The sequence below is a fragment of the Inediibacterium massiliense genome, assembly GCF_001282725.1.
Taxonomy (GTDB): domain Bacteria; phylum Bacillota; class Clostridia; order Peptostreptococcales; family Thermotaleaceae; genus Anaerophilus; species Anaerophilus massiliensis.
This window is the reverse complement of sequence record NZ_LN876587.1, coordinates 1,384,117-1,499,459: the sequence shown is the minus strand read 5'-3', so window position 1 is coordinate 1,499,459 and position 115,343 is coordinate 1,384,117. Positions and strand designations below refer to the sequence as shown.

At 30.0% G+C, this 115,343-nt stretch carries 129 protein-coding genes, 2 tRNA genes, 1 other RNA gene, 1 pseudogene, 1 riboswitch and 1 other annotated feature (1 of these 135 running past the window's edge); of the genes and pseudogenes, 105 read left to right on the top strand and 28 right to left on the bottom strand.

Features of this window, described 5'->3' with window-relative positions; genetic code table 11:
• From hemW to rpoD, 35 genes are all read left to right on the top strand, one after another.
• Window positions 1-1,086, top strand: partial view of a radical SAM family heme chaperone HemW gene (gene hemW, locus BN2409_RS15885; protein WP_053957579.1) — the 3' portion only. Its footprint begins 51 nt before the window's first position; the window shows 1,086 of its 1,137 coding nt (coding positions 52-1,137); its start codon lies off the left edge, out of view; it ends in the stop codon at window positions 1,084-1,086.
• Window positions 1,087-1,191: 105 nt separating this feature from the next.
• A complete protein-coding gene (gene hrcA, locus BN2409_RS15880; RefSeq protein ID WP_053957578.1) occupies window positions 1,192-2,214 on the top strand; it encodes a heat-inducible transcriptional repressor HrcA in 1,023 nt (340 codons plus the stop codon).
• A gap of 102 nt (window positions 2,215-2,316) precedes the next feature.
• Window positions 2,317-2,871 carry a nucleotide exchange factor GrpE gene (gene grpE, locus BN2409_RS15875; protein ID WP_053957577.1) on the top strand — a complete coding sequence of 185 codons (555 nt, stop codon included), beginning with the start codon at window positions 2,317-2,319 and terminating at the stop codon, window positions 2,869-2,871.
• A 36-nt stretch (window positions 2,872-2,907) separates the two neighbouring features.
• Entirely contained in the window at window positions 2,908-4,734 is a 1,827-nt protein-coding gene (dnaK, locus tag BN2409_RS15870) for a molecular chaperone DnaK (protein ID WP_053957576.1), read from the top strand.
• Between the two features lie 126 nt (window positions 4,735-4,860).
• The gene (dnaJ, locus tag BN2409_RS15865; protein ID WP_278320247.1) at window positions 4,861-5,997 is read left to right on the top strand and encodes a molecular chaperone DnaJ; all 1,137 of its coding nucleotides are present in this window, start codon (window positions 4,861-4,863) and stop codon (window positions 5,995-5,997) included.
• Window positions 5,998-6,111: 114 nt separating this feature from the next.
• Window positions 6,112-7,062 carry a 50S ribosomal protein L11 methyltransferase gene (gene prmA, locus BN2409_RS15860; protein WP_053957574.1) on the top strand — a complete coding sequence of 317 codons (951 nt, stop codon included), beginning with the start codon at window positions 6,112-6,114 and terminating at the stop codon, window positions 7,060-7,062.
• Complete coding sequence (locus BN2409_RS17415; RefSeq protein ID WP_053957573.1) at window positions 7,055-7,810, top strand: 16S rRNA (uracil(1498)-N(3))-methyltransferase; 756 nt, start codon at window positions 7,055-7,057, stop codon at window positions 7,808-7,810. Before prmA ends, BN2409_RS17415 begins: the two co-directional genes overlap by 8 nt.
• Window positions 7,811-9,118, top strand: a complete 1,308-nt coding sequence (mtaB, locus tag BN2409_RS17410) for a tRNA (N(6)-L-threonylcarbamoyladenosine(37)-C(2))-methylthiotransferase MtaB (RefSeq protein WP_053957572.1) — start codon at window positions 7,811-7,813, stop codon at window positions 9,116-9,118.
• Window positions 9,119-9,195: 77 nt separating this feature from the next.
• On the top strand, window positions 9,196-9,537 hold the full coding sequence (locus BN2409_RS15845; protein ID WP_053957571.1) for a histidine triad nucleotide-binding protein: 342 nt from the start codon (window positions 9,196-9,198) through the stop codon (window positions 9,535-9,537).
• 129 nt (window positions 9,538-9,666) lie between these two features.
• On the top strand, window positions 9,667-9,849 hold the full coding sequence (gene rpsU / locus BN2409_RS15840; RefSeq protein WP_053957570.1) for a 30S ribosomal protein S21: 183 nt from the start codon (window positions 9,667-9,669) through the stop codon (window positions 9,847-9,849).
• A gap of 18 nt (window positions 9,850-9,867) precedes the next feature.
• On the top strand, window positions 9,868-10,311 hold the full coding sequence (locus BN2409_RS15835; protein WP_053957569.1) for a GatB/YqeY domain-containing protein: 444 nt from the start codon (window positions 9,868-9,870) through the stop codon (window positions 10,309-10,311).
• A 121-nt stretch (window positions 10,312-10,432) separates the two neighbouring features.
• Window positions 10,433-11,746 (top strand): NfeD family protein, encoded by a 1,314-nt coding sequence (locus BN2409_RS15830; RefSeq protein ID WP_278320236.1) that lies wholly within the window; start codon window positions 10,433-10,435, stop codon window positions 11,744-11,746.
• 12 nt (window positions 11,747-11,758) lie between these two features.
• On the top strand, window positions 11,759-12,760 hold the full coding sequence (gene floA / locus BN2409_RS15825) for a flotillin-like protein FloA (protein ID WP_053957568.1): 1,002 nt from the start codon (window positions 11,759-11,761) through the stop codon (window positions 12,758-12,760).
• A gap of 26 nt (window positions 12,761-12,786) precedes the next feature.
• Entirely contained in the window at window positions 12,787-13,167 is a 381-nt protein-coding gene (locus BN2409_RS15820; protein WP_053957567.1) for a hypothetical protein, read from the top strand.
• Between the two features lie 84 nt (window positions 13,168-13,251).
• Entirely contained in the window at window positions 13,252-13,530 is a 279-nt protein-coding gene (yqfC, locus tag BN2409_RS15815) for a sporulation protein YqfC (protein WP_053957566.1), read from the top strand.
• Between the two features lie 11 nt (window positions 13,531-13,541).
• Window positions 13,542-14,750, top strand: a complete 1,209-nt coding sequence (gene yqfD, locus BN2409_RS15810; RefSeq protein ID WP_053957565.1) for a sporulation protein YqfD — start codon at window positions 13,542-13,544, stop codon at window positions 14,748-14,750.
• Between the two features lie 27 nt (window positions 14,751-14,777).
• Window positions 14,778-15,746 carry a PhoH family protein gene (locus BN2409_RS15805; RefSeq protein ID WP_053957779.1) on the top strand — a complete coding sequence of 323 codons (969 nt, stop codon included), beginning with the start codon at window positions 14,778-14,780 and terminating at the stop codon, window positions 15,744-15,746.
• 20 nt (window positions 15,747-15,766) lie between these two features.
• The gene (locus tag BN2409_RS15800; RefSeq protein WP_053957564.1) at window positions 15,767-17,860 is read left to right on the top strand and encodes an HD family phosphohydrolase; all 2,094 of its coding nucleotides are present in this window, start codon (window positions 15,767-15,769) and stop codon (window positions 17,858-17,860) included.
• Window positions 17,860-18,315 carry an rRNA maturation RNase YbeY gene (gene ybeY, locus BN2409_RS15795; RefSeq protein WP_053957563.1) on the top strand — a complete coding sequence of 152 codons (456 nt, stop codon included), beginning with the start codon at window positions 17,860-17,862 and terminating at the stop codon, window positions 18,313-18,315. The genes BN2409_RS15800 and ybeY overlap by 1 nt, the downstream gene beginning before the upstream one ends.
• A gap of 5 nt (window positions 18,316-18,320) precedes the next feature.
• The gene (locus tag BN2409_RS15790; protein WP_053957562.1) at window positions 18,321-19,019 is read left to right on the top strand and encodes a diacylglycerol kinase; all 699 of its coding nucleotides are present in this window, start codon (window positions 18,321-18,323) and stop codon (window positions 19,017-19,019) included.
• Window positions 19,020-19,070: 51 nt separating this feature from the next.
• Window positions 19,071-20,339: a hemolysin family protein gene (locus tag BN2409_RS15785; RefSeq protein WP_110943178.1), complete on the top strand. Its 1,269-nt coding sequence runs from the start codon at window positions 19,071-19,073 to the stop codon at window positions 20,337-20,339.
• Between the two features lie 34 nt (window positions 20,340-20,373).
• On the top strand, window positions 20,374-21,189 hold the full coding sequence (locus BN2409_RS15780) for an ankyrin repeat domain-containing protein (protein ID WP_053957560.1): 816 nt from the start codon (window positions 20,374-20,376) through the stop codon (window positions 21,187-21,189).
• Window positions 21,190-21,221: 32 nt separating this feature from the next.
• Window positions 21,222-21,815, top strand: coding sequence for a DUF502 domain-containing protein (locus BN2409_RS15775; RefSeq protein ID WP_199873074.1), 594 nt, complete (start codon window positions 21,222-21,224; stop codon window positions 21,813-21,815).
• 15 nt (window positions 21,816-21,830) lie between these two features.
• Window positions 21,831-22,220: a cytidine deaminase gene (locus BN2409_RS15770; RefSeq protein ID WP_053957558.1), complete on the top strand. Its 390-nt coding sequence runs from the start codon at window positions 21,831-21,833 to the stop codon at window positions 22,218-22,220.
• 19 nt (window positions 22,221-22,239) lie between these two features.
• A complete protein-coding gene (era, locus tag BN2409_RS15765) occupies window positions 22,240-23,130 on the top strand; it encodes a GTPase Era (protein ID WP_053957557.1) in 891 nt (296 codons plus the stop codon).
• Window positions 23,131-23,215: 85 nt separating this feature from the next.
• A complete protein-coding gene (locus tag BN2409_RS17040; protein ID WP_199873073.1) occupies window positions 23,216-23,344 on the top strand; it encodes a YqzL family protein in 129 nt (42 codons plus the stop codon).
• A gap of 9 nt (window positions 23,345-23,353) precedes the next feature.
• A complete protein-coding gene (gene recO / locus BN2409_RS15760; RefSeq protein WP_053957556.1) occupies window positions 23,354-24,097 on the top strand; it encodes a DNA repair protein RecO in 744 nt (247 codons plus the stop codon).
• Between the two features lie 21 nt (window positions 24,098-24,118).
• Entirely contained in the window at window positions 24,119-24,655 is a 537-nt protein-coding gene (locus BN2409_RS15755; RefSeq protein ID WP_053957555.1) for a DUF4342 domain-containing protein, read from the top strand.
• A gap of 46 nt (window positions 24,656-24,701) precedes the next feature.
• Window positions 24,702-24,872: a binding site (T-box leader), on the top strand.
• A 48-nt stretch (window positions 24,873-24,920) separates the two neighbouring features.
• Window positions 24,921-26,309 carry a glycine--tRNA ligase gene (locus BN2409_RS15750; RefSeq protein WP_053957554.1) on the top strand — a complete coding sequence of 463 codons (1,389 nt, stop codon included), beginning with the start codon at window positions 24,921-24,923 and terminating at the stop codon, window positions 26,307-26,309.
• A 182-nt stretch (window positions 26,310-26,491) separates the two neighbouring features.
• Window positions 26,492-27,133, top strand: coding sequence for a transcriptional regulator CcpN (gene ccpN / locus BN2409_RS15745; protein WP_053957553.1), 642 nt, complete (start codon window positions 26,492-26,494; stop codon window positions 27,131-27,133).
• Between the two features lie 16 nt (window positions 27,134-27,149).
• The gene (locus BN2409_RS15740) at window positions 27,150-27,962 is read left to right on the top strand and encodes a pyruvate, water dikinase regulatory protein (protein WP_053957552.1); all 813 of its coding nucleotides are present in this window, start codon (window positions 27,150-27,152) and stop codon (window positions 27,960-27,962) included.
• A 17-nt stretch (window positions 27,963-27,979) separates the two neighbouring features.
• Entirely contained in the window at window positions 27,980-30,601 is a 2,622-nt protein-coding gene (ppdK, locus tag BN2409_RS15735; protein WP_053957551.1) for a pyruvate, phosphate dikinase, read from the top strand.
• A gap of 233 nt (window positions 30,602-30,834) precedes the next feature.
• Window positions 30,835-31,290 (top strand): YaiI/YqxD family protein, encoded by a 456-nt coding sequence (locus tag BN2409_RS15730; protein ID WP_053957550.1) that lies wholly within the window; start codon window positions 30,835-30,837, stop codon window positions 31,288-31,290.
• Between the two features lie 66 nt (window positions 31,291-31,356).
• Window positions 31,357-33,198, top strand: coding sequence for a DNA primase (gene dnaG, locus BN2409_RS15725; RefSeq protein WP_053957549.1), 1,842 nt, complete (start codon window positions 31,357-31,359; stop codon window positions 33,196-33,198).
• A 24-nt stretch (window positions 33,199-33,222) separates the two neighbouring features.
• A complete protein-coding gene (gene rpoD / locus BN2409_RS15720) occupies window positions 33,223-34,323 on the top strand; it encodes an RNA polymerase sigma factor RpoD (RefSeq protein ID WP_053957548.1) in 1,101 nt (366 codons plus the stop codon).
• A gap of 30 nt (window positions 34,324-34,353) precedes the next feature.
• Here rpoD and BN2409_RS17405 read toward each other — a convergent pair whose 3' ends face one another.
• A complete protein-coding gene (locus BN2409_RS17405) occupies window positions 34,354-34,530 on the bottom strand; it encodes a hypothetical protein (RefSeq protein ID WP_199873072.1) in 177 nt (58 codons plus the stop codon).
• Window positions 34,531-34,654: 124 nt separating this feature from the next.
• Here BN2409_RS17405 and BN2409_RS15715 point away from each other — a divergent pair, with 124 nt between their 5' ends.
• The 5 genes from BN2409_RS15715 (at window position 34,655) to BN2409_RS15700 (ending at window position 38,297) form a co-directional block, all read left to right on the top strand.
• Window positions 34,655-35,350, top strand: coding sequence for a tRNA (adenine(22)-N(1))-methyltransferase (locus BN2409_RS15715; protein WP_053957547.1), 696 nt, complete (start codon window positions 34,655-34,657; stop codon window positions 35,348-35,350).
• Window positions 35,335-36,453 carry a Nif3-like dinuclear metal center hexameric protein gene (locus BN2409_RS15710; RefSeq protein ID WP_053957546.1) on the top strand — a complete coding sequence of 373 codons (1,119 nt, stop codon included), beginning with the start codon at window positions 35,335-35,337 and terminating at the stop codon, window positions 36,451-36,453. The genes BN2409_RS15715 and BN2409_RS15710 overlap by 16 nt, the downstream gene beginning before the upstream one ends.
• A gap of 67 nt (window positions 36,454-36,520) precedes the next feature.
• Complete coding sequence (locus BN2409_RS17400; RefSeq protein ID WP_053957545.1) at window positions 36,521-37,240, top strand: zinc ribbon domain-containing protein; 720 nt, start codon at window positions 36,521-36,523, stop codon at window positions 37,238-37,240.
• A 63-nt stretch (window positions 37,241-37,303) separates the two neighbouring features.
• Window positions 37,304-37,647, top strand: an RNA gene (rnpB, locus tag BN2409_RS16635) — RNase P RNA component class A.
• 158 nt (window positions 37,648-37,805) lie between these two features.
• Window positions 37,806-38,297, top strand: coding sequence for an FUSC family protein (locus BN2409_RS15700; RefSeq protein WP_053957544.1), 492 nt, complete (start codon window positions 37,806-37,808; stop codon window positions 38,295-38,297).
• A gap of 48 nt (window positions 38,298-38,345) precedes the next feature.
• Here BN2409_RS15700 and BN2409_RS15695 read toward each other — a convergent pair whose 3' ends face one another.
• Window positions 38,346-39,320: a hypothetical protein gene (locus tag BN2409_RS15695; RefSeq protein WP_199873070.1), complete on the bottom strand. Its 975-nt coding sequence runs from the start codon at window positions 39,318-39,320 to the stop codon at window positions 38,346-38,348.
• A gap of 173 nt (window positions 39,321-39,493) precedes the next feature.
• Between BN2409_RS15695 and BN2409_RS15690 the strand changes: the two genes are divergently transcribed.
• Entirely contained in the window at window positions 39,494-40,555 is a 1,062-nt protein-coding gene (locus BN2409_RS15690; RefSeq protein WP_053957543.1) for a hypothetical protein, read from the top strand.
• A complete protein-coding gene (locus tag BN2409_RS15685; RefSeq protein WP_053957542.1) occupies window positions 40,555-40,776 on the top strand; it encodes a hypothetical protein in 222 nt (73 codons plus the stop codon). Before BN2409_RS15690 ends, BN2409_RS15685 begins: the two co-directional genes overlap by 1 nt.
• Window positions 40,777-40,815: 39 nt before the next feature.
• Here the strand turns inward: BN2409_RS15685 and BN2409_RS15680 are convergent.
• Window positions 40,816-40,902, bottom strand: a tRNA-Leu gene (locus BN2409_RS15680).
• A 161-nt stretch (window positions 40,903-41,063) separates the two neighbouring features.
• Here BN2409_RS15680 and BN2409_RS15675 point away from each other — a divergent pair.
• The 11 genes from BN2409_RS15675 (at window position 41,064) to BN2409_RS15625 (ending at window position 52,367) form a co-directional block, all read left to right on the top strand.
• On the top strand, window positions 41,064-42,038 hold the full coding sequence (locus BN2409_RS15675; RefSeq protein WP_110943175.1) for a metal-dependent hydrolase: 975 nt from the start codon (window positions 41,064-41,066) through the stop codon (window positions 42,036-42,038).
• A gap of 117 nt (window positions 42,039-42,155) precedes the next feature.
• Window positions 42,156-42,746, top strand: coding sequence for an RNA polymerase sigma factor (locus BN2409_RS15670; protein WP_242847979.1), 591 nt, complete (start codon window positions 42,156-42,158; stop codon window positions 42,744-42,746).
• Window positions 42,747-42,760: 14 nt separating this feature from the next.
• On the top strand, window positions 42,761-43,843 hold the full coding sequence (locus tag BN2409_RS15665; protein ID WP_053957539.1) for an anti-sigma factor family protein: 1,083 nt from the start codon (window positions 42,761-42,763) through the stop codon (window positions 43,841-43,843).
• A 134-nt stretch (window positions 43,844-43,977) separates the two neighbouring features.
• On the top strand, window positions 43,978-46,638 hold the full coding sequence (gene polA, locus BN2409_RS15660; protein WP_053957538.1) for a DNA polymerase I: 2,661 nt from the start codon (window positions 43,978-43,980) through the stop codon (window positions 46,636-46,638).
• Window positions 46,639-46,654: 16 nt separating this feature from the next.
• Window positions 46,655-47,254: a dephospho-CoA kinase gene (gene coaE, locus BN2409_RS15655; RefSeq protein ID WP_053957537.1), complete on the top strand. Its 600-nt coding sequence runs from the start codon at window positions 46,655-46,657 to the stop codon at window positions 47,252-47,254.
• A gap of 13 nt (window positions 47,255-47,267) precedes the next feature.
• Window positions 47,268-47,840, top strand: coding sequence for a lytic transglycosylase domain-containing protein (locus tag BN2409_RS15650; RefSeq protein WP_330375492.1), 573 nt, complete (start codon window positions 47,268-47,270; stop codon window positions 47,838-47,840).
• A 133-nt stretch (window positions 47,841-47,973) separates the two neighbouring features.
• Window positions 47,974-48,471 carry a DUF441 domain-containing protein gene (locus BN2409_RS15645; protein ID WP_053957536.1) on the top strand — a complete coding sequence of 166 codons (498 nt, stop codon included), beginning with the start codon at window positions 47,974-47,976 and terminating at the stop codon, window positions 48,469-48,471.
• 75 nt (window positions 48,472-48,546) lie between these two features.
• Window positions 48,547-49,521, top strand: coding sequence for a nicotinate phosphoribosyltransferase (locus BN2409_RS15640; RefSeq protein WP_242847978.1), 975 nt, complete (start codon window positions 48,547-48,549; stop codon window positions 49,519-49,521).
• A 22-nt stretch (window positions 49,522-49,543) separates the two neighbouring features.
• Window positions 49,544-51,148, top strand: coding sequence for an ABC transporter substrate-binding protein (locus BN2409_RS15635; RefSeq protein ID WP_053957534.1), 1,605 nt, complete (start codon window positions 49,544-49,546; stop codon window positions 51,146-51,148).
• Window positions 51,149-51,260: 112 nt separating this feature from the next.
• A tRNA-Leu gene (locus tag BN2409_RS15630) sits at window positions 51,261-51,345 on the top strand.
• Window positions 51,346-51,506: 161 nt separating this feature from the next.
• A complete protein-coding gene (locus BN2409_RS15625) occupies window positions 51,507-52,367 on the top strand; it encodes a C40 family peptidase (protein ID WP_053957533.1) in 861 nt (286 codons plus the stop codon).
• Between the two features lie 45 nt (window positions 52,368-52,412).
• Here the strand turns inward: BN2409_RS15625 and BN2409_RS15620 are convergent, their stop codons facing one another.
• Window positions 52,413-52,949 (bottom strand): lytic transglycosylase domain-containing protein, encoded by a 537-nt coding sequence (locus BN2409_RS15620; RefSeq protein WP_053957532.1) that lies wholly within the window; start codon window positions 52,947-52,949, stop codon window positions 52,413-52,415.
• Window positions 52,950-53,075: 126 nt separating this feature from the next.
• Here BN2409_RS15620 and BN2409_RS15615 point away from each other — a divergent pair, with 126 nt between their 5' ends.
• From BN2409_RS15615 to BN2409_RS15460, 32 genes are all read left to right on the top strand, one after another.
• Complete coding sequence (locus BN2409_RS15615) at window positions 53,076-54,131, top strand: DNA polymerase IV (protein ID WP_053957531.1); 1,056 nt, start codon at window positions 53,076-53,078, stop codon at window positions 54,129-54,131.
• A gap of 15 nt (window positions 54,132-54,146) precedes the next feature.
• Entirely contained in the window at window positions 54,147-54,995 is an 849-nt protein-coding gene (locus tag BN2409_RS15610; RefSeq protein WP_053957530.1) for an SPOR domain-containing protein, read from the top strand.
• 245 nt (window positions 54,996-55,240) lie between these two features.
• Entirely contained in the window at window positions 55,241-56,563 is a 1,323-nt protein-coding gene (gene rsxC, locus BN2409_RS15605; RefSeq protein ID WP_053957529.1) for an electron transport complex subunit RsxC, read from the top strand.
• Between the two features lie 17 nt (window positions 56,564-56,580).
• Window positions 56,581-57,516, top strand: coding sequence for an RnfABCDGE type electron transport complex subunit D (locus BN2409_RS15600; RefSeq protein ID WP_053957528.1), 936 nt, complete (start codon window positions 56,581-56,583; stop codon window positions 57,514-57,516).
• The gene (locus BN2409_RS15595) at window positions 57,517-58,077 is read left to right on the top strand and encodes an RnfABCDGE type electron transport complex subunit G (RefSeq protein WP_053957527.1); all 561 of its coding nucleotides are present in this window, start codon (window positions 57,517-57,519) and stop codon (window positions 58,075-58,077) included.
• 16 nt (window positions 58,078-58,093) lie between these two features.
• Window positions 58,094-58,696 carry an electron transport complex subunit RsxE gene (gene rsxE, locus BN2409_RS15590; protein ID WP_053957526.1) on the top strand — a complete coding sequence of 201 codons (603 nt, stop codon included), beginning with the start codon at window positions 58,094-58,096 and terminating at the stop codon, window positions 58,694-58,696.
• Between the two features lie 15 nt (window positions 58,697-58,711).
• Entirely contained in the window at window positions 58,712-59,293 is a 582-nt protein-coding gene (rsxA, locus tag BN2409_RS15585; RefSeq protein ID WP_053957525.1) for an electron transport complex subunit RsxA, read from the top strand.
• A gap of 13 nt (window positions 59,294-59,306) precedes the next feature.
• On the top strand, window positions 59,307-60,290 hold the full coding sequence (gene rnfB, locus BN2409_RS15580) for an RnfABCDGE type electron transport complex subunit B (RefSeq protein ID WP_053957524.1): 984 nt from the start codon (window positions 59,307-59,309) through the stop codon (window positions 60,288-60,290).
• 197 nt (window positions 60,291-60,487) lie between these two features.
• Entirely contained in the window at window positions 60,488-60,865 is a 378-nt protein-coding gene (locus BN2409_RS15575; protein ID WP_053957523.1) for a NusG domain II-containing protein, read from the top strand.
• A gap of 15 nt (window positions 60,866-60,880) precedes the next feature.
• The gene (locus BN2409_RS15570) at window positions 60,881-61,411 is read left to right on the top strand and encodes a Gx transporter family protein (protein ID WP_053957522.1); all 531 of its coding nucleotides are present in this window, start codon (window positions 60,881-60,883) and stop codon (window positions 61,409-61,411) included.
• 48 nt (window positions 61,412-61,459) lie between these two features.
• On the top strand, window positions 61,460-62,038 hold the full coding sequence (locus BN2409_RS15565; protein ID WP_053957521.1) for a nucleoside triphosphate pyrophosphatase: 579 nt from the start codon (window positions 61,460-61,462) through the stop codon (window positions 62,036-62,038).
• 13 nt (window positions 62,039-62,051) lie between these two features.
• Entirely contained in the window at window positions 62,052-62,741 is a 690-nt protein-coding gene (gene radC, locus BN2409_RS15560) for a RadC family protein (protein ID WP_053957520.1), read from the top strand.
• Between the two features lie 25 nt (window positions 62,742-62,766).
• Entirely contained in the window at window positions 62,767-63,801 is a 1,035-nt protein-coding gene (locus BN2409_RS15555; protein ID WP_053957519.1) for a rod shape-determining protein, read from the top strand.
• Between the two features lie 44 nt (window positions 63,802-63,845).
• Window positions 63,846-64,664, top strand: coding sequence for a rod shape-determining protein MreC (mreC, locus tag BN2409_RS15550; protein WP_242847977.1), 819 nt, complete (start codon window positions 63,846-63,848; stop codon window positions 64,662-64,664).
• Between the two features lie 22 nt (window positions 64,665-64,686).
• Complete coding sequence (mreD, locus tag BN2409_RS15545; RefSeq protein WP_053957517.1) at window positions 64,687-65,187, top strand: rod shape-determining protein MreD; 501 nt, start codon at window positions 64,687-64,689, stop codon at window positions 65,185-65,187.
• Window positions 65,188-65,191: 4 nt separating this feature from the next.
• Window positions 65,192-67,936 carry a penicillin-binding transpeptidase domain-containing protein gene (locus tag BN2409_RS15540; protein WP_053957516.1) on the top strand — a complete coding sequence of 915 codons (2,745 nt, stop codon included), beginning with the start codon at window positions 65,192-65,194 and terminating at the stop codon, window positions 67,934-67,936.
• A 101-nt stretch (window positions 67,937-68,037) separates the two neighbouring features.
• Window positions 68,038-68,673, top strand: coding sequence for a septum site-determining protein MinC (minC, locus tag BN2409_RS15535; protein ID WP_053957515.1), 636 nt, complete (start codon window positions 68,038-68,040; stop codon window positions 68,671-68,673).
• 34 nt (window positions 68,674-68,707) lie between these two features.
• Window positions 68,708-69,502 (top strand): septum site-determining protein MinD, encoded by a 795-nt coding sequence (minD, locus tag BN2409_RS15530; protein WP_053957514.1) that lies wholly within the window; start codon window positions 68,708-68,710, stop codon window positions 69,500-69,502.
• An 18-nt stretch (window positions 69,503-69,520) separates the two neighbouring features.
• Window positions 69,521-69,796 carry a cell division topological specificity factor MinE gene (gene minE / locus BN2409_RS15525; protein ID WP_053957513.1) on the top strand — a complete coding sequence of 92 codons (276 nt, stop codon included), beginning with the start codon at window positions 69,521-69,523 and terminating at the stop codon, window positions 69,794-69,796.
• A gap of 192 nt (window positions 69,797-69,988) precedes the next feature.
• Entirely contained in the window at window positions 69,989-71,095 is a 1,107-nt protein-coding gene (rodA, locus tag BN2409_RS15520; protein ID WP_199873069.1) for a rod shape-determining protein RodA, read from the top strand.
• 22 nt (window positions 71,096-71,117) lie between these two features.
• The gene (mgsA, locus tag BN2409_RS15515) at window positions 71,118-71,525 is read left to right on the top strand and encodes a methylglyoxal synthase (protein ID WP_053957512.1); all 408 of its coding nucleotides are present in this window, start codon (window positions 71,118-71,120) and stop codon (window positions 71,523-71,525) included.
• Between the two features lie 70 nt (window positions 71,526-71,595).
• Window positions 71,596-72,630 (top strand): FAD:protein FMN transferase, encoded by a 1,035-nt coding sequence (locus BN2409_RS15510; protein ID WP_110943219.1) that lies wholly within the window; start codon window positions 71,596-71,598, stop codon window positions 72,628-72,630.
• An 88-nt stretch (window positions 72,631-72,718) separates the two neighbouring features.
• Window positions 72,719-73,444 carry a M23 family metallopeptidase gene (locus BN2409_RS15505; RefSeq protein ID WP_053957510.1) on the top strand — a complete coding sequence of 242 codons (726 nt, stop codon included), beginning with the start codon at window positions 72,719-72,721 and terminating at the stop codon, window positions 73,442-73,444.
• 15 nt (window positions 73,445-73,459) lie between these two features.
• On the top strand, window positions 73,460-74,338 hold the full coding sequence (locus BN2409_RS15500; protein ID WP_053957509.1) for a M50 family metallopeptidase: 879 nt from the start codon (window positions 73,460-73,462) through the stop codon (window positions 74,336-74,338).
• Window positions 74,339-74,429: 91 nt separating this feature from the next.
• On the top strand, window positions 74,430-76,274 hold the full coding sequence (locus tag BN2409_RS15495; RefSeq protein WP_053957508.1) for a TIGR03960 family B12-binding radical SAM protein: 1,845 nt from the start codon (window positions 74,430-74,432) through the stop codon (window positions 76,272-76,274).
• Window positions 76,267-76,983, top strand: coding sequence for a TIGR03936 family radical SAM-associated protein (locus tag BN2409_RS15490; protein WP_053957507.1), 717 nt, complete (start codon window positions 76,267-76,269; stop codon window positions 76,981-76,983). The genes BN2409_RS15495 and BN2409_RS15490 overlap by 8 nt, the downstream gene beginning before the upstream one ends.
• 21 nt (window positions 76,984-77,004) lie before the next feature.
• Window positions 77,005-78,483 (top strand): Rne/Rng family ribonuclease, encoded by a 1,479-nt coding sequence (locus BN2409_RS15485; RefSeq protein WP_053957506.1) that lies wholly within the window; start codon window positions 77,005-77,007, stop codon window positions 78,481-78,483.
• 121 nt (window positions 78,484-78,604) lie between these two features.
• Window positions 78,605-78,949 carry a 50S ribosomal protein L19 gene (gene rplS / locus BN2409_RS15480; RefSeq protein WP_053957505.1) on the top strand — a complete coding sequence of 115 codons (345 nt, stop codon included), beginning with the start codon at window positions 78,605-78,607 and terminating at the stop codon, window positions 78,947-78,949.
• A gap of 125 nt (window positions 78,950-79,074) precedes the next feature.
• Window positions 79,075-79,944 carry a ribosome biogenesis GTPase YlqF gene (gene ylqF, locus BN2409_RS15475; RefSeq protein ID WP_053957504.1) on the top strand — a complete coding sequence of 290 codons (870 nt, stop codon included), beginning with the start codon at window positions 79,075-79,077 and terminating at the stop codon, window positions 79,942-79,944.
• Window positions 79,945-80,004: 60 nt separating this feature from the next.
• Window positions 80,005-80,775, top strand: a complete 771-nt coding sequence (locus tag BN2409_RS15470; RefSeq protein WP_053957503.1) for a ribonuclease HII — start codon at window positions 80,005-80,007, stop codon at window positions 80,773-80,775.
• Window positions 80,776-80,778: 3 nt separating this feature from the next.
• Window positions 80,779-82,254 carry a hypothetical protein gene (locus tag BN2409_RS15465; RefSeq protein WP_053957502.1) on the top strand — a complete coding sequence of 492 codons (1,476 nt, stop codon included), beginning with the start codon at window positions 80,779-80,781 and terminating at the stop codon, window positions 82,252-82,254.
• 2 nt (window positions 82,255-82,256) lie between these two features.
• Window positions 82,257-82,511: an EscU/YscU/HrcU family type III secretion system export apparatus switch protein gene (locus tag BN2409_RS15460; protein WP_053957501.1), complete on the top strand. Its 255-nt coding sequence runs from the start codon at window positions 82,257-82,259 to the stop codon at window positions 82,509-82,511.
• Between the two features lie 431 nt (window positions 82,512-82,942).
• Here BN2409_RS15460 and BN2409_RS15455 read toward each other — a convergent pair whose 3' ends face one another.
• The 3 genes from BN2409_RS15455 to BN2409_RS15445 form a co-directional block, all read right to left on the bottom strand.
• A complete protein-coding gene (locus BN2409_RS15455) occupies window positions 82,943-83,560 on the bottom strand; it encodes a hypothetical protein (RefSeq protein WP_053957500.1) in 618 nt (205 codons plus the stop codon).
• A 304-nt stretch (window positions 83,561-83,864) separates the two neighbouring features.
• Window positions 83,865-84,503, bottom strand: coding sequence for a 3,4-dihydroxy-2-butanone-4-phosphate synthase (gene ribB / locus BN2409_RS15450; protein WP_053957499.1), 639 nt, complete (start codon window positions 84,501-84,503; stop codon window positions 83,865-83,867).
• Window positions 84,504-84,645: 142 nt separating this feature from the next.
• A riboswitch (FMN riboswitch) is annotated at window positions 84,646-84,759 on the bottom strand.
• Between the two features lie 119 nt (window positions 84,760-84,878).
• Window positions 84,879-85,685, bottom strand: coding sequence for an MBL fold metallo-hydrolase (locus tag BN2409_RS15445; RefSeq protein ID WP_053957498.1), 807 nt, complete (start codon window positions 85,683-85,685; stop codon window positions 84,879-84,881).
• A 250-nt stretch (window positions 85,686-85,935) separates the two neighbouring features.
• Between BN2409_RS15445 and BN2409_RS17745 the strand changes: the two genes are divergently transcribed.
• Together BN2409_RS17745 and BN2409_RS15440 are read left to right on the top strand one after the other, a co-directional pair.
• Window positions 85,936-86,145: a hypothetical protein gene (locus tag BN2409_RS17745; protein ID WP_330375488.1), complete on the top strand. Its 210-nt coding sequence runs from the start codon at window positions 85,936-85,938 to the stop codon at window positions 86,143-86,145.
• Window positions 86,146-86,182: 37 nt separating this feature from the next.
• A complete protein-coding gene (locus BN2409_RS15440; protein ID WP_330375487.1) occupies window positions 86,183-86,686 on the top strand; it encodes an AAA family ATPase in 504 nt (167 codons plus the stop codon).
• 49 nt (window positions 86,687-86,735) lie between these two features.
• Here the strand turns inward: BN2409_RS15440 and BN2409_RS15435 are convergent, their stop codons facing one another.
• Complete coding sequence (locus tag BN2409_RS15435; protein WP_053957497.1) at window positions 86,736-86,921, bottom strand: alpha/beta-type small acid-soluble spore protein; 186 nt, start codon at window positions 86,919-86,921, stop codon at window positions 86,736-86,738.
• Window positions 86,922-87,047: 126 nt separating this feature from the next.
• On the opposite strand from BN2409_RS15435, the gene BN2409_RS17395 reads away from it, so the two are divergent.
• Window positions 87,048-87,206, top strand: coding sequence for a hypothetical protein (locus BN2409_RS17395; RefSeq protein WP_199873068.1), 159 nt, complete (start codon window positions 87,048-87,050; stop codon window positions 87,204-87,206).
• 168 nt (window positions 87,207-87,374) lie between these two features.
• Here the strand turns inward: BN2409_RS17395 and BN2409_RS15430 are convergent, their stop codons facing one another.
• Both BN2409_RS15430 and BN2409_RS15425 read right to left on the bottom strand, forming a co-directional pair.
• Window positions 87,375-87,839 (bottom strand): GNAT family N-acetyltransferase, encoded by a 465-nt coding sequence (locus BN2409_RS15430; protein ID WP_053957496.1) that lies wholly within the window; start codon window positions 87,837-87,839, stop codon window positions 87,375-87,377.
• Between the two features lie 44 nt (window positions 87,840-87,883).
• Window positions 87,884-88,435 carry a helix-turn-helix domain-containing protein gene (locus tag BN2409_RS15425; RefSeq protein ID WP_053957495.1) on the bottom strand — a complete coding sequence of 184 codons (552 nt, stop codon included), beginning with the start codon at window positions 88,433-88,435 and terminating at the stop codon, window positions 87,884-87,886.
• Between the two features lie 212 nt (window positions 88,436-88,647).
• Here BN2409_RS15425 and BN2409_RS15420 point away from each other — a divergent pair, with 212 nt between their 5' ends.
• A complete protein-coding gene (locus BN2409_RS15420) occupies window positions 88,648-89,238 on the top strand; it encodes a hydrolase (RefSeq protein WP_053957494.1) in 591 nt (196 codons plus the stop codon).
• Window positions 89,239-89,300: 62 nt separating this feature from the next.
• Here BN2409_RS15420 and BN2409_RS15415 read toward each other — a convergent pair whose 3' ends face one another.
• The 5 genes from BN2409_RS15415 to BN2409_RS15395 form a co-directional block, all read right to left on the bottom strand.
• Window positions 89,301-90,506, bottom strand: coding sequence for a cation:proton antiporter (locus BN2409_RS15415; RefSeq protein ID WP_053957493.1), 1,206 nt, complete (start codon window positions 90,504-90,506; stop codon window positions 89,301-89,303).
• Window positions 90,507-90,851: 345 nt separating this feature from the next.
• Complete coding sequence (locus BN2409_RS15410; protein ID WP_053957492.1) at window positions 90,852-91,352, bottom strand: GNAT family N-acetyltransferase; 501 nt, start codon at window positions 91,350-91,352, stop codon at window positions 90,852-90,854.
• A 20-nt stretch (window positions 91,353-91,372) separates the two neighbouring features.
• Window positions 91,373-92,038, bottom strand: coding sequence for a CPBP family intramembrane glutamic endopeptidase (locus BN2409_RS15405; protein ID WP_053957491.1), 666 nt, complete (start codon window positions 92,036-92,038; stop codon window positions 91,373-91,375).
• Between the two features lie 98 nt (window positions 92,039-92,136).
• Window positions 92,137-92,580: a GNAT family N-acetyltransferase gene (locus tag BN2409_RS15400; protein WP_053957490.1), complete on the bottom strand. Its 444-nt coding sequence runs from the start codon at window positions 92,578-92,580 to the stop codon at window positions 92,137-92,139.
• 607 nt (window positions 92,581-93,187) lie between these two features.
• Entirely contained in the window at window positions 93,188-93,649 is a 462-nt protein-coding gene (locus BN2409_RS15395) for a hypothetical protein (RefSeq protein ID WP_053957489.1), read from the bottom strand.
• 207 nt (window positions 93,650-93,856) lie between these two features.
• Here BN2409_RS15395 and BN2409_RS15390 point away from each other — a divergent pair, with 207 nt between their 5' ends.
• The 7 genes from BN2409_RS15390 to BN2409_RS15365 all read left to right on the top strand — a co-directional run bounded on the left by BN2409_RS15390 (window position 93,857) and on the right by BN2409_RS15365 (window position 98,411).
• Window positions 93,857-94,768 (top strand): PhzF family isomerase, encoded by a 912-nt coding sequence (locus BN2409_RS15390; RefSeq protein ID WP_053957488.1) that lies wholly within the window; start codon window positions 93,857-93,859, stop codon window positions 94,766-94,768.
• A gap of 279 nt (window positions 94,769-95,047) precedes the next feature.
• Window positions 95,048-96,010 carry a DMT family transporter gene (locus tag BN2409_RS15385; RefSeq protein ID WP_053957487.1) on the top strand — a complete coding sequence of 321 codons (963 nt, stop codon included), beginning with the start codon at window positions 95,048-95,050 and terminating at the stop codon, window positions 96,008-96,010.
• 145 nt (window positions 96,011-96,155) lie between these two features.
• On the top strand, window positions 96,156-96,386 hold the full coding sequence (locus tag BN2409_RS15380) for a DUF3892 domain-containing protein (RefSeq protein WP_053957486.1): 231 nt from the start codon (window positions 96,156-96,158) through the stop codon (window positions 96,384-96,386).
• Between the two features lie 24 nt (window positions 96,387-96,410).
• Window positions 96,411-96,569, top strand: coding sequence for a hypothetical protein (locus BN2409_RS17390; protein ID WP_199873067.1), 159 nt, complete (start codon window positions 96,411-96,413; stop codon window positions 96,567-96,569).
• Window positions 96,570-96,763: 194 nt separating this feature from the next.
• Window positions 96,764-97,003: a YkoF family thiamine/hydroxymethylpyrimidine-binding protein gene (locus tag BN2409_RS15375; RefSeq protein ID WP_053957485.1), complete on the top strand. Its 240-nt coding sequence runs from the start codon at window positions 96,764-96,766 to the stop codon at window positions 97,001-97,003.
• 340 nt (window positions 97,004-97,343) lie between these two features.
• The gene (locus BN2409_RS15370; protein ID WP_053957484.1) at window positions 97,344-97,619 is read left to right on the top strand and encodes a CD3324 family protein; all 276 of its coding nucleotides are present in this window, start codon (window positions 97,344-97,346) and stop codon (window positions 97,617-97,619) included.
• Between the two features lie 207 nt (window positions 97,620-97,826).
• Window positions 97,827-98,411: a DUF1062 domain-containing protein gene (locus tag BN2409_RS15365; RefSeq protein WP_053957483.1), complete on the top strand. Its 585-nt coding sequence runs from the start codon at window positions 97,827-97,829 to the stop codon at window positions 98,409-98,411.
• 123 nt (window positions 98,412-98,534) lie between these two features.
• Here the strand turns inward: BN2409_RS15365 and BN2409_RS17870 are convergent.
• The 3 genes and pseudogenes from BN2409_RS17870 to BN2409_RS15355 form a co-directional block, all read right to left on the bottom strand.
• A pseudogene (locus BN2409_RS17870) lies at window positions 98,535-98,678 on the bottom strand (GrpB family protein); the annotation flags it as partial.
• Window positions 98,679-98,759: 81 nt separating this feature from the next.
• Window positions 98,760-99,161, bottom strand: a complete 402-nt coding sequence (locus tag BN2409_RS15360; RefSeq protein ID WP_053957482.1) for a GNAT family N-acetyltransferase — start codon at window positions 99,159-99,161, stop codon at window positions 98,760-98,762.
• Between the two features lie 434 nt (window positions 99,162-99,595).
• On the bottom strand, window positions 99,596-100,549 hold the full coding sequence (locus tag BN2409_RS15355) for a DMT family transporter (protein WP_330375486.1): 954 nt from the start codon (window positions 100,547-100,549) through the stop codon (window positions 99,596-99,598).
• 116 nt (window positions 100,550-100,665) lie between these two features.
• On the opposite strand from BN2409_RS15355, the gene BN2409_RS17020 reads away from it, so the two are divergent.
• Window positions 100,666-100,860 (top strand): helix-turn-helix domain-containing protein, encoded by a 195-nt coding sequence (locus BN2409_RS17020; RefSeq protein WP_278320234.1) that lies wholly within the window; start codon window positions 100,666-100,668, stop codon window positions 100,858-100,860.
• Between the two features lie 100 nt (window positions 100,861-100,960).
• Here BN2409_RS17020 and BN2409_RS15350 read toward each other — a convergent pair whose 3' ends face one another.
• Window positions 100,961-101,167: a PF20097 family protein gene (locus BN2409_RS15350; RefSeq protein WP_053957480.1), complete on the bottom strand. Its 207-nt coding sequence runs from the start codon at window positions 101,165-101,167 to the stop codon at window positions 100,961-100,963.
• 354 nt (window positions 101,168-101,521) lie between these two features.
• On the opposite strand from BN2409_RS15350, the gene BN2409_RS15345 reads away from it, so the two are divergent.
• Together BN2409_RS15345 and BN2409_RS15340 are read left to right on the top strand one after the other, a co-directional pair.
• Window positions 101,522-102,487 carry an MORN repeat-containing protein gene (locus BN2409_RS15345; protein ID WP_053957479.1) on the top strand — a complete coding sequence of 322 codons (966 nt, stop codon included), beginning with the start codon at window positions 101,522-101,524 and terminating at the stop codon, window positions 102,485-102,487.
• Between the two features lie 186 nt (window positions 102,488-102,673).
• A complete protein-coding gene (locus tag BN2409_RS15340; protein WP_053957478.1) occupies window positions 102,674-103,216 on the top strand; it encodes an RNA 2'-phosphotransferase in 543 nt (180 codons plus the stop codon).
• Window positions 103,217-103,465: 249 nt separating this feature from the next.
• Here the strand turns inward: BN2409_RS15340 and BN2409_RS15335 are convergent, their stop codons facing one another.
• On the bottom strand, window positions 103,466-104,320 hold the full coding sequence (locus tag BN2409_RS15335) for a GNAT family N-acetyltransferase (RefSeq protein WP_053957477.1): 855 nt from the start codon (window positions 104,318-104,320) through the stop codon (window positions 103,466-103,468).
• 115 nt (window positions 104,321-104,435) lie between these two features.
• A complete protein-coding gene (locus BN2409_RS15330; RefSeq protein ID WP_053957476.1) occupies window positions 104,436-104,621 on the bottom strand; it encodes a DUF4177 domain-containing protein in 186 nt (61 codons plus the stop codon).
• Window positions 104,622-105,197: 576 nt separating this feature from the next.
• Here BN2409_RS15330 and BN2409_RS15325 point away from each other — a divergent pair.
• Window positions 105,198-105,650 (top strand): hypothetical protein, encoded by a 453-nt coding sequence (locus tag BN2409_RS15325; protein ID WP_053957475.1) that lies wholly within the window; start codon window positions 105,198-105,200, stop codon window positions 105,648-105,650.
• A 296-nt stretch (window positions 105,651-105,946) separates the two neighbouring features.
• Here the strand turns inward: BN2409_RS15325 and BN2409_RS15320 are convergent, their stop codons facing one another.
• From BN2409_RS15320 to BN2409_RS15310, 3 genes are all read right to left on the bottom strand, one after another.
• Window positions 105,947-106,333 (bottom strand): DUF5071 domain-containing protein, encoded by a 387-nt coding sequence (locus BN2409_RS15320; RefSeq protein ID WP_053957474.1) that lies wholly within the window; start codon window positions 106,331-106,333, stop codon window positions 105,947-105,949.
• Window positions 106,334-106,438: 105 nt separating this feature from the next.
• The gene (locus tag BN2409_RS15315) at window positions 106,439-106,915 is read right to left on the bottom strand and encodes a GNAT family N-acetyltransferase (protein WP_053957473.1); all 477 of its coding nucleotides are present in this window, start codon (window positions 106,913-106,915) and stop codon (window positions 106,439-106,441) included.
• A gap of 63 nt (window positions 106,916-106,978) precedes the next feature.
• Window positions 106,979-107,170 carry a hypothetical protein gene (locus BN2409_RS15310; RefSeq protein ID WP_053957472.1) on the bottom strand — a complete coding sequence of 64 codons (192 nt, stop codon included), beginning with the start codon at window positions 107,168-107,170 and terminating at the stop codon, window positions 106,979-106,981.
• 247 nt (window positions 107,171-107,417) lie between these two features.
• Between BN2409_RS15310 and BN2409_RS15305 the strand changes: the two genes are divergently transcribed.
• A complete protein-coding gene (locus BN2409_RS15305) occupies window positions 107,418-107,978 on the top strand; it encodes a hypothetical protein (protein WP_053957471.1) in 561 nt (186 codons plus the stop codon).
• A 1,025-nt stretch (window positions 107,979-109,003) separates the two neighbouring features.
• Here the strand turns inward: BN2409_RS15305 and BN2409_RS15295 are convergent.
• Window positions 109,004-109,318: a hypothetical protein gene (locus BN2409_RS15295; RefSeq protein WP_053957469.1), complete on the bottom strand. Its 315-nt coding sequence runs from the start codon at window positions 109,316-109,318 to the stop codon at window positions 109,004-109,006.
• A gap of 317 nt (window positions 109,319-109,635) precedes the next feature.
• On the opposite strand from BN2409_RS15295, the gene BN2409_RS17865 reads away from it, so the two are divergent.
• Entirely contained in the window at window positions 109,636-109,839 is a 204-nt protein-coding gene (locus tag BN2409_RS17865; protein WP_110943174.1) for an ATP-binding protein, read from the top strand.
• Here BN2409_RS17865 and BN2409_RS15290 read toward each other — a convergent pair.
• Window positions 109,802-110,659: a recombinase family protein gene (locus BN2409_RS15290; RefSeq protein ID WP_242847992.1), complete on the bottom strand. Its 858-nt coding sequence runs from the start codon at window positions 110,657-110,659 to the stop codon at window positions 109,802-109,804. The genes BN2409_RS17865 and BN2409_RS15290 overlap by 38 nt on opposite strands.
• On the bottom strand, window positions 110,659-110,850 hold the full coding sequence (locus tag BN2409_RS15285; protein WP_053957467.1) for a recombinase family protein: 192 nt from the start codon (window positions 110,848-110,850) through the stop codon (window positions 110,659-110,661). Before BN2409_RS15285 ends, BN2409_RS15290 begins: the two co-directional genes overlap by 1 nt.
• 106 nt (window positions 110,851-110,956) lie before the next feature.
• Between BN2409_RS15285 and BN2409_RS17380 the strand changes: the two genes are divergently transcribed.
• On the top strand, window positions 110,957-111,106 hold the full coding sequence (locus BN2409_RS17380) for a hypothetical protein (protein ID WP_199873065.1): 150 nt from the start codon (window positions 110,957-110,959) through the stop codon (window positions 111,104-111,106).
• 797 nt (window positions 111,107-111,903) lie between these two features.
• Here BN2409_RS17380 and BN2409_RS17375 read toward each other — a convergent pair.
• On the bottom strand, window positions 111,904-112,260 hold the full coding sequence (locus tag BN2409_RS17375; protein WP_199873064.1) for a hypothetical protein: 357 nt from the start codon (window positions 112,258-112,260) through the stop codon (window positions 111,904-111,906).
• Window positions 112,261-112,862: 602 nt separating this feature from the next.
• Between BN2409_RS17375 and BN2409_RS15275 the strand changes: the two genes are divergently transcribed.
• On the top strand, window positions 112,863-114,557 hold the full coding sequence (locus tag BN2409_RS15275) for a methyl-accepting chemotaxis protein (RefSeq protein WP_053957465.1): 1,695 nt from the start codon (window positions 112,863-112,865) through the stop codon (window positions 114,555-114,557).
• 312 nt (window positions 114,558-114,869) lie between these two features.
• Complete coding sequence (locus BN2409_RS15270; protein WP_053957464.1) at window positions 114,870-115,217, top strand: four-helix bundle copper-binding protein; 348 nt, start codon at window positions 114,870-114,872, stop codon at window positions 115,215-115,217.
• Window positions 115,218-115,343: the final 126 nt, after the last annotated feature.

Here is a 115,343-nt window from a genome sequence, read left to right as displayed (position 1 = left end):
TTCTATTGTGATTTTTGTTCTTATCCAGACACTCATAATATTTCAAATTATATGAATGCATTAAAGGAAGAAATAAAATCATTTTCAGAAGTGCTAAAAGATTATCAAATAAAATCTATTTTTATAGGAGGAGGAACACCTTCTATTATTCCCATAGATGAAATGGATAAAATCATCAATCTATTACATGAAAGATTTTCTATTGATAAAAATGTAGAATGGAGTATAGAATCAAATCCAGGAACTTTAGATGAAGAAAAAATAAGATTTTATCTAAAAAGTGGAATCAATAGATTGAGTATGGGTCTTCAAGCGTGGCAAAATCATCATTTAAAAAGATTAGGAAGAATTCATACAAAAGAAGAATTTGTAAAAAACTATTTATTAGCAAGAAAATTAGGGTTTGAAAATATAAATATAGATTTGATGTTTTCTCTTCCAGATCAAACATTAGCACAGTGGGAAGAGACCTTAGCCCAAGTAGTAAAGTTAGATCCTGAACATATTTCTTCTTATAGCCTAAAAATAGAAGAAAATACAATTTTTGATGAACTATATAAAAAAGATTTACTGAATATTCCTAATGATGAAGAAGATAGAAAAATGTATCATTTTGCTATAGAATATCTTACCTCTTTTGAATATGAACATTATGAAATATCAAATTTTGCTAAAGCAAATAAAGGCAGTATGCATAATCAAATTTATTGGGAAAATAAAGAGTATATAGGATTTGGAGTAGGAGCTCATTCTTATTTTAAGAAAGAAAGATTTTCGAATGAAACAAATGTAGAAAATTATATTGATATGATTCAAAATAAAAAAAGTCCTCATATTACCAAAGAAAAAATATACAAAGAAGATGAGATGGCAGAAACTATGTTTTTAGGACTTAGATTGATGAGAGGAATTAATATAAAAGAGTTTGAAGAAAGATTTAAAATCAGTCCCTTAAGAGTTTATGGAAAGTCTATTGAAAAATTTACAAAGGAAGAGCTTTTGTGGAATGATGGAAGAAACATTGGACTTACAAAAAGAGGAATAGATGTATCCAATCAAGTGTTTATTGATTTTTTACCAGATTAAAAAAAATAAAAAATGATCTTGACAAATATAGTTTTTAGTGATACCTTAAAATCATAATAGATTAGCACTCATTAAGAGAGAGTGCTAACAAATAGGAGTGGTATTATGGGGCTAGGAGAAAGAAAGTTAAAAATCCTACAGGCCATAATCAAGGATTTTATTTTAACAGCTGAACCTGTGGGTTCAAGAACGTTAATGAAGAAGTATAATTTAGGTATTAGTGCTGCAACCATAAGAAATGAAATGTCAGATTTAGAGGATATGGGTTTTTTAAGTCAACCCCATACTTCTGCTGGAAGAATTCCTTCTGACAAAGGTTATAGACTTTATGTGGATAGTTTAATGATGATGAATAGATTGGCTAAGAATCAGCAGGATGTAATTAAACAGAGCTTTCTACAAAGTTTTGGAGAGATAAATGAGATTATTACAGTAACTTCTAAGATTTTATCTCATATGACAAAGCTTACTTCTGTTGTATTGTCTCCTCAATTTGAACAAAGCAAATTAAAGTCTGTACAACTTGTTCCTATTGATGAAAAAAGCTTACTATTGGTAGTAGTATCTGAATCTGGTATTGTAAAAAATGCCATCATAAGAAATCAAGACGTTTTTAGTAAGGAACATTTAGAGTTAATTACTAAAATACTAAATATTAAGCTTAAGGGTTTAACAATTGGAAAAATCAATAAAGATGTTATTCGTAACTTGAAATTTGATATGAAACAGTATACATCTTTAGTAGATTTAATTTTACCAGTTTTACTTTCAACACTAGAGGATATGATCAGTGTTGAATTGTATCTAGATGGAATGATGAATATTTTCCAATTGCCAGAGTATCATAATATAGAAAAAGCTAGAGATTTTTTACAAATGTTAAATCATAAGGAACACATTATGGATTTATTGCTTAATAGTAAAGATGAATTAGATATTACTATAGGAACAGAAAATAGACACGAAGAAATGAAAAGTTGTAGTCTAGTGACTGCCACCTATAAAGTGGATAATATCATTGTAGGGAAAATAGGAGTCATTGGACCTACAAGAATGAATTATGATCACATTGTCTCTGTTGTAGATTATGTGACCAAAAATTTGACGAAGTTATTAAATGATGAATAAAAAAATTAAAAGTGCAAAATATTTATTTTGCACTATACATATGTTTGATCAAAATGAGAAGTGCAAATTATAAGGAAATACAATATAGGTAGGTGAGTAAAAATGAAACATAATCATTCAGAGGATCTTCAAAATAAAGAGACAGCCAAAGATAATTTAGAGGCTATAAAAGAAGAATTAAAAGAGGAAAATGAAGAAGCTTGTGAAGAGGAAAAAATGAAAAGGCTACAAGAAGAGAAAGAAGAAATCAATAGTCAATTTTTAAGAATGACTGCAGATTTTCAAAATTATAAAAAAAGAGTAGAAAAAGAAAAAAGTGATATATACACTTTTGCAAATGAAAAATTGATTTTAGATATGCTTCCTGTAGTAGATAATCTACAAAGAGCTATCAAAACTTATAAAGATGAAGGAAAAGATGAATCTTTTACCCAAGGAATAGACATGATTTTAAAGCAGCTTTTAGAAGTGTTTGAGAAAAATGGCGTAAAAGAAATAGAGACTATGGGAAAAGAATTTGATCCTAATTTCCATCATGCAGTAATGCAAGAGGAATGTGATGGATATGAAAGCAATATGATTATAGATGTGTTCCAAAAAGGATATACATTAAATGAAAAAGTAATTCGACCAAGTATGGTAAAAGTAGCAAACTAAAAATTTTATATAGGATATGAAGGAGGAAATTGTACAATGGGTAAAATTATTGGTATTGACTTAGGAACAACTAACTCATGTGTTTCAGTATTAGAAGGTGGAGAACCTGTAGTAATTCCAAACGCAGAGGGAAATAGAACAACTCCATCTGTTGTAGCATTTACAAAAACAGGAGAACGTCTTGTAGGAGAGACAGCAAAAAGACAAGCTATTACAAACCCTGATAAAACAATTAGTTCTATAAAAAGACATATGGGAACTGACTATAAAGTAAATATTGATGGAAAAGATTATACACCACAAGATATTTCAGCTATGATTTTAATGAAATTAAAAGCAGATGCTGAAAGTTACTTAGGAGAAACAGTAACAGAAGCAGTTATTACTGTTCCTGCATATTTTACAGATAGCCAAAGACAGGCTACAAAAGATGCTGGAAAAATTGCAGGATTGGAAGTAAAAAGAATTATCAATGAACCTACTGCTGCATCATTATCTTATGGACTTGATAAAGAAAATGAACACCAAAAGATTATGGTATTTGACTTAGGGGGAGGTACTTTTGACGTTTCTATTCTAGAATTAGGAGATGGAGTGTTTGAAGTATTAGCAACTCATGGAGATAACCATCTTGGCGGAGATGATTTTGATGATGCAGTGATGAACTTCCTAGCAGAATCTTTCCAAAAAGAACATGGAGTAGACTTAAGAAAAGATAAAATGTCTTTACAAAGATTAAAAGAAGCAGCAGAAAAAGCAAAAAAAGAATTATCTAGCATGCAAACAGCAAATATCAATCTTCCTTTTATTACTGCAACGGCTGAAGGACCACTTCATTTAAATATGGACTTAACAAGAGCAAAATTTAATCAGCTTACAGAGCATCTAGTGAAAAGAAGTATGGAGCCTGTAGAAAAAGCTTTAAGAGATTCAAATTTAACTGCTTCTCAAGTAGATAAAGTAATTTTGGTAGGAGGTTCTACAAGAATTCCTGCAGTACAAGATGCTGTAAAAAATCTTACAGGAAAAGAGCCTCATAAAGGAGTAAACCCAGATGAATGTGTAGCTATTGGAGCAGCTATTCAAGCTGGTGTATTAACAGGAGAAGTAAAGGATGTATTATTATTAGATGTAACTCCGCTATCATTAGGAATTGAAACTTTAGGTGGAGTATTTACAAGATTAATTGAAAGAAATACTACGATTCCTACAAGAAAAAGCCAAGTTTTCTCTACAGCAGCAGATAATCAAACAGCAGTTGATATTCATGTGCTTCAAGGAGAAAGACAAATGGCAGCAGATAATATTACATTAGGTAGATTCCAACTGGGTGGAATTATGCCAGCTCCAAGGGGTATTCCTCAAATAGAAGTAACATTTGATATTGATGCTAATGGTATCGTAAATGTTAGTGCAAAAGATAAAGGAACTGGAAAAGAACAAAAAATTACTCTTACTGCTTCTACAAATTTAAGTGATGAAGATATTGAAAAGAAAGTGAAAGAAGCAGAAAAGTTTGCAGAAGAAGATAAAAAGAAAAAAGAAGCTATTGAAGCAAGAAATAAAGCAGATACAATGGTTTATGAAACAGAAAAAGCTCTAAAAGAAGTAGGAGATAAAGTAAGTGCGGATGAAAAGAAAAATATTGAAGATAAATTAGAAGCTCTTAAAAAATCATTAGAAGGAGACAATGCAGAGGAAATCACAAAAGCAACAGAAGAATTAACAGGTGCTTTCCATGTATTGTCACAAAAAATGTATGAGCAAGCAGGAGCACAAAATCCACAAGGGCAAACAACTAGTGAACAAAAGGATGACAATGTAGTGGATGCAGACTATGAAGTGGTAGATGATGATAAATAAAAAAAATAATTAGGCACCCATCTGGGTGCCTTGTAAATGGGAAAAAAGGTTGCGAAATTTTTCGATTTTGCATATAATTGTTGTAGTTTGTGTTTCTCACAAAACCTCATAAGAAAGGCGGTGAGAATAATGTCTAAAAGAGATTATTATGAAGTTTTAGGAGTAGACAAAGGTGCAGATCAAGATAGTATAAAAAGAGCATATAGAAAAATGGCAATGAAATATCATCCTGATAGAAATCCTGGGGATAAAGAAGCTGAAGAAAAATTCAAAGAAGCCAATGAAGCTTATGAAGTATTAGGAGATCAAAATAAAAGAGCTAAATATGATCAATTTGGTCATGCAGGAGTGGACCCGAATGCTCAAGGAGGTTTTGGAGGCTTTGGAGGCTTTGGAGCAGGAGGTTTTGGAGATATTTTTGAAGACATATTCGATATGTTTGGTGGCGGGTTTTCAGGAAGAAGATCAGGACCTCAAAAGGGTGCTGATTTAAAATATGAATTGGGAATTACATTTAAAGAAGCAGCTTTTGGAGCAAAGAAGGAAATTACTATTCAAAGGCATGAAAACTGTTCTAATTGTAATGGAACAGGAGCAAAAAAAGGAACAAATAAAAAAACTTGCTCTAAATGTAATGGTAGTGGAGAAATTAGATATGCAACAAGAACTCCTCTTGGTCAATTTGTAAATGTAAAACCTTGTGATGCATGTAATGGGGAAGGAAGCATTATAGAAAATCCTTGTCCAAAATGTCATGGAACAGGAAAAGAATTAAAAAATAAAAAGATACAAATCAATATACCAGCAGGGGTAGATACAGGATCTGTAATTCCTCTAAGAGGAGAGGGAGAACCAGGAGAAAAAGGAGGCCCTCAAGGAGATTTATACATTGTTTTAAGAGTAAAGCCTCATGAGATATTCAAAAGAGATGGAAATGATGTAATTTGTGAGATTCCTATTACATTTGTGCAAGCTGCCCTTGGAGATGAATTGCAAGTACCTACTTTAGATGGTCAAGTAAAATATAAAATACCTGAGGGAACACAAAGTGGAACTATATTTAGAATGAAGGGAAAAGGGATCCCAAATGTAAGGGGATATGGAAGAGGAGACCTTTATATTAAAATTATTGTTGAAGTTCCTAAAAAATTAAATGATAAACAAAAAGAACTTCTAAAGAAATTTGCAGATGTAATGGGAGAAGATGTACATGAACAAAGAAAAACCTTTTTTGACAAGGTAAAAGAGGTTTTTGGCATATAAAACACCCAGTAACTACTGGGTGTTTCATTATAATATTTAAAAATAATATTTGGTAAAGATGTGTAGACAAGGGTATAATAACTTATAAAGACAAAGCTACGGAGGGGTAAAACAATGAAATGGATAGAAGTGAAGATTAAAACTACTACAGAAGCAGTAGAAGCAGTATCCAATATTTTATATGATGCGGGAGTAGGAGGAGTTGTCATAGAAGATCCTAGTGACCCTATTTATCATCAAAAGGAATCAGGGGATTGGGATTATGTAGATGAGTCTATTCTTCCTACAGATTATGAAGGAGCTATTGTAAAAGGATATTTAGCTGAAAGTGAAGATTTGTTAGATAAAATAGAAATGATTAAGCAAAACGTTGAAAAAATCCCTCAATACAATTTAGATAAAGGGTTAGGAGAAGTGACAACAGCTGAAGTTTATGAAGAAGACTGGGCAAATGCATGGAAAAAATACTACAAGCCTAAAAAAATAGGAAAAAATATTGTCATTAAGCCATCTTGGGAAGAATATACAAAAAATCCTGGAGAACTAATTATCGAATTAGATCCTGGAATGGCTTTTGGGACAGGAACCCATGAAACGACTATGATGTGTATAGAAAATATCGAAAAATATGTAAAGGATACATATACTGTTTTTGACATAGGCTGTGGAAGTGGGATTTTATCTATTGCAGCAGCAAAATTAGGGGCAAAGAAAGTTATTGGAGTAGATTTAGACCAAGTTGCTGTAGATTCTTCTAAGAGAAATGTTTTAGATAATAAAGTAGAAGATATAGTTGAAATTAGACATGGAAATCTTACAGATGTTATTGATGAAAAAGCGAATATTATAGTAGCAAATATTATTGCAGATGTAATTATACATTTATCTTCATTTATTAAAAATTTCATGAAAGAAGATGGAGTATTTATATCTTCTGGAATTATTCTAGATAAAGTAGAGGAAGTAGTAGAGGCGCTCAAAAAAAATGAATTTGAAATACAAGAAGTTAGAAAAATGGGAGAATGGGCAGTAATTGTGTCTAAAGGAGTTAGAAAAGATGCATAGATTTTTTATTGATGAAAATAATATTTTAGAAAATGAAAAAATGATTTTGAATGATACGGAAGATGTAAAGCATATTTTAAAAGTATTAAGATTAAATGAAAAAGATCAGATAGAAGTTTGTGATGGGAAGAATAATGATTATATAGGAGAGATCATTTCTTTATCTCCAAAAGAGATTGAGTTAAAAATTATTGAGAAAAGACAATCTCTCACAGAAGCAAATATAGAAGTTACTCTTTTTCAAGGAATTCCAAAGGGTAGTAAAATGGAACTTATTATCCAAAAGTGTACAGAACTTGGAATTTTTAGTATTGTTCCTGTCCTTACAAATAGAACGGTGGTTCAGTTAAAGGATCAAAAAAGTGAAGAAAAAAAGGTTGAAAGATGGCAAAAAATTTCTAATGAAGCAGCGAAGCAATGTAAAAGAGGAATGATTCCTAAGATTCAAAATCCTATTTTATTTGAGGAAGTATTAAAAAAATTATATGAATATGATTTATGTATTGTTCCTTATGAAAAAGAAGAAGAAATGGGATTAAAAGAAGTATTTAAAAAAAATAAAGATGTGAAAAAAATTGCTATTTTTATTGGACCTGAGGGAGGCTTTGAAGAAGAAGAAATTCATAAGCTCAAAGAAGAGAGTTGTATTTCGATTTCTTTAGGGAAAAGAATTTTAAGAACAGAAACGGCTGGGTTTGTTACCTTAAGTATATGTATGTATGAGTTAGGGGATTTAGGAGGTAGATAGATGAAGAAAGTAGCATTTTATACACTAGGTTGCAAAGTCAATCAATATGAAACAGAAGCCATGACAGAATTGTTTGAAAAAAGTGGATATGAGATTGTAGATCATGAAGATATAGCAGATGTATATGTGATTAATACTTGTACGGTTACAAATTTAGGAGATAGAAAATCAAGACAATTTATTAGAAGAGCAAAGAGGAAAAATCCAGAATCTTTAATTGCTGTAGTAGGATGTTATGCACAAACATCACCTAAAGAGGTAGAAGCTATTGAAGGCGTAAATATTATTTTAGGAACAAATGACCGAAAAAAAATTGTAGAGTACGTAGAAATGGCCGAAGAAGAAGAAGCTATTAATGCAGTTGGCAATATTATGGATATTAAAGAGTTTGAAGAAATGACCATAGGAGAAATCAAAGGAAAAACAAGAGCCTATCTTAAAATACAAGAAGGATGTAATCAATATTGTAGTTATTGTATTATTCCTTATGCAAGAGGTCCTATAAGAAGCAGAAAAATAGAAGATATTATAAAAGAAGTAAACCGTCTTTCACACCATGGATTCAAAGAAATTATATTAACAGGGATTCATGTAGCATCTTATGGAAAAGATTTAGGAGATACGACTCTATTAGATGTTATAAAAGCTGTTCATCAGGTAGAGGGAATTGAAAGAATTAGATTAAGCTCTATTGAACCTACTATTATGTCAGAAGAATTTGTAAAAGAATTATCTGACTTAAAAAAGGTCTGTCCTCATTTTCATCTTTCGTTGCAAAGTGGTTGCAATGAAACACTAAAGAGGATGAATAGAAAATATACAACAGAAGAATATAAAATGATTGTAGATCGATTAAGAAGATACATGCCTGATGTATCTATTACTACAGATATTATGGTAGGTTTTCCAGGAGAAACAGATGAAGAATTTGAAAAAACATTAGACTTTGTAAGAAAAATAAGTTTTAGTCAGATTCATGTTTTTAAGTATTCTAAAAGAAAAGGTACAAAAGCTGCGGGCTTTTCTGATCAAGTAGATGGTAAAACAAAAAATCAAAGAAGCGAAGAATTAATTGAGCTTGCACGAGAATGTTCAATAAAATATCATAAAAAATTTATAGGGACTCAAAGGGAAGTACTATTTGAGACTTTAAGTGTTGAAAGAGAAGGATATTATGAAGGACTTACGGATAATTATATAAGAGTTTTATGTCCATCTCAAATCTCTTTAGAAGAAAAACTATTGTCTGTATTTTTAGAAAAAATATCAGAAGAATTAGTAATAGGAAGATTAATAGATATAATATAATAATAAAAGAAGGAATTACAAAATGGATGTTGAATAGTAAAGGATGGAAGTTTTAAGAGAGTAAGGGGGTGAAGAAAATGGGTGATTGTATATTTTGTAAAATCATTTCTAAACAAATTCCTTCGAAAATAGTATATGAGGATGATTCAGTAATATCATTTTACGATATAGACCCACAAGCACCTGTTCATATAGTCATTGTTCCTAAGAAACATATAAAGTCTTTAGATCATATCATAGATGAAGATCAAGATCTTATAGGACATATTTTTCTTTGCGCAAAGAAAATTGCAGGTGAGTTAGGATTAAAAGATGGATATAGAATTATAAACAATTGTGGTAAGCTAGGTGGACAAACTGTAGATCATATACATTTTCATCTTCTAGGAGGAAGAGAACTTCAATGGCCACCAGGTTAAAAAGAGTTGCATAAATGAAAGATTTCATGTATAATAACATAGTGTCATTTTGGGATTCTAAATGATGGATACATTTGGTTTTTCCAAAGGACACAGCACAAGTCTGCTAGCGGAGGGAGGGAAAATTATATGTCAACAGAAATTAAAATAGGGGAAAGCGAAACTCTTGAAAGTGCTCTTCGCAGATTCAAGCGTTCCTGTGCAAAGTCAGGTGTTTTATCAGAAGTAAGAAAAAGAGAGCATTACGAAAAGCCTAGCGTGAAACGTAAAAAGAAAGCGGAGGCTGCAAAACGAAACAAGAAAAAATTCTAATTAAAAGAGGTGTGACATATGCTCCTCAAAGAAAGATTGATGGCTGATTTAAAAGAAGCCATGAAAGAAAAAGACAAAATGAAAAAATCTGTTGTGACAATGTTAAGATCTGCGATCAAGCAATATGAAATTGATCATAAAGTAGAACTTGACGACGAAAGCATTTTAGATATTATTTCAAAACAAGTAAAACAAAAAAAAGATGCTATCGATGAATTTGCTAAGGGAGATAGACAAGACTTAGTAGATGAAGCAAAAGCTGAAATAGATATTTTAATGGGTTATTTGCCAGAACAATTGACAAAAGAGGAGCTTTCTCAAATTGTCAGTCAAGTAATTGATGAAGTTGGGGCAAATAGCATGAAAGATATGGGAAAAATTATGTCAGCTATTATGCCTAAAGTCAAAGGTAGAGCTGATGGAAAAACAATTAATCAAATTGTAAAGCAGTTTTTGCAATAAAAAGGCCTAAGAATTCTTAGGTCTTTTCTATTTACCTAAAAAATGGTTTTAAATAAATAGAAAATGTATTATACTATAGATAATTGTTTGGATAACCATATATCTAAAGGAGGTGAAGTTTTTGAAAAGATTGTGGATTTATATGATACTGTGCATACTTTTATTTAGTGTTTGCTTAGGCACTGTCTATGGAGAAAATAAAAGAAATGTATATATTATTCCTATAAACGGAGAAATCAATCCAGCGGTTACTCAATTTGTGGATCAATCTATTAAAGAAGCCGAAGAAGATCCTTCATCGGTGGCTATTATATTTGAGATAGACACTTTAGGAGGAATGATTCAAGAAGCTACCAAAATAAGAGACTTAATTATGAAAACGCCTTTACATACTATTGCTTTTGTCAATCATAAAGCAGAATCTGCTGGAGTACTTATTACAATTTCAGGTAAAAATATAGTTATGAGTGAAGGTAGTACTATTGGTTCTGCAGAAACTATTCCTTATACGGAAAAGAATATCTCCTATTGGAAGGGAGAACTAAGATCTACTGCGGAACAAAGAGGTAGAGATGCAAAATTAATAGAGTCTATGGCAGATAGAAGAATAGAAATCAAAGACCCTAATGATCCTGAAAAGTATATTGTCAAAAAAGGAGAACTGTTAAATCTTACTACAAAAGAAGCCGAAAATTTGAAATTTACTGATTTTGTATCTGGTGATTATGATGAGATTCTTCACCATTTTCAAATTAAAAATACGCAAAAAATTCATGTAAAGACAGATTTAAAAGTAAACATTGCTCAATTAGTAAGCAGTTCTGTATTTTTGCCAGTTCTTTTGAGCATAGGTTTTATTGGAATGATTGTAGAAGTGTTTACTCCTGGATTTGGAATAGGAGGAACTATTAGCTTAATTGCTTTTGTAACTTTTTTTGGGGGAAGTATGTTAGCAGGAAATGCAGGAGTTATGGTTATACTACTTTTTATAGTAGGAATTATTCTTTTATTTGTTGAAATGGCTATACCAGGTTTTGGAGCTCCTGGTATTGGTGGTGTGTTATGTATGATTACAAGTATTGTTTTGGCATCAGATTCTTTTGTTCTTGGAATTACTTCTTTAGTAATTGCTTTAGTATTAACGGTTATTGTAGCAGGAATTCTTATAAAATATGGACCAAAGAATAGATACTTAGATAAAATTATTTTATCTACCAAATTAGAAAAAGAAAAAGGTTTTGTATCTATAAAGGAAGATTTAAGTTTAATTGGAAAAGAGGGAGTTGCCATTACGTCCCTTAGACCTTCTGGAATGGTACAAATAGAAGAAAAAAGAATTGATGTTGTGACGGAGGGAGAATTTGTAGAAAAGGGTACAAGGGTTAAAATTATAAAAATAGAAGGTAGAAGAATTATTGTACAAAAAATAGTATAGGAGGTTTTTAGAATGAATCCAATAATTGGTTTTGGGATTATTTTGATTGTGGGATTATTACTTTTAGGATTGTTACTTAGTTTTATTCCTGTAGGACTGTGGATTACTGCATATTTTTCAGGAGTAAAAATAGGAATTTTTACTTTAATAGGAATGAGATTTAGGAGAGTATCTCCTTCAAGAATTGTAAACCCTCTTATTAAAGCTACTAAAGCAGGTCTTGATTTAAATATTGACAAATTAGAAGCCCATTATCTTGCAGGAGGAAATGTAAATAGTGTTGTAGATGCACTTATTGCAGCACAAAGAGCAGATATATCTTTAGAATTTGAAAGAGCAGCAGCCATAGAACTTGCAGGAAGAGAAGTATTAGGAGCAGTACAAGTAAGTGTAAATCCAAAGGTCATTGAAACCCCCAAAGTAGCTGCTGTTGCAAAAGATGGGATTGAGGTAATGGTAAAAGCAAGAGTAACAGTAAGAGCGAACATTGAAAGATTAGTAGGAGGAGCAGGAGAAGAAACAATTATTGCCAGAGTAGGAGAAGGTATTGTAACTACTGTAGGATCAGCTGAAAGTCACAAGGAAGTGCTAGAAAATCCTGATAAAATTTCAAGAACTGTTTTAGCAAAAGGACTAGATTCAGGAACTGCTTTTGAAATATTATCTATTGATGTTGCAGATATAGATGTAGGAAGAAATATAGGAGCACAACTTCAAACGGATCAAGCAGAAGCAGATAAAAGAATCGCACAAGCCAAAGCAGAAGAAAGAAGAGCTATGGCTGTTGCAAAAGAACAAGAAATGGTTGCAGCAGTTCAAGAGATGCGTGCTAAGGTAGTAGAAGCAGAAGCAGAAGTACCAAAGGCTATGGCACAAGCATTAAGAGAAGGAAAACTTGGAGTAATGGATTATTATAATATGCAAAATATTATGGCAGATACAAGTATGAGAAAGAGTATATCTAATGTAGGACAAGGAAAAGAACAAGATCAAAATCCTAAAATAAAAAAATAAGGGTTTGATTTAAAGGATGTGATCATATGTGGGATGCTGATGATGTAATTCCTATTATAGGGATTGTTGCTTCTGCACTAATTACTTTTTTAAAAAAAGATGAAAAAAAGGAAAAGAAGAAAAAAAGAAATTTATCAGTTAACAAATCGCAACCTATAAAAGCGATGAAAGAAGAAAAGAAAGATATAAATGAAAAAAAAGAAATCATCAAAGAGCAAATACAAGAGCAGTTAGAAGTACCTACAGTATATGAAGAAGAGGTAATACTCAAAGAAGAAAAAAAAGATGAAATTCAAAGAAGTGAAATAGGAAGAGAAAACTTTATATTGAATCAAAATGACTTGATCAAAGGAGTTATTTTATCAGAAATATTAGATAAGCCTAAAGCTTTAAGAAAAAAGTTGTGAAAATTTTTCACAACTTTTTTTGTTTGAAAGAAAGGAATAGTAAAAATTTTGAGAGCATAAACTGAAAATAAAGGGGGAGTAGGTATGAATTCAAAAACAAGTGAAATAAAGGAAAGTATATCAGAACTTTTAGAACTTCCCAAGGATATTATATTAGATTTGCCTAGAATTACCTTGCTAGGAAATTTGCAGATCTATATTGAAAACCATAAAGGGATTATAGAATATTCAAAAGTAAGAATAAGGATTAATACAAAAAATGGAATATTATCTATACTTGGAACAAATCTTTCTATTAAGACCATTATCACTGAAGAAATTATTATAACGGGCACGATTCATAGTATGGAATTTGTAAAATAGGAGGGGAGAGCTTGCTAGCAATAAAATTATGGAATATATTAAGAGGATATGTAGTGATTCGAATTGAAGGATTGTCATTAGAAAAATTTATTAATTATGCCATTGCAAAAGGTATATATTTTTGGGATATTATTAGAATAGACTATACAACACTAGAAGCAAAAGTAGGTATAAATGGATACAAAGAACTTAGACATATTGTGAAAAGAACTGGTTGTAAGGTGAAAATCAATCAAAAAATAGGATATCCTTTTTTTATGCATAGAATGAAGGAAAGAAAAATGTTTATTACAGGATTTATTTTCTGTATTTTTATGGTTTTTATGATGACTTCTTTTATATGGAATATAGAAATTGTTGGTAATGAAAAAAATTCAGAAAATGATATAATCAAGTATTTAGATACATTAGGGTTATATGAAGGAGCGTTAAAATATAAGCTGAATTTATCAGATATTGAAAACAATATGATGATAAAATTAGATCATTTGACTTGGGTAGGAATTCATATTCAAGGAACCAAAGCAATTGTAGAGATTGTAGAGGGAATTGATCCTCCTAAAATTATTCCTAAAAATATTCCTTGTGATCTTGTAGCTAAGAAAAAAGGAGTCATTGAAAAAGTTATTGCTAGAAATGGGGATGCCCTTGTGCAAAGGGGAGATATTGTAAAGAAAGGGCAAAGATTAATTACAGGACAGATTCAAAGGGAAGAGATAGATACTAGATATGTACATGCATTAGGAGAAATTTTTGCCAGAACTTATTATGAAAAAGAAGATGAAATTTCTTTGAGTGAGATAAAAAAAATAAAAACTGGAAAGAAATTCACTAGAAGGATTGCAAAAATTGGAAATAATCAAATTATTTTAAGTCTAGAAGAAATTCCTTATAAAAATGTTATAATTGAGAGGAGAAACAAAAGACTTTTAAACTGGAGGAATATTCAAATTCCTGTCGAATTTATTACAGAAGATTATTATGAAGTGATTCAGAAAAAAGAAACCATTAATGAAAGTATTGCTAAAGATGCATTAGTGGAAAAAATGACAGTAGATTTGGTAAAAAATATACCTCAAAATGCAAGTATATTAAATCAAGATATAGTATTTTCAAAGAAAGGCAATAAAATAAAAGGGAAATTAATCATTGAGGTATTAGAGGAAATCGGAGAACAACAAAAGATTACACCACATATAGAATTGAAGGAGGACTTGTGATTGGAAACAAAAGTAATAGAAAAAAGAATGAACATGGAGGAATTTGATTATACAAAAGAAATTTTTGGAAATTTTGATGAACATATAAAGATTATAGAAGATGGTTTAGGCATAAATATTGTATCTAGAGGTGGAGAAATTGTAATTATAGGAGAATCTCAGAAAGTAAATAGAACAGAAAGATTATTATCTAATTTAATGGAAATAATCAACAAAGGAGAAAGGTTAGATCCTCAAAAGATTACTTATTCTATAACTCTTTTGAAAAAGGGTGAAGAAACACAAATGCAAGAACTAGATGATATTGTTTGTGTAAGTGCAAAAGGAAAACAAATTAAACCTAAAACCATAGGTCAAAAAAAATACGTACAAAGTATTAAAAAGAATGATGTAGTTTTTGGAATAGGTCCTGCAGGTACGGGAAAAACCTATTTAGCTATGGCAATGGCAGTTTCTGCATTTAAAAATAAAGAAGTAAGTAGAATTATTTTGACAAGACCAGCAGTAGAAGCAGGTGAGAGCTTAGGTTTTTTGCCAGGGGATTTACAAGATAAAGTAGATCCATATTTAAGACCATTATATGATGCCTTATATGATATATTGGGAGGAGAAACATTTTTAAAGTATAAAGAAAGGGGTATGATAGAAGTAGCACCCCTAGCTTATATGAGAGGAAGAACATTAAATGATTCTTTTATTATATTAGATGAAGCACAAAATACAACAAAAGAACAGATGAAAATGTTTCTTACAAGGTTAGGGATAGGATCTAAAGCCATTGTAACAGGAGATATTACTCAAATAGACCTTCCAAGAGGAAAAGCATCAGGACTTAAAGAAGCTGTAGAGATTTTATCAGAGGTAGAAGGAATAGGATTTATATTTTTAAATGAAAACGATGTAGTGAGACATTCATTAGTTCAAAGAATTATAAGAGCTTATGATAAATTTGAAAAACAAAAAGAAATAAAGGATAAGAAAAATAGGATGAGATAATCCATTAGGAGGAAATCCATATGCATTTTTTTAAGCATATTATAAAGGATGTCAATAAAAATGTCATGATAAAGTTTTTTAAAAAAAGAAGTGTAAATTATATCATGCTTATGATTATTCCTTTTATAGTTTTATTTTTTAGTACCGTTGCAACGCTTGCTCCTCAGAAATATGAATTAGAAGTAGGACAAAAGGCACCAGAAGATTTAAGAGCACCTAGAGATATAGAAGATAAAAAAGAGACAGACAGGCTAATTCAAAAGGCAGTACAAGCTGTTGAACCTAGAGAAAAAATTGATCCTACGATTCAAATAGATAGCAAAAAAAAAGCAGAAAGATTCTTTAAAGGCATAGATCAGATTCGTCAAATGGAAGATATTTCAGAAGAAGAAAAATTAATTCTTGCAAAGGATAAAAATGTATTAAAATTAAGTGAAAAAGATTTACTTCTTTTATTAACAATTGCTGAAAAAGATTTAAAAAATATAGAAAGCTATGCTTATGAAATGATTATGCAGGTTATGTCTACTGGGATTAAGGAAGAGGAAATAGACAAAGAAAAGAAAAATATTGAAAATTATTTTAATGGAATCAATGAATTTAACCCTTCTATGAGAATGCTAGGAAGTAAGATTGTGAATCATTCCATTGAGCCTAATCGATTTTTAGATGAAGAAACAACACAGCAAAAAATAAAAGAAGCAGAGGAGAGTATTGAAAAAGTTATTATAAAAAAAGGAAGTATCATTGTAAATGAAGGAGAGAGTATCACAAAAGAACAATTGCAGATATTAACAAATGTAGGAATGACCAAACAAGAGGGACAAGATTTATCTTTATATTTAGGAACTGCTCTTTTAATTATAATGGTTCAATCTCTGCTCATTGCTTATTTATATGTATTCAACAAGGAGATATGTGATTCTTTACCTAAGTTGTATTTAATCGAGATTATATTTTTATCTGTATATTTAGTATCTAAAACTACCTATCAAATATCTAGTTATGTAGCGCCAGTAGCTACAGCTGCTATGCTCATTAGTATATTGTTAGATGCAAAGTTGGCTATGGCAGTAAACTTAGGTATGAGTGTATTACTGACTTTAAATAATGGAAATCATATGGGCTTTTTTATTACAACATTGATAGGAGGAACGATAGGAGCTTTTAGTGGAGCTCATACCCATCAAAGGTCTAATATTTTTTTATCAGGACTTTTGGTAAGTATAAGCAATGTAGTAGGAATGATGGGCATTTCACTGATTAATCATTATGAATGGTATAAAATATTAGTAGATAGTTTCTATGGTCTATTAAACGGTATATTTTGTGCCATACTCACAATAGGTACGTTACCATTTTGGGAATCTGCTTTTCATATTTTAACACCATTAAAGCTTTTAGAGTTATCCAATCCAAATCAACCTGTACTTAAAAAGCTTTTATTGGAAGCACCTGGGACTTATCATCATAGCATTATTGTTGGAAATTTAAGTGAAGCAGCAGCAGATGCTATAGGTGGAGATGAGCTTTTAGCTAGGGTTAGTGCTTATTATCACGATATTGGAAAGTTAAAAAGACCTTATCTATTTAAAGAAAATCAACTTACTTGTGAAAATCCACATGATAAGATTGGTCCTAGATTAAGTTCGAAAATTATTACAAGCCATGTAAAAGATGGTATAGAAATGGCAAAACAAGCAAAACTTCCTCAAGAAATTATAGAGGTTATTGAACAACATCATGGAGATACATTAGTAAAATTCTTTTATCATAAAGCAAAAATAGAGGAAAAAAATGATCAATTAAATGATGATGATTTTAGATACAAAGGTAGAAAGCCTCAAAGTAAAGAAGCTGCTATCGTCATGATGGCAGATTCTGTAGAAGCTGCTGTAAGAAGTATGCCAGAGCCTACTCCTGAAAAAATGAAAAATTTGATTAAAAAAATAATAAAAGATAAGCTTGAAGATGAACAATTGTCAGAATGTCCGATTACACTCAAAGATTTGGAAAAAATTGCAACATCTTTTCAAACGGTGTTGTCAGGAATTTTTCATGAAAGAATAGAATATCCAGAAATGGATACAAAAAAGATAGAGGTGGCGAAATAATGGAAGTAATTATTGACAATAGACAAGAAAAAATAAAATATGATCTAAAGATTGAAAAATTAATAGTAGATGCAGTATCTTTATCTCTAGAAAAGGAAAATGTAGATAAAGAGGTAGAGGTAAGTGTATCTTTTGTAGATAATGAAGAAATTCATAAGCTAAATAAAGAATATAGAGAGGTAGATCGTCCTACAGATGTGTTGTCTTTTCCACAATATGAAAATATGAAAGATATTGAAAAATTTTCATCGTTGGGAGATATTGTTATTTCTTTAGAGAGAGCAAAAGAGCAATCAGAGGAATATGAACATTCTTTTGAAAGAGAAGTATTGTTTTTAACTGTCCATAGTATGTTTCATCTTTTTGGGTATGATCATGATACAGAAGAAAATACAAAAAAAATGAGGCAAAAAGAGGAAGAAGTTTTAAGTAAAATGGGTATATTAAGAAAGTAAGGATTATGAAAGTAAGAAAATTAATAGATAGCTTTAATTATGCTATTGATGGGATTATATATACTTTGAAAACTCAGCGCAATATGCGTATTCATTTTACTATGGCAGTGAGTGTATTATTTTTAAGTCTATTTTTTCATTTATCTAAGCTTGAAGTATTAATTTTATTTTTTACAATTGCCCTTGTAATTATTGCTGAGATGGTCAATACTTCTATTGAAGCAACTATAGATTTGATTACTAAGGAATATCATGAGTTAGCTAAAATTGCTAAAAATGTAGCAGCAGGTGCAGTACTGATTGCAGCTTTTAATGCTATTATTGTTGCGTATCTTATATTTTTTGATGAATTTAGTAATTTGACAGAAAACGTTCTTCATAAAGTAAAAAGAATGCCCATTCATATTACTTTTATTAGTTTAATTATTGTCATTTTTGTAGTGATTAGTGTGAAAGCATATACAAATACTGGAACTCCTTTAAGAGGAGGAATGCCTAGTGGTCATGCAGCTTTAGCATTTGCTATTGTCATTGCAGTTGCTTTTTTATCAGAAAACGCTCTTGTTATTACTTTGTGTCTATTCTTAGCTATTTTAGTTGCTCAAAGTAGAATAGAAGGAGGTATTCATACTTTTTTTCAAGTTATGATGGGTGCTATTTTAGGACTTATGATTACAGGTTTGATTTTTAAGCTGATTTATTAGGGGAGTAGATCAACTGCTCCCTTTTATAGACAACATTTGGGAGGTATGATTTTGTTTACATACGAAGAATGGATTAAGATTGTTTTGCTTATTATATTGCTTACTTTGTCCGCTCTTTTTTCAAGTGCAGAAACTGCTCTTACTTCTATGAATATCATAAAAGTAAAAAAGCTTCAAAATGAAGGAATCAAAAATGTAGATGTTTTAAAAAGATTGATACAAAAAACTCCTAAAATGATTGCAACTATATTGATAGGAAATAATATTGTCAATATTGCTGCTACTGCTATTGCCACAGAACTTACTTTTAAAATTTTTTCAGGAAAAAATGCCACAGTCTTTGTAACTTTTACCATGACATTACTTATCCTTATATTTGGAGAAATTACTCCAAAGACGTATTCTGCAGAGAACCCTGAAAAGGTAGCGTTAAAATTAGGAAGATCCTTAGAAGTATTATCTATTATTTTAAATCCTATTTTGAAAATTCTAACAGGAATGACCAAGTTTATTATGAAGTTATTTGGCGTGAATGCAAAAAAACCAAATGCATTGGTATCAGAAGAAGAAATACTGACTCTTATGGATGTAGGAGAGGAAGTAGGGATTATACAAAGTGATGAAAAAGAAATGATCAATAGTATATTTGAAATAGGAGATATTGAAGTAACAGAAGTGATGGTGCCAAGAATAGATATGGTTTATCTTGAGCAAGATGCTAGTTTAGGAGAATCACTTGAGACGGTGATTCAACATGGATATTCTAGAATCCCCGTAATCAAAGATACTATAGATGATGTCATTGGTATTTTATATGCAAAAGATTTATTAATTTATTCAAAGGAAGAAGAGAAAAACTATGACTTTGATCTTTTAAAATTTGTTAGAAGTGCCTATTATGTTCCAGAAAGTAAAAAGGTAAGAGATCTTTTAAAGGAAATGCAAAAGGAAAAAATCCATATTGCAATTGTATTAGATGAATATGGGGGAACTTTAGGACTTGTAACCATAGAGGATATTTTAGAAGAAATTGTGGGAGATATTATAGATGAATATGACAATGAAATAGACTATATAGAAGAATTAGGAGAACATTCATTAATTGTAAATGCAAAAGCTTCTATTGAAGAAATTAATGAAAGATTAGCAGTAAATCTTTCTGAAGAAGAATATGAATCTATAGGAGGATTTGTATTTAATATATTGGGAAGAGTTCCTGTTAAAGGAGATGAAATTGAATTAGAAAATATAAAAATTAAGGTTTTAAATGTACAAAATAGAAGAATAAAACAGTTAGAAATCAAAAAAGTAAATCAATAAGACAAATTTTACATCAAAAAAGGGGAGACAAAAAATGAAAGAAAAAGAATTAGTTGAAATTTTAAAAAATGGTGATGTAGATGGATTAATATCTATTATAGAGAATGATTCTGATATATGTGTGGACAAGGAGTATGCATTAAGATTTAGTGCAGAAAATGGACAGTTAGAAATGACTCAGTATTTAGTAGAAAAAGGCGCAGGTCTTCATACGGATCAAGATTATCCTCTAAGATGGAGTGCTAGTGAAGGACATACAGAATTAGTGAAATATTTAGTAGAAAAAGGTGCCCATATTCATGCTGCTAACGATTATGCCTTAAGATGGAGTGCGAATAGAGGTCACATAGAGATTGTCAAATATTTAGTAGAAAAGGGTGCCAACATTCATGCTGAGAATGATTGTGCATTAAAAATGAGTGCTATTAATGGGCATATAGAAGTCGTTCAGTATTTAGTAGAAAAAGGTGCAAATATTCATGCTAAAGATGACATTGCTTTTAGATTAAGTGCTAAAAATGGACATTTAGAGGTTGTCAAATATTTGGTTGAGAAAGGGTCAGACATATATATTGATAATGATTATGCCTTAAGATGGAGTGCAGGTTTTGGCCATATAGAGATTGTAAAATATTTAGTAGAAAAAGGCAATTATAATCATATTAGATATTCTGATAAAATAAATCCAAAAGAGGGTATTCTTTTATATTTTAAAGATAAAGATTTAATGATTACGAATTATTTTACTGGAACTTTAGAAAATTTTAAAAATAGAGTAGAAGAAACTTATAAAAAAAGTAATGAACAATACTATAAGGAATATAGAGATTTTATAGAAAAATGCAAATAAAGAGGAGGTAAAATCATATAGAAATGTTTTCTATGAAAAACATAAGAAAGATGTTTATTACAGGTCTTTTGGTACTTATACCAATTGTAGTGACTGTATCTTTGATAGGATGGGTATTTAATAAAATAGATTCTATATTTAGAATTCCACTAGAAAAAATTATAGGATTTCCTCTTATTGGGGTAGGCGTTGTTTTAAATCTAATCATTATTACGATCACAGGTTTTTTTGCTACAAACTATTTGGGAAAACAAATTATTTGTTTTGTTGAAAAGACATTGACAAAAATTCCATTGGTAAACACTATATATATATCTGTAAAGCAGCTTATTGATACTCTTTTTTTAAAACAAAGAGATGCTTTTAAGAGTGCGGTTTTGGTACAATATCCCTCAAAGGGTATTTATACTATAGGGTTTATTACAGGAGATACCTCCTCTGAGATTTCAAGTACTTTGAATCAGGATATGAAAAGTATTTTTATTCCAACTACGCCGAATCCTACGTCTGGCATGCTTGTGATGATTCCTAAAAATGATATTATCATGCTAGATATTTCTATTGAAGCAGCTCTAAAACTTGTTGTGTCTGGGGGAATTTTACTTCCTGATAAAGGGAAAAAATAAGGAAGGAGAAAAATTATGGATTACAAACAATTATTTCAAAGAGCAGTAGAAGCAAGAAAAAATGCATATGTTCCTTATTCTAAATTTAGAGTAGGAGCAGCGCTTTTAACTCATAATGGAAAAATATATACAGGCTGTAATATAGAATGTGCATCCTTTGGGGCTACCAATTGTGCAGAAAGAACGGCGATTTTTAAGGCTGTATCAGAAGGAAATAAAGATTTTGAGGCTATTGCAATCGCTAGCGATAATGAAGATTATACATTTCCATGTGGAATTTGTAGACAGGTTATTTTTGAATTTGGAAAAAGCATAAAAATAATTGTAGGTAAATCAAATGAAGATTTAAAAATTATGACTATAGAAGAATTGTTACCTAATGGATTTTCAAAAGAAGATTTTTAAATAGGAGGAATGTAAATAAATGAAATTTAAATCAGGATTTGTAACTATTATAGGAAGACCAAACGTGGGAAAATCTACATTAATGAATCAAATCATAGGAGAAAAAATAGCCATCATGTCTGATAAACCTCAGACTACTAGAAATAGGATTCAAACTATTTATACAGAGGATCATTTTCAAATTATATTTTTAGATACTCCTGGTATGCATAAACCTAAGAATAAACTAGGGGAGTATATGCAAAAAACGGCGCAGCAAACATTAAATGAAGTAGACCTTATTTTGTTAGTGATTGATGATACAGCAGATATGGGACCAGGGGATCAATATATATTGGAAATGTTAAAAAATGTAAAAACGCCTATTTTTCTTGTAGTCAATAAGATGGATCGAATTCCTCCAGAAAAATTTGAAAAGATATATGAAATGTATACAAAAGAAAATATATTTCGTGAACTTGTAGCTATATCTGCATTAGAGAGTAAAAATGTTGAAAAATTAGTTGGAAAAATAGTGGAATTTTTACCAGAAGGTCCTCAGTATTTCCCAAAGGATATGATTACGGATCAACCAGAAAAAGTAATTGTTAGTGAAATTATAAGAGAAAAAATACTTCATTATCTTCATGAAGAAGTTCCTCATGGAGTAGCAGTAGAAGTTATGAGTATGAAAAATAGACAAGATAAAGATATTGTAGACATTAGTGCTACTATTTATTGTGAAAAAAAATCTCACAAAGGAATTATCATTGGTAAAGGTGGAAGAAAATTAAAAGGAATAGGAAAAAGTGCAAGAGAAGATATTGAAAGACTTTTAGGATCTAAAGTGTTTTTAGAGCTTTGGGTAAAAATAAAAGAAGACTGGAGAGATCACGAAAATATTTTAAATACTTTAGGATACAAATTGTAACCTAGTAAAATTTACAATGTATACTAACACCCATAAGGAAAAAGAATAAAAATGAGATTTACTATATACAAAAGAGGTGAGTCGGGTGTTAGAAAAAATGTTGTGGAATTTATTTTTAGTTACAGGGGATGTGGATGTTTATTTAAATTATAAAGAGTTAGGAGAAGAAACAGAAGAAAAAAAGACCAAAGATTTAAAAGATATATGCTCTTGAGGTGATGAAGTGCTTATAAAGACAGATGCGGTAGTGTTAAAGCAAACAAAGTTTGGTGAAGGAGATGCCATTGTAACTTTATTTGCAAAAAAGGTAGGGAAAATACAAGCAGTAGCTAAGGGAGTAAAAAGAACAAAGGGAAAATATGCTGTAGGAACGCAACCTTTTTGTTATGGAGAATATGTATTATACAAGGGAAAAGAGCTATATCAAATTTCTCAAATAGATTTAAAAAATTCTTTTTATAAACTTCGAGAAGATGTGCTGACATTGGCGTATGCTTCATATATATTAGAATTAACAGAAAATGTTTTAACAGAGGGTCAAACAAATCATAGACTTTTTTATACTTTATTAAAATGGATACATATTTTTTCATTACAAAAAGGGAATCACGAAACTTTAGTAAAAGCTTATGAAATGAAATTAATAAGTTTTTCGGGGTATGAACCCCAGCTTGAAAGTTGTGTTTGTTGTGGAAAAACAGCTGAAAAAGCAAAATTTAGTTCAAGAGAGGGAGGAATTTTATGTAGAGAATGTTTTGCTCAAGATCCTTATGCTATGAAAATTTCAAAAGTAACTATTAATGTAATGAGGTATTTGATAGAAGCAGATTTAGAAAAAATTTGTAGACTCAAAATTAAACCAGATGTATTAAAGGAATTAAATAAAATTGTAAAGCATTATATTTCTACACATATAGGAAAAGATAAATTTAAATCTATGGCTTTTTTACAAGCCATACAACCATAAAAAATAAAGGTGGTGTTATGTATGGAAATTACACTAGAACAAATCGATCAAGTAAGGGATAGAACAGGTGTTAGCTACAAAGAAGCACGTGAAGCTTTAGAGGTAGCAGGGGGAAATGTAATAGATGCAATTATACTCATTGAAGAAAAACAAAGTAAAAACTTTAAGGAAAATATTTCTGGAGTAGGAAATGATATAGTAGAAAAGTTAAAAGAGATTGTAAAAAAGGGAAATATAACAAAGATAGTATTTAAAAAAGATGGAGAAGTAATGATGAATATTCCTGTAACAGCAGGAGCCGTAGGCGCTTTTTTAGCTCCTCAAATCGCTATGATTGGAACTTTGGCAGCACTAGCAACAAAATGTAAAATTGAGATTGTCAAAACTGATGGAGAAGTAGTAGACTTAAATGAAATGGCAGAAGGCGCTTTAGATAATATGAAAAATACAGCAGAGGATACATTTGAGCAAATTAAATCGAAGATGAGTGTGAACAAAAATAAAGTAGATCTTAATAAAGATGAAGCTGTAGATATAGAAAAAAAGGAAGAAGAATAAGTCTTTACAGAAAGAAGTTAATATGGTAAAATCTTAGACAAATCTAATAATCATGATGACAGAGAGAAGTAATCAAAAGTAAAATCACAGAGAGTCGGGGATGCTGAGAATCCGATATTGTATTTTGGTGAAAGGCACTCTAGAGTGAATAGTTGAAAGTGGATACATTAGTATCAACTAGGGTGGAACCGCGGAAGTAAAACCTTTCGTCCCTTGATAGGGATGAAGGGTTTTTTATATTTTTGAAAGAAACAGGAGGATAAAAATGAATACACAAAAATCAATGGAAAAAGTAGTATCATTGGCAAAAGGAAGAGGATTTATATTTCCAGGATCAGAAATATATGGAGGTCTTGCCAATACATGGGATTATGGACCTTTAGGAGTAGAATTAAAAAATAATGTAAAAAAAGCTTGGTGGAAAAAATTTATTCAAGAATCTCCATACAATGTAGGATTGGATGCGGCGATTCTTATGAATCCTCAAACTTGGGTAGCATCAGGTCACGTAGGAGGATTTAATGATCCATTATTAGACTGTAAAAGCTGTAAATCACGTTTTAGGGCAGATAAACTAATCGAAGATTATCTAATGACACAAAATGAAGAAATGAATGTAGATGGTTGGTCCAATGAAAAAATGGAAAATTATATAAAAGAAAAAGATATCAAATGTCCTGAATGTGGAGAACTAAATTATACAAGCATTAGACAATTTAATTTAATGTTTAAAACTTATCAAGGGGTAACTGAAGATTCAAAATCAGAAATATATTTAAGACCTGAGACTGCTCAAGGAATATTTGTAAACTTTAAAAATGTAGCAAGAGCATCTAGAAAAAAAATGCCTTTTGGAATAGGACAAATAGGAAAATCTTTTAGAAATGAGATTACTCCTGGTAATTTTACATTTAGAACTCGTGAATTTGAACAAATGGAGCTTGAGTTTTTCTGTAAACCTGGAGAAGATTTAGAATGGTTTTATTATTGGAAAGAGTTTTGTAAAGAATGGTTATTATCATTAAATATAAACGAAGACAATATTCGTCTAAGAGATCATGATCAAGAGGAATTATCACATTATAGCAATGCTACAACAGACATAGAATATTTATTTCCATTTGGTTGGGGAGAGCTTTGGGGAATTGCAGATCGAACAGATTTTGACTTAAAACAACATAAAGAACATTCAGGAGTAGATTTAAGCTATCAAGATCCCGTTACAAATGAAAAATATATTCCATATTGTATTGAACCATCTTTAGGAGCAGACAGAGTAACTTTGGCATTTCTAGTAGATGCATATGAAGAGGAAGCATTAGATGATGGAACTACAAGAACTGTATTAAAACTTCATCCGGCTTTATCTCCATACAAAGTTTGTATTTTGCCACTTACTAAAAAATTAAGTGAAGGTGCAGAAGAGTTGTATGCACAATTATCTAAAAAGTTCATGGTAGATTATGATATATCAGGAAGTATTGGAAAAAGATATAGAAGACAAGATGAAATTGGAACGCCATTTTGTGTGACTTATGATTTTGATACATTAGAAGATCATTCAGTTACTGTAAGAGATAGAGATACTATGGAGCAAGAAAGAGTGAAAATAGAAGACTTAGAAAAATATATAGAATCAAAATTAGAATTTTAATGATATGGAGAAAATAAAGGAGGCGAAGTGATAAAATGTCTCCTTTATTTTTTTTACAAAAATAATTTTAAAAAAAATGCAAAAAAATATAGAAATAATCACAAATATTTGTTACAATCTATATATAATATAACATATAAACATAAATAGTATAACATATTACATAAAACGGAGATAAAGAGGTGATCACCATAGAGTTTACAGAGCGACAAAAAAAGATTATTGATATCGTAAAAGAAAAGGAGCCTATTACGAGCGAACAGATTGCCAATTTGTTAAAGGTTACAAGAGCTACATTAAGACCGGATTTAGCTATTTTGACTATGACGGGAATGTTAGATGCAAGACCTAAAGTGGGTTATTTGTATTCGGGAAATATACCTATTAATTTGATTTCAGAAGAAATTCACCGTATTAAAGTAAAAGAAATTAAATCTATGCCTATTGTAGTGGGAGAGCAAACAAATCTATATGATGCAATTGTTACTTTGTTTTTAGAAGATGTAGGCAGTATTTTTGTGACATCTAATAACTATCTTGTAGGTATTGTATCCAGAAAGGATTTTTTAAGAACAATTATGGGTGGAACGGATGTAAACAAAGTACCTGTAGGTTTGATTATGACTAGAATGCCTAATATTGTCATGACGTATCCAGATGAAACTGCTCTAGAAGCTGCCATTAAAATTATAGATCATCAAGTAGATAGTCTTCCAGTAGTGGAGAAAGTTATAGAAGATGGCAAGGAATTTTTTAAAGTGGTAGGAAAAGTATCTAAAACCAATATAACTAAATTATTTGTAGAACTTGGAAGGCAGCAATAAAAAAGGAGGAATGCGCATGGATCGCAGGCTAGTGGTATATATTATTTCTGACTCTATAGGAGAAACAGGAGAACAAGTTGTAAAAGCAGCAACAAGTCAATTCTTATGCAAAAATTGTGAATTTAGGAGATTTCCATATATATCAGATGAAGATCAGATTGTTGAAATTATAAATGAAGCAAGTCATGAAAATTCTTTTATTGTTTTTACAATGGTGATTCCTTCTTTAAGAAGAGTTTTAGAGGAAAAAGCAAAGGAAAAAAATATTATTGCTATTGATATTATGACTCCTATTACAGAAGCTTTAGAGAAAACTTTAGGAGAATCTCCTAAAAATGAACCAGGACTTATTAGAAAATTAGATGAAAAGTATTTCAAAAAAATAGAAGCTATAGAATTCGCGGTAAAATATGATGATGGAAAAGATCCGAGGGGACTTAAAAAAGCAGATGCAGTTTTAATAGGAATTTCAAGAACATCTAAGACCCCCCTTAGTATGTATTTAGCTCATAAAAATATAAAAGTAGCCAATGTTCCATTAGTTCCAGAGGTACCTGTACCAGAAGAATTATTTAATGTTCCTGCTAAAAAGATTATAGGCCTTACTACAAATCCTATTAAATTAAATGAAATAAGACAGGAAAGACTCAAAGCATTAGGTCTTAAAAATGAAGCGAATTATGCAAGTATGGAAAGAATTTTAATGGAACTGGATTATGCGGAAGGTATTATGAAAAGAGTAGGATGTCCTATCATTGATGTATCTTCTAAAGCTATTGAAGAAAGTGCAAATATTATTTTAGAAATATTAAAAGAAAATTGGAAATAATGAAAGGGGTTTGAAATATGACAAAATATGTATATGCATTTTATGAAGGAAATAAGGAAATGAAATCTTTACTAGGGGGAAAAGGTGCAAATTTAGCAGAAATGACGAAGATAGGACTTCCTGTCCCTCCAGGGTTTACAGTGACTACACAAGCTTGTAATCAATATTATGAAGATGGAAAACAAATTCATGAAAGTATTGTGGGAGAAATTTTTGAAAATCTAAAAAATTTAGAAGAAAAAATAGGAAAGAAATTTGGAGATGCAACCAATCCTCTTTTAGTATCTGTAAGATCTGGAGCTGTTGTTTCTATGCCTGGTATGATGGATACCATATTAAACTTAGGTCTTAATGACCAAACGGTAGTAGGAATGGCAAAAGCAACAGAAAATGAAAGATTTGCTTATGATAGCTACAGAAGATTTATTCAAATGTTTGGAGATGTAGTACTTGAAATCCCAAAATATAAATTTGATCATATATTAGAAAAAGAAAAGGAAATTAGTCATGTAGAGCTAGATACAGAGTTAACATCAGAAAATCTTAAAAATATTATTGAAGAATATAAAAAGCTTGTGAAAAAAGAATCTAGAAAAGATTTTCCACAAGATCCAAAAGAACAATTATTAATGGCAGTTCAAGCTGTATTTAGTTCTTGGAATAATCCTAGAGCTATTGTATATAGAGAATTAAATGAGATTCCAAGCCACTTTGGAACAGCTGTAAATGTACAATCCATGGTATTTGGAAATATGGGAGATACTTCAGGAACAGGAGTTGCATTCACTCGAAATCCTGCTACAGGAGAGAAAAAATTATTTGGAGAATTTTTAATGAATGCACAAGGAGAGGATGTGGTAGCAGGAATTAGAACACCTCAACCTATTGCACAGCTTCAAAATACAATGCCTCCTGTATATGATCAATTTGTAAATGTTGCCAATTTATTAGAAAATCACTATAAAGATATGCAAGATATTGAATTTACAATAGAAAAAGGCAAATTATTCTTACTTCAAACAAGAAATGGAAAAAGAACAGCAGCAGCAGCAATTAATGTAGCAGTAGATATGGTAAATGAAAAAATCATTGATAAAGAGACGGCTATATTAAGAATCGAACCAAATCAATTAGACCAACTTCTTCATCCTACTTTTGAAGAGAAAGCCATAAAAGAAGCTACAAAAATTACAAAAGGATTGCCAGCATCTCCTGGAGCTGCTACAGGAAAAATTTATTTCAATGCAGAAGATGTCGTAGCTAAAGCTAGTGAAGGAGAAAAAGTAGTTTTAGTAAGACTGGAAACTTCTCCTGAAGATATAGAAGGAATGGTAGCAGCACAAGGAATTTTAACAGCAAGAGGAGGAATGACTTCTCATGCAGCAGTAGTAGCAAGAGGAATGGGGAAATGTTGTGTAGCAGGATGTGGAGAGTTAAGAGTAGATGAAACAAATAAATTATTTAAAGTAGGAACTAAAATTTTTAAAGAAGGAGATTTTATTTCTCTTGATGGAAATACAGGAAATGTATATGAAGGAAGTATTGAAACAAAAGATCCAGAATTATCAGGAAACTTTGCTACTTTAATGAATTGGGCAGATGAAATTAGAAAACTAAAAGTAAGAACAAATGCAGACACACCAAAGGATGCAGCTGTAGCTGTAAAATTTGGAGCAGAGGGAATTGGACTTTGTAGAACAGAGCATATGTTCTTTGAGGAAGAAAGAATTCCTGCTGTGAGAAAAATGATTCTTTCTAAAACTGTAGAAGAAAGAGTAGCTGCACTAGATAAATTACTGCCTTTCCAAAAAAATGATTTTGTAGGAATTTTCAAGGAAATGGGAGAAAGATCAGTAACAATTAGATTACTAGATCCACCACTACATGAATTTTTACCACATCATGATGAAGACATAAAAGCACTTTCAAAACAAATAGGAGTTTCTTATGAAGAATTAAAAGAAACAGTAGAGGAATTAAAAGAAGTGAATCCAATGCTTGGTCATAGAGGATGCAGATTATCTATTACGTATCCAGAAATATGTGAAATGCAAACAAAAGCTATCATAATGGCAGCTATAGAAGTAAAGAAAGAAAAAAATATCAATATTGAACCTGAGATTATGGTTCCGCTTATTGGAAGTGAAAAGGAATTAGAAATTATCAAAGATTTAATTATAAAGACTGCAAAAGAAGTAATGGATGAAATGGGCGAGACATTAAAAATTAAAGTAGGTACTATGATTGAAGTACCAAGAGCTGCTTTAACTGCTGATGAAATTGCAAAACATGCAGAGTTTTTCTCTTTTGGAACAAATGATTTGACTCAAATGACTTATGGATTTTCAAGAGATGATGCAGGAAAATTCATTCCAGAATATAGAAAAAAAGAAATATTTGAAAAAGATCCTTTCCAAAGATTAGATCAGGTAGGGGTTGGAAAACTTATGAAAATGGCTGTAGAACTAGGAAAATCTCAAAGAGAAGATATTAAACTTGGCATTTGTGGGGAACATGGAGGAGATCCAGATTCTATTGAATTTTGTCACAAAATAGGACTTCATTATGTATCATGCTCTCCATATAGAGTACCTATTGCAAGACTTGCAGCAGCACGTGCAGCAGTACAAAATAAATAAAAAAAAAGACATGGAAAAATTTTTCCATGTCTTTTTTTTATTATAGGAGGAATAATGAATATATTGTGGTATATATATTAATACAAAAGTAGAAAAATAGAAGTAATTTGTGAAATTTAGAGAAATGACAGACAATTATGTATTTTATTTTCCTTTTAAATAAAGGAGGATTAAAGATACTTATGTCGAATATTGAGAAAGATAAAGAAAAAATGAGGTGAGTATATATATAAATGACAATATATGTAGATGGTGATGCCTGTTGTGTGAAAGAACTGATTATTCATCACTCTAAAAAATATACTGTAAAGGTAGTTATGGTCATTAGTATTTGCCATGTTTCGAAGCGTCAAAAAGATGTAGAATATGTGATTGTAGATAACGAGAATCAATCAGTAGATATGATGATTATAAATAAAACACAAAAAAATGATTTGGTGATTACAGATGATTATGGATTGGCATCCCTTTTATTAGGCAAACAAGTACTTTGTTTATCAACTAGAGGATTCATATATACACAAGAGAATATAGAAGATCTCCTCATAAGAAGATATATAAATATGAAAAGCATGAGAGGAGGCAATAAAGTTAAAGGACCCTCTAAAAGAAGTAAAGAAGATGATATAAGATTTATGAATAATTTCAACAAAATTCTACATAAATGCCTATATAATTCTGATATTTAGAGATTAAACTTTTTGAAAGAAGGAAATTTCATATATATGGAGAAAAGGATAATATAGGTGATAAAAATGAGTACTTATTTTGATGAAGAATTAATTGAAGAAATAAAAGAAAGAAATCCTATTATAGATGTAGTCTCTAGGTATGTACCTCTTAAAAAAAGTGGATCTACATACAAAGGATTATGTCCTTTTCATCATGAGAAGACACCATCTTTTGTAGTATCTGAGGAAAAACAATTCTATCATTGTTTTGGATGTGGAAAATCAGGAGATGCAATTCAATTTGTTATGCAGATGGAACATATAGACTTTATAGATGCGATACATATGTTAGGAGATTGGGCAGGAATCTCTATAGAAGAGCATGCTACATCTGATCGTCAAAGAGAAGAAATTCATATTAAAAATCAATTATATGAAATCAATAGAGAAGCTGCGTTGTTTTATTATAAAAATCTTTTTCAAACAGGAAATATAGGACTAAATTATTTACATGAAAGAGGATTAAATATTCAAACCATCAAAAAATTTGGCTTAGGATATGCAAAAAATCAGTGGGAGTTACTAAATAGATATCTTTTAAGCAAAGGATACGATCAAAAGCTTATTTATAAAGCAGGATTGGTCATCAAAAGAAAAACAAAAGATGGTTACTACGATAGATTTAGAAATAGAGTCATATTTCCTATTATTAATGTATCAGGAAAAGTGATAGGATTTGGAGGCAGAATCATTGATGAAGGTGAGCCTAAATATTTAAATTCTCCTGAAACTCCTGTGTTTAATAAAGGAAATCATTTATATGGACTAAATCTATCAAAAGATGAAATCAGAAAGAAAAAACAAATTATTGTAGTAGAAGGATATATGGATGTGATCGGTCTTTATGAAGGCGGCATCTATAATGCTGTTGCATCACTAGGAACAGCTCTTACAAAGAGTCAAGGATATCTATTAAAAAGATATGCAGATGAAGTGATGATTGCTTATGATGGCGATACGGCAGGAAAAGCAGCAACACTAAGAGGACTAGATGTTTTAAAAGATGTAGGATGTAAAGTAAAAGTAGTAGATTTATCAGATGGAGTAGATCCAGATGAATATGTTAGAAAAAAGGGAAGAGATGCTTTTTTAGAAGAAATACAAAAAGCTTTGCCTTTGGTGGACTATAAAATAAAATTAGCTCATAATGAAAATGATATGACTACTACAGAAGGTAAAATAAAATTTGTACAATCTATCACTTCTATACTAAAGACATTAAAAAGTCCTGTAGAAATAGATGCTTATATACAAAAGATAGCTTCAGCTTCACATATTTCGCCAGAGGCTATAAAATCGGAAATCTATGGAAATAATAAAGGAAATTATCAAAAAGATAATCCATCTTATAAGAATAAGTATAGAAGTAAAAACGATAGGTATACTAATAAATATGATATAAAACCTGTGAAGCCTATACAAAAAATGGGTTATATAGAAGCAGAAAGAAGTTTATTAAAATTAATGATGGATGATAAACGGTTATTTGATAAAATAAAAAATATGATGAGTTGTGAAGACTTTATAGATGATATTCATATAAAAATAGCAAAAGTGATAGAGGGTTTATATGAAACAAATGAATTTGTTTCTATAGAAATGATTGTAGGACAATTTAATGAAGAAGAAATTTCTATACTTCATGATATTTATAAAAAAGTTGTTCCTATAGAAAATATAGATAAAGCTTTCATAGACTATATGGATGTTATAAAAAAACATAAATTAACAACAAGAAAAACAGAAATTGAAAATGAATTAAAAGAAATTGAAAAAATGAAAGATAAAACACCAAATCAGATAGTGAGGATCAGGGAGTTATGTATAGATTACGAAAAGTTATTAAAAGAACTAAAGAAACAGTAGTATTTTTGGAAAGGAGGGAATGTGATGGCAAAAAAACAACAAAATAAAGAAAAAAAAGTTCAATCTGTAAAATCCTTAATTGAAAAAGGCAAAAAAAGAGGAATGCTTACTTATACTGAAATTATGGATACCTTAGAGGAAATAGATTTAGATAAGGAGCAAGTAGAAGAAGTATACGATCATTTAGGTGCAATGGGTATAGATATTGTAGGAGATAAAGATGAGGAGATAGAGGAAATATCTGATACGGAAGAAGAAGAAGTTGTGGAGTTAGATCTTTCTATTCCAAAAGGGATCAATATAGATGACCCTGTTAGAATGTATTTAAAAGAAATTGGAAAAGTACCTTTACTTTCGGCTGTAGAAGAAATAGAATTAGCAAAGAGAATGGAGCAGGGAGACGAAGAAGCAAAGAAAAGACTTTGTGAAGCGAATTTACGGTTAGTTGTAAGTATTGCGAAAAGATATGTAGGAAGAGGAATGCTCTTTTTAGATTTAATACAAGAAGGAAATTTAGGACTTATTAAAGCTGTTGAAAAATTTGATTGGAGAAAAGGATATAAGTTTAGTACTTATGCAACATGGTGGATTAGACAGGCAATTACAAGAGCCATTGCAGACCAAGCAAGAACTATTAGAATTCCTGTTCATATGGTAGAAACCATTAATAAATTGATTAGAGTATCCAGACAACTTTTGCAAGAATTAGGCAGAGAACCAAAGCCTGAAGAAATTGCAAAAGAAATGGATTTACCTGAAGAAAAAGTAAGAGATATATTGAAAATAGCACAAGAACCAGTTTCTTTAGAAACTCCTATAGGAGAAGAAGAAGATAGTCATCTTGGCGATTTTATTCCTGATGATGATGCACCTGCACCAGCAGAAGCGGCAGCATTTTCTATGCTAAAAGAACAACTAGTAGAAGTGTTAGACACCCTTACTCCAAGAGAACAAAAAGTTTTAAGATTAAGATTTGGATTAGATGATGGTCGTGCAAGAACATTGGAAGAAGTAGGAAAGAAATTTGATGTGACAAGAGAAAGAATTAGACAAATAGAAGCAAAAGCATTAAGAAAATTAAGACATCCTAGCAGAAGCAAAAAATTAAAAGATTATTTAGAATAAAGATTCGCAGAATTTGCGAATCTTTATTGTCTACCAATATTGTTTTTGGGTACCATAAGCAATCTTTTTTTCTTTTTCTTCTTTAGGTTCTTCATCTTGATGATCGATATAATCTGCAAGATTTTCTGCTTCACATTCCCATTCGGGAGTATTTCCTCCCCATTTAAAATGAGGAATAGATTTTTTAGGATCATTATTTTTTTTCATCATTTATCCTCCTCTTCTTTAGTTTTGTACATAAAGATCAAAAAGATGTGATTTAATAATTTCCTATGGACTATAAAAAAAGGAATTGTAAAAAATTTATAGAATATGTAAGAGAGGAATGCTTATGAAACTTACGAATAGATTATTAGCTATTACAAAATTTGTGAAAAAAGGATCTTCTGTTGCAGATGTGGGTACAGATCATGGATATATTCCAGTGTATCTAGTTAAAAATCATATATCCAAAGAAGTAATTGCTACAGATGTAAATGAAGGCCCTTTAAACAGTGCAAAAGAAACCATCAAGGAGCATGGTTTAGAAAAATACATACAAACAAGATTGGGAAGTGGACTTGTTCCTATAAAGTCTTATGAAGTAGATACGGTCATAATTGCAGGAATGGGTGGTTTACTCATAAGAGATATATTAAAAAATGATTTAGAAGTGACAAGATCTATCAAAAGATTTATTCTCCAACCCATGGTAGCTCAAGAAGATTTAAGAAAGTGGCTCATTCAGAATCATTTCAAAATTGTAGATGAAAAATTAGAAAAAGAAGATCATAGAATCTATGAGATCATGGTTGTAGAAAAGGGAGAACAGATGATAGAAGATGAAATTTATTATAAAATTTCAAAGAAGCTTATTGAAAATAAAGACCCTTTATTAGAAGTTTTTATTCAAAAGCATATTCAAAAACAAAAAAAAATTTTTAGAAATTTAGAAGGACAAATAAGTGATAAGGCGAATGAAAAAAGAAATGAATGTATAGAAGAATTAAGAAAACTAGAGGAGGTGCTAGAATGGCTGAAAAAATAAAAAATATTATTCGTATTATGGAAGATATTGCACCTTCTTATTTAGCAGAAAGCTGGGATAATATAGGGCTTCAAATAGGAGATTATGAAAAAGAAGTAAATAAAATATTAGTATGTCTTGAAGTGACTCAAAGTATTATAGACGAAGGGATACAAAAAAACATAGATATGATTGTTTGCCATCATCCTTTGATTTTTAAACCCATAAAAAGAATTAGAAGAGATGATCCTATCCAAAGTATGATCCATAAACTGATAAAGCATGATATTTCTCTTTATTGTGCCCATACCAATTTAGATGTAGCAAAGGGCGGAACAAGTGATGTATTAGCTCAAAGTCTAAATTTAGTAGGGGTAGTTCCTCTCGTGAAAACCCATGAAGAAAAATATTTGAAATTAGTAGTCTATGTGCCAAAAGATTATGTAGAAAAAGTAGGAGAAGTTATGTGTACTTATGGGGCAGGTCATGTAGGAAATTATAGTCATTGCACTTTTAGAAGTGAAGGGATTGGAACTTTTATGCCATTAGGAGGAACAAATCCCTTTATAGGCAGCCAAGGGAATATAGAAAAAGTATGTGAACATAGGTTAGAAAGTATTGTATCGAAAAAAGATCTACATAAAATTATTGAAAATATGATCAAAGCACATCCTTATGAAGAAGTAGCATATGATATTATTCCTTTAGAAAATAAAATTCATTATGAGGGATTAGGAAGAGTAGGGCAATTAGAAAAAAATATGACTTTGTCTATGCTTTGTAAAACAATAAAAGAAAAATTGAATATGAAAACAATAAAATTTATAGGAAATCCACAGAAAGAAATAAAAAAAGTAGGACTTTGTACAGGAAGTGGAGCAGAGTTTATTGATGATGCATATAAAGTTTCATGTGATTGCTATATTACAGGAGATGTAAAATACCATGATGCTCAATATGCCAATGAGCTAGGCATGGCAGTTATTGATGCTGGTCATTTTGAAACAGAAAATATTATTTGTAGACCGCTATTTGAAACATTAAAAGATCATATGCAAATGAATCAATACAATGTAGAAATATTATTAAGTGATGAGGATATTAATCCATTTAAAACCATATAAGAATAGGCATAGTCTATTCTTATATGGTTTTTATTTTGTAAGAATCATTTTAGAAAGGGTGAATGATATGAATCAAAAAAAATATTTATGGAAATTGCAAGAAGTAGAAACAAAAATAAAGAAAAAGAAAAAAGAAATAGAATATATTAAAAGAGATGAAGATCTTCATAAAAAAGTAGATGAATATAAAAATTTAAAAGAGCTTTATGAAGATAAGAAAAATGAAAAAGAAAAAATTCAAAATATATTATACAAAGAAGAAAAAAAGGGAAAAGAAATTTCTTATGAGGAAAAAGAAATCAAAGAAAAATTGTATGGAGGAAGTATAAAAAATCCAAAGCAATTAGAATCTTTATATGAAGAAGAAGAAAAAATAAAAGAAACTATAGCCAAAATGGAACAAGTCATATTAGAATATATGGAAGCCTTATATAAAATAGAAGAAGAAATGAAAGAGATGAGTATGAAAGGAAGAAAATTAGGATGTGAAATCAAAGAACGAATCCATAAAAATAAAGTAGAAGTAGAAAAACTAAAAAAAGAAATACAACAAGAGATACAAGAAAGAAAAGAGCTTATAGAAACAATAGATGAGAATGATTTGAAAGTGTATCAAGATGTAAAGGACAAAAAAAATCATCCTATTGCTTTGTTGGTTCACGAAAATATTTGTACGGGATGCCATATGGATGTATCGATTATGACCGTACAAAATTTAAAAAAAGATAAACTAACTTTGTGCGAAAACTGTGGAAGAATATTAATTGCATCTAACGATTTACAATAATTGGATTTTGACAAAGAATATAATTTATGATAATATATCACTTGTAACGAAAAATAAATATTTCGAGTAAGTCAGATGATCGCGGCTCATGCTATGCATGAACGAGGAAAGTCCGAGCTCCGTAGGGCAAGGGTGCTGGGTAATACCCAGTGGAGGTGACTCTAAGGAAAGTGCAACAGAAAGAAACCGCCAACTTTTGTTGGTAAGGATGGAAAGGTGAGGTAAGAGCTCACCAGAGGCTAGGCGACTAGTCTGCTATGTAAACCCCACCCGGAGCAAGACCAAGTAGGGATAAAAAAGCGGCTGCCCGTCGCGTCCCGTGGTAGGTCGCTTGAGTCTACTGGCAACAGTAGACCTAGATAGATGATCATTTAATACAGAACTCGGCTTATAGATTTGCTCGATTATATATCATGGAAACTCAATGCTTTTAAGGCGTTGAGTTTTCTTTGCTTAGGAAGATTTAGAATAGAAAGTTTGTATAGTTTTATTTTGAATATATGAAGTAGTTATGGTACAATAACAATGCTCATATAATAAGGAATAGAAAGGTAGAAAACATATTATGGTAAAAATAGGCTCTCGTAATATTAAAACAGCAATCTCAGTCGCTATATGTATGCTTATATTTCAACTATTACATAGACCACATCCATTCTATGCTTGTATTGCAGCAGTGGTGTGCACAAAACCATCTATTCATAATTCTTTGGTAATGGGAAAAAATAGGATGATCGGAACGATCTTAGGAGGAATAGTGGGGCTTTGGTTTTCTATGGTTGTGGACAGTACTCCTTTAATTTGTGGAGGAGGGATTATGTTGGTGATTTATTTATGTAACATATGCAAGCAAAATGATTCTGTAGTGATTGCATGTATAGTTTTTATATCTATTATGACCAACCTCAGAGATTCTTCGTCTATTGTATATGCCGTCAATAGAGTTTTAGATACTTCTATAGGAATTGCTGTCAGTGTAGTTATAAATAGTTTTTTAAAACTAGAAAAATTTCAAGAATACTATATAGATATTAAAGAAAATATGTTATCTAAATAGTTGTTATGTAAATCCAAGGTATTTTACCTTGGATTTTGTGTTTTATTTTTAGCAGTCTTCATCTTCAGAAGTTTCTACTGGAGCTGTTTCTGTTTGTTCTTCTACTTCTTGTCTGCAGGGTTTTCTTTTATCGTCTATTTGATTTGGGAATAGTTGAGGGAATGTTGTGCATATTGGTGATGTGTCTGCTTCAAGTACAGGGAATCCTGTAGATAAAACACAAAGTTGAACAGGGACAATAATTTTCTTTTCGCAAGTTACACATAAAGCGATAATTAAGTTTACACAAACTGCTCCTGTAGTAGGATCAATACTAAAGTCTCTTAAGATACTATTGGTTGCAAGTCTAGTTTCGCAATCAATATTACAGAATTCAGTAAATCTTGGTAAGAATGCTGTATCAAATACAGATGGCATACATAATTCAAAGAAGTTTGTGAGTAAAAGAGGGGCGCTGTCTCTTGCAATAGGAACATTTGCTGCAAGTGTAATTTCACATTCTTTATCACAATGATCTGTATAAAGCACATCAATTTCAATTACTACATTTCCAGTGATTTCAACATTTTGTGTTCCAAATATAGGAGTTCCTTTAAATTCATTATCACATGTTTCTGTGTTTGTATAAAGAATTTTTTCTGATCTAGTGCCATCTGGACCTATTACTTTTATAGGTTTTCCACATCCATCTTCAACAAAATCTGCTCCAGAAACAGTTGTAATGGGTTTTACTTTTAGATTTCTTTCGTCGTTTATATTTTCAGGATTAAAAAACTTTCTGCATCGAATGTCTAAAACTCTTGTGATTCTTGAATTTCTACCTAAATTAGGTTGAAGAGGTTGACAAGAAATTGTTCTTAACCCTTGTAAATTAAATAACGCAGCATCATAAACTTTTTGAACATATACAGGTTCAGCTACAACATTTCTAAGTGACCCATCAAAATGACATCCAGTAGTTGCAGTACAACATTTATCACTAATAGAAAGACTTATTGGTCTTGTATTACTATTACATCCCATAGTTTTAACCTCCTTTTATATTCTGAGATAATCTTCTCTCAATGCTAGTATATTCATGACAAAAAATTTGTGTGACATTCATTCAATAGATTTTGTCATATATTTTGATTTTAAAAATATGATAGTAAGAGAAAAATCTAAACTTATGAAATTTGCAATTAGGTGGTGAGAGAATGCCATTTTCAAATCAAAAAAATATTTTAATGCATGATGAAGTAGGAAATTTACACAGTTTTCAAGAAGAAAAAGAAAAAATAATATACACATATTTTGATAAACAATTAGGCGAATATAAAAAAGAAGTATTGATAGAAAATAGCAGCGGAGAATTTGATGCAAGTATGGACGAAAAAGATTTGTACATGGTCTATCAAAATACAAAAGGTGAGATTATACTTATGACTTTTAAAAAAGGAATATGGTATGAAAATTCTTTAGGAGGAGATGTAAGTCTAAAAGTTTTTAACTTAAACATTGTATTGTGTACAGGAAAAGTGCATATTGTTTATTGCGTGAAAGCACAAGAAAATTCCATGTGTTATAGAATTTATCACCATTATTGTGAAAATCAAGAATGGAGAAGTTTTGTAGTAGAAGATATTGAAATTCAAAAATTTTTAAATCCATTTCAATTGATTGACTATGAAAATAAGTTAGTCATTGGTTTTTATCAGCTTATAAAGGGGTATGAACAAATATTTATAAAAGAATTTGATATACAAAAACAACAGTGGAACCCTTCTATACAATTAACATGGTCTAGTTGTGAAAAATTATATTTAAATTTACTCATGACTCATGAGGAGTTAATTCATGTGACATATTCTTCATATGTAGATGGAAATTTAATCATTAAGTACGAAAAATATAAACTAGAACAAGATCAAGCTATTAAAAAAATTGAACATATTTTATCTAATCCTGCAAATTGTTCTTATCCATTATTTGTAAAAGAGAAGGATAAACTTTGGACCATATGGACCGAATATGATCAAGTGGTTAGTAGTTTTTCTATAGATGAAGGAATTACATGGAGTGAGCCTTACTTGTGGAAGGAGTCTAAAGAAATATTGTTCTTTCAATATAAATATTATACAAATTATGAAAAAATCAAAGAAAATTATCAGCTTTGTTATGCTTTTGGGAAAGCATATCCTGAATTTTCGTTTATAGGATTTGGACCTTTAGAAAAGGCACAAGAAATTCCTATAAAAAAAAAGAGGAGGTATCGATAATGGAAGGTGAAGAAAGAACAAAAATAGAAGAAAAAGTAGAAAAAAAGGAAAAACAAAAGGTAGAAGGTGTATACATAAAAGAAAATGAATTTAAAAAACTAAATGAAGATGTAAAAAGAATTTCAGAAGAAATGAAAAAATTAGAAGAACTTCATGAAAGAGTGCAGTATATAGAGGAATATCTAAGTAGGAGAAGAGGGCTGTTTGGGAGAAGAATATAGAAAAAACCTAGGTTTGATAACCTAGGTTTTTTTATTGATTGGTGCCGAAGGCGGGGGTCGAACCCGCACGATGTTGCCATCACTGGATTTTGAGTCCAGCGCGTCTGCCAATTCCACCACTTCGGCTTGTGACAAGAATTATAATACCATATATATATACAAAGTGCAATAGAAATTTTTAAAAATTATCTTCAATAACAAAATTCTTGTTGAAGATATAAAAAGATTATGGTAAACTAAATTGATGTATATGAAATGAAAACAAAATATAAAATAGATAATAGTGAATGATTAGAAAGGAAGGTGGAAAAATGGATCCACTTACACATGGAGTCATTGGACTTGCAATATCTGCATTTAGCGGAGATCCTGTAAGTCTTACAAATCCTATATCCTTAGGATGTGCTATTGGAGCTATGTCGCCAGATATTGATATTATTGCGAAAGTAAAAGGTGATTATACCTATTTAAAACATCATAGAGGTATTTCTCATTCTCTGCCATCTTTAATAGGGCTTGCGGTAATCATTACAATAGGGTTATCTTTTTTCGTTCAATTTCAATTTTTACAAGTGCTATTTTGGACATTTGTTGGATGTTTATCCCATACGGTATTTGATATTTTAAATTCTTATGGAGCAAAATTATTTATGCCTTTTACAAAGAAAAAATCTATGATAGGAATTTTAATGCTTTATGACCCTGTAATTACGTTATTGTGTATATTGCTTATTTTTGTAAAGGAAAAGTCATTTCTTTTTTATAGCTTGACCGGGGTTACATTCTTCTTGTATTTAGGATTTAGATATGCTATGAAGGTATATGCAAAAAAAATTGTAAAAGAATATTATCAAAATGGATATAAAATTATAGATATTAATATTTTGCCAGCACTTATGGCTTTTCACAAATGGGATTTTATTGTAAGTACTACTACGTATCATCTAGTAGGCCAAGTAAATTTTGTAAATGGAAAGGTTTTTGAAAGAAAGAAATTTAAAAAACCTCAAGATGAGGTAGTAGAAATGTTCCAACAAACAAATGTAGGAAAATATTTCAAAGAATTTACTCCTATTTATCATGTGGTACAATTAGAAAAGAAAGATAATATTATATTAAAATCTATTGATCTTCGATATTATTTCAAAAATAATTTTATGCATCATGCTACAGTTGTATACGATCAAGAAAAGCATATAGTTGAATCTTTTTTTCATCCTTATCATATTACTAAAAATATTCCTGTAATGGAAACAAGATAGAATCTACTGTATAAGTAGGTTCTTTATTTTTTAGAAATAATATGAGCAAATATGGAACTTTTTATAAAAAGTTTCGTCTTATTTATAGGGATTTTTATGAGGAAAGGAGGGACTTTAGTGCAGGAGAAAAGTCTTATACATAAAAGTCAAAAAGGACACATAGAAAGCTTTGAAATTTTAATTCAAAATCATCAAAAACTTGCTTTTAATATTGCTTATAGAATGCTTGGAAATATAGAAGATGCGAAGGATGCTACACAAGATGCTTTTATAAAAGCATATAAAAATATTGACAAATTTAAAGAAGAAAGCACTTTTTCTACTTGGCTTTATAAAATTGTTACAAATACTTGCTTAGATGTATTAAGAAAGAAAAAGAAAATGAAAATTTATTCTTATGATCAGAAGTTAGAAACAGAAGATGGAAATATTTTAAGAGAAATACCAGACGAAAAAAATACTCCAGAGAAAATAATTGAAAAAAATGAAATTCAAAGACATATACAAAAGGCTATTGATTCTTTATCGGAGAATCATAGATCTGTGATTATACTAAGAGATATACAAGGTTTTTCATATGAAGAAATTGGGAGAATATTGAATTGTTCTGAAGGAACTGTTAAATCAAGACTCAATAGGGCAAGACAAGCTTTAAAGAAGATCATAACATCAGAGGAACTTTTCCATAAAGATTACGTCAAAATATAGGAAGGAGGGATCATATGAATTGTCTACAAATACAAGAAATGATTTCTTTATATATAGATGATCAATTAGATGAGTGGACAAAGAAAGAAGTTAAAAATCATTTAATGGAATGTCAAGTGTGCAAAGAGGAATATGAAAAAATGCTAGAGTATATTTCTTTATGTAAAGATTTGCCTATGATAGATTTACCAGAAGATTTTGCGGAAAGTTTACATGAAAAATTAGTAGATGTTCAGAAAAGTACAAAAAGAAAAAGTATAAATAAAATAAATTGGAAAGTATTCACTTCTGTTGCCGCTATGTTGGTGATAGGTATTACATCTATGTCTTTATTTTATTCTCCAAAAGATATAAAAGAAGAAATATATTCTACCAAAATAGAGTATTTTGCCCCAAAAGAATCAAATTCAGAAAGAAACATGGAAAAAGTAGAGGATACAGAAACTTTAAAAGAAAATAAAAAAGATATAGAAAATCCAAAGAAAGAAGTAAAAAAATCTTTATCACAAAAGGAAAGCAATGATCCCCAAAACTCTGTTTTGAGTCATGATGTTTTTGTGGAGGAAAAACTACCAGATTATCCCCAAGATAATGATCCTAAAGTGGCTCTTTATAATGGATCTCAAGAAGTGCCTACATTAAGGAAGTTTAGTATACAGCAATCTACTCAAAGCATAAGTCAAAATGTTTCTATGACGATTCATATACCTAAAAATGAATTTATTCAAATGGTAAAAAATTTAGGTGGAAATTTGGAAGTTTCTAAAGACTGTGAAATAGATGAGGTAAAAACAAAAAGAAATGTTTCTCAGATGGAGGAAATGGTGGTCTATATTCCTAAAGAAAAACTATTAGAGTTTGAAAAACAAGCAAAGGAATTAGGAGAAGTTGAAAAATATTTGATAGAAGATGAAGAAGTTGAAAAAAATAATGAAAGCCCTTTAGAGAAAATCGAAAATTTACAAACCCAAGAACCAATCCATAAAGGAAATCAGGATATAGATCAATTCCAAGAAAATGTAAAAAATTCGGATGAAGAAATGGAAATGTGTACGATTTATGTATCTTTATATAATGAGTCAAACAAGCCTTATTGAAAAGGCTTGTTTTTATATAGGAATTTTCAAGGAGGAATTTAGAAAGTAATTGAGAATATAGTTAAAGACTACAATATATTTTTTTGGGGAAATATATAGTTAAACTTAAAGAGATTTGCAAGGAGAGGATTTTATTGGAAGAAAAAATCATTATAATAGACGGAAATAGCTTGATTAACAGGACTTTTTATGCAATTCCTGAACTTACTACAAAAGATGGAGTTCATACAAATGCTGTATATGGGTTTGTAAGTGTATTACATAAAATTTTTGAAGATTATAATCCAGATTACATTACAGTAGCTTTTGATAGGAAGGCACCTACTTTTAGACATAAAGCTTTTGATGAATATAAAGCAGGAAGAAAAAAAATGCCAGACGAATTGGCAGAGCAATTTCCTATTCTAAAAGAGATTTTAGATGCTTTTCATATTCATAGAGTAGAAATTGATGGCTTTGAGGCAGACGATTTGATTGGGACCATTGTAAATTATAGCGAGACACAAAATATCCATCCTATTGTGATTACGGGAGATAAGGACGCTCTTCAATTGGTTTCTAAAAAAACAAAAGTTTTTATTACTAAAAAAGGAGTAAGTAGCCTAGAAGAATATGATGAACAAAATTTTATGAATCAATATGAAGTGACACCTAAACAGTTTATAGATGTAAAAGGACTTATGGGAGACAAATCAGATAATATTCCAGGAGTTTCTGGTATTGGAGAAAAGACTGCTATTAAATTGATTAAGGAATTTGAAAGTGTAGAAAATTTACTAGAAAATGTAGATCAAGTATCTAGTCCTAAACTAAGAGAAAAAATAAGAGAATATGCAGAGCAGGCTGTTTTAAGTAAAAAGTTAGCTACCATTATGCTAAATGTTCCTGTAGAAATGTCTTTAGATGAATTTAGGAGAACAGAGCCAGACACAAAAAAATTAACAGAACTCTTTTATAAGCTGGAGTTTAAAAAATTTTTAGATAAGTTAAAAGACCAAGATCCTATATCACAACAAAGTGAAAATATAGAGATCATTCAAATTGACAAAAAAGAAAAATTAGATAAACTAAAGCATAAAATGAAAGACAAAAAAGAGATATATGTAAAAGTATTTTCTAGTGAAAAAAATATTATAAAAGATGAGATTGTAGGAATTTATATTCAAATAGAAGACACAAATTATTTTGTAGATATAAAAAATCACAATGAATTCTTGATAGAATTAAAAGATATATTTGAAGATGTACATATTAAAAAATATGGATTTGAAATGAAAAAAGATATTTTAGCTTTATATGGACATAATATGAATTTTGAAGGAATAGATTTTGATTTAGCTATTGCATTATATTTAATAGAGCCTACAAGAAAATCCTATGCTATAGAAGATATTGCTTATGAATATTTGAATGAAAAGATTGTAGGAGAAGAGGAACTTTTAGGAAAAGGAAAAAAGAGAATCCATTATGATGGGGTAGAGGAAGAAAAATTAATTCAATATGGATATGGAATTTGTAATACGGTAAGAAAAATAAAAGAAAAAATCATAGAAAAATTAAAAGAAGATGAACTTTATGATTTGTATAAGGATATTGAGATTCCACTTATGAAAGTATTAGCAGGAATGGAGTTTGAAGGATTTTATGTAGATCAACAAAGACTTGAAGAAATAGGGAAAGAATTGAATGAAAAAATAAATGCTTTGACAGAAGAAATTTATACTTATGCAGAAGGTGTTTTTAATATTAATTCTACAAAGCAATTAGGAGAAATTTTATTTGACAAACTAAAATTGCCACCTATGAAAAAAACAAAAACAGGTTATTCTACAAATATTGAAGTGCTAGAAAAACTTTACGATAAACATCCTATTATTCCAAGCATCATCGAATATAGGCAACTGGTAAAGCTAAAAACTACATATATAGATGGCCTCATAGGAGTCATTAACCCTAATACTCATAAAATTCATTCTAGCTTTCATCAAACAGTAACGGCTACAGGAAGAATTAGTAGTACAGAGCCTAATCTTCAAAATATTCCTATTAAGCTAGAGGTAGGGAGAAAAATAAGAAAAGTATTTGTGCCTACTAATGAAGATTATGTTTTATTAGATGCAGATTATTCTCAAATTGAATTAAGAATACTTGCTCATATTTCAAAGGATGAAAATTTAATAGAGGCTTTTCATCAAAAACAAGATATTCATGCTTCTACAGCTTCAAAAGTATTTCATGTACCTATAGAAGAAGTAAGTTCATTACAACGAAGTAGAGCAAAAGCAGTAAATTTTGGAATCGTCTATGGAATTAGTGACTATGGTTTATCTGAAAATCTACATATTACGAAAAAGGAAGCGCAAAGATATATAGATGAATATTTTAGTAAATATGAAGGGGTAAAAAATTATATGGATCATATTGTAGAAGTAGGGAAAGAAAAAGGATATGTGACAACTATTTTAAATAGAAGAAGATATATTCCAGAATTAAAATCTAAAAATTTTAATATACGTTCTTTTGGAGAAAGAACTGCAATGAATACTCCAATACAAGGAAGTGCAGCAGATATTATAAAAATTGCTATGATTCGAGTGTATGAAAAATTAAAAAACAAAAAATTAAAATCAAAACTAATTTTGCAAGTTCATGATGAACTTATGGTAGAAACTCATAAAGATGAAATAGACGAAGTAAAAAAAATTGTAAAAGAAGAGATGGAGAATGCTATAAGTTTAAAAGTTCCACTGAACGTAGATATGAATATAGGGAATAGTTGGTATGATACAAAGTAATGAAAGGAAGTAAACTATGAAAGTGATTGGTCTTACAGGAGGAATTGCTACAGGAAAAAGTACAGCTTCGTTTATTATAAAGGGTTTAGGAGTTCCGGTGATTGATGCAGATTTAGTAGCAAGAGAAATTGTAGAACCTAAAAAAGAAGCTTTTTTTGAAATTGTAAAATATTTTGGAGAAGAAGTTCTTCAAAAAAATGGTGATTTAGATAGAAAAAAATTAGGAAATATTGTATTTTCTAATCAGGAAAAATTAAAAAAACTAAACGATATTACCCATCAAAGAATAATAGATGAAATCATTAATAAAATAAATATGTATAGAAAACTTTCTATCTATCCTGTTATAATTGTAGATGCAGCTTTATTAATTGAAATGAAGATGAATGATTTGGTAGATGAAGTTTGGCTTGTCATAACAGATAAACAAACACAGATTTATAGGCTTATGGAAAGAGATGGATTTTCTTTTGAAAGTGCAAAAAAAAGAATAAATGCTCAAATGTCTACAGAGGAAAAAACGAAATATGCTCATGTTGTTTTAAATAATAGCGGAAGTATAGAGGATTTGACAAATAAAATACAAGAGGAATTAAAAAGGGTGAGAGAGTATTGATGGAGGGATCCATTTGCTTTTAATAGATATCAGTAAATATAAAAAAATATTAAGATTAATAATGCTTGTGCTTGTACTTGTAATAGGATTTTATAGTATATATGCTATATTTAAAATAATATATCCTATTTATTATGAAGATATTATTCGAAAATATGCAAAAGAATATGATTTAGACCCTTATTTAATTGCAGCAATTATTCGAACAGAAAGTAAGTTTGATGAAAATGCCAAATCTCATAGAGAAGCGAAAGGGCTTATGCAAATTTCCCCAATAACTGGAGAATGGGCATCTAAAGAATTAAAAATAGATAAATATGATGAAACATTTTTATTTATACCAGAGATGAATATTATGATTGGTTGTTGGTACTTAAATCGATTAAGAAATGAATTTAATGGAAATTTAGAATTGATGCTTGCAGCTTACAATGGAGGAAGCGGAAATGTAAACAAATGGTTAAAAGATATTCGCTATAGCAAGGACGGGAAAGTTTTAGAGGACATTCCTTTTCCTGAAACAAAGAATTATGTAAAAAAAGTAAAGAAAAGTTATAAAGTATATCAAATGTTATATAGAGAATAAAAATTAAAAATTGTATATATTTAGTGAATGAATAAGGATATTGTTGAATAAAGTAGATAAGTCATTTATAATGATTAAGGACAATATAATCCTATATGAAAGTGATGACTAAAAAATATATAGGAGAGAGGTTATGAGTCAAGAATATTTAGGGAGTATTACTTTGTTAATTTTATTAATTTTGGCTATGGTAGGTAAAAACAATGCCTTAGCTGTAGCCATAAGTGCTTTGATTTTTTTGATGCTTCTTGGTCAGATGGGAGGAGAAATCAAAAGTTTTTCTCATACGATTCTTGTTTTTTTAGATCAATATGGATTAAATTTAGGACTTGTTTTATTGATGATAGGAATACTTGCCCCTTTTGCACTTGGAGAGTCAGATGTAATATCTATGCTTATGACTTTTAAAACTTATAAAGGATTGATAGGTATTTTAGCAGGATTATTAGTAGCTATCTTTGGAGCAAAAGGAGGATATCTTCTACAAATAGAACCTTCTACAGTAACTTCTGTGGTGATTGGTACTATAATAGGGATCGTATTATTTAAAGGATATCCTGTGGGACCTTTGATTGGTTCTGGAATTGCATATTTTATGATTTACATAGCAGAAATATTTATGAAAAAATAGAAAGGAATGTGATTTATGAAACATATGACAAGCCTTGAGGACATAAAGGGGATCAAAATCAGCGAGGAGAGGTTGATGCACTCAGGTAATCACGATGAAATATTAACAGGGCTTACAACAGATGTTTATTTTTTAAGAACCTTAGATATTTTAAGACATATGAATTTAGATCATGAGATTGTAACAGCTGAGATATTTGCAAGAAAACCTGGGGTATTTGTTGGAATTGAAGAAGTAAAAAGCATGTTAAAAGACAAAAATGTAGAAGTATGGGCATTAGAAGAAGGAGAAGAATTTGAAGCAAAAGAAACTTTAGTAAGAATAAAGGGGCCTTATAGTGAATTCGGAGTTTTTGAAACAGCCATGCTTGGAAGTTTAGCTAGTGGAAGTGGTTGGGCTACAGCGTCTAAAGAAGTAAAAAAAGCTTGTGGAGAAAAACCATTTTTATGTTTTGGAGCAAGACATGTACACCCTGCTATAGCTCCAGTCATGGAAAGAGCTGCAGTGATTGGAGGAGCAAATGGAGCAAGTTGTGTATTAGCTGCAAAACTATTAAATATGGAAGCTTCTGGAACATTGCCTCATGCAGCTATGCTAATTGCTGGAGATACATTAGATGTTGCAAAAGTTTATAATGAGGTGACACCAAAGTCTCATAAAAGAATTGTATTGGTAGATACTTTTAAAGACGAAGTAGAGGAGAGCTTAAGAATTGCAAAAGAGTTAGGAGATGAATTATTTGGAATTCGTCTAGATACTCCTAGTGAAAGAGGAGGAGTTACTCCAAACCTTGTAAGAGAGCTTCGTGCAAAACTAGATATTAATGGATATCATCATATAAAGATTTTTGTATCTGGAGGATTGACTCCTGAAAAAATAAGATTATTATCTGATGCAGGTGCGGATTCTTTTGGAGTAGGAAGTTATATTTCAGGAGCTCCTGCTATTGATATGACTATGGATATCAAAGAAGTAGGAGGAAAATCTGTGGCAAAGAGAGGAAGAATTCCTGGGATCATAGAAAATAATAAATTAAAAAGAATTTTTTAATCCTAGTAATGGAGGGAATTGAGTGAAGTATATTAAAAAATTTTTTTGCGGTTTTCTTTTACTGTGTATTGTAATGTTATCTGCATGTGCAGATAAAAATGAGAATCAACCCTTTACTGAAAAAGAAATGATAAAAAGTAGTGAGCCAGTAGCAGGAGGGCAATTAAGAATCCCTGCTATTGGGTTATCTACTTTAAATCCTATTATAAATGATAATGAAAGTATATATCATGTTAATAATTTGATTTATGAAGGGCTTATGAAGCTAGATGAAAATGGAAAGGCCCAACCTGTGTTAGCTAAAAGCTGGTATTTATCAGATGGAAATACTTTAGTATTTGAATTAAGAGATGATGTAGTTTGGCATGATGGACAAGCTTTTTCTGCAGAAGATGTAAAATTTACTATAGACACACTAAAATTAGCAGGAGGAGCATCTGTTTATAAAGTTTATACAGATCATATACAAAGTGCCCAAGTACTAGATAATTATAGGATTCTTATTATTTTTGATGATCCTCATTATAGTGCTATTGAAAATTTTATCTTTCCGATTATTCCAAAGCATCAATTTAAGGATTCTAAAAAAGTATATGAAGTCAAGAATATAACTCCTATTGGAACAGGTTCTTATAAGATAGGAAAGTATAATAAATATAAAGATATAGAATTAGTCGTAAATGATCAGTATTGGGGTAAAAAACCTTATATATCATCTATTTTAGCAAAAAAAGTACCAGATAAAGAAGCGGCACTTACTACTGTAGAGGCAAATGAAGGAGATGTAGCAAGTGCTATGAATTTTGATTGGGAAAAATATAGTGAAAATAAGGATTTAAAGATTTATGAGTATGTTACTCAAGAATATGAATTTTTAGGGTTTAATTTTAGAAATACGCTTCTTGCAGATAAAAAAATGAGAAAAGTTTTTGCTTATACCATTGACAGACATGATCTGATAGATGAAGTGTATTTAGGACATGCAACTTTAGTAGATGTCCCTATTTCCCCTTCTTCTTATTTGTATCAAGAGGAACAAAAAAAATACGGAAAAGATCTTGCAAAAGCAAAAAATTTATTGAAAGAATTAGGATGGATTAAAAAACAGAATAACTCTTATTTAGAAAATGAAACTGGACAAAATTTGAAAATTTCTATATTGGTTAATGAAGAGAACATACAAAGAGTAAAAGCAGCAGAAGGAATAGCATCTGATTTAAAAGAGATCGGTATAGATGTATCTATTCATGCAGTGAATTTCAAAGAATATGAAAGAAAAATTTATGCAGGTCAATTTGATTTATTATTAGGAGGATGGAAACTTTTAGAAAATGAAAATTTAAGCTTTTTATTTCACTCAAGTTATATAAGAAGTACAAATTTTATACAATATAGTAACCCTAATATGGATCAGATTTTAAATGAAATGGCAGGAATACAAGATGAAGCGTTAAGAAGAAAGAAATATGAAAAGTTTCAAAAACTATTTGTAGAAGAAATACCTTATTTGAGCTTGTATTTTAAAAATAGTTCTATTATTGTACGAGGTCGAGTAAAAGGAGACATTTTACCAACAAATTCAAATATTTATAACAATATTGAGAATTGGTATATTCAACAAAAATAATAAAAATTTGTTAATGCAAGTAGTTCTCATGGGAAATTGGAAATTTTTTAAAAAAATATTGACAATATATAAAAAGTTGATTATACTATCTAAGTAATATAATTATAAAAAGGCGAGAGTGCTGGAATCGGCAGACAGGCACGTTTGAGGGGCGTGTGTCTTATGGCGTACGGGTTCAAGTCCCGTCTCTCGCACCAATAAGCATATAACTACTCTTAAAGAGTAGTTTTTTTATTGCGATTTTTTTCTAAAAAAAGAAGGATTTCTAAAAAATATGTAGAATATAGTAAAAGTCAAATTAAATTCGTAAACATCAAACAATAAGAATTATAAATAATAAACAATAGGGGGGCGAAAAATGATAAAATGGATCAAGCCTGTAGCTGTTACTATGATGATAGGAGCTTTTACTTTTGGAATGGGATCTTTTTCTTATGGACAAGGAATAGGAACGGTTACAGGGACATCTGTTAATGTAAGACAACAGCCAAGTACAGATGCACAAAAGATTATTAGTTTAAAAAATGGAGATAATGTTCAAATTATGAATGATAAAGGAGATTGGTATCAAATTTCTTTTGATAATAAAGAGGGCTGGATTCATAAAGATTATGTAAAAGCAAAAATGCAAATCACAGGAAATGGTGTAAATTTAAGAGTAGCGCCTTCTACTGATTGTGAGGTATCAGGAACTTTAAGTGGAGGAACACTTGTAGAAGTAAAAAGTACTGAACAAGATTGGTATGCAGTACAAACAGAAGATGGACAAATTGGATGGGTTTATAGCAAATATGTGGGAGAAGTAAAAAATGAGCCGGTTGTGTCGAGAGGAAGTCATAATGTTCAAGTGGACAAGCTTCTTCAAACAGCTATGAGTTTAAGAGGAAAACCATATTCTTATGGATCTAATGGACCAAATGCATTTGATTGCTCTGGATTTACATCTTATGTATATAGACAAAATGGCATTAAAATTGATAGGGATTCAAGAAGTCAAGCTACAAATGGAGTAAAGGTATCAAAAGAAGAACTTCAAAGGGGAGATTTAGTATTTTTTGATACATCTGATAATGGTAGTATCAATCATGTAGGAATATACATAGGAAATGGAAATTTCATTCATGCTTCATCAGGAAAAGCAGGGTCTGTAACTATATCGGGGTTAGATGATTCTTTTTATAGACATAGATATATTACAGCTAGAAGAATTTTAAAATAAAAAAAGCGGATATAAAAACATCCTACTAATTTTAGTAGGATGTTTTTATTCATATATATTTTTAAGAGATAAAACTTTTTTGACATAATTTTGTGTCTCGTTAAAGGGAGGTATTCCATTATATTTTTCTACATTGGAAGGACCTGCATTGTATGCTGCTAAAGCAAGGGAGGTATTTCCATTATATTGATCTAAAAGATTCTTGAGGTATTTGGTTCCTCCATATATATTTTGTACAGGATCCCATGGATTAGAAACTCCAAGACCCTTTGCAGTATCAGGCATAAGTTGCATAAGTCCTTGTGCACCTACTTGTGATTTGGCATATGGATTAAAAGATGATTCAGCATGAATCACTGCCTTGATTAAACTGGCGTCTATATTATATTTTTTAGCTACAGTTTCTATAATTGTTTCATATTTTTTATGATCTAAATTTGAAGTTTCTTCTATTTGGTTATTGAATACATCTTCAAAATTAGTAGAAGAATTAGTATGGATTAAATTTACACCAGATGGTAATCTACTTTGTATATCAGCCAATTTTTGATTAAATATGGACTGAACAGAATTAATTTTCATGGTAAAGACTCCTTTTGATATTTTTATAAGATATAAGAAAAGTGTAAGTTGGTTTCTTATTATCTATATCGGATATTTGATACAATATATTTAGAAAAAGATAAAACAATTTAGTGAGGGATGAATATGGAAAGAGACATTATTCATATTGACATGGATGCTTTTTATGCATCTATAGAACAAAGGGATCATAAGGATTATAGAAATAAGCCTATTGCAGTAGGAGGAGATCCAAAAGAAAGAGGAGTTGTTTGTACAGCCTCTTATGAGGCTAGAAAATATGGTGTTAGGTCTGCTATGCCTTCCAAGCAAGCTAAAAAACTATGTCCACACTTAATTTTTGTGCCTGTTAAAATGGAAAAATATTTAGAAGTATCCCAAAATATTCATAATATTCTTGAAGAATATACAGAATTTATTGAACCTATTTCTATAGACGAAGCTTTTTTAGATGTAACGGGAGGAGATCCTATATTCATTGGACAGGAAATCAAAAAAAGAATACAAGATGAAATAGGAATTACAGCTTCGGTAGGGATATCTATTAATAAATATTTAGCAAAACTTGCATCTGATTATGAAAAACCAAATGGTTTTACTATTATTAAAAAAGATGAAATAGAAAAATTTTTAGGGCCTTTACCTATTAGAAAATTATGGGGAGTGGGGCCTAAGACAGAAAAAGAGCTACACAAATTAGGTTTATATCATATAGAAGATATTTTAAGATATAATCCTCAAATATTGAAGAAAAAATTTGGAAAAAAAGGATTGGAATTATTTCAATATGCAAAAGGAAAAGATGATAGGAGTGTAGAAAATAAAAATAGAACAAAATCAATAGGAGAAGAAAGCACTTTAAAAAAGGATACTAGAGATTTAAAAATTTTAAAAGAATTTATAAAAAATCATTGTAAACAAATAGAGGATAGACTTAATAACAAAAAATTAACAGTAAGAACTATTACTTTAAAAATAAAATATGAGGATTTTACTTCTATTACAAGAAGTCAAACACTGCCTCATTATACAAATACATATGAAGAACTGTATCAAGTAAGTGAGATGATGCTTGTAAAAAAAATTAGTTTTGAAAAAAAGATTAGACTCATAGGAGTACAAGTATCTAACATTTTATATCCAAATGATCCTATCCAAATGAAAATAGAAGATATTTTTTAAAAGGGGGAGTGGGAAATGAGACTAAAAAGAAATAGAATAAGAAAAGAGAATGAAGGAAAAAAAATAGGGATTGTTTTTTCTTTAGGATTGTTAATTTTTTTATCTATTGGATTTGGTTTTTTGTTGACTCAGCATATTATCATACCTTCTTTTTTTAATCATCACGTACAGGAGAAAAGAATAGTGAAACAAGCCAAACCAGAGAAAATACAAGGAAAAAAAGAAGAAGAACAAGCTTCTACAAATCAAATAAACACAATGAGTTTAAAGGGGCTTGATATCTTTAGTGTTCAAATAGGAAGTTTTTCCACCAAGGAAAATGCACAGAATATGTTAGATCAGTTATATGAAAGAAAAATGCCTGGCTTTATATTGGAAGAAAAAGGATATAAAGTCATTGCTGGAGTAATGACGGATCGAAATAGTGCAGATGTTTTTATGAAAAATATAAAGGTAGACTATGAAGAAACTTTTGTATGGAGTAGAAGCATACCTGATAAAATTATTCAGTATCACAAAGACGATGAAAAGTATATACAGATTTTGAAAGAGGAAAATGAAAAATTTGTAGAAATATTAAAGAGTATTGGAAATAAAATACAAGAACAAAAAAATACAGGAAAAATACAATCATTTCAAGTAGATATAGATAGTTTAAATGAAATAGAAAAGAAAGCAAACCAAGAGAAAATTTCTAAAGATTTAAAAAAGATGCATGATGAATGGATGAATAGGATAAAAGATTTTTCAAAAGAATTGACAGAAGCTTTAAAAAATCAAGACAATCCATTGTTTGAGGTGGAAAATGTTTTTATAAAAAATTTATACAAATATTTAAAATTTATGACCGCTCATGAGAGTTAGAAGAAATTTGAATAAAAACATTAGGATTTGATTTTTAAAAAAGTAAAAAGAAAAAGCGTGAAATAAATGTGAATAAATTCTAATTTTTAAGTATATTTTGTGAATTGTAAATTAAAGACATGACTATGAAGTTTCATTGACTTTTTTAGACATAGAAGTTAATATATAATTAGCGTGCTAAGTCATCATTGCCTGTGGTTATAAATTATTTTAAATTAATTTTATGAAATAAGGGGTGAACATAAATGAATCTTTTATCCTTCAGAGGAGGGGTACATCCTCCTCACTATAAGGAAGCAACAGAAAGAATTAAAGTAGAAAAAGCAAACGAACCAACTCGTGTAGCGATCCCTCTTCAACAACACATTGGGGCTCCTTGTGAAGCTTTAGTAAAGGTTGGAGACCATGTAAAAGTAGGACAAAAAATAGGAGAAGCAAAAGCTTTTGTTTCTGCACCAATCCACAGTAGTATATCAGGTCAAGTAAAACAAATTACAAAAATGCTTACGCCCACAGGAGAAGCACAATGTATTGTTATTGAATCTGATGGTTTAAATGAAGTTCATGAAAGCGTTATACCAAAAGGAGACATTGATAGTTTATCTGGAAAAGAGATCTTAGAGATCATTAAAGAAGCAGGTATTGTAGGGATGGGAGGAGCAGCTTTCCCAACTCATGTAAAACTATCTCCTCCACCAGATAAGAAAATTGACACGATTGTCTTAAATGGTGCAGAGTGTGAACCGTATCTAACAGCTGACCACAGATTGATGTTAGAAAATCCACAAAGTATTATTTATGGATTAAAAGCAATGATGAAAGCTACAAATGTTTCTAAAGCGTATATAGGTATAGAAGATAATAAACCTGATGCCATTGAAAGCATGAAAAATGCAGCAAAAGATGAGGCATCTATTGAGGTTGTGGGTCTTAGAACAAAATATCCTCAAGGAGCTGAAAAACAACTGATTTATGCCTGTACACAAAGAGAAGTTCCATCAGGAGGACTTCCAATGGATGCGGGAGTGATTGTAAATAACGTAGGAACTGCATCAGCAATTGCTAATGCAATTCAAACTGGAATGCCTTTGATCGAAAGAATTGCAACTATTACAGGAAAAGGTATTAAAGAACCTAAAAATTTATTAATTAAAATAGGTACACCTTTTAAAGAAATCATTGAACAATGTGGAGGATACAATGGAACTGTAGGAAAACTAATCATGGGAGGACCTATGATGGGGCTTGCACAACATACAGATGAGATTCCTGCAATCAAAGGAACATCTGGTATATTAGTACTCAGTCCAGAGGAAGCAAGACTTCCTGAACCTACATCATGTATTAAGTGTGGCAAGTGTGTAGATATTTGTCCAGCTTTCTTACAACCATTATATGTAAGTGCTTATTCCCTAAAAGGTATGTATGACACAGCTGAGAAATATCGAGCTCTTGATTGTATAGAATGTGGTTCTTGTTCATTTATTTGTCCATCAAAGAGACCACTACTTCAATCCATTCGAGTAGCCAAACGAGAAATCGTAGCCAAAAAGAAAAAGAGTAAGTAATGGGAGGGAATAGGAATATGGAGAATCGACTTATTGTATCTTCGTCTCCTCATATTAGATCTAATGAGACTACAAATAAGATCATGAGAGACGTTGTTATTGCATTGTTGCCTGCAACATTAGCAGGTGTATATTTTTTTAGAATGGGAGCAGTAAAAGTAATTTTAGCAGCTGTCATTGCAGCTGTGTTAACAGAAGCTGCTGTCCAAAAAATTTGTAAAAAACCAGTTACTATTAATGACTGGAGTGCTGTTGTAACAGGATTATTATTGGCTTTTAATATTCCAGCGAGTGCCCCTTGGTGGCTTCCAGCAATAGGTTCAGTATTTGCTATTGCTATTGTAAAGCAAGTATTTGGAGGGGTAGGACATAACTTTATGAACCCAGCACTAGCTGCTCGTGCCATGCTTTTAGCTTCTTGGCCAGTACAAATGACAGCTTGGGTAAAACCAGGAACTGATGCTGTAAGTACAGCAACTCCACTAGCTATTTTAGGAGGAGAAGCAAAAGAAGCATTACCATCATTAGCAGATTTAATTATTGGGAATGTTGGTGGATGTATTGGAGAAACTTCTGCTATTTTATTAATACTTGGAGGAATTTATCTTGTATATAGAGGTGTTATTACTCCAAAGATTCCAGTTATTTATATCGCTACAGTAGCGGTTCTTACATTTATTTTTGGAGGATTTGATGCACAATTTATGATTTATCAAATCTTTGCAGGTGGTTTAATGTTAGGAGCAATCTATATGGCAACAGATTATGCTTCATCACCTGTAACACCTAAAGGTCAAATAATCTTTGCATTAGGATGTGGGCTATTAACAAGTGTTATCAGAGTATATGGTGGATATCCAGAAGGTGTATCTTATTCTATTCTTTTAATGAACGTAGCTGCACCATTGATTGACAAATACACAAGCCCAAGAGTATTTGGGGAGGTGAAGTAGATGAAAGAAATTATGAAATTAGGAATTATTTTATTAATCATTACAGCTGTGGCTGCTGTAGTACTAGGTTATAGCAATGAAATCACAAAAGAGCCAATCGCAAAGCAAATGGAAGAGGCAAATACAAAGGCTCGTCAAACTGTTTTACCTACAGCTACTGATTTTGAAATGGTAGATCAAGGTGAATTTAATGGATATGAAAATATTGTAGAAGTATATAAAGGAATGAAAGATGGAGAAGTTGTAGGATACACTGTAAAAACAAATCCAAAAGGATATGGTGGAGAAGTAGAAGTGATGGTAGGAATTACTGCTGATAGTGTAATTAGTGGTGTAAATATAGGAAGCCATCAAGAAACTCCAGGTCTTGGTGCAAAAGCATCTGGAGAATTTAAAGATCAATATAATGACAAAAGTGCAGAAAGTGACTTAGAAGTTATTAAGGCGGGAACACCTAAAGATAATGAAATTATGGCTATTTCAGGAGCTACTATTACATCAAGAGCAGTAACTACAGGTGTAAATAGTGCAATTAAATTATTTAATGAAAAATTAAAGTAGTTTTGGAGGTGACGAAATGAATTTAGGAAAAATATTTATGACGGGGATTTTATTTGAAAATCCAACTTTTATACAAATGTTAGGAATGTGTCCAACACTAGCTGTTACTACTTCAGCTGAAAATGGTGTAGGAATGGGACTTGCAACAACTGCTGTATTATTAGGATCAAACGTTGTAATTTCATTATTAAAAAAGGTTATACCTAGTAAGATTCGTATACCAGCATTCGTTGTTGTTATTGCGACATTCGTGACAGTAGTAGGTCTAATGTTAAAAGCCTTTGTTCCAGCATTAGATGCTTCATTAGGACTTTTTATTCCATTAATTGTTGTTAACTGTATCATTTTAGGAAGAGCAGAAGCTTTTGCTTCTAAAAACTCTGTAATTGCTTCAGCTGTAGATGGTATTGGTATGGGACTTGGATTTACTATATCCCTTACTATTTTAGGAAGTGTAAGAGAAATATTAGGAGCAGGTTCTATATTTGGGCATGCTATATTTGGAGCTTCTTATCAACCAGCTTTAATTATGATTCTTCCTCCTGGTGCGTTCCTTGCATTAGCTTTATTACTAGTTCTTTTAAGATTTATTCAATCTAAGAAAGCAAATCAAAATTAAAGGAGGAGAAAGAATATGTCTATAGGCGGATTATTTGTTATACTTGTAAGCAGTATACTTGTAAACAACTTTGTACTTTCCAAGTTCTTAGGAATTTGTCCATTTTTAGGAGTATCCAAACAAGTTGAAACTGCTACAGGAATGGGAATGGCTGTTACTTTTGTTATGACCATTGCATCTATTGTTACATGGATTATTCAAAAGTTTATATTGGTTCCTTATGGATTAGAATTTTTACAAACAATAGCTTTTATTTTAGTTATTGCGGCATTGGTTCAATTTGTAGAGATGGTTATTCAAAAGGTAAGTCCTACTCTATATCAAGCACTAGGAGTATATTTACCACTGATTACTACAAACTGTGCTGTACTTGGGGTTGCAATTTTAAATATTCAATCTGATTATAATTTAATTGAAACGATTGTAAATGGTGTTGGAGCTGCAATTGGATTTTCTCTTGCAATCATTTTATTTGCAGGAATCAGAGAAAAACTTGAGATTTCAGATGTACCTGAACTATTTAAAGGTTTTCCAATTGCATTAATTACTGCAAGCTTGATGTCTATTGCCTTTTTAGGTTTCGCAGGACTTGTATAAGGAGGGAAAAAATATGGATATTTCAACATTAGTAGGCCCAGTAGTCAGTTTAGGCGGAATGGGTCTAGTGTTCGGAGCAGGACTTGCATATGCTTCTCAAAAATTTGCTGTAGAAGTAGATCCTAGAATCACTGCAATTGGAGAAGCACTTCCAGGAGCAAACTGTGGAGGATGTGGATACCCAGGATGTGGAGGACTTGCAAGCGCTATCGTTGAAGGAAAAGCACCTGTAAATGGTTGTCCTGTTGGAGGAAGTGAATGTGCTGCTAAAATTGCAGAAATCATGGGAGTGTCTGCAGGAGATAATGTAAAAAAAGTAGCTAGAGTGATTTGTAATGGTACTCATGCAAACTGTAAAGAAAAATTTGATTACTCAGGAATTAAAGACTGTAAGGCAGCGGCAATGGTGAGCGGTGGAAGTAAAAGCTGTGCTTATGGATGTTTAGGACTAGGAACTTGTGTAACCGTATGTCCTTTTGATGCGATTCATGTTACAAAAGATGGAGTAGCAAAAGTAGACCCAGAAAAATGTACTTCATGTGGAAAATGTATAGAAGCATGTCCTAAAAATGTAATTGATTTAGTACCTTATGAACAAAATGTAGTAGTAGATTGTAACAATAAAGAGAGAGGTAAATCAGTAAAAGATAATTGTTCTGTAGGATGTATTGGTTGTCAACTTTGTGTAAGATCTTGTCCTTTTGAAGCCATTACATTTGAAAATAATCTTGCAAAGATTGATTATTCTAAATGTAAAAATTGTATGATTTGTGCTGAAAAATGTCCAACAGGAGCTATATATGCAAACTTTGAACAAAGAAAAAAAGCTGAGATTGTTGCTGAAAATTGTATAGGATGTACCATTTGTGCAAAACAATGTCCAGTAGATGCAATTGAAGGTGAGTTAAAACAAGTGCATAAAGTATTAGAAGATAAATGTATCGGTTGTGGTGCCTGTGCAGAAAAATGTCCTAAGAAAACAATTGTTATGAAATAAAAGAGCATGCCTTTTGGCATGTTCTTTTATTTCAAGGAAAATTTTGTTCTTTTTCAATATATATTTGCTACTTGTAAAGGGATTACCAAAATGTTAAACTTAAACTATATTGAATAATGGGTCAATATGTGTAAATTTATGTAAAAGTATAATATTAATGTATAAACCCTAAAATATAAATAGCGAGAGATGATAAAATGACAAAATGGGATAAAGTTTTGATAATTTTGGTTATTTTTTTTGCTTTTGGAGGGATGTTTTGGGTAAAATCTTTAACAATTCATGAGGGACAGTTATATGTCATTATTGAAGTAGAGGGAAAAGAATATAAAAAAATTGCCCTAGATGCTAATGGCAAAACTCAAACATTTCATATTCATACATCTTATGGAAATAGTGTCATTGAAGTGGATCAAGACGGGGCAAGGTTTATAGAATCTGATTGCAAAGATCAATTATGTATAAAAATGGGAAAAATTACAAAGAGTAATCAAACAAGCATATGTTTACCCAATAGAATATCTATTAAAGTAGTATCTAAAGAACAATCAGAAATAGATGGAATTAGTTATTAAGGAAAGGACTTTATAATGAAGACAAAGAAGATCTTATATTTATCACTGATTACTACTATTGGGATTGCTTTAAATATTTTAGAATCTTTTATACCATTACCTATTTCAGGAGTTCCAGGAGCAAAGCTAGGGCTTGCAAATATTGTAAATCTAGTCGCTTTAATTGTATTTGGACTAAAGTATGGCCTGATTGTAGGAATACTAAGAAGTATTTTAGCAACATTAGGTACAGGGGCAGTGACAGGTCTTTTTTACAGCTTAGCAGGAGCTATTGTGAGTACAATGATTATGTGGGTGGTTTATAAGTTTTTTTCTAAACAATTTAGTTTAATTGGTGTGAGTATATTTGGAGCATTAGGTCATAATATTGCGCAACTTAGTGTGGCAAGTTTTATGATTCATAATACACTCATATTTACCTATTTACCACTTATGATGCTTATGAGTTTATTTACTGGATATTTTATAGGTCTTAGTTCTAAATATATTTCAAATCATTTAAAAAACATTTTAGGAAATAATAACTATCAAATAAAAAAATTGTAGGTATATTTCATTGTATATTTTTCATTTTAAAGATAGTAGGTGGAAATATTGAGTAAAATCATATTGGCTTCATCTTCTCCTAGAAGAAAAGACATTCTTAGTAGGTTTGACATTCCTTTTGAGGTAAAAACATCATCAATAGAGGAAAAGATCTATGCAGGAGATACACCAAAACAAGTAGCTATGACTTTAGCTTTTGAAAAAGCTATAGAGGTTTCAAAAGAGTGTGAAGCAGGAGATATTGTTATTGCTGCAGATACTATTGTAGTAAAGAATCATATATTAGGAAAACCAAAAAACTATGATGATGCCTTTTGTATGTTAAAAAAATTACAAAATAATATACATTTTGTGATTACAGGTATTGCAGTTATACAAGCACATACTTATAATAAATTTGTAAGCTATGATCAAACAAAAGTGAAAATGAAAGAGTTGACAGATGGGTTGATTAAAAGGTATATTGATACAGGAGAAGTATGGGATAAGGCAGGGGCTTATGCTATACAAGGCAAAGGCTCTGTATTGATAGAATGGATTGAAGGAGATTATTTTAATGTAGTAGGGCTTCCAATAGGAAAGCTTCAAAGTATATTAAGCACATATTTTCACGTAGATCTTATGTAGGATGTGATTGAGTATGGATGCGCATATTTCCATTAGGGAAATGGCGAAGACTGAACGCCCTAGAGAAAAATTATTAAAATGGGGAGTAGAATGTTTATCCAATGCAGAACTTTTGGCTATTTTAATTCGAACCGGTACAAAGGATTTGTCTGCTCTTGATTTAGCCCAGAAGGTATTATCTATAGATCAAGAAGGGTTAAGATACCTAACAAATTGTACTGTAGAAGAATTAAGTAATATTAAAGGAATAGGTATAGCAAAAGCATGTCAAATACTTTCTTCTATTGAACTTGGAAAAAGGCTTGCCTTGAGTAGTTCGAAAGAAAAATATAGTATCACATCGCCAAAGGATGTTTCAAATATACTAATGGAAGAGATGAGATATTATAAAAAAGAATATTTTAAAACGATTCTTTTGAATACGAAAAATGAAATATTGAGTATAGACAATATCTCTATAGGAAGTTTGAATAGTTCATTAGTTCATCCAAGGGAAGTATTTGTAAATGCCATAAAAAAAAGTGTTGCATCTATTATATTAGTTCACAATCATCCTAGTGGAAATCCAAAACCTAGCAGTGAAGATATAAATGTTACAAAAAGATTGATAGAAGCAGGAAAAATTATAGGTATTTACATTTTAGATCATATCATTATTGGAGATGGAAAATATATAAGTTTAAAAGAAAGTAATATGATATAAAGCATTATAGGGAGGAGCAGTATGTATGGCAATGTTTAATTTCTTTTCAAAGGATATGGGAATAGATCTAGGAACAGCAAATACACTTGTATATGTAAGAGGAAGAGGAATCGTAGTAAGAGAACCTTCTGTAGTTGCTATACAAGAAGATACAAAGGAAGTTTTAGCTGTGGGACAAGAGGCAAAACAAATGATAGGAAGAACTCCAGGAAATATCATTGCAATTAGACCACTAAAAGATGGTGTAATTGCTGATTTTGATATTACGCAAAGTATGCTAAAATACTTTATTAAAAGAGCATATCCTAAAAAATCTCTTTTATTTGCACCTAGAGTAGTAGTAGGAGTTCCATCAGGAGTAACGGAAGTAGAAAGAAGATCTGTGGAAGAAGCAGCAATTCAAGCAGGGGCAAGAGAAGCTTATTTAATCGAAGAACCAATGGCTGCTGCTATTGGAGCAGGACTTCCAGTTGAGGAGCCTACAGGAAGTATGGTAGTAGATATTGGAGGAGGAACTACAGAGATTGCTATTATTTCACTAGGAGGAATTGTAACTAGTAGATCTGTAAGAATTGGTGGAGATGAGTTTGATGAATCCATTGTACAGTATATCAAAAAAGAATATAGCTTAATGATTGGAGAAAGAACAGCTGAAGAAATAAAAGTAACAGTAGGATCAGCCTTTCCCAAATTAAAAGAAGATAAAATGTCTATTAGAGGAAGAGATTTAGTTTCTGGTCTTCCAAAAACCCTTACTATATCTTCTACTGAAATTTTAGAAGCACTACATGAGCCGATTAATGCAATTATTGAGGCAATTAAATATACACTTGAAAAGACTCCACCAGAATTAGCATCAGATATTATGGAATTAGGAATTATGCTTACAGGTGGTGGAGCTATGCTAGATGGATTTGATAAGCTTGTTCGTAAAGAAACAGGCATGCCTGTTCATATTGCAGAAGAAGCGCTAGATTGTGTGGCTTTAGGAACAGGAAAAACCATTGAGGAAATTGAAACTTTAAAAAGAGTATTAATTTCTTCCAAAAGACATAGATAAAGTGGTGAATATTTATGGGTAATTGGATAAAAAGGGGAGCTATAATGATAGTAACACTTGTTACTATCATTCTCATTATTATAATAGGCATAACATTAGGAGGAAGAGAAAGAGTATCTTCACCTGAGAATATGATTGGAAAAATTATTACACCTATTCAAAAAATCTTTTATGGTACTGGAAGAGCAATTGGAGATGGAGTGAATTCTTTATTTTCTTTTAGAGAAATTTCAAAAGAAAATAAAGAATTAAAAAAAGAAGTAGAAAAGCTCAATCAAAAGGTGATTCAATTATCTCTTACAAAAGATGAATTGGATGAACTAAAAACTCTTCAAAAAGCACTTAATTATGCAACAGAGCATGCAAAATATAACTATATATCTGCTAGTGTAACAGGAAAGGATTTAGGAAATTGGTTTAATATGTTTACTATTGATGTAGGTTCCAATCAAGGAGTTGTAAAAGGAAGTACGGTTATGAATGGGGAAGGATTAATTGGAAGAGTTTTTGAAGTGGGAGATAATTGGTCCAAGGTGATTACGATTGTGGATAATAAAAGCTCTGTAAGTTTTCAGGTTCTTAGGAATAGTCAATATATTGGAGTGGTGAGGGGAAGTATACAAGAAGGAGAATTTAGAGGAAGTGCACAAGGAGACCTTACAGGATATTTAATTGATCCTCAAGCAGAAGTACTAGTAGGAGATAAATTAATTACTTCAGGACTGAGCACATATGAAAAAGGGATTCCTATTGGACAAATTAAAAAAGTAGTAAAAAAGGAAAATGAGCTTTTAAAAACTATTTTGGTAGAACCAGAAGTAAATTTTAAAAAAATTGATAAAGTATTTATTATTATGCCATAATGAGATTAGAGGGGTTATTGAAATGAAACTGTTTACAGTTTTTATGATTATGATTGTTAATTTTTTCATACAATCTACCTGGCTACAACATTTTAGGCTTTTAGATATTATACCCAATACTACATTGATTATTGTAGTAGTATTTTCTATTTTATGGGGAAAAAAGAAAGGTGCTACAATTGGATTCTTTGCAGGAATGCTTCAAGACATTTTATTGGGAAGTATGATTGGAGCTAATGCTTTAGTTTATATGTTAGTGGGATACAATATTGGTATTTTTGAAAAAAATATATATAAAGATAATCATATTACACCTGTTTTATTTACTATTGCAGGGACTGTTTCCTATCATTTGTTGTATTATGTGATTATGTATCTTACAAAGCATACTTTTGATTTTGTTTTTATTTTTAGAAAAGTTGTGTTGATAGAGATGATTTATAATAGTATAGTATCTATTTTTATTTATAGATGGATCTATAAAATTACTCAATATCCTTATATGAAGGCGAAGATAAGGTGATGAAATGATAGAAAAATTAAAAGATAGACATAATCAAGTAATTTTATTTTTTACCATATTTATATTTATTCTAATTATTAGACTATTTACTCTTACAGTTGTACAGGGAGAAAAATATAAAAAAATGGCAGAAAATATTCGAATTAAAAAAATTCCTATTTCTGCTCCGAGAGGAGATATAAGAGATCGATATGGAAGATTATTGGCTACTAGTGAGCCAAGCTTTACAGTTCAAATCATGAAAAATGAGCTCATTGATGAAAAAATTAATAAAGTAGCCATAAAACTTCTGAATATTTTTATCGAGAATAGTGAAAAATACCAAGATAATTTTCCTATTATTCTAGAAAATGGTAAATTTTCTTATACATTTGACAAGGAAATACAGGAGTGGCTTACTTCTCAAGGATTAACAGGGGTAAAGGATGCAAAGGATGCTTTTAGCTTGTTAAGACAACAATTAGGAATTAATAAAAACTTAAATGATTATGAAGCTCAAACTGAAATGCAAACATCACATAATGTATATCCTCCAATTTCTGTAAAAACTATGAAATTTATACCAGAAATGAAAAAAGAGAATTTTCTACAAAAATATAATTTAAAAGAAAATATGAATGCAAAAGATGCTTTTGTGGCTTTAAAAGAAAAGTTTAAAATAAAAGACGAATATTCTGATGAAGATGTTAGAAAGATATTAGTCATTAGACATGAATTAAAGGAACAAGGATACAGGCAATATCAACCTGTAAAAATCGCATTAAATGTTTCGGCTAAAACAGTCTCGACCATAGAAGAATCAAGTATGGATCTTCCAGGTGTAAATGTGGAAGTAGATCCTATTAGGTACTATCCTAATGGGAATTTAGCATCTCATATTTTAGGATATTTAGGGAAAATTTCTGATCAGGAACAAAAAACATTTACAGCAGCCAAAGGATATACTCCAAATTCACTCATAGGAAAAGATGGATTAGAAAGAGTATATGAAGAAAAACTAAAAGGAAAAGATGGAGCAAAATATGTAGAAGTAGATGTAATTGGAAGACTTGTAAATGTATTAAGAGAACAAAAGCCTCAAAAAGGAGAAACTTTGTATCTATCTATTGATGCAAAGCTTCAAAAGATAGCAGAGGATGCCCTAGAACACGCATTAAAACAAATTCAAGTAGGAGGAAGTTTTAAGAGTGAGTGGGGTGACTACAAATATAGCGCCTTTCCAAATGCTACTTCAGGTGCAGTAGTAGCGCTAGATGTAAATACTGGTGAAGTATTAGCTCTTGCAAATTATCCATCCTTTGATCCTAATTTATTTGCAACGGGTATATCCTCAGAAGCATGGAAATTAGTACAAGATGAAAATCCAAGAGATCCACTATCGCCTCTTCCTCTTTATAATGTGGCTACTAAAACAGCAGTACAGCCTGGATCTATTTTTAAAATGATGACAGGGTTAGCTGCTATAGAACAAGGACTAGATCCACATTTACAGTTATATGATGATGGTTATATAAAATTAGGGGGAAGAAGCTTTGGATGTTGGTTATGGAATGGCTATCATAGAAAACATGGACCAGTAGATCTTTATAAAGCTTTAGAGGTTTCTTGTAACTATTATTTTTATAATGTATCCACAGGATGGGATCATTATAAAAATAAGTCTTTAGGTATTAATATGGGAGCAGACAAAATTTTAGAATATGCCAAAATGTTTGGGCTCGGTCAGTCTACAGGTATTGAAATTAGTGAAAGTGCTTATGGCCTTCCAAATCCTCAACAAAAACTAGCCAATACTAAAATTCTTTTAAAGAGAGATGTTGCATCTCATGCTAGAAAATATTTTGAAGAAACTATATTAAAAGATGAGAAAAAGCTAGAGGAACAAATTCAAAAAATTGTAGATTGGACAGATGAAAATCCATCTAGAGGAGAGCTTATCCATAGAATTGGTAAATTAGATGTAAAAAAAGATCAAGTAGAACCTTTGGCAGATTTAGCAAAATTTAATTATTATATTCAAGCAAAATGGACAAAAGGAGATACTTTTAACTTAGCTATTGGACAAGGACAACATGCTTATACCCCTTTACAGATTGCGAATTATATTGCAACCCTTTCTAATGGAGGATATAAAAATGAAGTTCATCTTGTAAATAAAGTAGGAAGTAGTGAAACGGATGAAAAAATAGAGCATAAAAGAGAAAAGGTACCTCTTAAAGATTCTGAGAACTTAAAGCATGTAAAAATTGGAATGGATAGAGTAACACAAGAGGAGCAAGGGACGGGTAGTAAAACATTTTTAAGATTTCCTATTAAGGTATCTGCAAAAACAGGAACAGCTGAAAAATCAGGAAAGATTCAGCCAAAGGATGAAGTGGCATATTTAGAAAAATATATGGGACGTATTGCTCCAGGAATTTCTAGAAGTGCGATTCAGCAAAAAACAAAAGAATATATGAAAACATATAAAAACGAAGGAATGGCCATGAGAAAAGCTATTAAGGATTTAAGCAATGGTCGTATTACAGATGCAGTACTAGATCAATATAAACCCGATTATGATAACTTTGCATGGTTTGTATCCTATGCGCCTAGTGATCATCCTCAAATTGCAGTAGTTTCTCTTATTTTTCAAGGGGGACATGGAGGATATGCTTCTCCTATAGCAAGAGAGATTATTGCAGAATATTTTGGACTGAATTCAGAAGAATATGACAAAATTCAGTTAGGGAATACACTTACAAATTAGTAAGTGTATTTTTTAACAAAAAAAGAGGATTTGAATAGATTTTGAAGAATTACTTATTCATGTTATAGATTTACTTGCACGAATTTGGAGGTAGTCACTGGATGTACGAAGGAAATTATGTTGCATTCAAAGGAAGTAAAGATGGAATTATTATTTATTTTAAAAAGGATGCAGATTATGTGAAAGTAAGAGATCAATTAATTAAAAAGCTTGAATCTGCCAAAAAATTTTTTAAAGGTGCTAAAGTTATTAGTATTCAAGGAAAAATTTTGACAGACGATGAAAAAAAAGAAATAAAAGAAATCATTCATTCAAGATTTGGAATGATTGTATCAGAGAAAGAAAAAACAAATATTAAAAATATAAAGACACCAAAAAAAGTCTTTGAAGGAATAGAGGAAGGAAATACAAAATTTATTCGTGCGACCATTCGTTCAGGACAAAGAATTAAATTTTCAGGGAATCTAGTCATTATTGGAGATGTCAATCCAGGGGCAGAAATTATAGCAGAAGGAAATATTATGGTTATGGGATCTTTAAGAGGAGTAGCCCATGCAGGTGTTAGTGGAAATGAAAGGGCTTTTGTTGCAGCATATAGTTTACAACCAACACAATTAAGAATTTCTAAAAAAATTGCAAGATCACCAGATCATGAGACAGTAAAGCCTATGGGTCCTGAACTGGCAATGATTAAAAATGGTAGTGTTGTCATTGAACCTTATTTACCAAATAAGTAAGAACTGATTAATGTAAATGATGGAGGGAATGAAAATGGGTGAAGTAATTGTTATAACATCAGGAAAAGGTGGAGTTGGAAAAACTACTACCACTGCCAATCTGGGAACAGGACTAGTTTTGGAAGGTAAAAAAGTAGTCGTTGTAGATGCAGATATTGGTCTTAGAAATTTAGATGTAGTAATGGGACTTGAAAATAGAATTGTATATGATATTGTAGATGTAGTAGAGGGTGTATGTAGGTTAAGGCAAGCACTTATTAAAGATAAAAGATACGATGGATTATTTCTACTTCCTGCTGCCCAAACAAAAGATAAAACGGCTCTTAAGCCTGAACAAATGCAAAATCTTTGTAATGAATTAAAAGAAATTTTTGATTTTGTTATAGTAGATTGTCCTGCAGGAATTGAGCAAGGATTTAAAAATGCTATTGCAGGGGCAGATAGAGCGTTGGTGGTTACTACTCCTGAAATATCAGCTGTAAGAGATGCAGATAGAATCATAGGATTGTTAGAAGCAGCTGAATTAAGAAATCCTCAATTGGTAATTAACAGACTAAGAATTGATATGGTAAAAAAGGGAGATATGATGAATATTGAGGATATGATTGACATATTAGCTATTGATCTTTTAGGTGTTGTCCCTGATGATGAGTATATTGTCATATCTACAAATAAAGGGGAACCTGCTGTAACAGATTCTAGTACCATGGCAGGACAAGCCTATAGAAATATTACAAAACGTATTTTAGGAGAAGAGATTCCATTTCTTGAACTGGAAGGACAAGAAACTTTCTTGTCAAAACTAAGAAAGCTATTTGGAATGAAATAAGAAGGGGGAGAGAAAAGAATGGACGTTTTTAAGCTGTTTAGTAGAGATAGCTCTTCCAGCAAAAATGTTGCAAAAGAAAGATTAAAATTAGTATTAGTACATGACCGAACACATTGTTCTCCTCATTTTTTAGAAATGATAAAAGGAGATATATTAAATGTCATATCTGATTATATAGAAATTGATGAAGCAGGGCTGGATATAAAAATTACAAAGACAAAAAGAAGTATAGACAATGCAATGATTCCTGCACTCATTGCAAATATTCCTATAAAAAAAATGAAGACAAAATAAATAATAAAAAAGTCTACATTGAGAAATTTTCAATGAAAGACTTTTTTATTATTTGCGAAATTATATAAATTTTAAATGAATTTAGAAATTCAGATTTACTATTACAATATTCGTCATAAAATTAGATTTATATTGAGTAAAAAAAGATGAATATGTTATAATCATAATGAAGTATATTAAAAGAGGTGTACAATGATAGATAAAAAATTAATCAAACATATTGATGTAGGAGTTATTATTTTGGTTGTGGTGTTATTTTGTATCAGTTTAATGATGATTAGTAGTGCAACCCATATTACACAAAATGGTATAACTAGAAAAGTACAAATACAAGCTATTGCTTTCTTTTTAGGTATAATTGCAGTGGTGTTTATCTTATTTATTGACTATAATACTTTTGCAAATTTTCAAAAACATATTTATGTTGCTTGTATATTGCTGCTTTTATTAGTATATATACCTGGAATCGGAAAAGAGCAGTTTGGAGCAAGAAGCTGGATCAACTTAGGACCTATTGATATACAACCTTCTGAAATCGTAAAGATAGGGTTTATTCTTTCTTTTGCAAAATTTTTAGAAGATAAGCAAAATAGGTTAGATACGATAAAAGATCTACTTCCAATAGGAGCATATGCAGCTTTACCTGTTTTACTTGTTTTGAAAGAGCCAGATCTTGGAAATGCACTTGTTTTTATGGTTATTATATTTGGAATGATATTTGTATCAGGACTAGATTCCAAGTTAATTGGGAAGGGCATATTTGCTGGAGCTGTTTCTCTACCTCTGGTGTACAAGCTAATGGCTCCACATCAAAGAGTTAGAATTGATGCTTATTTAAATCCTTCTGATCTAAGTCTTCCAGGAAATTATCATGTTATGCAGTCAAAAATAGCTATTGGATCAGGACAACTATTAGGAAAAGGGTTATATCAAGGAACCCAAAATAATTATAATTTTTTACCTGTACAAGAATCAGATTTTATTTTTGCAGTATTAGGAGAAGAGTTTGGATTTATAGGTGGATTTATTATTCTTGTTCTTTATTTTTTATTTTTATATAAAATGATTAAAATTGCAAAAAATGCAAAAGATTTATATGGATGTTTGATTGCTGTAGGAATTACATCTATGTTTGCTTTTCAGATTTTTGAAAATATTGGAATGACTATGGGAGTGATGCCTGTTACAGGAGTAACTCTTCCTTTTCTAAGCTATGGAGGAAGTTCTCTGATGACAAATATGATTGCAATTGGAATTGTCTTAAATATAGGCATGAGAAGACAAAAAATAAATTTTTAAAATGGGTGAGGAGAAGATAAACATGAAAATTGCATTAGTTGCACATGACAAGAAAAAGGAAAGTATAGTCAATTTTACGATAGCCTATCAAGATACTTTAAAAAAGTATGATTTAATTGCTACAGGTACTACAGGGAAAAAAATTGAAGAGGCTACAGGACTAAATGTTACAAAGTTTCAATCAGGACCTTTGGGAGGAGATCAACAGGTAGGAGCTGAGATTGCTCAAAATAAAGTGGATTTAGTAATTTTTTTGAGAGATCCCCTTACTGCTCAACCTCATGAGCCAGATATATTAGCTTTATTAAGATTATGTGATGTTTATAAAATTCCAGTAGCAACGAATATTGCAACAGCAGAAATACTTCTTCGAGCTATGGAAAGAGGAGAGTTTCATTGGAGAGAAATTATTAAAAAATATGATTACTAACGTTTGTAACTCCCAATACAATTGTATTAGGAGTTCAAAAATTTTGGATGTAAAATATGGAGTGAAGAAAATGGGAAAAAAAATTTCTATATGGACTTTATATATTTTTATTCTTTTAATTTTTTTATCAGGATGTAGTAAAGAAATAAAACCAGTTGAAGATTCTAGTTATATGCTTGGAACCTATTTAAAGATTACCATTTGGACAGATGACGAACAGCAGGGTAGACAAATCATAAAAAAATGTTTTGATAGAATTCAAGAAATAGAAAAGAAAATGAGTATCAATTTAGAAGATAGTGAAATTAATAAGATTAATCATGCATCAGGAGAAAATTTTATAAAGGTAAGTCAAGATACAAGCGAAGTTTTAAAAAAATCCCTAATTTATGGAGAATTATCTAAAGGAGCTTTTGATCCTACAACCGGTAAATTGGTGGAGCTATGGGGAATTGGAACAGATAGAGAAAGAATTCCTTCTCAGGAAGAAATAGAAAATGCATTACAATATGTAGATTATCACCTGATAAAACAAAAAGATGAGAAATATTTTAAATTAGAGAAAAAGGGTATGCGTATTGATTTAGGAGGAATTGCAAAAGGGTATGCAGCAGATGAAGTATATAAAATATTAAAAAAAGAAAAAATAGAACATGCCCTAATTAATTTAGGTGGAAATATATATGCAGTAGGGAACAAACTAGATGGATCTCATTGGAAGATTGGAATACAGGATCCACTACAAAAAACAGGTACTCATATGGGGACTTTGGAAATATCGAATCAAGCTGTTGTAACATCAGGAAATTATGAAAGATTTTTTATTCAGAATAATCAAAGATACCATCATATTATAGATCCTTATAAAGGATATCCAGCAGAAAATGGGATTATTAGTGCAACTATTGTTACAGATCAATCTATGGATGCAGATGCACTATCTACAGCAACCTATATATTAGGAGTAGATGAGGGAATGAAGCTTATAGAAAGCCTAGAAAATGTAGAATGTATATTGATTACACAAGACAAAGGGGTATATGTATCATCTGGATTAAAGGAAAAATTTAATATTACCAATGAAAAATTTCAATTAAAGGACTAAAGTGAAAGCTTTAGCCCTTTTAATTTGTGTAATATTTCCTCCTTTTTAACAATACAATGATAGTAGCATCAACATAAGGAGGGGAATTATGAAACCATTATATGATCCAATGAATGTCAATAGACAAAAGAGTATGCCTTATATGAAACCAAAAGACCGACAGAAAGAATTTTATAGTAAGATGTTTAAAAAAACAATATTGTCTATCATTATTGTATTACTGGTTATATGTGTTAAGCATATGAATACACCTATTACAAATAAAGTCACAGGTGTGATTAAAACTTCTCTTAACCATGAGATGAATATGAAAAATACAGCAAAAAAAGTTTTAAGATATGCAAAAGAAATACCTAAAGTACCAGACAAAGTAGTAAATGTTTTTGATCATTTTTCTAAGAGTGAAAATTCAAAGTATAATTTTGTAGTTCCTATGGAGGGCGATATTATTTCTAATTATGGAGAAAATACAGAACCCCTTTTACATACAAAGACATTTCAAAGAGGAGTAGATATACAGGTTAAGGAGAAAAAAGAAATTGTATGTATAGGAGACGGAGAAGTAGTAGAGGTTGGAGAAGGAGATAGCTTAGGAAAGTATATAAAAGTAAAACATAATACAAATATATTTTCTTTGTATGGCAATTGTTCAGATGTTTATGCCAAAAAAGGACAGAAGATACAAAAGGGAGAGTCTATTGCAGTCATTCATAAACCAAAAGAAGAAAATACCTATTTACATTTTGAACTTTGGGTAGATGGAAAAGTAGTAGATCCAACTAATTACATCTCATTTGACAAAAAAATGCTTTAGCAAGGTGGTATATGAATGAGGATTGTAAAAATATTGGGAATAGATATTGAGATGAATCCTTTATTATCTATTGTTTTTTTGATATTTTTTTTATTGGGATATATAAAAAATTTAATAATATCTTTATTTATTGTGCTATTACATGAAGGTGCTCATATGATAGCTGCAAAAAAATTTGGGTATCAACTTAGTAGCATTGAGCTTTTTCCCTTTGGAGGAGTGGCGAAAGTAGTAGGAGAGGTAGCTATACATCCATCTCATGAAATATTTATTGCAGCAGCAGGACCACTTTTTAATTTAGTAATGGCTTTATTAGGGTATGAATTATACAATGCAGGAATGTATACCCATGAATTATTTGTTTTTTTTATTTTATCGAATTTTATAATTGGGATATTCAATTTAATTCCTATATTGCCATTAGATGGAGGAAGGATTATAAGAGCTTATTGTGCTTATTTTATAGGAATCAAAAAAGCTACTAAATTGGTAGCTATTTTATCTAAGAGTATAAGTGTTATACTTTTTATGATAGGGATTTTATTATATAGGTCTAATCCATTTCATATTTATTTATCTTGTTTAGCTATTTTTTTGTATATTGCTGCATGTAAAGAATATAAGATGGCAGCTTTTATTTTTATGAAAGAAATTAGTCTAAAGAAACAACACCTTCTTCAAAGGGGCATGTTACATACAAAACATTTGACGGCTTTAAAAAATACTTCTATTCAAGAAGTACTAAATCAGTTTATTCCAAGAAAGTATTATATGATTATTGTAATGGATGAAAAATGCAATATGATGGGTATGCTAACAGAAAATGATTTGTTTGAAGGAATGATAAAATACGGTGTAAATACAACACTAGAAAAGTTGTTAATAAATAAGTAAAATGGTAGAATAGTAATACAAAAACATTGAGTATCAAAGAATATAAAAGTAGAGATAATACAAAAGAGAAGATATTTTTAGGAGGAAAAAGATGAACAGACCAAAGCTTCAGGAATTACTTTTACAAGTAGAAAAACCAGCAAGATATATAGGACAAGAAATAAACTCTGTGAACAAATCATTAGAGGATGTTTCCATAAGATTTGGATTTTCTTTTCCAGATGTTTATGAGGTAGGTATGTCTCATTTAGGTATGCATATTTTATATAATCTAAAAAATAAACAAAAAGATATTTTTTGTGAGAGAATATTTGCACCATGGATGGATTTAGAGAATCTTTTAAGAAAAGAAAACATTCCACTATTTACATTAGAAAGTCATAGTCCTATTAAAGATTTAGATATGATCGCCTTTACTCTTCAATATGAGCTAAGTTATAGCAATATATTAAATATATTAGATCTAGGACATATTCCTATTAAAAGTGAAGATAGAAAAAAAGATTATCCTTTTATTATGGCAGGAGGACCTTGTGCTTATAATCCAGAGCCTTTGGCAGAGATTATAGATTTTTTTGTGTTAGGAGAAGGAGAAGAAGTAAATCTTGAAATACTAGCAAAATATAAAGAGTGGAAAAAAAGAAAAGCTTCTAAAGAAGAATTTTTAGAAGAAATTGCAGATATCAAAGGTGTATATGTTCCTAAATTTTATGATGTAGTTTATCATGAAGATGGTACTATCAAAGAATTTATACCTAAAAGTGAAACATATCCTAAAAAAATAACAAAAAGAATTATAAACAATTTAGATGATATTTATTACCCACAAGAGGTGATTGTACCCTTTACAGATATTGTTCATAATAGAGCAATGGTAGAGATTTTTAGGGGATGTACAAGAGGCTGTAGATTTTGTCAAGCAGGAATGATCTATAGACCTGTAAGAGAAAGAAGTATAGAGAAAGTAAAGACTTTAGCAAAAAAACTTTTAGAAAATACAGGATATGAAGAATTATCTTTATCATCTTTAAGTACAAGTGATTATTCTCAAATTGAACCACTTATTGAGCATTTGATGAAAGAAAATGAAAAAGACAAAATAGGATTGTCTTTGCCATCTTTAAGACTAGATAAATTCCCACTAGAAGTCATTGAGCAAATACAAAAGGTTAGAAAAACAGGACTTACTTTTGCACCAGAGGCAGGAACTCAAAGGCTTAGAGATGTTATTAATAAAGGGATTACAGAAAAAGATTTAATAGATGCTATGAAAGATGCTTTTTCTCTTGGATGGAATAGCATAAAGCTTTATTTTATGATTGGTCTTCCTACAGAAACCTATGAAGATTTAGATGGAATTGTGGATTTAGCCTATAAAGTAGTAAATCTTTATTATGATACTCCAAAAGAGAAAAGAGGAAAGGGACTTAAAGTAACTATTAGTACGTCTTCTTTTGTTCCAAAGGCATGTACTCCTTTTCAGTGGCATGGACAAGACTCTATTGAAACTTTAAAAGAAAAGCAATACTATTTGAAAGAAAAATTAAGACATAAAAACATAAAATACAATTATCATGATACAAAAACAAGCTTTTTAGAAGGAGTGTTTGCAAGAGGAGATAGAAAAGTAGGAAAGGTTTTAATGAAAGCTTGGGAATTAGGATGTAAGTTTGATGGTTGGGGAGATCATTTTGATTATGAAAAATGGATGCAAGCTTTTGAAGATTGTCATATAGATCCTCATTTTTATGCAAATAGACAAAGAAGTTACGATGAAATTTTTCCGTGGGATTTTATTGATATAGGTGTGAGTAAAGAATATTTAAAAAAGGAAAATGAAAAGGCACACAAGGGCATATTAACCCCTGATTGTAGAAAAGGATGTAGTGCCTGTGGAATCAATAAAGGAAGTCTAGGGGGTGTATGTAATGTATAAAATTAGAATTCGATTTACAAAAAAAGAATGGATGATTTTTATTTCTCATTTGGATTTATTAAGACTTATGGAAAGAGCTTTAAGAAGGGCTAGGATTTCCTTATCTTTTTCTCAAGGATTTAATCCCCATCCAAAGATTTCTTTTGCTACAGCTCTAGCTTTAGGAGTATCTAGTGATGGAGAATATATGGATATAGAAGTAGAGGAACAAATAGATTTAGAATGGTTTAAAAAAACAATAAACGAAGAATTACCACAAGGGATTGAAGTATTAGGATGTAAATATATCCCTATAAAGAGTGAAGCATTAATGGCGTTTATAGAGTATTCTACTTATATGATTAAATGTCCTTTCACACAAAAAATGAAAGAGTGTGATATAAAAAATATTATGGATCAATTGATGAATGAAGAAGAAATATGGATGGAAAAAACAGTAAAGAAAAAAGGAAGAGAACAAAAAAAAGTAGTAAATATTAGACCTTTAATAGAAAAAATAGAATTATCAAGTCATGAAGAAGATTATTGTATATTGAAGATGTTATTAAAGGCAGGAAGTAAAGGAAATATAAAACCAGAAGTTGTCATACAAAAACTAGAAGAAATTTTCCATATGCCTATAGATGCTCAAAAAATTCGTATTCATAGGTTAGACTTGTATGGGTTGGAGAACGAAAAACTAGTTACACCATTAGATATAACTGCATAATGGTTGTAGGAGGGTATGGGAATGAATGAAATTGTTGTGGATGCTAGTTTAAATCAAATTAGAGTTGCTCTTTTAGAAGATGAAGAGTTGTCAGAAATATATATGGAAACAGATCATTATAAAAGAGTAGTAGGAAATATCTATAAAGGAAGAGTGACAAATGTATTGCCAGGTATGCAGGCAGCATTTGTAGATATGGGTCTTGAAAAAAATGGCTTCTTATATGTAAAAGATGCAATTCCTTATTCACAAGGAAAAAAAGGGATATCTATTAAAGAGGCTGTCAAAAATGGACAAGAGATTATTGTTCAAGTAACCAAAGAACCTATGGGAACAAAAGGAGCAAGAGTGACCACTCATTTGACACTTCCAGGAAGATATTTAGTTTTAATGCCAGGAAATAATTATGTTGGGATTTCTAGAAGAATAGAAAAAGAAGAAGAAAGAGATAGGCTTAGAAAAATAATAGAGCAAATTAGACCACAAAATGTGGGAATCATCATAAGAACAGCTGGAGAGGGAAAAGAAGAAAAAGAATTAAAAGATGACTTGAAATTTTTATTAAAGCTATGGCAAAAAATTGAAAAAGAAAAAAAATTAGGATTTGCTCCAAGAGTTATTTATAAAGACATGGATCTATTGCATCGAACAGTAAGAGATTCATTTACTCAAGATATAGATCAATTTATCATTAATGATAAAGAAAAGTATAAGAGTATTTTAGAGTTGGTGGAATTAATAGATCCTAATTTAAAAGATAGAGTAAAATATTTTAATATAGACATGAATATTTTTGATCATTATAAAATTGAATCTATGATTTCTGATGCTATTTCTAGAAGAGTATGGTTAAAAAGTGGAGGATATTTGGTGATTGATCAAACAGAGGCTTTAACAGTAATAGATGTAAATACAGGAAAATATGTAGGAAATCTAGATTTAGAAGACACCATTACAAAGACAAATAAAGAAGCTGCACAAGAGATTGCAAAACAATTAAGGCTTAGAGATATTGGTGGAATCATTATTGTAGACTTTATTGATATGGATCATGAGGATACACAAAGGGAAGTTTTAGAGATTTTACAAAAATCTCTTTTAAAGGATCGAACCAAAACAAATGTATTAGGAATTACACAGCTTGGTCTTGTAGAAATGACTAGAAAGAAAATAAGAGGAAGAATTAGTTCGATTATGCAAAAAAAATGTCCTTATTGTGAAGGAACTGGAAGAGTTTTATCTGAATATATGGTAATGCAGAAAATAGAAAAAGAAGTAAAAAGAATTGCCATACATACCAATTCAGAAGGAGTACTTTTTGAGGTATCACCTACTTTAGAAAAAATTCTTTCTACAGATGCAAAAGGATTTATGATTGAACTTGAGAATTTAACAAACATAAAAATATTTATTCAAAAAAATATAGAGGTTCATGATGATGAATATGTAGTAAAAACCATGGGAAAAATAGAAAAAATAAAAAATATGCTACAAGAATAGAATTATCACATCTTTTTGTTGTATTGTTTCTAATAGTATGTTATAATCATTTTGGCAATACGGGCGTTCCTCTGTTACATAAAGGATAATATGAACGTCTAGGAAGGAAGGAGGGACAACCATGGATATCATTAAAGCATTAGAGCAAGAACAAATTAAATCTGATCTTCCTCAATTTAACGTAGGTGATACAGTAAAAGTACACTTAAAAATTAAAGAAGGAACTAGAGAAAGAATCCAGGTTTTTGAAGGTTTTGTTTTAAAAAGACAAAACGGTGGATTAAGAGAAACATTTACAGTAAGAAGAATTTCTTACGGCGTTGGAGTAGAAAGAACTTTACCATTACATTCTCCTAAAATCGAAAAAATCGAAGTAGTGAGAAGAGGTAAAGTAAGAAGAGCAAAACTTAACTACATCCGTGAGTTAAGAGGAAAAGCTGCAAAAATTAAAGAAAAAAGATTCTAATAAAGGGGACTGGATACAGTCCCTTTATTACTATCTAAAAATAAAAAATGATCCATACATAAAAAATAATATATAAATTTTTCGCAATTGAAATTTAAAATAAAGTGTAAAAGAAGGGGTTATAAATGGAACAAATCAATTGGTACCCAGGGCATATGAAGAAAACAAAAGAATTAATTCAACAAAATTTAAAGCTTGTAGATGTAGTGGTAGAGCTTTTGGATGCAAGGATTCCTTTAAGTAGTAGAAATCCTCAGATTGATGATATTGTATCTAAAAAACCTAGAGTAATTATATTAAATAAAAGTGATTTGGCAAATACAAATCAAACACGTAAGTGGATGGAGTATTTTAAAAGCAAGGGACTTTGTGCTGTATCTGTAAATACTATGAACGGCTTAGGTTTTAATGAGTTAACACAAGCTATTCATGATGCCTTTAAAGAAAAAGCAAATCAGATGATAGAAAAAGGTATGAAAGTGAGACCTGTGAGAGTAATGATTGTTGGGGTTCCTAATGTAGGGAAATCTTCTTTAATTAATAGATTAACAGGTAAAAAAAGTGCTAAGACTGGAAATAAGCCAGGTGTTACAAGAGGAAAGCAGTGGGTAAGATTAAAAGGAAATATTGAGCTTTTAGATACACCAGGGATTTTATGGCCAAAGTTTGAAGATCAAAACGTAGGGTTAAAATTAGCATTTACAGGAGCCATTAAGGACGATATATTAGATATAGAAACAATTGCTTTAAGACTTATCGAATTTTTATCTGAGAATTATCCTGATGATTTAATGGAAAGATATAAATTAGATGAATTAGATGAACAAGGAATTGATAACATGGATAAAATAGCTAAAAAAAGAGGATGTATTTTATCAGGAGGAAGAATTGATTATACAAGAGTTGCAAATATTGTGATAGATGAATTTAGAGAAGGAAAAATTGGAAGAATTACTTTGGAGACGCCTAATGATTTTATAGAAACTATTGAATAAGTTTGTAAAAAGGTACTATTGAATGAGTACCTTTTTATTGTATATAGAGGAGGTAGGGATATGGAATTTAGTAATATGAGTGTAAAAGAAATTAATAATTTTATAAATAGTTTATCTATTGAAGAAGCTATGAAGGAAATGAATCAATTGAAAGAAGATAAAAGATCATCTGTTCAAAAAATTGCACAAAAGATCAATAAACAATATAAAAACTATTTAGATGAAAAAGAAAGAGTAAAAAATCTATGGAATTATGAAAAAAAGATAGGTTGTCATTTGATTGCAGGTATTGACGAGGCAGGAAGAGGTCCATTAGCAGGACCTGTAGTAGCAGCAGCAGTAATATTACCTCATGATCTGTTTATAGAAGGAATTAATGACTCTAAAAAAATATCTGCCAAAAAAAGAGAACAGATATTTGATGTAATAACAAAAGAGGCAATTAGTATAGGGGTAGGGATTGTAGATGAAAAGATAATTGACAAAATCAATATATTTGAAGCTACAAAATTAGCTATGAAAATGGCTGTTGAAAAACTTTGTACTCACCCAGAATATTTATTAATTGATGCAGTGAAATTGACCGATATACATATAAATCAAATGAGCATAGAAAAAGGAGATGCAAAAAGTATTTCTATTGCAGCTGCTTCTATTATTGCGAAAGTTACAAGGGATAGAATCATGGATGATTTTCATGAAAAGTATCCACAATATGGTTTTATTCATCATAAAGGATATGGAACAAAGGAACATTATGAAAATATCCAAAAATATGGAATTCTTTCTATTCATAGAAAAAGTTTTTTAAAAAATATAATGGGTGATTAGATTATGAAAATTAATGTAATGTCTCCAAATTCTCTGAATGTAGGAGAACAATCTAAAGAAGTACAATTAAAAGCAGGACAGATCATTCAAGGAAAAATATGTGAAATACTTGAAGATATGATTATGCTTAAAATGAGTAATGGCAAAATGCTATCTGCAAAGCTAGAGGTAGGATTAAATGCAGGGGTAGATGAATCTTTCAAATTTCAAATTAAAGAAGCAAATGAAAAGCAAATTCTCCTAACACCTATTTTAGAAGGACAAGATCACATAGAAAATGAAATAGAAAATAAAATAATGGATGTATTAAAAGGTTTTGAAATGAAAGGGACAAAGGAAGAAATATCTCTCATTCAAACTCTGATTAAAAATGAAATCCCTGTAACAAAAGAAAATGTAACAGGCTTTATGCAAATGAAAAGTGCTTTTCAAAAAATGGAGAATATGGGTATAAATCCATCTATCCAAGATTTAAAACTAGAGGAGCCTATTATAGAAGTATTTAAAAATATTATAAAGAGTCAGAGTGAAAATAATTCTATAGAACAAAATAATACCAAAAATTTAGAAAATAACCAGATGACAGATCATAAAGTTTTAATAGGAAATAAGGAACTTATACAAAAGCAAGATTCTATAGATCATAAAGATTTTGTGCAAAAGCAGGAAATTTTAAAAAATTTATCAGAAAATGAAGGGAATATGAAGTATAAAGATATAGGGATTCAAAATATGGATGATGAAAAAATTGTTTTTTTGTCTAAAAATAATTTAACAGTTAATTTAGGTAATGCTATTCAATTAAATCGTATTCTGTATAAAGATGATCCTATTGGAAAACAAATAGATCACTTGATGAAAAATCTTTATGAAAATGAAAAAACAGTTCCTTTGGCTAAGGAGATAGAAAATATATTAGGAAAAATAAAAAATATGGTTGAAACAAAGGATTTTAAGCCTCAAGAAATATTCAAGGAATTGTATGCAAAATTAGAAACTATAAAAAGCACAATTGAAGGTTTAGATAAAAAAGAAGGAGTTTTAAATCAAATAGATCAAATCAAAGATGGATTAGATTTTATGAATAAACTCAATCAATCTCAAGCTTATGTACAAATTCCGATTCCTACCCATAAAGAATATCAAAATATGGACCTGTTGATTGTAAAGGATCATAAAAGTAAAAAGAAAATTGATCCGAATCATGTGAAGTTATTAATCTCTTTAGATACAAAAAATATGGGACAAGTACGTACACTTATTGATATTAAAGAAAAAAATATTACATGCAATTTTAAGCTAATCGAAGATAAAATAAAAGAAATATTTTTAAAAAATGAAGAAAAATTAAAAGAATCTTTAGAGAGATTAGGATATCATAGTGTTTATGTACAATATGGAATTTTAAATGAAGAAAGTATTGTAGGAGATTTAATTTCATCAAAGAAATTTACAAACTTTATTGATTTGAAGGTGTAGATATGGATAAAAAAGAAATTGCAGTAGCTTTAAAATATGAACAAGATAAAAATACAGCTCCATTAATCGTAGCAAAAGGAGAAGGATATGTTGCACAAAAGATTAAAGAAAAAGCAAAAGATGAGAATATTCCTACTTATGAAGATGAAAAGCTAGCACGTCAGTTAAGTCACTTAGCTATTGGAGAAGAGATTCCTCCAGAACTTTATGAAGTAGTAGCAGAAATATTAGCTTTTATTATTGATTTGGATCGATAATAAAAGTGAGAGATCTATTTCATTTCCCTGGGAATAATTTTTATAATCTAAAATTACTCTTATACAATCCATTAACAGATATCCATTATCTTATGTTCTTTCAGTTCATTATCTTAGGTGCCTAAAGGAACTTTGTCTAGAGTGAATGGTCCAAATACTACATAAAATACTAAGAACAGCTGATATTGTTTCTAGACTGATGGGGTTGAATACAATATCAATATGTATATGTAGATTCATATGACCACCTCTAACCATAAGATTTTTTTAAAATTTATTTTTGGTTAATGGAGAGGTATAAGAGTAATTATTTAAATTATTTACAAATGAATAAATTTTATACACTATATGAATTCATTGTTATATAGTGATAAATAAAAAGTTATGTAAAAAGACAATCGCCATCTAGTTACAAGGACTAAGAAATTGATTTATTCAAAATATGATAAAAAAACTTCTGTTTCAACAGTTGTTGCTTCTTTTGTGGTGTAATCAAAGTGTACACTGATATGAACTCCATTTAATTCAAAAGACATGACACCAATACTTCCATCAGGATTTTTAAATTCATCAAAGGATTCTACTTTGTCTTTAAATGCTTTTTTTACATCGTCTATCATCATTCCTTTGCATTTAATACCATCTACTAAAACATTGTCTGTATCGTACTGTCCAGTCCATGATGGATCTTTATATGTTATTTCATATTCATTCACAATACATTCTTCAAAAGGAAGGGTATCCTTTGTATTATTTAGAAAGCTTACCATACCTACGATCTTATTGTCTTTACTTACATAAGCGGCTACATCATAAGTCATAGTTGGCATTTTTTCTCCAGCAATGTCTTCTTTTAATGTCTTGTCTAATGTTACCTTATACCCTGCATCGATAAATGCTTGTAAAGTAGATTGTCCAAGTAGAATTTTTGCACCATTTACGTCAATCGGCAATGGCTTAAAAGCAGGTTCTTGATCACCACATCCTACCATTGAACATACCAAAAGCATACTTAATAAAATCATTACTATTTTTTTTGTTTTTAACATATTATCACCTCCTTTTTTGTAAATGTTATTATAAGCTTTAATTTTTATTCAGTCAATTGATTTATTTCTAGTTTTATATTTTTTTGATATATAATGATTATGTTTTTAAATATAGTTTCTTAGGAGTTTTCTTATAATGAAAAGATAAAGCCACAAAAAAATCATAGATTTTAACCTATGATTTTTTATAATATATAGGAAATTATGGTCTATTCATAAATTTTATTTTCATAATTTCCGTAATGTATTAGGGCAAAGTCTACTTAATAAATCTTTTGAAGAAAGACTTTGTTCTTTTAGTTTTTTACATATTCTGTTTATATTCTACAATATCCTCAATAGAAACAACGGTCATATCATGTGCTTTAGCAAAGTGAACGATTTGTGGTAGGCGGGCCATAGTTCCATCAGGATTTGTAAGTTCGCATAAAATTCCTGCAGGTTTATATCCTGCTAAACGCATAAGATCAACAGTGCCTTCTGTATGACCACGTCTAGCTAAAACACCGCCTTTACGGGCACGAAGTGGGAAAACGTGACCAGGATGAGCCAAATTTTCAGGTTTGCAGTCATCTTTTACAGCAGTAAGAATGGTAGTCACTCGATCAGAAGCAGAAACCCCTGTAGTAACTCCATCCTTAGCTTCAATTGAGATGGTAAATGCAGTTTCGTATTTACATGTGTTATCAGGTACCATTTGAGGTAAATCTAATTTTTTAACTTTTTCTTCTGTGAGACAAAGACAAACAATACCACTACATTCCCTAATTAACATAGCCATTTGGGGTATGGTAATGGTCTCGGCAGGGAAAATAAGATCTCCTTCATTTTCACGATTTTCATCATCAACAAGAAGGATGCCCTTGCCATCTCTAAGATTATCCAATGCTTTTTCTATACGTGTTCTAGAATTTCCAAACTGAGCTAATAATGGTTCATTCATTTAAATTTCCTCCAAATTATAATAAATTTTACATAAAGTACCTTGGTTTTTCTAAAAATGTATGCATATAAAAAATCCCCTTAAGCAACCTTAAGGGGATCAAAAAGCATAATAAACATACATAATAAAATATGTATAATATATTCACCTTCTTTCATCCAGACTATACTGTCGGCTTCGGAATTTAACCGAATCTGCCTTACGGCTCGCGGGCTATACCGCCGATAGGGAATTTCACCCAACCCTGAAGGATACTTTATATAATTGTATTATTAATATAACATTTTTTAGATTCCTTTGTCAAACAAAAAATAAATTTATATCCAAATAAAGTATATATTTCCTAGAAAATCATATTCGATATAGAACATACTTTTACCAATTTATTTCTAAACCTACACCAACTTCTTTTACAGGCAAAGATTTATGTATCTCTGCTTTAACAGTAAATGAAGTACAATGGCAAGGGTATAATTCTTCTACATTATTTTGTTTTAGATAATGGATAGTTTCTTTAACTTGTTTGTTTATTTCAAATAAATGAAACCCTCCTATAATACCTAATACCCGATGATCTTTACATACTTTTTTGGCATATTCTATTATATTGCATATTCCACTGTGAGAACATCCTGTAACAATATAGATACCATTTTCACTTTTATATACAAGGGCTGTATCATCCATTACATAATCATCAACTAAAGTTTTGTCAACAATTTGCTTACCAATAGGTTTTCTATTTTCAAAGTCATTTATTTGAGGAATTTCTCCTAAAAATATGATGTGTTTGCTAATTTTTATAGGTTCTTTTGAAAGAATTAGATTACATTTTTTCTCTAGATCTTTCTGTAAAATAGGAGAACAAATTTTTAAGTTGTCTATTACTTTTTCCTTAAATGCATCTGGATGAGCAATAATAGAAATATTATTTTTAGGCTTGTGTTCAAAATAATATTTTAATCCTCTTGTATGATCATCGTGACCATGGGAAATAACAATAGTGCTTATACTTTCTAAATCTATACCTAATGCAGTAGAATTTTTTAGAAATAGATCAGAATAGCCTACATCTAATAGTAAGCGGATATCCTCATCTTCAATATAATACGAAACAGCAGGTTCTCCACAATAATATTGATCAATGTAGGTATTGTTGTCTACTAAAACTTTTAGCTTCACATTTTTACCTCCTTGGTTGAATTAGAATAAGAGTTATAATTTTTATTATGTATTTCAAAACAGGCTACTTAATAAATCTTCTAAAAGAAGACTTTTTTACATTATATAACATTTCCCACTTGAGAATCAAAAGCTATTTCTTGTGCATTAAGAATTTTTTAAAGGTGGATAGAATGTATGATTTGTACATAGAGTAAAGAAGGTATTATAATATAAGGAAGTGTATGATTATATTTTAGGGGGAGCTTTTATGGACTTTGGAAATATCAATCAGTATATTAGAAGTATAGAATTACAGAGAGACAAGATATCTAATTTTAATAAATATCCATTTTGTCTGCGCGCTATTTGTAATTTATCTACATTACAGTTTCATCCTAAAGTCACATTCATTGTAGGGGGAGAATGGAACTGGAAAATCAACGATCTTAGAAGCAATAGCGACAGCATATGGTTTTAACCCAGAGGGGGGGACAAAAAACTTTAATTTTTCATCAATGGATACACATTCAGAGCTACATAATTATATCAGATTGGTTAAAGGAGCTAGTAAACCTAAAGATGGATTTTTTCTTAGATCAGAAAGTTTTTACAATGTGGCTACCAATATTGATGAATTAGATAAAGGTGGAGGAGGACCAAGAATTATTGATTTTTATGGTGGACAGTCATTACATGAGCAATCTCATGGAGAATCATTTCTTTCTTTATTTATAAATAAATTTAGAGGAAGAGGGATATACATCTTAGATGAGCCAGAGGCTGCGTTATCACCTACAAGACAGATGACTATGATCTCAAGGATGCATCAATTAGTTGAGCAGGGAAGCCAATTTATTATAGCTACTCATTCACCTATTATTATGGCATACCCCAATGCTGTGATTTATGAGATAAAAAAAGGTTTTCAAATAGTTCAATATGAAGAGACTGAACATTATATAGTTATGAAAGATTTTTTAAATCATACTCAAAAAATGTTAGATATATTAATGGAATAGGTTACTTTATATATTGAAACAGGAGTCTTATAAAACTCCTGTTATAGCACTAATGTTTTTTATGATTGTTGATTAATTGTTTTTCTCCCATTTCTACTAATCTTCTTACGATATATCCAGTATGATTTGAAGCTAGTGATTTTGGATCATTTACACCAAATTCTTGAGCGGATTCTATTTTGAATTGTTCTAAAGCTTGACGAGCTTCAGGAACAACGAGTCTATTTTTAGACAATGTTTTTCACTCCTTTTGTAATTGTGTGTATTATATAGGATGTGTAAAAAGAAAATAAATATGTTAAGTATATTGGATATGTATATCATCATCACCTGTACGAAATACTAATAACGAGGTGATGAGATGAGTAAAAATGAAAAATCTTCAATGAAATGTCTAGAAGGTGAATATGGAGAGATTTATAATACAAAACGAAATAACACAAGGATAGATCATGATGATCTAGATGATATTGAAGATAAAATAATTATTATCAATCCAACAAACAAAGACAAAAAGTAGTTAAGGGAGCATAAGCTCTCTTTTTCCAATATGAATGTATTTGGTGAAATTATGGCTAAATATATCATTTATATTATGTATTTACTTATGAATATTTTTAGATAAGCAAGAAAACATTGTTGGGTTCAATTTAAAAACTTGTATAAACTATAATTATAGAAATTATATTTATAATGTATATCGCATAGTTTGTATTACATTTTTAAATTTATGTTTTTCATATAATTTGATAGCACTAACATTTTTTGTTAAAACATTCAACTCTATATAATCTAAATTTCGACTTTGCGCCCATGTTTTTACTTCGTTTATTAAAGATGAGCCAATCCCTTTATTACGATGAGTACTTGCTATAATGATATCCATTAAATAGGCATAATGATGGTTGACAAAGCAATTAAAAGGTGGCGTTTCTAGTTCTTGAATAAGAGCAAAGCCTACAAGGGTTTCATGGTGATCGACTGCTATTAAAATATCTGAGTTTGGACTCATAATAATATTTTGTACAAATAGTTTGTTTTGGTGCGCACTTTGAAAGAATGTAGGTTGTAAAATTGCCATATCTGAAAATAACTCTTGATATAACATACAAATATCGTCTATATTATTTTGTGTAGCAATCTTAATTTTCATTTTTTAGCCCTCCTTTTTTTATAAAATGTAAATCATTTTTATGATTAGACAGGATAAAAATTTATGATTGTAGCTTTTAAAGTTCCCTTTCCACTATTTACATATGTATGGGGGTTAGATGCTAGAAAACTTATTGAATCATTAGGTTGTAGTTTATAAGTTTGATTATTTACTTTTAACGTTAATTCACCTTCTAATAATATAATATATTCTTCTGATTTTTTAGAATGACCTACAGATTTGTAGGAGTAGTTTTCATCCAATTCGATTTGAAAAAGTTCAAAATTGCGATAGGGTGTATTCGTATAATAACAATATACTCGATAATGATCTTCTTCAGCCATTTGAGCTTTAATATGGTCTTTTTGTATAATGTAAGTATTATGTTCCTTTTGTTCAAGTAATGAAGTATAAGGAACTTTCAATCCGTTTGCTATTTTCCATAAAGTGTTTATCGTTGGATTTGTTTCACCTTTTTCAATTTGAGATAGCATAACTTTACTGACATTAGATAATTCAGCAAGTTGACCTAAACTTAAATTTCGTTTGGTACGAAGTGTTTTGAGGTTTTCTGCAATAATAGAGTTTATATTCATTAGGGTATAACCTCCTATAATTATATTGACAATTATAATTAACAAAAGTAAAATATAATTAACGTAAAATATATTTTACTTTTGTTAATTATTATATCTTAACGATTTCAATCATACAAGAATAATGAAAAGTATTTATGAAACCATAGTAAGATAAATTAGAGAAGTACATATTGATTCTTATATTATGTTTTTTAAAGGAGGATATTATTATGATTACAAGAGAGAAAGCATGGAATTTACTTACTGAATACAACAAAGAGGCATTTCATATTCAACATGCTTTAACAGTTGAAGGGACTATGAATTATTTCGCAGAAAAATTGGGATATGGAGAGGAAGCAGACTTTTGGGCTATAGTTGGGTTGCTGCATGATTTGGATTTTGAAATGTATCCTAAACAACATTGCAGTAAAACCCAAGAGATTATGAGAGAACATGGTATTGATGAAAGATTAATAAGAGCAGTAGCCAGTCATGGGTATGGACTTTGTCTAGAACAACAACCTAAACCAGAGCATCAAATGGAAAAAGTGTTATTTGCGGTAGATGAACTTACTGGATTGATTGGTGCAGCTGCAAAAATGCGTCCATCTAAAAGTGTTATGGATATGGAGCTTTCAAGTCTCAAGAAAAAGTTTAAGGATAAAAAATTTGCATCAGGATGTTCACGAGATGTCATTAAACAAGGTGCAGATATGCTTGGTTGGGAGTTAAATAAATTACTTGAAGAAACAATTTTGGCTATGCGTTCTTGTGAAGCATATGTGAATGATCAAATGGAAATCTATAATCACAAATAAAATTTTACTCATTGAATGAAAAAAAGAACGGGAAGTCCAAGAGGACTTCCTTCGTTATGGAATTATAACTCTTGAACAGTTTGAATTTTAGAATTTTTTAATGTGATATCCCCTGATTTTATGAGTGCATATTTAGTAATAGAAGGTCCTATGAGTTCATATATAATAGTTGCTCCAAGGATAATTGTTCTTATTTTAGCTCCTACCTGTGGGAAATCTAATTGGGCAGTCATAGATAATCCTATGGCAACACCTGCTTGAGGGATTAGAGTAAATCCCAAATATTTTTGTATTGTTCTAGGCATATTTGATAATTTACAACCTAAGTATGATCCAATAATTTTTCCTGTTACCCTAGATAGGATATATCCTATTCCTAATATGCCTACATATTTGATCAATTTTATATCTAATTCTACTCCAGCTAATGTAAAAAACATAATATAAATAGGAGGAGTAAAATAGTCAGCGATGGTGATTACTTTTTTATTGTTAGGAGAAATATTGCTGATTACAGCCCCGATAGCCATACATAAAAGAAGAATAGATATATTTAATAACTTTGCAATCCCTATGGATAAACAAATCCCAGCAATTACTATACTTAATAGTTCGTCTCCATTCTTTGATTTTTGCGAAAGGAATACCAATATAGATCCTATAATAATACCTAAAACTAAAGTAGTTACAATTTCCCAAATTGGAGGAAGTAATCCATGGGTTAAAGAAAAATCATTGACAGTGTTAGATAATTGTTTGGTGATGGATACGATAGTACCAAAAATTATAATACCTATAGCATCATCCATAGCTACTACAGGTAATAGTGTATTAACAAGTTTTCCTTTAGCTTTATATTGTCTAATTACCATGATAGTTGCTGCTGGAGCTGTAGTAGCAGCAATAGATGATAAAATAAGACTGAAGGATAGAGGTTGTTTAAAAACGAAAAACATAGTTATAAAAACTACTAAAACGCCACCTATAGATTCTAGTAATGTGATTAAGAATATGGATTTTCCAAGTTTTTTCATGTCTGTAATGTTGAATGCACTTCCTATGCTATATGCAATAAATCCTAATGCTACTTCCGAGATGATGGACAATTGAATAGAAATATTTATGGGGATTAAATTAAAAAAAGAAGGGCCTATAATAATTCCTCCTAATAGATATCCAGTTACATAGGGCAAATTTAGTTTGGATACAATTCTAGCCATGATCATACCGGCTATTAAGATGATGGATACATAATACAAAGCATTCATTTTTAGATTCTCCTCTGGATTATATATTTATTTTGTGATAGATTAAATGATTTGAACATATATTCATAAATTTATCATTCTCTACACAAATTGAAAATATTTGAAATTATTCAATATGTTGGATTGAATATCATTATAACAAAGGAAAAATAAAAGTCAAATAAATACTCTCATACGACTAAGTAGTTTATATGTTTGAGAAAATTGAAACATAAGATTTAAAAAAATTTTTCGTCATCAGAGGATAAAATAGGTGTAAAATGTAACAAGGATATATTTTGGTATGAGATATTGATAATATTTGTCTAGAAGTAGTCAAATTTGTTTTATTTTAGAGAATAAGAATTAGTCGTTTAATTTCAACTCCATAAATCTTGTTCCTTTAATAGGATTGTATACATAGGGTTCAATATCATAAAATCCGAATGATGTGTATAAGGCTTGTGCTTTTTTCATCATTGGAAGAGTATCAAGTCTAATATAATGATAATTAAGTTTTGAGGCTTCTTGAATGATCGTAGCAATAAGCATTTGACCAATTCCTATTCCTCTATAAGCATCACGAACATATAGTCTTTTCATTTCACATATTTCTTTAGAAATCTTGCGAAGAGCAATGCATCCTGCCACTTTACCATCAGACAATCCTAATATCAAAGTTCCATCAGGAGGACTATATTTTCCTGGTAGTGTTTTAACCTCTGATTCGAAATCTTGAAAAGCAAGATCTATTTTTAGTGATTGTGCATATTCCAAAAAAAGTTGTCTGACTTGTTTTATCATATCTTGTCTAGTGATATGGATAAACTCAATAGAATGATCTTTATTATCTGGGATAGATTTCATAAATGATAAACCTCCCTTTATTATTTCATCAATAAGTTTAAAATTGAAAAACCAGCTTTGCCCATTAAAGTATCTAATACAGCATGAGCAATAATTAAAGGAATAATGCTTCTTTTCTTGGATAAATAAAAATATGTACAAAGCAGTATTGTAGTAAGAAATGTACTGTAAACCTCTGTTATATTAAATTGAAAAATCTTTGTAAGATGGCTACCATAAAATAACATACAATTCAAACATACTACTAATAATTGAGAAGAAAACACATTTTCGAGTTTGTGTAAAAAGTAACCCCTATAAACCAGTTCTTCTCCTAACCCGACTGTAATAGCTAAAAATAGAAAGCGTAATAGGATAGCTGTAAAATTTGGCTGATTTCCAAATGAGCTGATATCTATATGCATAAAAAATATCGGTGGAAGTATTTGCATTAGATATAAAACTATCCCTAAAATGAATCCTCCAGTAATATCTAATATTGAAATTTTTGTGAATCCGACTACCTGCAATGACTCTTTGTCTATTTTTATTACCATGAAAATAATAATAGATACATTAATTAAATAAGAAATAAAAATAATTCCGTTATTGCTTATAGGAATTTTAACATGATTAAATATAAATCCAATAATCAATAGAATTACATATACAAAAATAATCATTATGATATTTTTATTTTTCTTCATATATTACCTCACTTTTGATTTGTTATATAATTTTTTACTGTTGCGTAAAATAAGAATATGATTTACTACATTAATCAAATAATTTATGTTTATAATTCTCAGAAATCCTTTCTTAGATAAATCATATCAATAAGCTGAATGCCATTTTCAAAAATAGGATGATCATAATTATCAATGAAAAAATTTTTTACTGTATGAGAAAGCTTGAATCCGCAATATTCATAAAATGGAATTGTCATAGGAGTGTCTCCAGTGCCTACAAACATCGTCTTGCATTTGTCTTTATAGTACTCAAATATATACTTTACCAAGATACTTCCATATCCTTGTCTTTGATAATTTTCATATGTAGCTAAATTTTTGAGCTCGTATTCATGATTGTTTTCTTTTGTTACAACACAGGCACTTTTTAAGTCTTTGTCATATAATGCAAACAATTTTCCTCTATGCAAGTATTTATCGATCATACTTTCTTGTTCATCACCTAAAAGCAACAAATCTAAAAAATCTTTTTTATTGTTCTCTATAATTTTGACTTCCATATCATTTAAAATCTCCTTGTTAGATGTAGTGGGATTTGTAAAATTATGAATAAAATTCTACCATAAATTTGAAATTAGATCAAATATTATATTACCATCTAATATAAGAATTACCTAATTTTGCGAGTAAAAAAGGATGATGAGCAAAAGGCTTCACTGAATTCATATTTTAATAAATTGCCAAGCAGTTTTATCAAGATTAAATAAAAACAATACATATACCTCCTTTTCATTGTCCTTACTTTATAATATAAAGCTATGTTATTTTATCTTACTATTATACAACATTTTCCATTTGACAATCAAAGATTTATATAAACTTCAGTTAATGTATTTTTTATCTAAAAACATATCAAAATAGTTGAAGCACCATTCCTAATTAAATATTTCTTCTTTTCATCATAAAATGATAAAATAAAAGGTATAAAGATATATAAAGGGATATCTTGACGAGGTTAGCTAAAGTGAGAAAGATATTTGATGATACTTTAGGTGATAATAATATGGATGATTTAGAGCGAGTTATGGTGAGCTAGAGAGTCATAGGAGACAGACTTTGTACATAATAAGAAAATAGGCCTCCCAAATAGGGAAACCTATTTAACTTTTAAAATATTCCGTCGTCAAATCTATTGGATAATATTCTAAATGCTGTCTCTATATCTAGATCGTCTGCTATTTTTGGTGTATCTACATGAGGATTATCTATAGTACCATCTCTGTCTTTTATAATCTTTTTCGCATTTTCAATATTATTGTTATTTACCTCTACTACAATTTTACAATTGATGTCGCTAATTTCGTTGATTCTTCCCATACCACTTACCATAGGACTTGCAGCAGCCAAAGAAGCTTTATTTCTATCAGTCACAATATTTGTACCCGAACCTAAAACTAGATTAGACAAACTAGAAGCATTTTCAGTACCAGGTATGTTTCTACGTATGTTTTGATTTTCATTGTATGAATCGTTTAAATCTAAATAAGGATTTTCAAAACCACTTTGTTTTAACTGTTCAATAGCGTGATTTGCATTTTTGATATTGCTAAAAAAACCTTCAAGCTTCATTTTTATCTCTCCCAACTTATATTGTATGAACAAAAGCAATAATAATTATTATTGTTTCAAATTATTTTAGGAATATGCAAAAATTCCAGAAATAAAAAATATACTAAAGGTAGTATATTTGTGGATAAGCTATACGAAACTGGACAGAATTTTTAGAGTCAAGCAGAAAAATGCAGTATAATTTATAATATATGTAGGAGGAGAATTATGGAAAGAAAATATAAATTATATCAAATTGATTCATTTACAAAGGGAAAATTCACAGGCAATCCAGCAGGAGTAATAACAAATGCAGATGGATTAACTGATTATGAGATGCAGAGAATTGCTAGAGAACTTAATAACTCTGAGACAGCATTTATCTTTTCTTCCGATAGCAATGAGTATGATGCACATATACGTTTTTTTACTCCAATAAATGAAGTGCCAATCTGTGGACATGCTACTATTGCTGCTCATTATGCACGTGCTGTTGAAAATGGGTTGGATACTTCAAGGGTTTATCATAAGACAGGTGCAGGGATTTTGCCTGTTGATATAGTAAAAGAAAAAGGGGATTACAAAATTGTTATGACACAAGGGAAAATTGAGTTTGGCAATATCATTGACAGCATAAATAAAGAAAAACTTTTAGCAGCACTTAATATAAGAAATAGTGATTTATTGGAAGACTATAAAATTCAGATTGTTTCAACAGGTCATTCTAAGGTTATGGTCGGTATAAAAAGTATTGCAACTTTAAATACATTGCAGCCAGATTATAATGTACTTTCTAAATTAAGTACAATTATTAAATGTAATGGATATTATGTTTTTACAGTTGATCCGCAAGATAGTGATATTTTAATACATGGCAGAATGTTTGCGCCTGCAATAGGTATTAATGAAGATCCTGTAACTGGTAATGCAAATGGTCCTTTAGGGGCATATCTGGTTCGCCATAATTTGGTTAAGCACAATAATTCTTTATTTAAATTTAAAGTTAAGCAAGGTGAAGCTATAAAACGACCAGGTATCATTGAAGTTGAGGTGAAAATAGAAAATAAAGAACCTGTAGAAGTTAAAATTGCTGGGAATGCTGTAATAATATTTAGATCTGAATTGTCATTAAATGATTAAAGAAAGAAGCCCATGTTATAAGAGGGTAAGTTTTATTTGTTAATCCTCTTTTGTAATGTCTATTTGCAAAAGATTTACAAAGATAGTTGAAGCACTATTCCTAAACAGCTTATATTTTCGTCACAAAATGACAAAACTTACGACAAGAATCGTTTAGAATATTTATGAATGTATCTAAAGATCATATCTGTTGCTAGGGATGTAAGATTTAAGATAATGAGTGTTATAAAAAAGCTATCTTTTACTTAAGATAAGAATTGTCAAACAAGGAGAGTCAAATTGAAAAATAAAAGCGAAATTATATTTACAAAAAATTATGTTATTATGATTATGGCAGTAATCAGTTGTTTTTTATGGGGAAGTGCTTTTCCATCTATTAAAATAGGATACAATTTATTTGATATAGATGGAAATAATCCATATCAAAAAATAATGTTTGCAGGTCTTAGATTTTTGTTGTCTTCAGTTATGGTATTCATATTTTGCATTTTAACCAAAAGATCTTTAAGATTGAAGAAGGCAGATCTTCAAAAGGTAACGATCTTAGGACTTATTCAAACTGCAATACAATATATGTTCTTTTATATTGGACTTTCTAACACTAGTAGCACAAAAGGATCTATATTATCTGCAACGGCTACTTTTTTTTCTGTTATACTCGCTCACTTTTTTTATAGTGAAGATAGATTAACTATTAGAAAGATTATAGGCGTTATACTAGGATTTTTAGGTGTAGTCATTGTAAATATTAGTGGAAATAATATACAAAGTGGTTTTTTATTTATAGGAGAGGGGTTTGTTATTATATCAAGTTTGATGGGTGCTATTGCAGGAATATATACGAAAAAAATAGCAAAGGACATCAATACTTTTGCTATTTCTGGATACCAATTATTTACAGGTTCTTTATTTTTGATATTAATAGGATTTTTAGGTGGAGGACAGAGGATAATTATTACTACAGAAAACTATGGGTTACTCATATATTTAAGCTTTATATCAGCAGGAGCATTTTCTTTATGGACAGTTTTATTAAAGTATAATGGTGTGGGTAAGGTTACTATATATAAATTTACTACACCTCTATTTGGTGTGATGCTTTCTTATATATTTTTAGGAGAAAGATTATTAGGTTTAAGTGTGGTACTATCAATTATATTGGTTTCTATTAGTATTATCATGATAAATATAGAAAAAGCTTATATCAAAGAGTTACAAACACAGTTGAGGCATCGTTCTTAATTAAATATTTTTTCTTCTCATCACAAGATAACAGAATTCACGGAAAAAAATGATATTTTCATTTTAAAATGATCACTAAGATTATTATTTATAAACGTATATAATATGAAATATCTATAGATAATAATTTAAGAGGAGTGATTATATGCAAGATAAAACAAAAATTATTAAAGTGAAGAAAAATTCACGCGGAGAAATTACCCATGTTATGATGGAAGATGGAAATGTATACTCAATTAACGATGCAATTATGATGGCTAAAGACAATGTAATTGAAAATGTAAATGTAGGACGTTCTAAAAAAGGAAGAGAATATTTAAGAAGCAATCCTAATGGAATTACAAATGATAATTTAGATAACCTTCCAATGTTTTAGACAATTTCTAGCAGAGGTGATGATATGAAGCCAATCAAAGATGCAAAAGAACTCTTAGATCCTGAAAAAGGTTCTGTAAAAAGAGCCGTGCAAGATGGTAAGGTTAAAGAGATTACAGATTTAGAAAATAAAATGGATAGAGTCAATGCTAAATCTGGATTTGGCATTGAAGAAGAAAAATAAATGGTTTACTTAAGACGCTGTAAGAGGTGTCTTTTGTTATATAAAATAGAAGGTGCAATATACTAAGAGGTGTAAAGTAAAATCATATCAATGTAAAAAGTTTATAGAAATTCTTTGATCACTTAAAGTATTATTATTTTTGTTGATTAACATACTATTATTGAATATAAAAATAATGAAAGGATGAACAAGAGATGATTCAAGCAGAAGTAGCTGTATACCCAATAAAAACGTCTAATGCTACAAATGTAATTAATAATTCTATTCATGCATTACAAGCAAATCATGTTAACTATACTGTAAATTCCATGAATACAAAGTTAACCGGTACAAAGGCGCACATATTTGATAGTTTAGAGTCAATGTTTACTGAAGCAGAGAATACTGGAGCAGAAGTAAACATGGTAGTTACAATAACCAATGCAAGTGAATGATGAAAAGATGGGCACTCAGAAATGGGTGCCTTTTAGTATATAAAATGATATAACTATACATCTAAAATGTATGTAGAATGAGTTAAGTTAAATTGTACTATCAATGATGCAGACTTTTTAGAAGATAGATTATTATGGAAATTATGGAGAATTCATGGTAATATAAATATAATATTATAATTTATAAGATTCTGAAAAAGGAGGGTTGAAAGCGTATGCTTAATCCTATCGTTATTGTTGCATAGCAGAGGCTATTGCAACGAGTAGTTAAAAGACAAAAATAAGATGTGAAGATAGTCTTTGCTATTCCTAATCGAAATAATACTTTTAGGAGGGCAAAATGAGCTATAAGAAAGCAATTTATATACTCCCTAATGATTTGCTTGAAAAGGTGCAGGAATATGTAGATGGTGAGTTTATCTATATTCCCAGAAAATCAGGTAATAAAAAGGAATGGGGGGCCAGAACTTCTACCCGTCAAGAATTATATCAACGAAATATAAAGATTTATGAAGACTATTTGGCGGGCCATCGTTCAGAAGATTTAGCTAGAAAATATTTTTTATCCTTGAAAAGTATACAAAGGATAATAAGAAAACAAAAAAATAGTGATTAATTTTCAAAATGAGTCAATGCAGTTTTGTTACTGTATTGGCTCATTTTCTTTTATGAATTGTCTTTAAGGTTTAGCTTTGTATACCCAAATGGTACAATTTAAGTAGAAGAAATACTAGATTAGGAGTGAGTATGATGAAAAAGGTTTGTGACAATCCACCTGTTATCTTTCCTATTAATTAAGTTCTAATAGGAAGGAGTAATTTTCATGCAAAAGGTAACTTGGGATATACAATATCTATCCCCACCACCTGCAATTAAGTATTGTAAGAAGTGTAGTAAAAAGGCAGAGCACCTTTGCTCTGGGTTGTTCAGGATAAATGCACAACGCAAGCACTTAGATATATGGTTAATCTATAAATGTTCAGATTGTGATTCTACTTGGAATATGACTATCTACTCTCGTATCAATCCCAAAAGTATTGACCCTAAAATATTAGATGGGTTCCATAGCAACAATGAAGAACTTGCTAAAAGATATGCTATGGATATAGAGTTAATACGCAGGAATGGAGCCGAAGTTGGACCTCCAAAGTATAAAATACTAGGGGGCAATGTTAATTTGAATACTCCTATAGAATTGCATATCAAAAGCTCATATCCATCTCGGCTTAAAATATCTTCTTTGCTGCGGGAAAAAATGAATTTATCTCAAAATGCTTTTGAACAGATGATAACTCATGGATTCATTCGAAGTACTAGTGGATTGGATTTAAAAAAATGCAGATTGCAAGCAGATGCTACATTGATTATTGATAAATGGGCGATTGCAAGTCAAGACATTTTTTCATAAGCATTGTAAAAGTTGATATTGAGCATAATACCAATGTAATTAGTAATATTTATAAAGAATAAATAAAACAGGACTTACTTTTGTAAAGTAAGTCCTTAATTTGTTTTTTAAGAAACATGCTAGTTAATAAATTTCTGTATATTTCATGATGAATTCAGTTTTAGCTTGGGTGTATCCATCTCTATTATGCTTGTATTTTTCTTTTAGTTTTTGTTTTAATTTTCCGTATTGTTGGACAACTTCTTTGTGGCCTAAAAGATAATTCCTAAAATATAATTTATTTCAATCTCCCCAAAATCGAACATGGAGATGAAAAACTTATTTAGCAAAACCATTTGAAGTATAACATTAATTTTGTTTTCTTTTCATCCCACAAGAGTTTGGTTCTACATATTCAAATCCAAATTTAGAATAGAGTGTATCTGCAGGCTTATTAGCAATCAAACACACATATGGGTGCTGATCAGTATTCTGTTCTAAATAGGAATCAATTTCTTTCATAATAATTTTTCCTAGACCTTGACGCTGATAGTCTGGATCTACCATAATATCAGACACAACATAAGTTATACCTTGGTCACCGACAATTCTTCCAAATCCAATCAACCTGTCCTTGTCCCACAAAGAAACAATAAATAATGAGTTTTTCAAGGCAATTTCTGTTTTTGATAAATTTTTTGTTCCCATTCCTGTTTTTAGTCTCAAAGAAATATATTCCACCGCTGAAGGGGCGTTGTATTTTATATTCATATCTATCTACCTCCGTTATTTTACTATTACAAATTTTGTCCATCCTCTTTTCGAATCACGGTCTTTTGAGAGTCAAAGTTATCATAGATAATATAATCCCATCTTCATAACGGACATAAGGCTTTACCGTGAGATATTTGAATTCGCCTTTTTCAGTTACTCTTGATTTATTACATAAATTGCAGATGTAGGCATAGAAATTTCCTTTTAAAGAACGCATGTTTGATTATATTGTAGCATAGTGAAGTATTGTCAATCAAGAAGATATGCACTGTTTTATAGGTATTTTAATAACAGATCAAATAGAATAATAAATGAATAATATTGATGAAAACCTACAGGTTATTAGTATTAATCCTACAATAAAAACAGGGAAGGATAAAAGGGCTTCCCTCAGTTCATATTTTAATAAAATTTTAACTACTTTTATACTTTTAAAACTCAACAATACTTTCCTTATTTTTTGCACGAGATAAAATTACAACTGTAAATATAATGCATGCTGTTCCTAACCATTGAGACATACCTAAAGGAACATGTAACCATAATACCGATAAAAAAGCTGCAGATAAAGGTTCAACAGAGGATAATATGCTTGCTTCTGTTGGTTGTATATATTTTAAACTTTCTAAATAGCAATAAAAAGCAATAAGGGTTCCAAATAATACTACAAATATAACAGCAAATATTGAAGTAATAGACCATTGACCTGTAAAATTCCAGGGCTTATGAACGAAACTAAAAGCTATTCCACCAATGAGCATTCCCCATCCAACTATAATTGTAGAATTCCATTTAGCAAGAAGAGAATGAGACTTTAGTGTATAGAAAGCTGCTGCAAAAGCAGAGCTAATGCCCCAAAATAATGTTAATCTAGAAATAGATATAGTATGTATATTACCTTTTGTAATGATAAAAAATGTACCTAACATGGCTAAAACAACAGCTGTAATTTCTTGTAAATTCGGCATTTTTTTAGTACGAATAGCTAAATAGCAAGTAATTAACACTGGTGACAAATATTGAAGTATTGTGGCTGTAGCTGCATTTCCATATTTAATAGCAGCAAAATAGGCATATTGCACACCTAACATCCCTATAATGCTAAAAAGAATGAGACTCAATATAGTATGTTTAGATCTCCAGATTATCCATAGATCTTGTTTACTTTTTATAAAAGCATATAATAACAAAATGATTCCTGATACTAATAGACGAATCACAACAAGCCACTCTGGACTAAACCCTTTTTTCTGAAACAAGTATTGTGCAACAGTACCTGATACTCCCCATAACATGGTGCTTATAATTACAAGTATTATTCCTTTTACCCTTGGTTGTAACTTCATTAAATATTCACTCACTTTCTTTTCAAGTATTCTGAACAAGTTATAAGTTTATTGAAAACATATTGATTGGTTTGAATAAATCTATAATAATTTTATTATTATTTTCAATATATAACAATTAATATATTGTCAAAAATTAAAACTATATTAGCGAGATGATAAAAATTTTTGAATACTTAATGAAATATAGAATTTTAAAGGCATTAGAACTACTTTTAAAAAGTAAAAAATCTATTTCTATCATTGCTTTTGATGTAGGATTTAATGGAATAAGCTATTTTGGAAAAGTATTTAAAAAATATATGAATTGTACACCTTCTGAATATAGAAATAGATATAGTGTAAAATAATCTAGGTAGATTTTTGAATATAAAATAAAATTTAAACCTATGCTATTTTACTGCCACGTAAAGAATGTTGAGAATTAACTAAACGATAAATTGGAATTTATTAGATATTATAGTCAAGAATTATCTTTTTACAATCTTTGCAAATATATGCTTCTACTGTAACATCGCCAATCATTTTCTCATCAAGTAAAATCTCTTCATCTTTTGGATGGTAGGATAATTTGTGCTTTGTTTTTGCCCACAGTAAATAACGGTTAGATTGTAAAATTCCTTCTTTCATTTCTGTATTACAATATGGACATTTCATATTTAGATCCTCCTAAAATTTCGTTTGTTTGAGTGTGATATAAATGATCATTCTTTCACAATATCTTATTATACAACATTTTCCATACACCTATCAAAGATTTACAAAAACAGAAGAAGAAACATTCCAGATTAAATATTTTTTTCGCCATGAAACGACAAAATTTGCAGAGATAATGGGTTAAGATGGAAAAGGATATATTTAAATTACAGCATTGTTAGTGATGTCTTTTTCTAGCAGTGGTTATTCCTTTTGAATAAAGATATGCTATTACAGATTTAAGATACTAGATATTACATACAAATCTAATCATCTTGGTATGTAATTTAAATAAAAGCTAAATAGGAGGAGAATATGTATAAGAAGAAGTTTTATTTATTAATTTGCAGTTTATTAATGAGTATATCATTAAGCGGATATGGCGAGTGTACTGAGTTAGAGACAAATGTTCATAGTCATATTGACTTTTGTAAGTTTGAAGAACGTAAAGAATTTGTTAATGTACTTGATAATTTTCATAAAAAGGAAAGTTATAATTTTGTAACAGTAGAAAAGAAATCCTCTGGAAATGATTATTATAAACTATCATTTAATCCTACTAATTACATATATATAGGAGAATTGGAAGAGAATCTACCTAGTGGAAAAGGGGTATTAGCAGAAATATTAAAGAACGAAAATCAATCAATAGTAACAGTGAAATATGTAGGTTATTTTAAAGAAGGTAGATTTAATGGGTATGGAAAGTATTTTAGTAGTCCTTCTAAGGTAAGTAAACTGTATAGAGCTTATGAACCTTTAGAATGTCTGGGAATTAAGTATTTAGAATATGAAGGCTATTTTAAGGATGGAGAACGTGACAACTTTGGACATTGTTATGTTCCAGAAAACTGTATGAAATATGACCATAAAAGAGGTTTCCTTGATTTTGCATACGGGCCTAGAGAGTATGTTGATAAAAATCAGAATGAGTTGGAAAAGTATCAAAAATTACTAAGCAAAAATACTACTGAATTAATATTTTGTGATTTACCTTTGCTTGAAAGTCAATTATATTATTGCGGACAGTTTGAAAAAAATGTATTTAAGGGTAAGGGTAGTATATTTTTAAATTCAAAATTGATATATAAAGGTGAATTTAAGTATAATAGATATCATGGAGAAGGGACTCTATATAATGAAGATGGGAGTATAAAGTATAAAGGGACTTTTGTTTATGGAAAAGAAGACTTAAGTGAAGGAATCGCTGATATATATAATTCAATTAAATGGATCGGACCTGGTAAGCTAATAAAATTGACTGTAATACCTAATAACTAAAATATTTATAATGTGAAGTATAATTTAAAAAACAAGAAGAAATAAATGAATAGAAAAGTATTATGGATATTATGGTTGAATGAAATAAAAAGAGATAAATCATGACTAGTTTATTTTATAAATAATACTAGTATGATTTGATGATATTAATAATTGAAGCAATCTAAATATTCAAGGAGTGATCTTATGGAAAATCCAAATACGAAATTAAGTAAATATATTAGTTTGATTTTACGCCACAAGCCAGAGATTATAGGAGTTAAATTAGATAATCATGGATGGTGTGATGTTGATGATCTATTATTTAGAATGAATAAAAATGGGAAAATAATAAATCGTAGTCAACTTGATGAGATCGTTAAGATGGATGATAAAGATAGATATACATATAATGATGACGGGACAAAAATTCGTGCAAATCAAGGACATTCTATAGATGTTGATATTGAGCTAGAAAAAGAAATTCCACCTCAATATCTTTATCATGGTACAATACAAAAGTATGTACTCCCTATTTTAAAGGAGGGAATAAAAAAGGGACAAAGACAATATGTACATTTAAGTACAAATATTGAAATAGCTAAGATAGTGGGGAAGAGAAGAGGTATACCGGTGATTCTAAAAATAGAAGCTGGCAAAATGTATTTAGATGGATATCAATTCTATTTATCTAAAAACAAAGTATGGTTATGTGATTATGTTCCGAATAAGTATATAAGTGTAATGTAATTTAAAAATGTTAACGAAATTAGCAATACAAGCGATGATGGGAGATCATATGTTTTGCAATAGTATTAATCCTACAATAAAAACAGGGAAGTCCAAAAGGACTTCCCTTAGTTCATATTTTTAAAAAAAGTATTTTCTGTAAGATAAATTTCATAGAATAAAATTTTATCTCATGCTATTCTACTGCTGCGTAAAATAGAATATTACGTCACAATATTTTATAAGAGATCATTCATTTTGCGAAAAAACTCATAATTTTGAAATCATTTCATATTGGCCAATAGTATATTCAAATCCTAATTCGAGTAAAAATTCTTTCGTAGAGGTAGACTCGTCATCTACATTAAGAATAGCAACCTTACATGATTCTGTATTTTTTAATAGATCCGTAACAATACTTTTTGCAATTCCTTTATGTCTATAATTCCTATTTACTGCTATTTGAGGAATATCTCCTGTTTTTTTATCAATAATGCCATATCCCACGATGGCGTCGTCAAACTGTATAATAGAATGTATAAATGTATCTGATACAGTGTTGATTGAGTCAATAGAATTTTGCCAAGATGGAGTGAAATCCCAAAATTCCGTTAATCGTTTCCAATTAGTTGAATTGATTTTATCCACATGTTCAACTTTATAGGTTGTTATTGGTTTATATTTATTTTTATCTAACTGAAAACATCCGAAATTTCTTATAGTCTCAAATCCTTGTTTTTTGTAAAGCTGAATTGCAGATGTATTGGATTGGATTACTTCAAGTAAATATTGTTCCACTTTTTTTTCTTTCATCAACTCTCTAATATTTAAAAGCATAGTACTTGTTATCCCTTGTTTTCTATACTCACCTATAACACCTGTTCCTATGTCATACACAGTTGGATGCCCATTCCAGTTTCTAAATCCATTCAATACAAATCCCACCAGCTCTTCATTTTTAAATGCACCTATTGAAAGACATGAAACATAACCTCTTCTTTGAAGCATTTGCTGAAACTTCCAAAGGGACAAATGGATTTTAACTTGATAATTAGAAAATGCACTTAAGAATGTTTGATGGAGTATTTCAATGTTTGTATTTTCAAGCGTTTTATAAATAAACATATCTATTTCTCCCTACCTTTCGTTTATACTAAAGTATTTTTGTGACGTATTTTTTACTGAGGGATAAAATTAAGAAGATTGTAAACGAGTATTCTTAAGAAATAGAGGAATAGATTTATTTTATGATTTCACGTTCAAATATAATTTCATAGTCAGTGGGTTTTCCATGGGAATTATAATACATAGGTAATACTTGTACTAATCGCCAACCTTCTTGAGCATGTTTATCTATTATTTCATGATGATTGGCTTGGGCAAAGAAACCTCCTAAAGTTGCTTGAACATATTTATATTCATACATATTTTTCACCTCACTATACGAAGTATATTTATAAAAATATTATACAACATTTTCCATATACCAATCAAAGATTTATAAAATTATCTTCTTACAATCTTTGCAAATTAATAAGATAGGGGATAGGTGTGATAAATAAATGTCAGTTGTAGCAATGTCTATTTAGATTCTGATTTATAAATTTCTATATATTGAGAATCATAGAAAATAGATTATATAATTTCAATGAAGAGAAGTTTAATATACCAAATAGAAGAGCTTAAAAACCCCTTGAGATCAGAACATATCTAATCTCAGGGAATAATATCTTTACTAAATAATGAGAAATTAAGGATTAGTTTAGAGTTTACGGAAGTGAATGGTTTTATAGTAAAAACTATTTATTTTTAAATACATCAAAGGGGAGAATATATTTTGGTTTAAATAAAAACTTCAAATAATTTGAATTTTTTACAAAATATATTTTTAGATATAAGTTAAAAATGTTATCATATATACAAGAAGTAGAATTATTCAGATATTATAACTTGGAGTGGAAAAATAAGCTAAAGTACTGTCTGAAGAAAGGATGAATTAATTATGAAATATAAAAAGTTGTCTAAACTGAGTGTTGTTGTTACATTAATTATCTTATTTATAATAATATCTACACCACATGATAATGCGTTATTATCTACAAATAAATCTTTAGAAAAGCAAAATATAGCAAGAAATAGTCTGTATCCTGTTAATGATGCTGGACAAACATATGGTAGTGCTGCAAAAGCCACAAGTATTGAAGAAGAGCCAGATTTAATTTTAGCAGAAGGTGTGGGTGGTGTTGAAGGATATGTTAGTAGTTCTGATTTAAATGCAGATATAGCAAAGTCGCCTCAAGAAGCTGTAAAGATTATGAAAATGAAAAATAAAAGTTCACGATTCATTCCATTATATAAATGGGATGGTAAGACAGTTATTGGGATATTTAAAATTGGTTCAGGACAAGGTAACTATATTACAGACAAAGAAACTGAAGATCAAGAATTGAAATAGTCACTAAAAGTAATATATAAGTGTATTCAGCTATTCTATTGAAGAATTTAAAATAAGGTGTATATTTTCTTGAAATTTATATATTAAAATTGTAAATCAGGAAGATATGCACTTTTTTATAGGTATTTTAAGAACAGATCAAATAGAATAATCAATGAATAATATTGATGAAAACTTATAGGTTATTAGAATGATCCTACAATAAACTAAGGGAAGCCCTTCTGGGCTTCCCTTAGTTCATATTTATACAATTATCTAAGAACATAAAAAAATTTCTAGTAGCTCGACTAAGTATTTTATAAAATTTTTTCAAGATATTCGAGAGCAATTTTATTATATTCTTCTTCTTTTTCAAAAGGGGATGGATGATTAGCTACTCGTTTTAATTCATCCTTTAATAATAGTAACTGTCGATTTGTTAGCAAAGGCATCATATAATAATACACAGAGTATTCTCTCAAGCCATCAGGGTTCCCAATTAAATCCTTTAAAAAAGGAATGATCAATTCATCAAACTTAACCAAAACTTTTACTAGTTCTTGTGCAACAGGCCAATTTATGTCTTCAACCCATTCAAAAATCTGTGGTAAAACTGGTTGTATACTTATTGGATCAGCATTTCTAATTTTCTCCACTGCTTCAAAGTCAAACTTATCTTTTGGTATAAAACAATTCTTTTTCATACATATCCCCCTTGATACTCATCAGATAAATTCCATGAAATAAAATTTTACCCTATTCTATTCATTGTTGCGCAAAATAAGAATATTGCACATTAATCTGTCTTTCTAATTAGATTGGTTTAAAATATATTTTTCCATTTTATAATTAATAAGGAATTGATCTTTTCTTTCAATCTGTTGTGCTTTTATAACATGATACCCTTGTTTTTCAAAGAATGGTTTTGCTGTTATTGATGCTTCTGTTGTAATAGTAGTTAGTCCAATATTTTTAGCATAATTCTCTAAGTCTGCAACAATTTCTTTCGCAATACCTTGTTTTTGGTAGTTTTTATGAACAAAAAGTCTATCGAGGTACCCACTAAGGCTTAAATCCCCAAATCCAACAATTGTATCATTTATTGTAAATACAATTGTATAATTCTTCAAAAACGACTTATCCCATAAATCTATATTTATATCTGTAGGAGCCCATACATCTAGTTGTTTTTCTGTATAGTCTTTAGAGTTTATTGAATGAACTGTTTCATAAAATAATTTAATTATTTCTTGGCAATCCTTTGACTCATAAGTTCTAATGCTCATATTTCCTCCTTAAGTAAGTATTTCATAATATTCTACTGCTGTGTAAAATCAGAACATTATGTATTAATTTCTATTTACCAAATCTTTAATTATAAGAATGAGTCCTAAAGAAGTAAATCCTATATTCAAAAATATAAATGCTATATTTTCATTAAATATTTGAAAAATTTGAGTATAATAAGAAACGTTAATTATAATGCTTGAAAAAATGCAACCAAACAATAAAAATACTATTCCAAGTCTATTCAATTTCATTTTGAATCTCCCTTCTTTTCAATAAAAAATTCTTATCTATTGAACTAATGATCAATATTTTTAATTTGTGTTTCTTATCATTATACAACATTTTCCATTCGCCAATCAAAGATTTATAAAAACAGTTTAAGTATCACTCCTAATTAAATATTTCTTTTTTCGTCACAAAATGACAAAATTTACAATGAAATAGGTATAAAATATATAATTAGGATAATCATGTTGAAGTAGAGAGGTGAGTATACTAATGAATATTTTAGAAAAACAATATTTGTCTCTTAAAGCAGGTGAACTATCTATGAAAGATTTTGAAATATGGGTTTATAAAGAAGGACAACTCGAAAAGTTTATCAATCATGATGATTATATTGATTTAATGTCACTAGATTACAAGAGTAAATTCATAAAGGATGAAATTGAAAAAATTATAGATAAGTACATTGATTATCCAAAATACTATAAAAATAAAGTAATTACTATGTTAGATAGGGTTTTAGATCAGCATGAGCAAACGGGTGAAATTCTTAGAAAATTTTATAATATGTATTGCCATGGTTGTGCTTTTTTTCAAGATTTAGGGATACAATATGGTTTAATGTGTGAAGTTCCTACCGATGTAAATTCATGGGATGATTTGAATACTAATCAAAAAAGACTATTGGTAAATTCATTTTATCCAGGAATTAATGATTTTGCTATTGAAATAAGAAAATTGATTGAAAATGGAACAATAAAGATTCTTCGATATGATGAAAGGAATCTTAAATACATAGTTATAGACGAAAGATTTATTGATACTAGTGCGTAAAAGCATGTAGTTCCAATAACGAAGAATTAATAACCAAGGTGATTTCACAATCACCTTTTTTTCATGCAAAAATTTCTTTACTCCACATGATTTTACAACTTTTGAAAGGCGGGTAGAGTGCATAAGAGAAGAAGAATTTTAAGAAAGAGGATGAATGGGTTATTCCGAAGAAGAGTTGGAAGCCTTGTTTTAAAAAAAGTGAAGAAAGACTTAATTGAGCATGTCTAAAAATAAAGCCTTAAAAGTTAAGATTATGGAGTTTTAAAATTTAGACCGAAGCTGATTCCTAGGGCTATGGCAAGACTAAATTTGTAATGAATACCGATGTAATACATCAATATAAGGATAAAGATGCCAATTAAAAAAATAATTAATTCTGCTATAAATTTAGATTTAACTTTTGTGTATAACATATCATAGATTTTAAATTTTTTATTAATATAATAAACAAATGATGAAACTAGAAGACCAATAATTAAGGATTGTCCCAATAGAGATATTCTATCCAAAATAATCAACTCCTTTTTGGCAATACAATTAAGCTTGAGCATATTGAATTGATTTTGTAAAACAAAATAGAATTTTAACGGAGAATGTTAGGTATGTTAAATGTTAAAAATACACATGAGCAATACATAGCATAACCAAAGGGAGTAAGGAAAGGAACAATTCCAGTAAAAGCAAAGTAAATACTTTGTATTCCCAAGTATGCAATGACAACAATAGTAGTATACAACTAAGATGAAAAATTTACCATAATGATTTATTAAGGGGATCAGATTCATAACTAATGCTAAAATAAGATTTTGCAACTATTTATTTTGGTTATTTTTTCTTAGAACAATAGGAAAGATACAAAGAACTGCGCCTATGATTGCAATTAAAACAGGTATTGGCATAAAATTCACTCCTAAAATAAAATTTGATTAATTTATTATATCATACAGAGATTTGAAAGTGAGGGGTAGAGAATAAAGCAGAGTTCAATGAAACAGGTACAATAATGAATTGTACCCAAGGACCAACTAATGGCGATTTATATAAGATTCGAGTGCTTCAAATATGATGAGTAAGATTTGACAAATGATTTTCCATATAAAGATTGAAACGATGAGTAAGCATATACTTACAAAGATACCCAGAAGAACATTTGGCATAGTTTCAAATGTGTAAAAAGCTGGGTTCTCAGATGGAACTTTACAATCTACTGGAAACAAAATAGCAAAATATTTTCCTAACCAAAAGGCAGGGAGAAATAGTGGTAATATGCCAATATGAAATAATCTTTGTAGTAAATTAAAGGCCGAATCTTTTTTAAATGATAGAAGCTCTTTAAACATATAAATACCTCCTAAATTAATAAAAATTCAGAATAATAGTACCATGGTAAATTATAACAGTCAAGTTAATAATGCATTTTAAGAAGATGCATTAATTATAAGGTTAGAGAAGATAGCAATTTCAGAAATAAAAATATGCTTACACCATAAATACAAATTCCTTGATATATCTCATGTCTAGGAATCAATGATTTGCATAAATAGGTGTTTTGTAATAATAATTTTTTAGATATAGAAAAAATACAATGTAAAAATAATTAAATATTCAGAAAAAATGAATAGATAAAGAGCTTTTTACAAAAAATGTATAAAACTATATATTTTTAAATACATCAAAGGGGAGAATATATATTAAAGAAGTAATTTTTTATGAACTTTCTGAATTTGAAAGGAGAGTTTTGGAAATGTTACGTCAGCCCATTGAAGATGAAGAGGTTACTATTGCAAAACTATATGGGAACTTTACATATTCATTAATTTCTTTTAAGAATTCTTTTTTTTTTGGTTTTCTAATTCTTTAAATCTTTTCTGAATCATTATTTCTGGTAAAGTACCTTTTCCCAATGCTATAACTAAATTATTCATTTCTTTTTCGATTCCATCTATACTAGATTGAATTTTATTTCTTTTAGCAATCAGAGGCACACGTTTATTTTCCAAATCATCATTGGAACTGTCTAGAAGTTTTAAAACAAAGGCTTTGTTATTACATAAACTTTTAATATAAGATACGATTTTATACTCAAGTAAATCGGCTCTAATGTTGTAATTATCACACAGTATTTTTGATTTTTGTTCTCTGGTAATACATCGGAAATAATGGTAATATCCTTTTGATTTATTATTTGAATCTCTAGGAGAACTAAAAATCGACATAGATGATTTACAACGACCACATTGAACTAGGCCAGTAAAAGGGGATTTTATGCTTTGTCCATGGCGGGGAGCTTTATATTTGTTTGAATTTAGCTTTTTTTGTACTTTTTTATACATTTCCCCGGTAATAATTCCTTTATGCTCTCCTATAGTAAGAATCCATTCTGATTCCTCACGTTCTCTTGAAGTTTTCTTATGTGGTTTTCTAAGATTATAAAACATTAGGCCATGCTTTCCATCAAATTCATGTTTTTCATTTACAATTTGAACATCAGTATTATTTTTAAAATAATCATAAGCTATGGTATCAGCTATACAGTAAAGAGGATTTTGCAACATTCTAGACATTTGATTATGGGACCAATAGGCATTATTCTTAGTTTTATATCCTAGCTGATTTGCTTTAGATACACAACTTCTTACAGAACCATCATCTTCAAGATACCATGTATAAAAGTCTTTAATTAGATTTGCTTCTTTATTTTTTCGAATCCAGGTCTTTCAAGAGTTTTTCCTGAGATATCAAAGTCATCATAGATAATATAATCCCATCCTCGCAACTGGCATAAGGCTTTACCACGAGATATTTGATTTTCGATAGATTCGCCTTTTTCAGTTGCTTTTGATTTTCTTGCGTAAATTGCAGCTGTAGGCATAAAGTTTCCCTCCTAAAGAACATTTGTTTGATTATATTGTAGCATAGTGGAGTGAGGAATATAAGCAAAATGGAAAATAATTACTAAGTTGAAGGGGAGATAACAGATGACGAATATATTGAGAGAATTATTAGTTTTAGATTTTATAGGAGGAATAGGAAATATATTGATAATACGCATGAAGATTGGCATAGATAAGGATAAATACTGGAATGAAGAATATAAAGAAGCAAGTGAACAAATAAGTATTTGGTGAAGGAGAATAAAAGATTATAAAGTAAAAAATTCTAGTAATCTAGGATTTTTGTATTGAGTTATTTTTTAGTATGTGAGATTATTGCATAGTTTTTAAGAGTTATTAAGGTACGTTCTGGAGTGGATATATATATAATATCATCTTGACAAGTAACTATACATCCCGTTATGGATTCAGTATAACTTTTAGAAGTATGAGGAATTGTATATTGAATAGTGTCAAATGAAGGAGGCATATTCATCGAGATATAAATCCCTAAATCAATAATGTCTGAGCATAGAAAGAACAATGTACTAATTAGTATTATAATTAGTGAAAATCTATAATATACTTGATTTATTCCTTTAAGAAAATTCTTGAGCATATTTTTTAATTTTATATATTGATTATAAAGAAATGTTGACAATCCATATTACTCTTCAAATCTCCTCCAAAATAATATCCGTATAAAAACAAGTATCCTAAGAGGTAGAATAAAATTAAAATAGGGGATAACAGTTTGAAAGAATCAAAAATTGTATATTTATTATCATGGGATTTAAAATTGATAACTATATTTTTTAAGTGAGAAAAATATTTATGAAAAAAATCAAAAATAAAGTTTACTAAGTCCAAAAGAGCACCTCCGAATAAGTTAGATTGAAAAGTATGGTATAGTGTTTTGATTAAAAAATTTCATTTAATATAAGTATATTAATTTGAATAAATTATTGTATTTCTAAGAGAATAAGAAATAATTATGGCTAGCTAATTATTATTTTAATAATCAATAGGGCAGAAACTTTCTGCCCTATTATCTATTTTACAGTCAATTCAAACCCTGTAGTGGGATTCCATCCACGTGATAGTCCAAGACTTGAAATTATATCAGCTGTAAGAGGAAGATAATTTATATTTTTTGCATTGATAATTGGATATTGATTACTTATTTGAGTTTCATTCACCATAATTCCTTTATCTATCTTTACTATATTACAACGACTTCCTTTAGCAGAGTTACCATTTTGAAAGTTTGGGCTAAATGTGCCCGCTGTTGGTGTACCTGCTGAAGTTCTATTGAATATTAAATATGAAGGATTGTCCCATTCATAGCTTACATTAAGATATGTAAGGATGTCAGAGGTGAAAGGAATATATGTAATATCATTAAACATTAGTGGTGGATATTCTGAAGTATCTGTGTTGATTTTAGTTCCATTTATATGTACAGAGAAACTCGGAACCTGAGCTTTCAAGGAATTATCAACACGAGGAGTACTGTATGAAGATTTTGTAGAGCTATTAGTTTTAGTTTTCTTAGAAGCTTCAGATGAGTATGGACATACTCCATCTGTATGTAAGTGAGCAGGATGGCCACCACAATGATAATGATATGGGCCTAATCCACTTTTATTTTGATTATCCCTATGACCTCCGTTAGCATCAGTTCTTCCTCAATGCCCATCTACTTGTGTAGGAGCATGTACAAGAAACAATGCGAGTAATAATGCAGAAATTATTTTTTTTATGAAAAATCCCCCTTTGTAGTAATAGATTCATTCACATAGATTATACTATCTCTCATATGATAAAAATGATTAATACTGTCGAATAAAAAACAAAACTACATAAATAACTTTCTTAGTAAAATTTAATACAAAAAAGCAGGAATATTGTCTAAAAATGTCGAAATGCACATAATCTATTAAACTTTTATTTTTGAAAAAATATTTTCTTTATTAATGAAACTAATAGAATGAAAAGGGGAGATTTTACAGTGAAGATTGCAAAAATTTTAAAAATAATGACCGTAGTATTTGCTATAATAATTATTTTGACTATGAGTTCAGTTTCATTACTAAATAAAGCATTTAGTAATGAAAGGTTGGCAGTTCAAAGACAAATGGAGTTTAAGCAACTAGGAATTGACTTAAAAGATGCTTCTGACTATTTAACAGAACAGGCTAGAAGATATGTCCAATATGGTGAAAGGAAGTTCTATGATAATTATTGGGAAGAAGTTAATACAACTAAGACAAGGGATAAGGTAGTTGATAGATTGAAAGAGCTAGGAACTCCTCAAGAGGAGTTAGACTTAATTGAGGAAGCAAAAAATAATTCTGATGGACTAGTATCTACAGAAGATGAGGCTATGCAAGCAGTTGAACAAGGTAACCTTGAAAAAGCAAGAAAATTAATGTTTGATTCTAATTATGATGAGAATAAACAAAAGATTATGAAGCCTATAGAAGAATTTCAAAATATGATGAATTCAAGAGCTGAATCAGAAGTTGAAGATATAAGAAAAAAAGCTAATTTACTGTTTATAACTTCAGTAGCTTTAATTATAATTCTTATAATATTAATAGTATTATTTATAACAATTCTACTTAAAAAAATATCTAATTTGAGTGAAATAACAAGTAAGTTAAAAGAGCTATCAAATAATGAAGGGGACTTAACATCTAGAATTGATATAAATAGTAAAGATGAAATAGGAGAAATAGCATCTTCCCTTAATAAAATGCTTGGTTCTTTGCAAAGTCTTATAATAGAAATAAAGAATACAACTAATGAAGTTAAAAAGCAGAGTATTGAATTCTCAACAGTGGCTGGAGATTTTCAACAAGGGACTGAACAAATTGCTGCTACTATGGAAGAAATGGCAGCTGGAGCTGAAGAACAAGCTAGTTCCTCAATTGAAGTTGCAACCTCTAGTAAAACACTAACTGATCTTATTGAGAAATCATATCAGAGTGGGGAGATACTCAGTAATTCCTCAAGCGAGGTATTACAAATTACCCAATCAGGAAATGAGAAGATGGAACATTCTGTTAATCAAATGTTATTTATAAATAATGTAGTTAAAGAGTCCGTGAATAAAGTAGAGGGATTAGACATCAAGTCAAAGGAAATATCTAAACTAGTGCAAGTTATTCAATCTATATCAGAACAAACTAATTTATTAGCATTAAATGCAGCAATAGAAGCAGCGAGAGCAGGGGAAGCAGGGAAAGGATTTGCGGTAGTCGCAGAAGAAATTAGAAAATTGGCTGAAGAAGCAGGAAATTCTGTTAATGAAATCACTGGAATTGTCATTGATATACAAAAAGAATCAAATATAGTATCACAGTCATTAAAAGAAGGGTATGAGCAAGTTGAAATAGGAACTCGCCAAATTAAAGATACTGGAGAAACGTTCAAGTCAATAAACTCAAAAGTTCTGGAAATGGGGAATAGAATAAATGATGTATCTTCTAACCTTAAGAAAATTTCAGATAATAGCAAAAGAATAGAAGAAGAAATGGAAAAAGTCGCAGAAATATCAGAAGAAAATTCTGCAGGAATTGAAGAAACAGCAGCTTCAGCACAGGAGCAGAATAACGGGATGACAAAAGTATCAGAAAGTATATCAATATTAGAAGCATTGTCAGATAATCTAAGTAAAATGGTTGGAAAATTTAAGGCCTAGAGTTATAAGAGCCAAGCAGTCTTTAAAACCCTTGGCTCTTATAACTTATATATATCTTCATATTAAATCTACTTGTTAACATTAATCCTACAATAAAAATAGGGAAGTCCAAAAGGGCTTCCCTTAGTTCATATTTTAAAAAAGTATTTTCTTTAAGCTAGATTCCACAAAATAAAATTTTATCCTATACTATTTTACGGTTGCGTAAAATGAGAAGCCCATGACTTAAATATTATTTATACTTGTATAAAAAACTTATACTCGCAAATAATATACCCAGTACTAGATAGTAAATGAAAAGGAGTGTTTAATATGGGTATAGTAACTAATACAACAGACAAATATCAATCATGTATTGATGCATGTAACCGTTGTGCTCAAGCATGTTATGAATGCTTTAAGGCATGTCTAAACGAAGCCGATGTTGCAGCTAGAAAGAACTGTATAAGTATTCTTGTTGAATGTGCACAAATGTGTCAAATGTCAGCAGGACTTATGTCAATGGATGCTCAATTTGCAAAAGAACATTGCCAAATGTGTGCAACCATTTGTGATAAATGTGCACAAGAATGTGAAATGTTTAAAGATGACCACTGTCAAAAATGTGCACAAGAATGCAGAAAATGTGCAGATGAATGTAGAAAGATGGCTGGTATGTAATAAACTAAAATCAAAGCATGAAGTAAATAATAAATTTACTTCATGCTTATTTATATTTTTGTTAAATAATACACTTGTTACTCCATATTTTACTATGCCGTAAAATAAGAAAGATGCGATATAACT

What these genes read in the sequence shown, in the direction of transcription:
- BN2409_RS15780 (WP_053957560.1), top strand. Translation starts at nt 20,374, where the DNA reads ATGAAAGAAAAAGAATTAGTTGAAATTTTAAAAAATGGTGATGTAGAT.
- BN2409_RS15690 (WP_053957543.1), top strand. Translation starts at nt 39,494, where the DNA reads ATGCCATTTTCAAATCAAAAAAATATTTTAATGCATGATGAAGTAGGA.
- BN2409_RS15600 (WP_053957528.1), top strand. Translation starts at nt 56,581, where the DNA reads ATGGAGAATCGACTTATTGTATCTTCGTCTCCTCATATTAGATCTAAT.
- BN2409_RS15620 (WP_053957532.1), bottom strand. Translation starts at nt 52,949, where the DNA reads ATGAAAATTAATTCTGTTCAGTCCATATTTAATCAAAAATTGGCTGAT.
- BN2409_RS15730 (WP_053957550.1), top strand. Translation starts at nt 30,835, where the DNA reads ATGACAATATATGTAGATGGTGATGCCTGTTGTGTGAAAGAACTGATT.
- era (WP_053957557.1), top strand. Translation starts at nt 22,240, where the DNA reads ATGAAATTTAAATCAGGATTTGTAACTATTATAGGAAGACCAAACGTG.
- BN2409_RS15820 (WP_053957567.1), top strand. Translation starts at nt 12,787, where the DNA reads ATGTGGGATGCTGATGATGTAATTCCTATTATAGGGATTGTTGCTTCT.
- BN2409_RS17745 (WP_330375488.1), top strand. Translation starts at nt 85,936, where the DNA reads ATGGACTTTGGAAATATCAATCAGTATATTAGAAGTATAGAATTACAG.
- BN2409_RS17375 (WP_199873064.1), bottom strand. Translation starts at nt 112,260, where the DNA reads ATGTTTAATGATATTACATATATTCCTTTCACCTCTGACATCCTTACA.
- mreC (WP_242847977.1), top strand. Translation starts at nt 63,846, where the DNA reads ATGATAGTAACACTTGTTACTATCATTCTCATTATTATAATAGGCATA.
- BN2409_RS15555 (WP_053957519.1), top strand. Translation starts at nt 62,767, where the DNA reads ATGGCAATGTTTAATTTCTTTTCAAAGGATATGGGAATAGATCTAGGA.
- BN2409_RS15295 (WP_053957469.1), bottom strand. Translation starts at nt 109,318, where the DNA reads ATGTTTAAAGAGCTTCTATCATTTAAAAAAGATTCGGCCTTTAATTTA.
- BN2409_RS15505 (WP_053957510.1), top strand. Translation starts at nt 72,719, where the DNA reads ATGAAACCATTATATGATCCAATGAATGTCAATAGACAAAAGAGTATG.
- BN2409_RS15340 (WP_053957478.1), top strand. Translation starts at nt 102,674, where the DNA reads ATGGAAAATCCAAATACGAAATTAAGTAAATATATTAGTTTGATTTTA.
- BN2409_RS15510 (WP_110943219.1), top strand. Translation starts at nt 71,596, where the DNA reads ATGGGAAAAAAAATTTCTATATGGACTTTATATATTTTTATTCTTTTA.
- BN2409_RS15755 (WP_053957555.1), top strand. Translation starts at nt 24,119, where the DNA reads ATGGAAATTACACTAGAACAAATCGATCAAGTAAGGGATAGAACAGGT.
- BN2409_RS15325 (WP_053957475.1), top strand. Translation starts at nt 105,198, where the DNA reads ATGAAATATAAAAAGTTGTCTAAACTGAGTGTTGTTGTTACATTAATT.
- minD (WP_053957514.1), top strand. Translation starts at nt 68,708, where the DNA reads ATGGGTGAAGTAATTGTTATAACATCAGGAAAAGGTGGAGTTGGAAAA.
- BN2409_RS15625 (WP_053957533.1), top strand. Translation starts at nt 51,507, where the DNA reads ATGATAAAATGGATCAAGCCTGTAGCTGTTACTATGATGATAGGAGCT.
- rnfB (WP_053957524.1), top strand. Translation starts at nt 59,307, where the DNA reads ATGGATATTTCAACATTAGTAGGCCCAGTAGTCAGTTTAGGCGGAATG.
- BN2409_RS15335 (WP_053957477.1), bottom strand. Translation starts at nt 104,320, where the DNA reads ATGTTTATTTATAAAACGCTTGAAAATACAAACATTGAAATACTCCAT.
- BN2409_RS15380 (WP_053957486.1), top strand. Translation starts at nt 96,156, where the DNA reads ATGCAAGATAAAACAAAAATTATTAAAGTGAAGAAAAATTCACGCGGA.
- BN2409_RS15410 (WP_053957492.1), bottom strand. Translation starts at nt 91,352, where the DNA reads ATGAAATCTATCCCAGATAATAAAGATCATTCTATTGAGTTTATCCAT.
- BN2409_RS15360 (WP_053957482.1), bottom strand. Translation starts at nt 99,161, where the DNA reads ATGAATATAAAATACAACGCCCCTTCAGCGGTGGAATATATTTCTTTG.
- mgsA (WP_053957512.1), top strand. Translation starts at nt 71,118, where the DNA reads ATGAAAATTGCATTAGTTGCACATGACAAGAAAAAGGAAAGTATAGTC.
- ppdK (WP_053957551.1), top strand. Translation starts at nt 27,980, where the DNA reads ATGACAAAATATGTATATGCATTTTATGAAGGAAATAAGGAAATGAAA.
- rsxE (WP_053957526.1), top strand. Translation starts at nt 58,094, where the DNA reads ATGAATTTAGGAAAAATATTTATGACGGGGATTTTATTTGAAAATCCA.
- ribB (WP_053957499.1), bottom strand. Translation starts at nt 84,503, where the DNA reads ATGAATGAACCATTATTAGCTCAGTTTGGAAATTCTAGAACACGTATA.
- BN2409_RS15835 (WP_053957569.1), top strand. Translation starts at nt 9,868, where the DNA reads ATGCTCCTCAAAGAAAGATTGATGGCTGATTTAAAAGAAGCCATGAAA.
- BN2409_RS15685 (WP_053957542.1), top strand. Translation starts at nt 40,555, where the DNA reads ATGGAAGGTGAAGAAAGAACAAAAATAGAAGAAAAAGTAGAAAAAAAG.
- BN2409_RS15320 (WP_053957474.1), bottom strand. Translation starts at nt 106,333, where the DNA reads ATGAAAAAGAATTGTTTTATACCAAAAGATAAGTTTGACTTTGAAGCA.
- BN2409_RS15715 (WP_053957547.1), top strand. Translation starts at nt 34,655, where the DNA reads ATGAAACTTACGAATAGATTATTAGCTATTACAAAATTTGTGAAAAAA.
- yqfC (WP_053957566.1), top strand. Translation starts at nt 13,252, where the DNA reads ATGAATTCAAAAACAAGTGAAATAAAGGAAAGTATATCAGAACTTTTA.
- BN2409_RS15430 (WP_053957496.1), bottom strand. Translation starts at nt 87,839, where the DNA reads ATGAAAATTAAGATTGCTACACAAAATAATATAGACGATATTTGTATG.
- BN2409_RS15700 (WP_053957544.1), top strand. Translation starts at nt 37,806, where the DNA reads ATGGTAAAAATAGGCTCTCGTAATATTAAAACAGCAATCTCAGTCGCT.
- grpE (WP_053957577.1), top strand. Translation starts at nt 2,317, where the DNA reads ATGAAACATAATCATTCAGAGGATCTTCAAAATAAAGAGACAGCCAAA.
- BN2409_RS15345 (WP_053957479.1), top strand. Translation starts at nt 101,522, where the DNA reads ATGTATAAGAAGAAGTTTTATTTATTAATTTGCAGTTTATTAATGAGT.
- BN2409_RS15570 (WP_053957522.1), top strand. Translation starts at nt 60,881, where the DNA reads ATGAAGACAAAGAAGATCTTATATTTATCACTGATTACTACTATTGGG.
- minE (WP_053957513.1), top strand. Translation starts at nt 69,521, where the DNA reads ATGGACGTTTTTAAGCTGTTTAGTAGAGATAGCTCTTCCAGCAAAAAT.
- BN2409_RS15420 (WP_053957494.1), top strand. Translation starts at nt 88,648, where the DNA reads ATGATTACAAGAGAGAAAGCATGGAATTTACTTACTGAATACAACAAA.
- BN2409_RS15390 (WP_053957488.1), top strand. Translation starts at nt 93,857, where the DNA reads ATGGAAAGAAAATATAAATTATATCAAATTGATTCATTTACAAAGGGA.
- rplS (WP_053957505.1), top strand. Translation starts at nt 78,605, where the DNA reads ATGGATATCATTAAAGCATTAGAGCAAGAACAAATTAAATCTGATCTT.
- BN2409_RS15495 (WP_053957508.1), top strand. Translation starts at nt 74,430, where the DNA reads ATGAACAGACCAAAGCTTCAGGAATTACTTTTACAAGTAGAAAAACCA.
- BN2409_RS15415 (WP_053957493.1), bottom strand. Translation starts at nt 90,506, where the DNA reads ATGAATGCTTTGTATTATGTATCCATCATCTTAATAGCCGGTATGATC.
- BN2409_RS17415 (WP_053957573.1), top strand. Translation starts at nt 7,055, where the DNA reads ATGCATAGATTTTTTATTGATGAAAATAATATTTTAGAAAATGAAAAA.
- hrcA (WP_053957578.1), top strand. Translation starts at nt 1,192, where the DNA reads ATGGGGCTAGGAGAAAGAAAGTTAAAAATCCTACAGGCCATAATCAAG.
- prmA (WP_053957574.1), top strand. Translation starts at nt 6,112, where the DNA reads ATGAAATGGATAGAAGTGAAGATTAAAACTACTACAGAAGCAGTAGAA.
- BN2409_RS15640 (WP_242847978.1), top strand. Translation starts at nt 48,547, where the DNA reads ATGCACTCAGGTAATCACGATGAAATATTAACAGGGCTTACAACAGAT.
- BN2409_RS15710 (WP_053957546.1), top strand. Translation starts at nt 35,335, where the DNA reads ATGGCTGAAAAAATAAAAAATATTATTCGTATTATGGAAGATATTGCA.
- BN2409_RS15770 (WP_053957558.1), top strand. Translation starts at nt 21,831, where the DNA reads ATGGATTACAAACAATTATTTCAAAGAGCAGTAGAAGCAAGAAAAAAT.
- BN2409_RS15595 (WP_053957527.1), top strand. Translation starts at nt 57,517, where the DNA reads ATGAAAGAAATTATGAAATTAGGAATTATTTTATTAATCATTACAGCT.
- BN2409_RS15330 (WP_053957476.1), bottom strand. Translation starts at nt 104,621, where the DNA reads ATGTATGAATATAAATATGTTCAAGCAACTTTAGGAGGTTTCTTTGCC.
- BN2409_RS15285 (WP_053957467.1), bottom strand. Translation starts at nt 110,850, where the DNA reads ATGCCTACAGCTGCAATTTACGCAAGAAAATCAAAAGCAACTGAAAAA.
- BN2409_RS15365 (WP_053957483.1), top strand. Translation starts at nt 97,827, where the DNA reads ATGCAAAAGGTAACTTGGGATATACAATATCTATCCCCACCACCTGCA.
- mtaB (WP_053957572.1), top strand. Translation starts at nt 7,811, where the DNA reads ATGAAGAAAGTAGCATTTTATACACTAGGTTGCAAAGTCAATCAATAT.
- ylqF (WP_053957504.1), top strand. Translation starts at nt 79,075, where the DNA reads ATGGAACAAATCAATTGGTACCCAGGGCATATGAAGAAAACAAAAGAA.
- floA (WP_053957568.1), top strand. Translation starts at nt 11,759, where the DNA reads ATGAATCCAATAATTGGTTTTGGGATTATTTTGATTGTGGGATTATTA.
- BN2409_RS17380 (WP_199873065.1), top strand. Translation starts at nt 110,957, where the DNA reads ATGACGAATATATTGAGAGAATTATTAGTTTTAGATTTTATAGGAGGA.
- BN2409_RS17405 (WP_199873072.1), bottom strand. Translation starts at nt 34,530, where the DNA reads ATGAAAAAAAATAATGATCCTAAAAAATCTATTCCTCATTTTAAATGG.
- minC (WP_053957515.1), top strand. Translation starts at nt 68,038, where the DNA reads ATGTACGAAGGAAATTATGTTGCATTCAAAGGAAGTAAAGATGGAATT.
- BN2409_RS15805 (WP_053957779.1), top strand. Translation starts at nt 14,778, where the DNA reads ATGAACATGGAGGAATTTGATTATACAAAAGAAATTTTTGGAAATTTT.
- BN2409_RS15575 (WP_053957523.1), top strand. Translation starts at nt 60,488, where the DNA reads ATGACAAAATGGGATAAAGTTTTGATAATTTTGGTTATTTTTTTTGCT.
- BN2409_RS15375 (WP_053957485.1), top strand. Translation starts at nt 96,764, where the DNA reads ATGATTCAAGCAGAAGTAGCTGTATACCCAATAAAAACGTCTAATGCT.
- BN2409_RS15490 (WP_053957507.1), top strand. Translation starts at nt 76,267, where the DNA reads ATGTATAAAATTAGAATTCGATTTACAAAAAAAGAATGGATGATTTTT.
- mreD (WP_053957517.1), top strand. Translation starts at nt 64,687, where the DNA reads ATGAAACTGTTTACAGTTTTTATGATTATGATTGTTAATTTTTTCATA.
- BN2409_RS17020 (WP_278320234.1), top strand. Translation starts at nt 100,666, where the DNA reads ATGATAAAAATTTTTGAATACTTAATGAAATATAGAATTTTAAAGGCA.
- coaE (WP_053957537.1), top strand. Translation starts at nt 46,655, where the DNA reads ATGAAAGTGATTGGTCTTACAGGAGGAATTGCTACAGGAAAAAGTACA.
- BN2409_RS17400 (WP_053957545.1), top strand. Translation starts at nt 36,521, where the DNA reads ATGAATCAAAAAAAATATTTATGGAAATTGCAAGAAGTAGAAACAAAA.
- radC (WP_053957520.1), top strand. Translation starts at nt 62,052, where the DNA reads ATGGATGCGCATATTTCCATTAGGGAAATGGCGAAGACTGAACGCCCT.
- BN2409_RS15405 (WP_053957491.1), bottom strand. Translation starts at nt 92,038, where the DNA reads ATGAAGAAAAATAAAAATATCATAATGATTATTTTTGTATATGTAATT.
- BN2409_RS15465 (WP_053957502.1), top strand. Translation starts at nt 80,779, where the DNA reads ATGAAAATTAATGTAATGTCTCCAAATTCTCTGAATGTAGGAGAACAA.
- rpsU (WP_053957570.1), top strand. Translation starts at nt 9,667, where the DNA reads ATGTCAACAGAAATTAAAATAGGGGAAAGCGAAACTCTTGAAAGTGCT.
- dnaK (WP_053957576.1), top strand. Translation starts at nt 2,908, where the DNA reads ATGGGTAAAATTATTGGTATTGACTTAGGAACAACTAACTCATGTGTT.
- BN2409_RS15370 (WP_053957484.1), top strand. Translation starts at nt 97,344, where the DNA reads ATGAGCTATAAGAAAGCAATTTATATACTCCCTAATGATTTGCTTGAA.
- BN2409_RS15350 (WP_053957480.1), bottom strand. Translation starts at nt 101,167, where the DNA reads ATGAAATGTCCATATTGTAATACAGAAATGAAAGAAGGAATTTTACAA.
- BN2409_RS15305 (WP_053957471.1), top strand. Translation starts at nt 107,418, where the DNA reads ATGAATATTTTAGAAAAACAATATTTGTCTCTTAAAGCAGGTGAACTA.
- BN2409_RS15665 (WP_053957539.1), top strand. Translation starts at nt 42,761, where the DNA reads ATGAATTGTCTACAAATACAAGAAATGATTTCTTTATATATAGATGAT.
- BN2409_RS15425 (WP_053957495.1), bottom strand. Translation starts at nt 88,435, where the DNA reads ATGAATATAAACTCTATTATTGCAGAAAACCTCAAAACACTTCGTACC.
- BN2409_RS15645 (WP_053957536.1), top strand. Translation starts at nt 47,974, where the DNA reads ATGAGTCAAGAATATTTAGGGAGTATTACTTTGTTAATTTTATTAATT.
- BN2409_RS15615 (WP_053957531.1), top strand. Translation starts at nt 53,076, where the DNA reads ATGGAAAGAGACATTATTCATATTGACATGGATGCTTTTTATGCATCT.
- BN2409_RS15485 (WP_053957506.1), top strand. Translation starts at nt 77,005, where the DNA reads ATGAATGAAATTGTTGTGGATGCTAGTTTAAATCAAATTAGAGTTGCT.
- rsxA (WP_053957525.1), top strand. Translation starts at nt 58,712, where the DNA reads ATGTCTATAGGCGGATTATTTGTTATACTTGTAAGCAGTATACTTGTA.
- BN2409_RS15315 (WP_053957473.1), bottom strand. Translation starts at nt 106,915, where the DNA reads ATGAGCATTAGAACTTATGAGTCAAAGGATTGCCAAGAAATAATTAAA.
- BN2409_RS15400 (WP_053957490.1), bottom strand. Translation starts at nt 92,580, where the DNA reads ATGGAAGTCAAAATTATAGAGAACAATAAAAAAGATTTTTTAGATTTG.
- BN2409_RS15470 (WP_053957503.1), top strand. Translation starts at nt 80,005, where the DNA reads ATGGAATTTAGTAATATGAGTGTAAAAGAAATTAATAATTTTATAAAT.
- BN2409_RS15790 (WP_053957562.1), top strand. Translation starts at nt 18,321, where the DNA reads ATGAAAGTAAGAAAATTAATAGATAGCTTTAATTATGCTATTGATGGG.
- rsxC (WP_053957529.1), top strand. Translation starts at nt 55,241, where the DNA reads ATGAATCTTTTATCCTTCAGAGGAGGGGTACATCCTCCTCACTATAAG.
- rpoD (WP_053957548.1), top strand. Translation starts at nt 33,223, where the DNA reads ATGGCAAAAAAACAACAAAATAAAGAAAAAAAAGTTCAATCTGTAAAA.
- BN2409_RS15775 (WP_199873074.1), top strand. Translation starts at nt 21,222, where the DNA reads ATGAAAAACATAAGAAAGATGTTTATTACAGGTCTTTTGGTACTTATA.
- BN2409_RS15455 (WP_053957500.1), bottom strand. Translation starts at nt 83,560, where the DNA reads ATGTTAAAAACAAAAAAAATAGTAATGATTTTATTAAGTATGCTTTTG.
- BN2409_RS15800 (WP_053957564.1), top strand. Translation starts at nt 15,767, where the DNA reads ATGCATTTTTTTAAGCATATTATAAAGGATGTCAATAAAAATGTCATG.
- BN2409_RS15610 (WP_053957530.1), top strand. Translation starts at nt 54,147, where the DNA reads ATGAGACTAAAAAGAAATAGAATAAGAAAAGAGAATGAAGGAAAAAAA.
- BN2409_RS15750 (WP_053957554.1), top strand. Translation starts at nt 24,921, where the DNA reads ATGAATACACAAAAATCAATGGAAAAAGTAGTATCATTGGCAAAAGGA.
- BN2409_RS15845 (WP_053957571.1), top strand. Translation starts at nt 9,196, where the DNA reads ATGGGTGATTGTATATTTTGTAAAATCATTTCTAAACAAATTCCTTCG.
- BN2409_RS17395 (WP_199873068.1), top strand. Translation starts at nt 87,048, where the DNA reads ATGAGTAAAAATGAAAAATCTTCAATGAAATGTCTAGAAGGTGAATAT.
- BN2409_RS15310 (WP_053957472.1), bottom strand. Translation starts at nt 107,170, where the DNA reads ATGAAATTGAATAGACTTGGAATAGTATTTTTATTGTTTGGTTGCATT.
- BN2409_RS15395 (WP_053957489.1), bottom strand. Translation starts at nt 93,649, where the DNA reads ATGAAGCTTGAAGGTTTTTTTAGCAATATCAAAAATGCAAATCACGCT.
- dnaG (WP_053957549.1), top strand. Translation starts at nt 31,357, where the DNA reads ATGAGTACTTATTTTGATGAAGAATTAATTGAAGAAATAAAAGAAAGA.
- BN2409_RS15270 (WP_053957464.1), top strand. Translation starts at nt 114,870, where the DNA reads ATGGGTATAGTAACTAATACAACAGACAAATATCAATCATGTATTGAT.
- ybeY (WP_053957563.1), top strand. Translation starts at nt 17,860, where the DNA reads ATGGAAGTAATTATTGACAATAGACAAGAAAAAATAAAATATGATCTA.
- BN2409_RS15675 (WP_110943175.1), top strand. Translation starts at nt 41,064, where the DNA reads ATGATTAGAAAGGAAGGTGGAAAAATGGATCCACTTACACATGGAGTC.
- rodA (WP_199873069.1), top strand. Translation starts at nt 69,989, where the DNA reads ATGATAGATAAAAAATTAATCAAACATATTGATGTAGGAGTTATTATT.
- BN2409_RS15500 (WP_053957509.1), top strand. Translation starts at nt 73,460, where the DNA reads ATGAGGATTGTAAAAATATTGGGAATAGATATTGAGATGAATCCTTTA.
- BN2409_RS15540 (WP_053957516.1), top strand. Translation starts at nt 65,192, where the DNA reads ATGATAGAAAAATTAAAAGATAGACATAATCAAGTAATTTTATTTTTT.
- BN2409_RS15440 (WP_330375487.1), top strand. Translation starts at nt 86,183, where the DNA reads ATGGATACACATTCAGAGCTACATAATTATATCAGATTGGTTAAAGGA.
- BN2409_RS17390 (WP_199873067.1), top strand. Translation starts at nt 96,411, where the DNA reads ATGAAGCCAATCAAAGATGCAAAAGAACTCTTAGATCCTGAAAAAGGT.
- BN2409_RS15695 (WP_199873070.1), bottom strand. Translation starts at nt 39,320, where the DNA reads ATGGGATGTAATAGTAATACAAGACCAATAAGTCTTTCTATTAGTGAT.
- BN2409_RS15460 (WP_053957501.1), top strand. Translation starts at nt 82,257, where the DNA reads ATGGATAAAAAAGAAATTGCAGTAGCTTTAAAATATGAACAAGATAAA.
- BN2409_RS15740 (WP_053957552.1), top strand. Translation starts at nt 27,150, where the DNA reads ATGGATCGCAGGCTAGTGGTATATATTATTTCTGACTCTATAGGAGAA.